This is a genomic window from Sphaerisporangium krabiense (assembly GCF_014200435.1).
Lineage (GTDB): Bacteria > Actinomycetota > Actinomycetes > Streptosporangiales > Streptosporangiaceae > Sphaerisporangium > Sphaerisporangium krabiense.
In genome coordinates, this window is record NZ_JACHBR010000001.1 from 4,616,780 (window position 1) to 4,732,122 (window position 115,343).

Here is a 115,343-nt window from a genome sequence, read left to right on the forward strand (position 1 = left end):
GGACCAGGACGCGCGAGCTGGCCGTGCAGCGCTCGCCGTTGAGGGAGAACACCCCGAAGACGGCCGCGTCCAGCGCGCGGTCCAGGTCGGCGTCGGCGAAGACCAGCAGCGGCGACTTGCCGCCGAGCTCCATCGACAGCGCCTTCAGGTTGTCGGCGGCGTTGCGCATGATGATCTGACCGGTGGTGGTCTCCCCGGTGAAGGAGATCACCGGGACGTCCGGGTGCGCCACGAGCGCCGCGCCGGCGTCCTCGCCGATGCCGTGCACCAGGTTGAAGACGCCGGTGGGGAGCCCGGCCTCCTCCATGATCTCCGGCAGCAGCCCGGCCGACGCGGGGGACCACTCGGCGGGCTTGAGGACGACCGGGCAGCCCGCGGCGAGCGCCGGGGCGAGCTTCCAGGTCTCCAGCATGAACGGCGTGTTCCAGGGCGTGATCAGGCCGGCGACGCCGACCGGCTTGCGCAGCACGTAGTTGAGCTGCGCCGAGGCCACGCGGTAGACCTCCTCGCCCAGCGTCGTGATCACGTCGGCGAAGAAGCGGAAGTTGTGCGCGGCGCGGTGCGCCTGGCCGCGGGCCTGGGTGATCGGCAGGCCGGTGTCCCGGCACTCCCGCGCGGCGATCTCGTCGTCGCGGGACTCGATCGCCGCGGCGATCCTGCGCAGCACCGCGGCGCGCTGCTCGCCGGTCATCTTCGGCCACGGGCCCTCGGTGAAGGCGGTGCGCGCGGCGGCCACGGCGGCGGCGATGTCCTCGGGACCGCCGGCCGACACCGTCAGGTACGGCTTGTTGGTCGCGGGCTCCAGGGCGGTGAACGTCGCCCCCGTGACGCTGGGGACGTGGGCCCCGCCGATGTAGTGCTCAAGGTTCATCAGGCGACTCCCTCGCTCTGAGCCAGTAGTTCTTCGATGCGCGCGATCCCCGCGTCAGTGGGCGGGATCAGCGGCGGGCGCACGTGGCCTGAGGTGATCAGGCCACGCCGCGCGAGTACCAGCTTCGCGGGAGCCGGGTTGGTCTCCACGAAAAGCAGGTCGACCAGGGGATGCAGTGCGTAGTGCAGGTCGAGGGCGGTCTTGTGGTCGCCCTCGGTGTAGGCGGTGTACATGCGGGCCACCGCGGACGGGGCCAGGTTGGCCACCGCGCTCACGAAGCCCACGCCGCCGATGGCCAGCAGCGGCAGGCACAGCAGCTCGATGCCGGACCACATGAGGAAATCACGTCCGCACAGGTTGAGGACGCGGGAGAAGTGCTCGAAGTCCTTCGTCGTCTCTTTGATGCCCACGATGTTGGCACGCGCGCGTCGCAGCCGGGCCACGGTCTCCGGGGCGATGTCCACGGCCGTGCGGGAGGGGACGTTGTAGATGACGATCGGGAGAGAGGGGAACTCGGCGGCCACCGTGGCGTACCACTGGAAGAGGGCCTCCTGCGTCGGCCGCGCGTAGTACGGGGTGATGACCAGCGCGGCGTCGGCGCCCAGCCGCTCGGCCTCGGCGGTGAGGCGCAGCGTCTCGTCCAGCTTGGCGGACCCGGTGCCGGGCAGGAACGGCACCTGGTCGGCGGTCTCGGCCGCGACGGCGGACATCGCCGCGATCCGCTCGTCGATGGTCTGCGCGCTCGGCTCGCCGGTGGAGCCGCCGGTGGAGATCCCGTGGGATCCCTGCGAGAGCTGCCAGCGCACCAGCGCCCGAAGGGACGCGAGGTCGAGCTCTCCGTCCTCGGTGAACGGCGTCACCACGGGGGCGATCGACCCGCGTATGGTGGCCGGGTCCGACCGGAATTTCATGCCAACTCCCTATTGACGGCGCGGCCTTCGCCGCGCGACGTGCGGGCGCCTGTGTGCCGGCGCGGGGCTTGGTGCGTGGTCACGAGTCGCGCCGTTGGGTCTCGTAGGTCTCACGCCAGGTCTTGTTCATGGGGTAGAGGCCGTCCACGGAGGCGCCCTCGTTCACCCGGTCGTAGATGAAGCGCTCCTCGTCCTCCTGGCGGGCCGCGTCGCGGGCGACCTCGGCGACGAGGCGCGGCGGGATGACCACCACGCCCTCGGCGTCGCCGACCAGGACGTCGCCGGGCATCACCAGCACGCCGCCGCACGCGACCGGCACCTGGGACTCCAGCGGGACGTGCTTGCGGCCGAGGACGGCGGCGTGGGGGACGGCGTAGTAGGCGGGCATGTCCAGGTTCGCGAAGGACGGGCTGTCGCGCAGGCCGCCGTCGGTGACGACGCCGACGGCGCCGCGGCGCAGGGCGCGCAGCGCGAGGATGTCGCCGAGCGTGCCGGCCCCGTGGTCGCCGCGCGCCTCGATGACGAGCACCTCGCCCGGGCGGATCTCCTCGATGGTGCGCTTCTGGGCGTTCATGCCGCCGCCGATCGCGGCGAAGACGTCCTCGCGCAGGGGGACGTAGCGCAGGGTCCTGGCCACGCCGACCATGCGCAGGTCGGGCCGGGCCGGGCGCACGCCCTCGATGAAGTGGTGGTCGATGCCGCGCTTGCGGAGCTGGGAGGACAGCGTGGCCGTCGAGACCGAGCGCAGCGCCGCGGTGGTCTCCTCGTCGAGCACGCCCGCGGGCGGCTCGCCCGCCGAGCCGTAGGCCGCGGCGCGGGTCTCCTCGGTCACCTTGGGCTGGACGCCGTACCCGGGCAGGTCGCGCTCGTCGGCGACGACCTCGTTGCGCAGGCGGCCCGCGCCCTCCAGCTCGACCTCCACGACGTCGCCGGGGCGCACGACCGTCGACCCGGCGGGGGTGCCGGCGAGGATGAGGTCGCCGGGCTCCAGTGTCATGAAGCGGGACAGGTCCGCGACCAGCAGGTCGAACCCGAACAGCAGCTCCTCGGTGGAGGCGTCCTGGACCAGCTCACCGTTGACGTAGGTGCGCAGCCTCAGCCGGCCGGGATCGGCGTCCCGCAAAATTTCGGGCCCCACGGGGGTGAAGCCGTCCTGGCCTTTGGCGCGTAGGTTGGACCCGAGGTCGGCATGTTTGAAGTCGTAGACTCCGAAGTCGTTGGCCGCGGTGTACCCGGCGACGTGCTCCAGCGCGTGCGCGGGGGAGACGCGGTGTGCCCGCTTGCCGATGACGATGGCGATCTCGCCCTCGAACGCCAGCAGCTCGCATCCCGCCGGCCGCACCACCGGCCGTCCCGACCAGGACAGCGACGACGACGGCTTGAGGAAGTAGGAGGGGACGGCCGGCGTACGCCCGCGCTCGGCCGCGCGGCTGCGGTAGTTGAGGTGCACCGCGATGATCTTTCCCGGTGCGAGGCCGAGCGGGTGCTCCACGGGTCTGGCTCCCTTCAAATCGTATATGACATCCTGGATGATACGCGGTTCTGCCACGTGGAGCTATAGACAAAGATATTTGACTTCGTACATGATTCTGGTGTGCCACAAGCCGGGGCAACCCTGTCGGCGGACGTCAGAGGCGGGGCAGAGCCGTTGACGGCCGCCGGCCGGGACGGTGGGAACGCCGGAATCCGAGGGACTGTGACCGGACCTACGACATCCCCACTAGATTCCACAGACATCCCCTCGGCCGCGCCACAGGCCGCGGGGGACCGGACGCACCAAGGAGGGGCCTGATGGGCGAGCTCGTCATGGCGGCCAAGATCACGCACGTGCCTTCGATCTGGCTGTCGATCCAACCTGGCAAGCACTTCGGGATCCGCAGGCCCGCCGAACTGGCTCTGACCGAGGTCGGCGAGCGCGCCCGCGAGCGCGGCGCCGACACCTTCCTCATCGCCGACACGCACTGGATGAACAGCATCGGCTTCCACCTCAACGGCAAGGCCAGGCACCAGGGCTCCTACGTCAGCCACGAGCTGCCGCACTTCATCCACGACCTGGAGTACGACTACCCGGGCGCCCCGGATCTCGCCGAACTCGTGCGCGAGGAGATCGTGCTCGGCGGTCAGAAGGCGCGGGTGCACACCTACAAGGACCTGGGCCTGGAGTACGCGACGCTGGTGCCGATGTACTTCATGAACGGCGACTCCTCGATCCACGTCCTGCCCATCGGCTGCAACATCTACTCCACGATCGAGGAGAACCGGCGCATCGGCGAGGCGCTCATGCGGGCCATCCACCGCAGCGACCGCAAGGTGGCCTTCCTGGCGAGCGGCTCCCTGTCGCACGCCTTCCCGCCCAACGAGATCGCCGAGTCGCTGCTCGACGACGTCAGCAGCGAGATCAACCGCCAGGTCGACATGGCCGTCCTCGACATGTGGACCGAGGGCAGGGTGGGCGAGTTCCTGGAGATGCTGCCCGACTACAACAAGCGCTGCACGGGCGAGGGCGCCATGGCCGACACCGCCATGCTCTTCGGCCTGCTCGGCTGGGGCGACTACGCCGGCAAGGGCGAGCAGCTCTGCCCGTACTTCGGCAGCAGCGGCACCGGCCAGGTCGTGGTGGACTTCCCGGTGCCCGTCACGGTCGAGTGACCGGGGCACGCCCTCGCGGGTGATCACGACGGGTGCAGTACGATAAGAAATCGTATGCGAAAAGATCGGCCGAGGAGCTAGCCACCGATGCACGACCGTCCCGCACTGGCCTATCGCCTCTTCCCCCCGGACACCGATGACGGCCGCGCGGCGGGCTCGCCGCCGGTGCTCCTGCTGCACGGCTTCGCCTCCGACGGCGAGAGCGACTGGGTGGCGCCGGGCACCGTGGCGGCGCTGACGGCCGCGGGCCGCACGGTGATCCTTCCCGACCTGCGCGGCCATGGCGCGAGCCCGGCGCCGGCGAGCGGGGCCGAGACCACCGCGGCGGCGCAGGCCGCCGATCTGCTGGCCGTGCTCGACGGCGCGGGCGCCGGCACGTTCGACGTCGCCGGCTACTCGCTCGGCGCCCGGCTCGCCTGGGAGCTCGCCGACACCGTCCCCGGGCGGGTGCGCCGCGCCGTGCTCGGCGGGCTCGCCCCGATGGAGCCGTTCACCGGCGTGGACGTCGCGGCCCTGCACGGCGCGGTCGACGGGGGCGCGGAGCCCGCCGACCCGATGACGGGCATGATCGCCGGCATGGTCCGCTCCAAGGGCGAGCGGGCCAAGGCCCTGGCGTTCGTCGTGGAAGGACTGCACGACTCGCCCTTCGATCCCAAGGCGTGGGCCGGCCCGACGCCGCCGGTCTTCGTGAGAGGCGAAGACGACGTGATGACGAACGGGATCGAGCGTATCGTCGGAGTCGTCGGAGGAGAGCTGATCGTCGTCCCCGGTGACCACTTCCAGGCCCTCGCGGGAGCCGAGTTCCGCGGCATTGTCGTGAGAGCCTTGGGTGAGTGACCGTCAGGGCCGTGGTCCTCGGCGTGGACATCAGCTGCTGGCCAGTAAGGGGACGCCTGTGAGAGCCGGGAAGAAGGCCGGAGCCGTGAAGGAGTCGAAGGCGGAGCTCAGTTACGAGCTGCTTCGGTCACGGATCCTCGACGGCACCTACGGGCCCGGATACCGGCTGGTGATGGACCAGCTCGCCCGCGAGACCGGCGTCAGCACCATCCCGCTGCGCGAGGCCGTGCGCCGGCTGCAGTCGGAGGGCCTGGTCGAGGTCGTGCGCAACATCGGCGCCCGCGTGGCCGCCTTCGACGCCGCGCAGGTCGAGCACACGCTCAACATCCTCGCCCGGCTGGAGGGCTACGCCACCGCGATCTCCGCGCCGCTGATGAAGCCCCGGCACATCGAGGCGTCCCGCGAGATCAACCTGCGCATGGCCGCGGCGCTGGAGGAGTTCGACCCGGCCTCCTTCACGGCGCTGAACCGCCAGTTCCACTTCTCCATCTACGAGCACTGCCCGGACAACCACCTGTGCGTGCTGCTGGAGTCGCAGTGGGCCCGGCTGGACCACATGCGGCGCTCGACGTTCACCTACGTCCCGGGGCGCGCCCGCCGCTCGGTCGCCGAGCACGACCACATGCTCGACCTCATCGCGATGGGCGCCGAAGCCGTGGAGATCGAGCGGGTGGCCTGCGCCCACAAGATCGCGACCGCGGACGCGCTGCACAACGCGCACGTCACGCCCCAGCAGCCCGCCGCCCGCTGAGCCCGGCCGGACCGGCACCCGATCGGTCCCGGATCCGCGTCGGCCCGGAACGCCACGAGCCCGGCACGCCCCCTCGGTGTGCCGGGCTCGACGCTTTCGCGCGGCGGGCGCTCACATCAGCAACTGGCCGCCGTCCACCTGGACCACCGCTCCGGTGATGTGGCCGGCCGAGGGGGAGGCGAGGAAGAGCACCAGCGGAGAGATGTCGCCGGTGGTGGCGATCTTCCGCAGCGGGATGCGCGACTCCCACGCCGCGCGGGCCTCGGCGTTGTCCGCCAGGCCCGCGGTCATCGGGGTGATCACCGGGCCGGGCGCCACGCCGTTCACCCGGATGCCGTGCCCGGCGAGCTCGATCGCCGCCGTGCGGGTGAGGGCGTCCACGCCCGCCTTGGTCGCCTCGTAGTGGCCGAGGCCGGGGGTGGGTTGGCGCGCGCCGATCGAGCTGATGTTGACGACGCAGCCGCCCGCGCCCGCCTTGATCATCTGGTTGGCGACGGCCTGGGTGACGAGGAAGGTGCCCCGCATGTTCACGGCCATGACCCGGTCGAAGATCTCGACGGGCAGGTCGGTGAGCGGGCCGCCGCCGGCGACGATGCCCGCGTTGTTGACGAGGACCTCGACGGGCCCGAGCCGCTCGGCCACCAGCTCGACGCCGGCGGCGACCGACTCGGGGTCGGTGATGTCCACCGTGACCGGCAGGGCGCCGAGCTCCGCGGCGACGGCGCCGGCCGCGGCCTCGTCGATGTCCACGACGGCGACCCGGTCGCCGTTCTCGGCGAACGCCTGCGCGACGGCACGGCCGATGCCGCTCGCCGCGCCGGTCACCAGGACGACACGACCGGCCGCGGTCACCGGGCCTCCGCGATGATGATGCGCGGGCTGGCCGTGAGGGTACGCGTCTCGACCGGGTGCCATCCCGCTTCGGTGAGCCATGCGCGCACTTCGGCCTCCGGATAGACGATCGTGCCGTCGATCACAAGGTATTCGCCGGCGTGCAGCGCGTCGAGGGGACGCTGGTGCTCGTCGTCGTCGAGGAAGAAGTCGAGCAGGATGAGCGTGGCGCCGGGCGCGGCGGCCTCCCGGGCCTTACGGATGATCACGCGGTTCTCCGCCACGTCGTGGCGGTGCGCGACGTGCTCGAGGAGCACCAGGTCGAAGCCCGTGGGAAGCTCGCCGGTCAGCGGGTCGCCGGTGATGACCTCGGTGCGGTCGCCGAGGCCGGCGCCGTCGAGGAACTCCTTGGCGAACCCGGTCATGTGCTCGGTGGAGTAGAAGGTGCCGTGCAGGCCGGGGTTCGGGCCGAGGGCCTCGGCGAGGAACGCGCCGGACAGGCCGTCCAGGTCCAGCACCCGCTGGTGGCGCGAGAAGTCGTACGCCTGGGCGAGCATCTTGGCGTGCAGCGCGTTGTAGGTCATGACGCCGGTCATGAACGTTCCAAGCCGCTCGCCGCCGAGGTCGAGAGGGGCCGGCTTGGCGGTGCGCGTCGTCTCGCCGAAGCCGAGCCAGTGCCCGTAGCTGATGGCGTCGAGGAAGCCGAGGAAGGGGCGCAGGTCGACGTCGCCGCCGCCACCGGACAGGTAACGGGCGGTGGCCGGCGAGTTGGCGTACACCCCGTCGGTGCGGGTCACCAGGTCGAGGCTCGCCATGGTGTCGCCGAGGATGCGCGCGGTGCGCTCGGGCAGCCCGGTGCGGGCGGAGATCTCGGCCACGGTCGCCGGACCTTCGGCGAGGGCGGCGAACAGGCCGGCTTCGCTGGCCGCGAAGAGCTGCTTGGCGGCCATGTAGCCGACGGCCACGTCCACGATCCTGGAAGGACCGTCCGGCGCGGGGATGTCGGAGTGGGGCGGCATGAACTCAACTCCCTAGATGCTAAACAATATTCGGAATGCTATACGATTCACCTCTCGGCGACCAGAGGTCGCGCGCGTCGGTCATCGGAGGTGCACGATGGAGTTCACAGGTCCAGTCCCCAGGCGCAGCCTCGGCCCCGAGGGTCCGCAGATCCCCGTCTTCGGGCTCGGATCCTGGAACACCTGGGACCGCATGGAGCGCGGTGACGCCGCCACGCTGATCAGGCGTGCCGTCGACCTGGGCGTCAACCTCTTCGACGTGGCGCACTACAACTTCGGCCCGCACGCCGAGGACGCCGTCACCGACCTGCTCTTCAACAGGGCGGTCAGGGACGCGGGACTCGCCCGGGAAGACTACCTGCTGTGCGGCAAGCTCTGGCTCTGGGACTACCCGAAGACCTCCTTCGCCGAGCAGATCCAGGTGTCCCTCGCCCGCGCCGGGGTCGAGCGCGCCGACTTCGTGGTGGCCGGTGACTTCTTCGGCGACCTGGACATCCGCGCGGTGGTGACCGACGCCACCGAGCTCGTGCGCGCGGGGTGGTTCGGGGCCTGGGGCGTCAACAACTGGTCGGCGGCCGACCTGCGGCTCGCCCGCGACTTCGCCGCCGCCGAGGGGCTGGTGCCGCCGACCTTCGCCCAGCTCAAGTACAGCCTGGCCCGGCGCTCGGTGCCCGAGGGCGAGCCGTACGGGCGCATGTTCGCCGAAGGGCTGGCCCTGCAGGCGTCCGACGTCTTCGAGGGCGGCATCCTCGTCGGCAAGCTGAACCCCCAGCGCAAGATCGGCGCGGACCCGGGCGGCATCCGCGAGCGCATCCGCGACTCCTACCCCGAGGTCCAGCGGGTGGCCGAGAGGTTCGGCGCCACCCCGGCGCAGCTCGCCATCGCCTACACCCTCACCCACCCCGCCACGGTCAACGTGCTGTTCGGCGTGAGCGGGCTCGCGCAGCTCCAGGACAACCTCGGCGCGCTGGAGCTGCTCGAACGGCACGGCGACGAGCTGCGCGCGGCGGTCGCGGACCTGTGGATCGACAAGGACGTCGTGCGCCCCGACGCCTCGTGGGGAACCGACGCCCCCGAGCGCTCCTGAGGCTCGCACCGGCCGGCGCCTGCCCTGAGCCGCCGGCCGGTGCGCATCAAATCTCGTGGACGACGCGGCCGTCGACCATCGTCAGGCTCACGGGCACCTTCGGCAGCGCGTCCGGCTCGGTCGCCAGCAGGTCGCCGTCCAGGACGCACAGGTCGGCGACCTTGCCCGGCTCCAGCGAGCCCTTCCAGGACTCGTCCCCGTCCTGCCAGGCCGGGACGATCGTGTAGGCACGCAGGGCCTCGGCGACCGTCAGGCGCTGCTCCTCCCCGCACACGCCGCCGTCGAGGCCGCGCCGGGTCACCGCCGCGGCCAGCCCCGCCCGCCAGTCGGGGGTCAGGACGGGCGCGTCGGAGCTCAGGCAGAGCCGCACCCCCGCGGTGAGCGCGTCCCGCGTCGGCCAGGTGATCGGCATGACGGCGTCGCCGACCGCGCCGCGCATCATCTCGCCGGTGAAGACCGCGATCCCGGCCTGGGTGTTCAGGCCGACGCCGGCCGCGGCCATCGTGGCCAGCGTCCCGGGCGCGAGCAGGTCGCCGTGGATGATGTAGTGGCGCGCGTCGCGCCCGTCGCGGGCCAGGGCGTCGGCCATCATGCGCGCGACCGTCCTGGTCGTGCGGCTGCCGGTGGCGTGCACCCCGATCTGGTGCCCGGCCGCGTGCGCGGCGTCGATCATCTCCCGCAGCGCCGCCTCGCGGCCGGCCTCGGAGTCGCCGTCGACCAGCAGGCCGCCGTAGGAGCCGTCGGTGTAGGGATCGTCGACCCAGGCGTTGCGCATCGGGGGGATGCCGTCGGCGAAGATCTTCACGCCCGCGACCCGGAACCGGCCCGGCACGGGGGCGGGCGGGGTGAAGTCGCGCAGGCCGCCGAGGACGTCCTGGAGGGAACTGCGCCCGTCGAGCTCGCCGAACAGCATGAGCGCGGTGACGCGCGCGGTGAGCCTGCCCTCGGCGGCCAGTTCGGCGTAGTCGCGCAGGGCCTCGGAGCCGAAGCACCCGCTCGGGCCGGTGTCCTCGCCGGGGCCGAGCCCGGGCTCGGTGTAGCTGGTGACGCCGAGCGTCGCCAGCAGTTCGGCCGTCCGCAGGATGGCGCGGCGCCGGTCCTCGCGCGTCTTCAGGGGGGCGGGGGGCTCGCCGCCGCCGGCCGCCATCTGCTCCATGAGGAGGGACGGCCACATCTGGCCGAGCCAGACGCCGTGGAGGTGGGAGTCGTTGATGCCGGGGAGCACCGAACGCCCCTCCAGGGGGATGACCCGGGTGCCCGGTCCGATCAACGGCGCGACCTGCTCGGCGGTGCCGGTCCTCGCGATCCGCCCGCCGGTCACGGCGATCGCGTCGACCACGCGGTCCGCGGCGTCGACGGTGTGGACCGCGCCGCCGGTCAAGACCAGGTCGGCGGTCCCGGCCAGGTACTCCGATTCGTTAGCCAACATTTCACCATCGCTCTGGACACGTGATTTCGTCGCGAATAACGTACATGGAATCGGATACGATTTGTGAGTGCCTGAACGATGAGGGAGGGCACCCGGGCTCCCGGAGGTAACGATGCCCCTGCATCCGGAGGCGCAAGAAATAGTGTCACGCGCCGCCATCCTGGGCCAGGGCGAGGCTCCCGCCGTCCCAGCCAGCGCGGCGGAGATGCGCGAGCAGTTCCGTCAGGTCTGGTCGATGCCGGATGATCTCCCGTCCGTCGGCGGCGTGGTCGACACCGTCTTCCCCGGCCCCGCCGGAGACGTGCCGATCCGCGTCTACACGCCGGAGGGAGAAGGTCCCTTCCCTGTCTTCGTGTGGTTCCACGGCGGTGGCTGGACGATCGGCTCTCTTGACGAGAACGAGGTCTCCTGCCGTACGGTGTGCGCGGGCGCGAACGTCGTGGTGGTGTCCGTGGACTACCGGCTCGCGCCGGAGAACCCCTACCCCGCCGCGGCGGAGGACTGCTACGCCGCCGTGCGGTGGGTCCACGAGAATCCGGAGGCCGTCAACGCCGACCCGGCGCGGATCGCCGTCGGAGGGGAGAGCGCCGGAGGCAACCTCGCCGCCGTCGCCGCGCTCAAGGCCAGGGACCTCGGAGGCCCGCGACTGGCACTGCAAGTGCTCGTGTCTCCCGTGCTCGGCCACCCGGACGACGGACGGGCGTCGTATCGGGACTACTCGGAAGGATACTTCCTCTCGAAGGCCAGCATGGATTGGTTTTTCACGACATACCCCCGCGACGCGCGCGACCTGGAGGACCCGTACCTCCTGCCGCTGCGCGCCAAGGACCTGTCGGGCCTGCCCCCGGCCGTGGTCCTCGGCGCCGAGTACGACGTGCTGCGCGACGAGGGTGAGGACTACGCCGAGGCGCTCCGCGCCGCAGGCGTCCCCGTGGACATGGTCCGCTACGAGGGTCTGATCCACGGCTTCTTCGGCTTGCTGTCCCGCGAGCTGTCGGACTCCGCCAAGGCACACCGGCGGGTCATCGACGCTCTGCGGGCGGCGTACGCGAAAGGCGATCGATGAGCGGGCCCCTGCTCGCCCTGGACGGCGTGAGCATCAACCGGGGCGAAGTCCCCATCGTCCATGACGTGACCTTGGCCGTCCGGCCCGGTACGATCACCGTTGTCCTCGGGGCCAACGGTGCGGGCAAGACGACTTTGATGGACGGAATCGCCGGGCTGGCCCAGGTGACATCAGGAACGATCCAGCTGGGGCAGGCCCCCATCGGCAAGCTGCCGACCTACAAGCGGGCGCAGGCCGGCCTCGGCTACGTCGAGCAGGCCCGCACGGTCTTCCGCAGCCTCACGGTCGAGCAGAACCTCAACGTCTCCAAGGCCGGCGACGGCGACCTCGGCATGGCCTACGGTCTCTTCCCCGAGCTGGAGAAGCGCCGCAACCTGCAGGCCGGGCACCTGTCCGGCGGCGAGCAGCAGATGCTGGTCATCGGCCGCGCGCTGGTCTCCTCTCCCAAGCTCGTGATGATCGACGAGATGTCCCTGGGCCTCGCGCCCGTGATCGTCCGCCGCCTCATGAACGCGGTGGCGGACCTGCTGCAGTTCGGGATCTCCGTGCTGCTCATCGAGCAGTTCGCCAACCTCGCGCTCGACGTCGGCACCCACGCCTACGTGCTGCGCAAGGGCCGCGTCGTCTTCGACGGGCCGTGTACGGAGCTGCGCGGCGACGCCGACCGGCTCCACGAGTGTTACTTCGGCTCGGTGGACGCCGGCGCCGGTGAGGAGGGCCTGGCTCGATGACGGCCATCGACAAACGAACGTGGGGGATCGGCCTCGGCCTCGCCGTGGTCGCCTGCGTCCTGGTCCCGAACGTTCTCTCGTCCTACTGGATCTACCTGGCGATCACCGCCATGGTCAGCGCCGTGATCATGCAGAGCTTCGGCGTGATCGTCGGCCGGGCCGGGGTCATGTCCCTGTGCCAGATGTCCTTCGCGGCGATCGGCGCGTGGGTGGTACTGCGGCTCAACCTCAGCGACGCCCCCGGCGGCTTCCTGCTCTGGCTGGTGATCGGCGGCCTCGCCGCCGTCCCCGTGGGCGTGGCGATCGGCCTGCCCGCGCTGCGCATCCGCGGGGTCAACCTCGCCGTCGTCACCTTCGGCTTCGCGGTGTCCGCGGACATCGTGCTCAACGCCAACCAGTTCCCGGGCACCGAGGAGCTGAAGACCCTCAACCGCCCCAGCATGTTCGCCAGCAACGGCAAGTTCTTCATCCTCGTGGTGATCGTGTTCGTGCTGCTGGCCGTCCTGCTGGAGTTCTTCAACCGGACCAGGATCGGCATGTCCTGGCGTGAGCTGCGCTACTCGGAGCGGGCCGCGGCCGCGCACGGCACGTCGGTGGCGCGCAGCAAGCTCGCCGCCTTCGCGCTCAGCGCGTTCATCGCCGGCGTCGGCGGCGGGCTGATGGCGGGTCAGCTCGGCCTGGTCGTGGCGAGCAACTTCTCCATGGGGCAGTCGCTGGCCCTGTTCGCCGTGGCCATCCTCATCGGCCCGCACCACACCGAGGGTGCGATCATGGGCGGCGTCTTCGGCGCCGTCATGGCGACGATCCTGGACAAGCTGAAGCTCCCGCAGGACCTGGGGGGCCTGCTCTTCGGCTTCTTCGCGATCTTCGCCCTGCGCACCGGCGTCAGCCAGACCGACTTCACCCGGGCACGCAAGCGGGAGGCCGAGGGCCGCAAGGTGCTCGCGGCGCTCCCCGAGCGCAACGAGTCGGAGAAGGCCGGACCCGTCGTCGCCCCGCCCGTGGGTGGCGCGCCGCTCCTGGAGGTGCGCGACCTGACGGTCCGCTTCGGCGAGGTCGTCGCGGTGGACGGCGTCAACCTGACGATCCCCGACGGGGGAGTCGTCGGGCTCATCGGCCCGAACGGCGCCGGCAAGTCGACCTTCATCGCCGCCGTCACCGGCTTCCTCGCCGGCTACGAGGGCAACGTCGTGCTCGCCGGCCAGTCGATCGACCGGCTCTCGCCGAGCGCGCGGGCCCGCCTGGGGCTGCGCCGCACCTTCCAGACCACGACGATCGCGCCGGAGCTCACGCAGTACGAGTACCTGACGATCGGCGCGGGCCGGAAGCTGTCCAAGCAGGAGGCCGACGAACTGCTCGACTTCTTCGGGTGCCCTCCTGGGGAGGTACCCGTGTCCATCGTGGACGTCGGCACCCGCCGGCTGCTGGACGTGGCCGCCGCCATCGCGGCCCGGCCGAAGGTCGCGCTGCTGGACGAGCCGGCCGCCGGGCAGTCCGCGGCCGAGTCGCTCACGCTGGGACGCCGCCTCGCCGAGGTGCCGAGCCGGTTCGGTGTGTCGATCCTTTTGGTCGAGCACGACATGGAACTCGTCCGTGCCGCATGCGCTAAGGTGACCGTCCTCGACTTCGGCCATGTGATCGCCTCGGGCCCCACCCGAGAGGTCCTGGACGATCCGGCCGTCATGGCGGCCTACCTTGGCACTGCGGATGTACCCCTCGTCTGATCAACCCCCGAACCTCTCCAACAACCCCCCAGGAAAGCGGCAGTAATGAAGCGTTCTCTCACCAGCATCGTGGCGGTGGCCGCCCTCGCCCTGGCCACCTCCGCCTGCGGCGGCGATAGCGGAACCGACGGCCCCATCAAGATCGGCGCCATCAACGGCATCACGGGCCTGTTCCAGACCCCCGAGGTCCCGAAGGCCGTCCAGGCGGTCTTCGACGAGGTCAACAAGGCGGGCGGCATCAACGGCCGCAAGCTGGAGTTCATCAGCAAGGACGACGCGATGAACCCGCAGCGGTCCACCGAGGCCGCGATCGACCTCATCGAGTCCGAGGAGGTCGTGGCGCTGGTCGGGTCCTCCAGCGCCGTCGACTGCGGCCTCAACCGCGCCACCTACAGTAACAACAAGATCGTATCAATTCCCGCGGTCGGCGTCGACGCGACGTGCTTCAGCAGCCCGAACATCGCCCCGGTCAACCCGGGTCCGTTCAAGCTGATCACGGCGATGCTCTACTACGCCTCCGAGACCCTGAAGCGCGACAAGGTGTGCATGTACTACACCGTGCTCCCGGGCAGCGGCGGCGGCATCGAGACCGCCATCAAGGAGTGGACCGACATCACGGGCAAGTCCCTCACGGTGAAGGACCTGTCGGTCGGCCAGGGTGACCCGACGCCGTACCTGGTCAAGGCCAAGGCGGCCGGCTGCCAGGCCATCCTCTACAACGCGCAGGTCGGCCCGTGGTTCGCGCAGGCGGCCACGCAGGGCATGACCGACGTCGACTTCATCATGGGCGCCAACAGCTACACCGACGCCAACGCCGCGCTCATCCCCGCGAAGATCAACGCCTACGCGGGCACCGAGTGGCAGCCGTACACCGACGCCACGCTGCCGGGCAACGAGCGCTGGTCCAAGATCGTCGACGCCAACAAGATCCAGCGGACGGCGTTCAGCCAGGGCGCGGTCATGGCGGCCGACGTCTTCGTCGAGGTTCTCAAGGGCATCAAGGGTGACATCACCCGCGAGTCGGTCACCAACGCCTTCAAGAACATGAAGCCCATCCAGTACCCGATGGTCGGCACGCCCTACGTGTTCGGACCGGGCAACGCGCACAACCCGATCGAGGGCAGCCGCTTCGTCAAGGTTCTGAACGGTAAGTGGCAGGTCCTTCCCGAGGGCTTCATCGTCCCCGGCAAGAACTAGCCCTCGGGCGTTTTCCAGAAGGAGTCTGTCCGATGCTGAACTCCATCATCGCCGGCCTGACCAGCGGCGGGGTCTACGCCCTGCTGGGCCTGTGCGTGGTGCTGACCTATCGGCTCGTCGCCGTGGTCAACTTCGCCATGGCCGCCACCGGCGCCGTGGGGGCGTTCACGATGGTGTCGCTGACCGAGGCCGGGCTGAACGTGTGGCCCGCCCTCATCCTCGGCGTGGCCGCGGGAGCGGCCCTGTCGGGGCTGCTCGGCGCGGTGCTCGTCCGCTGGTTCTCCGGGCACGACGAGCGCACCAAGGCGGCCGTCACGGTCGCGATCTACGTGGCCCTCATGGCCGCCGGCCTGCGGATCTTCGGCAACAACACGTCGGGCGCCCGCAACTTCCCGCGGCCGTTCGACTCGCCCGCCTTCACCGTGGGCGACGTCGTGGTCCCGCAGGCGGTGCTGGTCTCGCTCGCCTTCGCGGTGCTGATCACCGTCGGCGTGGGACTCCTTCTGAGCAGGACGGGAGTGGGCCTGCGCCTGCAGGCCCTCTCCGAGCGCCCCGAGACCGCGCAGGTCGTCGGAATCCCGGCCCCCCGCCTCGCCATGGCGGTGTGGGTGGCCATCGGCGCCCTGACCACGCTGGTCATCCTCATCGTGGCGCCCCGCCTGGGCGGCGACTTCTCCACGCTGGGCGGCCTCATCGCGACCGCGCTCGCGGTCGCGATGGTGGGGGCCTTCCGCAGCCTCCCGCTCACGCTCCTCGGCGGAATCCTGCTCGGCTGCCTGGAGGGCTTCGCCGCCTTCTGGGAGCCCGTGCAGCAGTACCGGGGCGTGGTCCCCTTCCTGGTGATCCTCGTCCTGCTGTGGTGGCGCAGCCGCCACGAGGTCTGGGACACCGCGCACAGCAGATAACCGATCGGAGATTCACCGCATGTCAGTTCCCACAGCGACCCGCGCGGCCGTCCTGACCGCCCACGGGGAGCCGCTGGCCATCGAGGAGCTTCCGCTGCCGGGCGAGATCGAGCCCGGCGCGGCGATCGTCAAGGTCGACTGCGCGACGCTGTGCGCGACCGACGTGCACATCTGGACCGGCGCCATGTCGTTCCCCGGGATGCTGCCCATGGTGCTCGGCCACGAGATGGTCGGCACCGTGGTCGCGGCCGGGGCGGGGACGGCCGACGCCCTCGGCCGCCCCGTCCAGCCCGGGCAGCGCATCGGCTGGTCGGAGTCCACCTGCGGCCACTGCTACGGGTGCACGGTCGTCCGCAACCCCGTGGCCTGCTCCAACCGCGGGTACGGCTTCCTCCAGCGGTCCGACCGCTTCCCGTACTCCACCGCCGGTCTGGCCGAGTACGACTACGTCACGCCGGGCGCGCAGAAGCTGCTGCTGCCCGAGGACGTGAAGGACACCTGGGCGGCCAGCGCAGGCTGCGCCGTCAAGACCGTGCTGCACGCCTTCGACCGCGCGGGAGGCGTTCGCATCGGGTCCACCGTCCTCGTCCAGGGCGCCGGAGCGCTCGGCATCGTCGCCACGGCGGTGGCGAGCGCCTCCGGCGCCCGCACGGTCATCACCGTCGGCGCGCCGGACTCCCGGCTCGAACTGGCCAAGCGGTTCGGCGCCGACGTCACCATCGGCCTGGACGGCGACGCCGAGAGCAGGCGCGCCGCCGTCATGGAGGCCACCGGCGGGCGCGGCGCCGACCTCGTGCTCGACCTCGCCGGCGCGCCCGGCATCGGCGCCGAGGCCGTGGACGCCGCCGCGTTCGGCGGCACCTTCGTCATCGTCGGCACCACCGGCCCCCGGCCCGACCCCCTCGCGCTCGGGACGATCATGGGCAAGGAGCTGAACGTCCTCGGCTCCCTCAACGGCGACATCGGCGACTACCACGACTCCGTGGAGTTCCTGCGGACGTTCCAGTCGCGCTTCCCGTGGGACGCGCTGTTCAGCGCGCCCGTCGGGCTCGGCGGCGCCTCCGAGGCGCTGGCCGCCATGTCGCGCCTGGAGCAGGTCAAGGCCGTCGTCCACCCCTGGCTTCCCTGATCCTCACTTCTCCCACCCCGGCGGATTCACGCCGTGCGGCGTGTTCCGCATGCCGTGAATCCGCCGGTGACACCGCTGTCCGCACCACCGCACGACCGAGGAGTCCGATGTCCGAGCGAACCTCCGAGCGAAATAAGGTCGTCCCTCTGCGCAGGGCCGGCACCCACGGCCCCGAGGTCTCCCTGCTGTCCCTCGGGTCCTGGCACACCTACGACCGCATGCACTTCGAGGACGCCGTGGCCATGATCCGCCACGCCGTCGACCTCGGGATCAACCTGTTCGACGTCGGCGTCTACGGGTTCCCCGGCATGCCGCCGGTGTTCACCGACGTGCTGTTCTCCGCGATGATCCGCGCCGCCGGCGTGGAGCGCGACGAGTACGTGCTGTCCTCCAAGATGTGGCTGGAGCCGTACCCGGAGATGTCGCTGCGCGAGCAGCTCGACCGGGCCCTGTTCCGCGTCGGCCTCACCCACGCCGACATCGTGATCCTCGGCGACATCCGCCGCGACGACCTGGACCTGCGCCGCCTGGCCGAGGACCTGGCCGCGCTGGAGTCCGACGGCGTCATCGGCTGCTACGGCGTCAACAACTGGTCGGCCACCTCGATCCTCACCCTCAGGGAGCACGCCCTGGCGGCCGGGTCGCCCGGCCCCCAGATGGCGCAGCTCAAGTACAGCCCTTCCCGCCGCTCGATCGCCGACGGCGAGCCCTTCAAGGAGGTGTGGGGCGCCGGCATCACCCTGGAGGCGTCCGACGTCATGGAGGGCGGCATCCTGGTGGGCAAGACGGGGGAGAGCCGCCAGGTCGGCCGCGACCCCGGCGACATCAGGCAGCGCATCGTGGAGTCGGCGCCGAAGCTCGCCGCCGTGGCCGCGGACCTGTCGGCCAGCCCGGCGCAGCTCTGCGTCGCCTTCGCGCTCAGCCACCCGGCGACCAGCACGGTGCTGTTCGGCGCCAGCCGCATGGAGCAGCTCGTCGACAACGTCGCCGCGCTGGAGCTGCTGAACCGGGTCGGCGCGGACCGCATCCGCGAGCTGGTCACCCCGTTCTGGGCGGACAAGGACGCGGTCGACCCCGAGGGCCCCTGACCCTCAGCCCCGTCGCGCGCGGGCGCGGCGTTTGCCCTCGTGCATGGCCTGCACGCGGGCGACGGGGATCGTGTGGCCCTCCTCCACCAGGTCGGCGGGCAGCCGCTGCGGGGCGGGCATGAGCGCCGCCCACGGGTCGGCGTCCGCGACCAGGCGGGCCGCCGTGCGCAGGGTGAAGTCGCCCGGCGCGACCCGGTCCAGCTCCTCCCACGCCACGGGGAACGACACCGGCACGCCGGGACGGATACGCGGGCTGTAGGCGGCGGCCACGGTCGCGCCTCCGGCCCGGGTCGAGTCCAGGAAGACCTTGCCGCCGCGGTCCTCCCGGATGAACGCCGTCGTGGCGAGCGCCGGGTCCAGCCGCTCGGCGCGCGCGGCGACCGCCCGGGTGGCCGCCGCGACGTCCTCCATGGCGGCGCCCGGCTCCAGCGGGACGAAGACGTGCACGCCCTTGGACCCGCTGGTCTTGACCGCGCCCGCGAGTCCGTCGGCGGCGAGCGCCTGACGGACGAGCAGGGCCGCCCGCACGGCCATCGCGAACGCGTCGCCCTCCGGCGGGTCCAGATCGAGGATCAGGTGGGTGGGCGAGTCCAGGCGATCGGCCGTGACCAGTCCCGGGTGGTACTCGACGGCCCGCTGGTTGGCGAACCACAGCAGCGTGCGCCGGTCGTCGCACAGGGCGTAGGAGACCTCGCGCCGCGAGGTCTCCGCCCACAGCGTCACCGTCCGCAACCAGTCCGGGGCGTACTTCGGGACGTTCTTCTGCATGAACGGCTCCTGGCCCTGGCGCACACGGATCACCGAGAGCGGCCGCCCGCGCAGCGCGGGCAGGATCCGGTCGGCGACGGCGTCCAGATAGTCGACCAGGTCACGCTTGGTCGCGCCCGCCCCGTCGAAGAGCGGCTGGTCGAGATTGGTGAGCGGCACTCCGTCCCGCGTCTCGTCGGTGGTCACCCGCCCACCATGCCCACCCGGACATTCCAGGGTCAACCACGCGCGCCGCACGGGCTCAGACCACCGCCACCGCGGCCTCACGCAGCGGTCCGCTGGCGGCTTGGTTCGTCCGCCAGGTCGGCGGGCAGCCGCTGCGGGGCGGGCATGAGCGCCGCCCACGGGTCGGCGTCCGCGACCAGGCGGGCCGCCGTGCGCAGGGTGAAGTCGCCCGGCGCGACCCGGTCCAGTTCCTCCCACGCCACGGGGAACGACACCGGCACGCCCGGACGGACGCGCGGGCTGTAGGCGGCGGCCACGGTCGCGCCTCCGGCCCGGGTCGAGTCCAGGAAGACCTTGCCGCCGCGGTCCTCCCGGATGAACGCCGTCGTGGCGAGCGATCTGTGGCCTGGACGGTCTGTCCGCACCGCCAGCTGGTTCTGAGACCTATAGGGGTATCAGGACTTCGTCTTCAACGCACACGTTTTGTCCAAACCCGATAAACCTGAATTGAGACCACCGATTTATCGAGTGCCGCCCACTAATGGTTACCAACCGTGTGCCGTCCAGCGGATCACGTAGTGTGATTTAGATCACTGTTGCCTTTCTGTCGACCTCCAACATATGTTCCAACAGCACTCGTAAGTGATCAACTGGAGGATTGCTTAAAGGCCGAGATTTCACCTGCCTGGCGAGGTCTGCGGTTCCTTTTGACGTGCTCACGGGGGGTGACTTCATGCGGCGTTGGTGGTGTTCTCGGCGATTGACGGTTGCGGTTTTGTTCGCCGGGGCGATGGCGGTGTTGATTTCGGGGGTCGCGGTTCCGGAGGATCTGGCTCCTCCCGCTGCAGCCAGGACGGTCGCTCTGCCAGGTGTACGGATCGATACCTCGCATGTGGACACTCCGGTGCAGGGGACGGGGTCGGCGGCGGGGCGCCCGCATGCGGTTCCTGTTGAGGCGACAAGAGCCGAGGGGCAGCTGGAGAATGTCAGCGCTCCACTGAAGCGACCCAAGGGCGCTTTGCCGTTGGAGGCCCGTCAAAGGCTTTCCAAACATCCTGCGAAGGGTGGTAAGAAGCTTCCTGACTTACCTCGCCGCTCGGCGGCGGTTGCCGTTGCGGCCGACCGGAACTGCTACCACCCGCAATGGTCGCCCCTCGGCTCGTATTCGGCAGGCGCGATCGTTTCGTATTACAACACCACCCAGGGGATGACCGAGCCCCACGATTTCCAGGCGCAGTGGAGTACGTCGCTGCCGCCGCTCGGCACGAACGCCTGGCAGGACCGGGGCCCGTGTTATGTGCAGCCGCAGCCGCAACCTCCCTCGCTGTCGGGCTACTGGCCGGCGAACAACACCCTGGTCGGGTCCTTGGCACCGACGCTGCGGGCATCGGCCAGTTCGACGACGGGCGCCGAGGTGAACTACTACTTCACAATCTGCTCGGGCCCGTTGGGACCGTCGGGTACCTGGGATTGGTGCTCGGACAGTCAGTGGATCCCGGCGAGCACGTGGGATGTGACGGGCGGCAATCTGAAGTGGGGCAAGCAGGCGTGGTGGAAGGTCTCGGCCAAGGACACCTCCAACGGGCTGACCACGACTTCGCCGTGGATCACCCTTACCGCGCAGCCCGAGCAGCCGTCGGTCAACGCATTGCTGGGCGCAGGGGTGGACGGGCGTGAGTTCAACCAGGTGGTGGGCAACTACACCCAGACGGTGACCGATGCGACGGTGGCCACGGTCGGTCCGCCGCTGACGACCACGCGCACCTATAACAGCCTGGACCCGCGGACCGACGGCATGTTCGGCTCGGGGTGGAGCACTCGGTGGGACATGCGCCTGGTCGATGAGACGCAGACCCAGACGGTGCTGGTCACCTATCCCGACGGCCGTCAGGCGCGGTTCGGGTCCAAGGGTGATGGGAGTTACGCTCCGCCGATGGGCGCCTACGCCACGCTGGCGACGGTGTCCGGTGGCGGGTGGCGGCTGATGGACAAGTCGGCCACCTCCTATCTGTTCGACGCGCAGGGCCGGGTCACCAAGATCACCGATAACCGGGGGCGTGCGCAGGATCTGGTGTACGGCACCGGCGGCAAGCTGGCCACGGTGACCGCGACCGGCGGCCGGTCACTGACCTTCACCTGGACCGGCGGCCACGTGACGGCCATCTCCACCGACCCGGTCAACGGGACGTCGCTGACCTGGTCCTACACCTACGACGGTCACAAGCTGACCAAGGTCTGTGCCCCGGGTTCGTCCACCGCGTGCACCACCTACGCCTACCAGGACGCCTCGCGCTACAGCACCGCGGTGGTGAACTCCACGCCCTCCTACTATTGGCGGTTGAACGAGGGCACCGGCTCGGCGGGCTCCAAGCTGGCGGGTGCGCTCGGCCGGTTGCTGGGCGGTGGTGACGCCTCGTTCAGCGGTTCGGCCTACAACGCCACGGTCGGAGTGGCCGGGGCGCTGGGCGGGTCGACGGATACCGCGGTGCGGCTGGCGGGCACCTCCTCTGGCACCTACATCGTTCTGCCTTCCTACTCGGTGCTCGGTGCAAGTAGCCACCTGACCGTCGAGGGCTGGTTCAAGACCTCCGGCTCGGGTGTCATCCTGGGGCATAACACCTACGTCTACTCCGGGACCCCGCAGAACTTCACCCCAGCGCTTTATGTGGGCACCGACGGCAAGCTGCGCGGCCAGTTCTGGAACGGCCTGGCCAACCCGATCACCAGCTCGGCCGCGGTGAACAACGGCCAATGGCATCACGTGGCGCTGACCGGAGACGGCAACAGCCAGGTGCTGTACCTGGACGGCCAGGCGATCGGCACGCGCACCGGCGCCATCGACCATCGCGACCAGTACGACACCCGGCTCGGATCGGGGTACACCTCCTCGGCCTGGCCGTCCTCGACCAGTTCGGTGCAGGTCTTCCCCTTCCAGGGTGATGTGGACGAGTTCGCCACCTACAGCAGGTCGCTGCCGGCGGCAGAGATCCTGGCGCACTATCAGGCCGGTGCGGCCGCCGGGCAGATGGCCAATTCGACGCTGCCGTCCGGCCGGGTGTGGGCGCAGAACGTCTACGCCGCCGACGGCGGGCGCCTGCAGACCCACACCGATCGCAACGGTGGGCAGTGGCAGCTGGGAGTTCCGCAATACGGTGAGGACTCCCAGGGGGATCCGCAGGCGACGATCACCGTGACCGACCCGCACAACGGCACGTTGGTCTCCACGCACGACGCGCTGCGCGTGCTGCGGACTACCAGCCAGACCGACCAGCTGGGCAAGATCACCAAGTACGAGTACGACGTCGGCGGCTACGTCGGGAAGATCACCGACAGGAACGGCAATACCACCCAGGCCACACACGACGAACGCGGCAACGAGCTCAGCATGACCAAGTGCCGGGCCGCGGGGAACTGCCAGACCTCCTACGCCTCGTACTACCTCAACCCCACAGACAAGTTCGACCCGCGCAACGACCAGGTGACGGCCTACCGCGACGCCCGCTCCACCAGCAGCACCAGCAACACCTACGCCACCAAGTGGGAGTACACGACCTTCGGCGAGAAGTCCAAAGAGACCACGCCCGCTACCGGCGACTTCCCCAACGGGCGCTCCACCACCTACGCCTACACCGACGGGACCGAGGCGGCCATCGGTGGCGGGACCGCCCCTGCGGGGCTTTTGAAGACCGAGACCGACCCTAAGGGCAACCAGCGCACGTTCGCCTATACCGCCGCCGGTGACCTGGCGCAGGTGACCGAGCCCACGGGTTTGGTGGTCAAGCACACCTACGACGCGATCGGACGTAGAACCTCCAGCAGCCAGATCACCGGCGGCCAGGAAGATCCACCGACGCCGGCGGCGTCCACACTGTCGGAGGACGGGCTGGTGGCCGCCTACGGGCTCAACGCCGGGACCGGAACCGCGATCGCCGACGACTCCGGGCACTCCCAGGCCGGTACCGCCACCGACACCACTTGGTCCAACTCCGGCAAGTTCGGCAAGGCGCTGTCGTTCAACGGCGCCTCCTCCTTGGTCACGGTCCCCGACTCCCCGTCGCTGCGACTGTCGGACGGCATGACCGTGATGGCGTGGGTCAACCCCACTGTCCTGGACAACTGGCGCCAGGTGCTGATGAAGGAGTTCGACGGCGGCCTGTCGTACGCGCTGTACGCCTCCAACGGGTCCCAGCCCAACGGCTGGGCGGTCAACACCAGCGGCACTGAAGGTAGCGTCAACTCCTCCCAGGACATCCCCATCGGGACCTGGTCGCACCTGGCGCTCACCTACGACGGCTCCAAGCTGGCGTTCTACCTAAACGGCACCAAGACCGCCGAGACCGACTTCACTGGCGCGCTGCGCGCCGACGACGGCCCACTGCGGATCGGCGGCAACAGCACCTGGGGCGAGTACTTCACCGGCCTCATCGACGAGGTACGCGTCTACAACCGCGCACTGACGGCCTCAGAGATCCAGGACGACAAGGACACCCCCATCACCGCCCCCGACCCCGATCCAGACCCGCTGGGGTCGGTGACCAGCACCACGACCTTTTCCTATGACGCCTTGGGCCGGCTGGCTACCCAGACCGGCCCCGGGGTGAAGAATCCGATCAGCAACGTCACCCACACCGCCCAGACCGGCTACAGCTACGACGGCGACGGCAACAAGCTGACCGAGACGCTGTCGGACCTGACCGGCGGTGATCCGGCCCGGACGACAACCTACGAGTACGACACCTACGGCCGAGTGGAGAAGGTCACCAGCCCGGAAGGCGGCATCCAGCAGACCAGCTATGACCATAAGGGTCAGGTGGTCGCCACGGTCGACGCAGCTGGCGCCACCTACAACTATGGCTACACCGCGCGCGGGCAGAAGGCGACGGTCACCTTGAAGGGGTGGACCGGCAGCCCGACCAACCCCCAGCCTGCTCAGGACGTGGTCATCAAATCCTACGCCTACGACCAGGGCGGACGGCTGGCCTCTGAGACCGACGCGCTGGGCCGCACCATCCGCTACACCTATTTCGATGACGACGCGCTGGAGCAAAGGGTCGCCGACGATGTCCGGCTGAACGACTCCACCACCCCGGTGGACGTGGTGCTGTCCAAGGCCACCTACGATGCCGCAGGCAATCTGACCCGCCAGGACGCCGGCGGCAACAAGACACGGGTCGACTACGTGTATGACGCCTCGGGCCGGATGACCAGCGCCACGCTTGACCCGGCGGGACTGGGTCGCAAGACCGCCTACACCTACGACGCCAACACCAACGTCACCCGGCAGACCCTGACCGCCACCGACAGCACTCGCACCGAGATCACCTCCTACCAGTACAACGCGGGCAACCGGATGGTCGAGCAGACGGTGGAGAATGGCACCACCGATCTGACGACCACCTGGAAGCTGGATGATCGTGGCCTGGCCACCGAGATCACCGACCCACGCGGCAACGTCTCTGGCACCACCCGGATGGACTACACCTCTCTGATCGACTACGACGCCCTCGGCCGGACCGTCAAGGTCCAGGAGCCATCGGTCAAGGTCGAACGCGGCGGCGGTGCGGCGGTGACAGAGCGCCCCACCACGCTTGCCGGGTACAACACCGCAGGCGAGCAGACCCACGAGAAGCGCCCCGAGGGCCGCGCCGGGATAATTTCCTACGATAAGGCGGGCCGGATCACCTCCGTCACCAATGCTGCCTACACCCCACCGGGTGGTACGCCGATCACGCCCCAGCTCTCCTACGGCTACGACGCGGCCGGGCGAATGACCTCGATCACCGATCCGCGGGGCAACGTCGCCGACATCACCTACGACGTGCTGGGCCGCCAGGTTCGCATCACCGCCCCGCCCGCCACCTCCGGCGCCGCGCGGGGCGCCTGGGACTACACCTACACCCTCACCGGTGAGCCCCTGTCGTCCACCGACCCGACCGGCTCCCGCATCGAGGGCACCTACGACGGGCTTGGCCGGCAGATTACCTCGACCCAGTTGGAGCGCAAGCCCACCGCCGTGGCGCTCACGACCAAGGCCGAATACGACACTGCGGGCAACCTGGTGGCGGTGGTCGAGCCAGCCGGGAACCGTATCCACGCCGACGTGAACGCGGCTGGAGAGATCCGCACCCAGACCGACGCGCTGAACCATTCCTCCACCTTCGAGTACGACTTGGCCGGGCGCACCACCAAGGTCACCGACGCCCTGGGCAACGCCACCATCGCCGAGTACGATCCGGCTGGCCGCAAGACCGCCGTCAAGGACCTCAACGCCTCAGGCACCGTTCTGCGCACCTACGGCTTCGCCTACGACGCCGCCGGCAACCTCACCGGCCAGATTAGCCCCGAAGGCCACAGCACCCAGCGCACCTACGACGCCGCCGACCGTCTCACGCAGCTGGTCGAGCCGGTCTCGGCCACCAAGACCATCACCACCTCCTTCGGCTACAACGCCGAGGGCCAGCGCACCCGTTACACCGACGGGCGCGGCAACGTCACGCTGAATAGCTACAACACCTTAGGCCTAGTGGAATCCCGGATCGAGCCGGCCACGCAGGCTCACCCGGATCTAGCCGACCGGACCTGGACCTTCAGCTACGACGCCTCTGGCAACCAGGTCGGCGTGCTGCAGCCAGGCAACGTACGCGCCACCAACACCTATGACAACCTCGACCGGCTAATCAGAGAAGCTGGCACCGGCGCAGAGGCCGCCACCCAGACCAACGCCTTCGGTTATGACCTGGCCGGACGGCCCACCATGGCCGGTGATCTGGTCTTCGACTACAACGACCGCGGCCTACTGCTGACCACCGCCAAAACCGGCACCTCCAGCACGCTGTCGAGCTTCGGTTACGACGCCAACGACCGGCTGACCCAGCGCACCGACGCCGCGGGCACCGCCGCGTTCACCTGGGACGCCGCCGACCGGCTCAAGACCATGACCGACCCGGTCACCAGCACCACGCTCACCTACGGCTACGACAACGCCGACCGCCTCACCGGCATCGACCACGGCAGCAGCCGCGCCAAGCGCGCCTACACCTACGACTCGATGGACCGCCTCACCGGCGACACCCTCAAAACCTCCACCGGTGCGGGCATCGCCTCCATCGGCTACGGCTACGACCTGGACGACAACCTCACCACCAAGACCACCACCGGATTCGCCGGCGCGGGCACCAACATCTACAGCTACGACCGCAGCAATCGGCTCATCTCCTGGACCGCCCCCGGCGGAGCGGTTACCGACTACGAGTGGGACGACTCCGGCAACCGCACCAAGACCGGTTCAAAGACCTTCGCCTACGACGAACGCAACCGGCTGATGTCAGGTGACGGGACCAGCTACACCTACACCGCCCGCGGCACCACCGCCACCGAGAACAAGGCCAGCGTCACAAAGATCCTGCAGTTCGACGCGCTGGACCGCATGACCAGCGACGGCGAGGCCGTCTACGCCTACGACGCCCTCGACCGCGTCACCAGCCGCAACCAAGGCGGCACAGTCAGCCGCTACCTCTACGGTGACCTGGCTAACGACATCGTCGCCATGACCGACGCCAGCGGCGTCAATCTGGCCAGCTACAGCCGCGGCATCGACGGCGAACCCATCGGCATCTCCGACGGCGCCGGCCCACGCCTGGCCTACACCGACCAACACGGCGACCTCATCGGAACCTTCGCAGGCACCGCCACCTCACTGGCCGACTCCGCCGCCTACACCCCCTTCGGCGAGGACGCTGCCAGAACCGGACCCAAGCACCAGCTCGGCTACCAAGGCGAATTCACCGATCCCGCGACCGGCAAAGTCAACATGCACGCCCGCTGGTACCAGCCCGGCACAGGCACCTTCGCCAGCAGAGATACGTGGACACGGATTCCCGCACCATCCGTCCGCAATAACCGTTACACCTACGCGGACGCCAATCCGCTGACTGCAATTGATGACTCAGGACATGTTCCCAATTGTCCCGAGCTATGGGGATCCCCAGAGTCCAAGGCGTCCGCCAACCCGAACCCGAGCCCTTGTCAGCCAGGCTACAAATTTCCCGAAGGCGGCTGCGGAAAATCTTCAGCGTGGGCCACGATCGCCTCCACCCCTAACCCGTGCGGTGGCGGTGGCGGTGGCGGTGGCGGTGGCGGTGGTGGCGGTGGCGGTGGCGGTGGTGGTGGCGGCGGTGGCGGTGGTGGCGGCGGTGGTGGCGGTGGCGGTGGCGGTGGCGGTGCCCGGCCTCAGCCCAAGCCCAATCCGAAACCCACCATCGACTGCAGCCACGGGCCTAACAAGGGCTATTGCGACCCGCCATTGGGGGGCGGAAAAGACTGCACATCGAAGAACAAATGTCAGATTCCACCGGGCGAACCTGTCCCGCCCGTGCTCAACTGCAACCTGAGCTCGCCCGATCCGGACTGTCCCGCACCCAGGCCCGATCTGACCTACTGTGCCGGATGCGGCAACACGCCCCGGTTCAGCCCTGTGTTCGACCCTGGCCCCCCGCTGCCAGACCCGTACGAGTCCTTGCCTGGCCCCATCATCAAACTTCCTCAAATAGATCCGCCCGAGTGGTGGAAATGCTTTGTGAGTGGCTGCGATGCAGGCGATGACCCGTGGCGCAACTTCTGGAATACAGCCGGCAGGCTGGGTGAAGCGGACTCTTTCGTCCGAGTCCCCCCGGTTACCCGTGTTCCAGAATGGCTACGCGACGTCCCCTGTGTCCCCAACAGTTTCGTACTCGGAACCTTGGTGCTGATGGCCGACGGCACTCATAAACCCATCGAACAGGTACGGGTGGGCGACTGGGTTCTCACCACCGATCCGTTAACAGGGAAGACCGGCCCTGGTTTGGTTCTTGCACTGATAGATGGCTCAGGCGTCAAAAGTCTGGTGCAGGTCGCCGTCGACGCGGACCCAGAACAGAAGAGACCTCCGAATACACTAACCGCAACCGATGGGCATCCTTTCTGGGTTCCGCGACTCGGTAAGTGGGTAACAGCGAGGATGCTTGGCACAGGTACGTCCCTGAAGACCGTCGCTGACGATCATGCCAAGCTGACCGCCGTGAGGAAGTGGACAGCAGGTGCGAGGGTGTACAATCTCTCGGTCGCCGGCCCTCACACGTACTATGTCACAGTAGGCACACAGGATGTGCTCGTCCACAATTCCACTCCATGCTGGACGCCAACCGGTCAACCAATATCGAAGATTCCCCCAGAGTGGGGACCCGGGCGTCCAAACAAGAAAGGAGTGGGCACCCGGTGGCAGGATCCGAAAAATCAGGGCTCCGGTGTCAGAATCGATAAGGGGGATCCCAACAATCCACAGCCGACACAGCAACGCGACCATGTCATAGTACGCGACCATGGCAAGGTTATCGGAAGGAACGGAAAACCAATAGACGGCTCTATAAGGGAACATCCCGAAGATGCCCACATACCGTTCTCTGAGTGGTCGAAATGGTCTCAATGGAATAAGCCATGACGAACGTAAAGTATCCAGAGGCGCGCGCCGAGGTGGTTTTGGCCATCAAGTCACTGGCGGACGTCGACTATCAACAACGGGTCTGGGTAGAGCGTCTATACCCTCAGCCAGGGTACTATGATGATTTCACCCAAAATATTCACATCTTGTACGATGATACTGCGGTGTTGGAGGACCCTATATCGGCGGTCGGAATATATCTCAAGTCGAGAGACGAGGCCGACGCGCTCATTTCTGTAGCTCGTGCTCTAGAAAATATATTTGCCGATCTCGGGACCGAACGCCCTGACGCCGACTATCTCCGCTCCCCGCTTTGGGGCGCGGTTGTGGAGGCCGCCGCTCGGGCAAGCCAAGTCATGTCAGACGGCTAATACTCCAGTGAAAAGTCGTGATCTCCCTGGTTGGGCGGGCACGAGGACGGCCACCGCGCGATAATCAGTATTTGTGCTGACACGACAAGATCGCGCGGTAGCCGTGACCATGGCCAGACCCTGACGGCTGGCAACACGGGTTCGATGCGCTGATGGCCCGAATCGCTCCTCGGTTCGGTAACCGGGAACCCCGGCGCACCGCCGGTGCCTACCTGACGGGCCTGCTATCCGATGTCGAACGCAAGAACTGCTGGAACCTGACCGAACACGCCGGTCACACCGGCCCCGAAGCTATGCAACGACCTGCCGCGCACCGCCCGCTGGGTCGGGCCTCTCCGCGACGACCTGTGCGCCTACGTGAACGACGACGTCGGCCACCCCGACGGAGTGCTGATCGCGGACGAAACCGAATTGTCAAGAAGGACACGGGGTCGGCTGGAGTGCAAGGGCAGTACACCGGCACCGCGGGACGGCTCGAAACAGATCGGCGTATTCCCGGCCTACGCCTCACCGCGCGGCCGGGCGCTGATCGACCGGCGACAGTACCTGCCGCCTACCTCCTGGGCGGCTGACCACGGCCGCCGTGACACCGCGAGTATGCCCGCCTCCACCCCTTTGGCAACCAAGCCCGCGCTGACCGGCCAGATGATCGACGCTGCGGTGCAGGCTCACGTGGCCGCACGGTGGGTGAGCGAGTCGAGGTGTACGGCCAGGGCTCAGGACTGCGCGCCCTGATCGAGACCTGGGGCCTGGGATATGACTGGCGATCGGCAGCGGCCAAGGTCCTGGCGGTTCAGGGCCGACAGGCTTTGGACCGGATGCGGCCGGGCTGCCCGTTGGTTGAGATAAGCGATCGGCGGCATGCGGAGGCCTTGGGAGTACATCGCGCTATCAGCGCCGCCCACCCGGACATTCCAGGGTCAACCCACGCGCGCCGGGCGCGCTCAGATCGCACGACCTGGGACGCCCGACGAACCGGCTGCCGCCGAGGGCCGTCCGGTGCGTTGACCTTGCCGCGACGTCAACGTGTGTAATGCAGGCATGCGGATCGGCGAGCTTGCCGCCATGGTCGGGGTGTCCACCCGTACCGTGCGCCACTACCACCACCTGGGACTTCTGCCTGAGCCGCCTCGGCTGGCCAACGGCTACCGTGAGTACGGATTCCGTGACGCGGTGGCGCTCGCGCGGGTCCGGCATCTGGCCGAGTTGGGGCTGACGCTGGACGAGCTGCGGGACGCGCTCGCCGATGACGAGGGCAGGGAGCTGCGCGAGGTGCTGCTCGAGCTCGACGCCGACCTCGCCCGGGAGCAGGAGGCGCTCGCGATCAGGCGCGAGCGGGTCGCGGCGCTGCTGGCCGAGGCGGATCTGCGTCCCGGCGGGATGGTGTCGCTCGACATGGCGACGATGCTGCGCGACATGTCCGCGGGAGGGTCCAAGATCGCGACGCTCGATCGTGAGCTGTTCGGGCTGATGGGCACCGTCGCCGAGCCGGGCGATCGGGCGCGCGTCGCCGAGCTGATGCGGCCCTTCACCGAGCCGGAGGCGCTCGCCCGCAGCCAGGCCCTCTACCACCGGCTCGACGAGCTGGCCGGCGCGGGGCGGGAGGACCCCCGCGTCGCCGCGCTCGCCGCCGACCTCGCCGCCCAGTTCCCCGACGAGATCGCCGCGATCATCGTGGCGAACCTGGGCGCGGCGCCCGCCGCGCTGCGCCCGGAGGGGCACGCTCCCGAGGGGGCCGCGGGCGGCCGGCTGTGGGGCGAGGCGATGCTCACCGAGCTGTCGCCCGCCCAGGTCGAGGTGTTCCGTGAGATCGTGCTCATCCTGAAGGAGCGAGAGTGATGGTCAGGATCGCCCGTGCCGCCCTGTTCACCGTGTTCCCCGCCGAGCTCCTGCTCATGATCTGTCTCGTGTCCGGGATGGCGCTGCCCGGTTACGTCGTCTGGACGGCCGAGACCGTGGTCATGCTGGTCCTCGCCCTGGAGGCGGCGGCCGCGTACCGCCTGTTCCGCGCGAACCGCAAGGGCGGCGCGGACCGGCGGGCGGCGCTGCGGCTGACCTACCACGGGCTCGTTCCCACGAAAGTGCGAAAGATCATGGAGTTCGAGGCCAAGGCCACGATCAGCGTCTTCCTGTGGATCGCGCGCCGCCGCGTCGGGGTGCCGCCCGGGGCCACCGCCGCCTCGTACGCGCGGGAGCAGGTCACGACGCTGGTGCTCATCATCTTCGTCACGGTGATCGAGACCGTCGGCCTTGACCTGCTGCTGGTCGCGTTCGGCGTCCCGGACGCGGTGCGTGTCCCGGTCCTCGTCGTCGACCTCTACGGGATCGTGTTCGGGGTGGCGTTCGGCGCCGCCTGCGTCACCCGGCCCCACGTCGTGTCGGCGGAGGAGCTGCGTGTCCGCTACGGCGCCTACCTCGACGTCCGCGTGCCCCGCGACCTGATCGCCTCGGTGCGGCCGACCCGCGGGTACAACGAGCGCAGCATGGTGTCCATCGTCGGCGACGTGCTCACCGCGGCCGTGTCCTCGCAGGTCAACCTGGTCGTCGAGCTGAACGCGCCGGTCACGGTCGAGCGCCCCCTCGGTGGCTCCGCCGACGTCACGACCCTCCGCTTCTTCGCCGACGACCCGCGTCTCGTCCTGAACGCCCTCACGACGTCCCCGTACGCGAGCGCCGCCTGACCCGCGGCGGCGTGGACCGGCCGTCAGGCCGGGGGAGCGTCCTTCGGCTTCAGGGGCGTGACGGCGAGGGGCGCGGCGGGCGGGGGGACGGCCCAGGCGGCGCCGGCGACGGCGGCGTTGCCGGCCTGGTTCTGGCCGGTGAGAAGCAGGGGCACGGTGGCGGGCGCGGCGTGCATCGCGTGGGCCGTCGCCGCGTTGCCCGCCGACGCCGGCACCACGACGGGGCCCGCGGCCGGGCGCACGGCCTGGGGTTTGCCTGACTTGTGTGCTTCGGTGGCCAGGCGGCATTCACGGGACGCGGCCGGCGAGCCGGGCATCAGGCAGCGGACCAGGGAGAGCGGCGGGTCGATGGGCAGCATCACGGATCACCCCGATGGTTCGTCGTCGCCGAGCAGGTGGGCGTGCGCGCCGAGCTCGGAGGGACGCAGCAGCCGGGCCTCGCGCTGGAACTGCCGGGCGACCCCCCGGACGACGTGCCGCATGGCGATCACCGGGCTGTCGCCGTCGGCGGCGGCCAGCGCGGCGGTGCGGGCGGCCGCGCCGATGCCCGCGCCCGTCATGTCCAGGCGGCACAGCGCCTCCAGGTCCACGTCCGCGCCGAGCGGCGCCTCCTCGGGGAAGGCCAGCCGCCACAGCCTGCGCCGCTCGGCCGCGCCCGGCCGGGGGAAGTGGACGACGAAGTGGAAGCGGCGGGTGAAGGCCGGGTCGATGTTCTCCTTGAGGTTGCTCGTCAGGATCACCAGGCCGTCGCTGGCCTCCAGGCGTTGCAGCAGGTACCCGACCTCCAGGTTGGCGTAGCGGTCGGTGCCGTGGCGGACCTCGCCGCGCTTGCCAAACAGGGCGTCGGCCTCGTCGAACAGCAGCACCGCGTGGCTCTCCTCCGCCTGCCGGAACGCGGCCTCCATGTTCTTCTCCGTCTCGCCCACCCACTTCGAGACCACCTGCGCCAGATCCACCTTCAGCAGTTCCAGCCCGAGCATGCCGGTGACGATCTCGGCGGACATCGTCTTGCCCGTCCCCGGCTCGCCGGTGAACAGCGCCTTCACCCCGCCGTTCCCGGAACGCCGCCCGAACCCCCAGGTCTCGGCCACGCGCGGCCAGGCGCGGAACGCCGACACCATCTCCAGGATCTGCCTGAGCTGCCCGTCCGGCAGCACCAGGTCGTCGATCGTCCTGCGGGGCAGGATCGACCGCACGGCGCTGCCGTTGCGCCCGCGGGTCACGGTGGCGATCGCGGGCTCGACGTGGTCGGCGACCGGCGCAGGCGGCCCGCCGCCCGCCAGGCGCGCCCCGGCGCCCGCCACCGAGGCCACCGCGCGCAGCTCCCCGCCGCTCATCCGGTACCGGACGGCCAGGTCCTCCAGCAGCGTGCCGTCCACCTGCGGGAGCGCCGCCGACCACATCGCGCGCCGGTCGCCCAGCCCCGGCGCGGGCACGGTCAGCTCCGCGTACGCCCGCGCGGCCAGCAGGCCCGCCGGCCGCCACGGCTTCAGTCCCGTCAGGCACACCGGGACCCGGGAGCGCAGCAGCGTCGCGCACAGCGCGTCGGCCAGGCGCGGGTCGTCGTGCAGGTCGTCGGTGGAGATCCACAGCACCGCGTCCAGGGCCGCGGCGGCGCGCACGCCCGCGGCCGGGTCGCCGCCGTCCGGGGCCAGCGCGCGCAGCGGCCTGCCCGCCGCGTGCGCGACCGCCTGGGCGACGTCGAGCCGGTCGCCCGGCGGACATCCCCACAGCCCCGCCAGGTCGATGTCCCCCGCGCCGAGGGCCCGGCCGAGCCGGGTGAGCCGGTCCGACGCGGCCAGGTACGGCGGGAGCGCCCGCGGTCCGGCGGCCACCTCGCCCGGGTCGTGGCCGAGCAGCCCGACGTCCCCGCCCCAGCCCAGCAGGAACGCCAGCACGCCCGGCCCGAGCACCAGCTCCTGCGCCAGCTCGACCGGGGCCTCGCCGTGCGCGCGCAGCAGGCCGAAGCGGCGCAGCGGCCCGTCGGGGCCGAGGGCCCGGCGGCGGGCCAGCCGCGCCGCCGGGGTCGCGCCGCCGACCGTCACCAGCAGCTCGACGCAGGGCAGCCGCCGGTTCAGGTTGTCCACGACGTAGGCGTAGATCCGCTCGTAGGCGCGGTCCAGCTCGGGCGCGGCGACCAGCACCAGCGCGTCCTGGTCGGCGCGCGTCAGGCAGAACCGGGTGGCGAGCGCGTCCAGGGGCAGCGTCACGCCCTGGGCGGCGGCGCGCCGCCGCAGCTCCCGCTCGGCCTCCGGCTCCGGCTCCGGCGGGGGACCGGGCTCGGTCATGGCGGCGGCGAACGCGTCCACCTCGTCGAGCAGCACGCCGACCTGCTCGTCGGTCACGCAGAACGGGGTCAGGTCCGGCCGGGTCAGCAGGGCGGCGGCCCGCGCCTGGCGTTCGACCGCCTCGCGCAGCGCCCCGTGCAGGGACTCCAGCCGGATCCGCAGGTGTTCCAGCGCGCTCATCACATCTCACCCACCGGAGAAGGTCAGGGTCCGTCCGCCCAGCCACACCACACCGGGGACGTCGGCAAGCAGGCCGGCGCGCAGCAGGTCGGCGTGGCGGCGGCCCAGCGGGACGCGCACCCGCACGGCGTCCCGCTCGAAGCGGACCGTGGCGTCGAGGTCGGCGAACCGGGTCAGCGCCACCACGGGATCGGGCGTCTCCCGGTCGCGCCACAGCATCCACGCGATCGTCGCCAGGCCGAGCCCGGCGGCCAGCGTGACCGTGCGCTCCAGGTCGTCGCGGGCGGCGAGCGGCGCCGCCCGGCGCTCGGCGGCCAGGGCGCGGACGAGCCCGGCCAGGCGTCCGGCGTGGCCGGGCAGCTCGGCGGCGAGCCGCGGCGCCACCCGCGCGCCCTCGGCGGACCAGACAGGGGTACGCCACGGCAGGCGCGTCACCGGGTCGCCGCGCAGCGGCCGCAGGGCCGTCAGGAACGGCACGCCCGCCGCGGCCAGGTCGCGCAGGCAGCCGGGCGGCAGCGGGCCCTCGCACACCAGGACCGGCGGCCGCCCGCACGCCCGCCAGTGCGGCAGCAGGCCCGGCGCCTCGTCCGCCCAGGCGACAGGGAACAGGCCCTGCGCGTCCACCAGCAGCAGGCCGCCCGCCGCGCCGGTGACCAGGAGCGGGTCCGCGGCGTCGTGGCCGCGGGACACCGCGAGCGCGAGGACGCCGTCCAGCACGGGGAGGGCGGGGCGCAGGCGGCCGGCGGCGGCGGTCAGCTCCTCCTCGGGGACGGGCGGGGCGAGCCCGGCGAACGCGGCGGCGGCCACGGTGTCGCGCCGGGCCCGCCGCCAGCCCCGCGCCGTCACGCCGAGCACCTTGTACGCCAGGGCGGCGGCGAGGAGCGGGGCGTCGCCGGCCAGGTCCAGCCCCGCCAGGGCGGGGCCGATCGCGTCGAGGACGCCGACCCTGGCCAGCGGCCCGGCGAGCAGGAAGGGCAACGCCGACCACACCCGCACCTCGCCGGACGCGCCGGTCCGGCCCGGCGCGGGAGGCGGACGGTCCTGGCCGTCCGGGGGCGGGGCCGTCATCGACGTCACCAGCCGGGCGGTCTCCCCGGCCCCGAGCCGTGCGACGAGCCCGGTGAACAGGGCGGCCAGCGACGCGACGACCTCTTCGGGATCGGCGGACGGCCCGGGCGGGAGGGGCGGCTCCGGCAGGGAACGGGCGAGCCGCGCCGGGTCCGTGCGCAGGGCCAGCTCGGCGAACACCCGTCCGGCGACGGGGGAGGAGGCGGCGTCCGGGTCGCCGAGCAGCGCCAGCAGGTAGGCCCGCACCGAGTCGTCCGGCAACAGCGCCAGCAGCGGGCCGAGTTCGTTCCGCTCGGCCAGCTCGGCGAACAGCGTGACGGCGGACTCCGGCGGGGCTTGGACGGCGGACCCCGCGAACGATTCCGAGAACGATTCCGCGAAGGACTCGCGGAAGGTCTCCGCGAGCGCGTCCGCGGACGCTCCCGTGCGCGGCCCGGCGGACGTCCCGCCGGGGAGCGGGCCGCCCGGCGGGGCGACCACCACGCCGGTGGCCGCCGGCGCGGGCCACCGTCCCGGCCGCACCGTGATGACGACCGGCTCGGTGATCTCCACGTCGGGGCCGTCGCCGGTCAGGTACTCGGCGAGGTGCTCGGCGAGCACGCCGGGCAGGGCGTCCACGACCCGCCCGGCCAGCCCGCCCGGCTCCGGCCCCCAGCTCCACCCGCCGCGCCGCGTCACCGTCACCGTGCACCGGCCCACGACGAGCTCCGCCGAGTCCCCGGCGCCCGGGGTGACCCCGGCGTCCGGCCACTCCGGCGCGGCGGTCACGGCGTCTCCTCCGGCGCGGCGCGAAGTGTCACGGCGTCTCCTGCGGCGTCTTCGGTGCGGTGGGCGGGATCACGGCGTCTCCTGTGCGGCGGGGGGCGGTTACGGGACGTTCAGCTTCTCCAGGCGGCCCGTGATCCCGGTGACCAGGACCAGCACGCCGTGGGGGCCGGAGTCGAGCGCCACCGGGAGCTCCGCCCTGTCGCCGCCCGGGGGGATCTCGCCGGCGGCGACGTGCGTCTCGCGGCCGTCGGAGAGGAGCGCCAGCACCGGGGTGAGGCGGGTGGCCGCGACCGGCAGGACGACCGTGAGCCTGTCCTTCGCCAGGCTCAGCGGCGTCGTCCACGGCGCCAGCCGTGCCAGCGCGGGCTTGGCCCTGCCGTCGGAGGTCAGCTCGACCCCGAACGCCAGCGGGCCGCCGAACACGCCGGGCTCGTCGTCGGCGGGCGCGAGGGCGAGCCGCCTGACGCTCAGGGGAAGGGACGCGACCCTGCCCTCGCCGAGCGAGACGCGCAGCGGCAGCTCGGCCCCCACGACCGCCGCCACGTCGGCGGGCGCCCCCGCGCCGGTCAGCGCGAGCGCACCGGCGACGTGCCCGGTGTCGGCCACGTACACCACGGAAAGAGCCATCCTCAGCCACCTCCGTTCGTCGTCGTGTCGGCCGCGGAAGGGCTCATCCTCGGCCACCTCCGTCCGCCGCCGCGACGGCCGCCAGGACCAGGAAGTCGACCGCGCCGGGGCGGTCGTGGACCTCCACCGGGGACGCCAGGGGGTCGAAGACCCGTATCCGGCAGCGGACCCGCCGGTCGGGGCCTACCGCGGCCTCCACCGTGCTGTGCAGGGCCGAGTCCGACCGGGTGGCCGGCACGCGGGGGGTGAGGTGGACGTGCAGGACGACGCGGCCGTCGGCGACCTGCTCGGGCGTGACCCCGGCGGGCAGCGGCAGCAGCGTCCCGTCGGTCGCCGTCCCGGACTGGACGAGCACGCTGCCCACCGAGATCCGGCCGGAGAAGCTCCCCTGGATGCTCAGGTTGCCGTTGGCCGCCACGGTCATCAGCGGATCGACCGTCCCGTTGCCCTGGTACAGCCCGAACACCAGGCTCGGCGGGTCGCCGCCGGACAGCACCAGCGCCGGGCGGCCCTCCCGCGCGGCCGGATCGGCCCGCAGGGTCAGCGAGCCCGCCCGCGCCGACACCGTGTCGGCGCGGACCCCCGCGTGGCGCCGCGCCACCCCGCGCGCCGCGACCTCGACGCCGGCGAAGTGGCCGTCGGTCCACCGGACGTACCCGAGCAGCACGAGCCAGCGGACGGGCGGGTCGGCGGGCGCCGCCCCGACCTCGGGCGGACGCTGGTCGGCGACCAGCCGCTCGTCCCCGAGCCGCCCGAACAGGACCTGGTAGGTCTCCTCGACCCGGGTCCGCCCGGCCGTCCCGCCGCACGAGCCCGCGACCGGCGACCGGGACGGCTCGCGGTCGGCGGAGGCGAGGAACACCGGGTACGGCTCACCGGTCGGCAGGTCGGCCCCGTTGACGTCCTCGAAGTCGCTCTCGCGCAGCACCACGGGCTCGGCGACGACGATCTCGCGACCGGTCCCGTCGACGGCCATCCCCGCCGCCAGGCTCACCTCGACGTGGCGGGCGCCGGTCAGCGGGTCGGTGCGGGGCGCGGTGACCAGCTCCAGCCCTTCGGCGATGCCCCATTCGTGCAGGTAGCGCGCCTGGCGCGCGGCGGCGCCGCGGGCGTGCGCGACCGTGGCCGACAGGTCGGCGGCGGCCAGCACCTGGCCCTCGTGGAACTCGGGCCGCAGCGGGCCGGTCACGAGGAATCACCCGGCGACGGCTTCTGGGACCGCCCGGGCCGCGGCCTGCGGGCCTGCGGGGACTCGCTCTCGCGCGCGCCGCCCTCCAGCTCCTCCAGACGCTCGCCGAGCCGTTCCGGCAGCCGCTCCCGGACCTCGCCGACCTGCGACTGCGCCGTGCCGAGCTGGGCGCGCAGGCCCTCGAGCGCCGAGGTCAGGTCCGCCACCTGGGCGCGCAGCACCGAGAGCTCCCGGAGGCTGTCGGTGACCTCGCTCGGCGCGGCGTACACCTGCTCGTGGATCGCCTTGGGCGGCGTCTCGCCCGGCGCGGGGGTGAGCAGCAGGGTCAGCATCTCCTCCAGGTCGCCGGTGCGCGGCCGGTCGGCCAGCAGCCCCTCCGGGTACGGTCGGGGGACCGGGCCGTCCTGCGGGAGCTTCGGATGGCGACGGCGCGCCGCCGGCGCGCGGCACAGCCGTTCGGCCAGCTCGCGCAGCCGGTACAGCTTCGGCAGCCACTCGCCGTACGCCGACCCGCCCGGCAGCACCTGCGGGCGCGTCGCCGCGCAGACCCGGACGACGTCGCAGTCGTCCAGCTCCAGGCGGGCGAGCAGGACGTCGGTCCCGGCGCCGTCCGCGCACGGCGGGTTGAGGGTGGCGCAGGCGGCGTCGGTGAGGAAGCGGCGCAGCGCGGCGGTCAGCCTGGCCGCGGACTCGGCGATCCGCCGCAGCTCGGCGATGGACAGCCGCTCCCCGTCGTCGCCCTCCTCCGGGCGCGGCAGCAGGTGCGGCACCTCGATCGCGGAAACCTTGGCGCGCAGCGAGCAGTCCGCCTGGCCGGGCGACTCCTCCAGCCGGCCGAGCAGCCACTCGCGGATCAGGTTGAGGTCGGCGCGGAACTCCACCTGCAGCGCGTGGCCGAGCGGCGTGCCCTGCGCGAGCAGGCGGACCTCCAGCGGCGCGCCGGTGTCCGGCCGGTCGGGCGCGACCCGGGCCGCGGACTCGGCGACCACCGCGCGGGCGAGCGACCGGCGCAGCGGGTCGGGCCACACGGCCTCGGCGTCGGTCCCGGCCAGCCGTTCGCAGGACCCCCGGAGTATCTTCCGGGCGTCGCGGACACCGTCCAGGTCCGGGTAGTCCTTCTTGAGCTGGTTCTGCCCGGCCTCGTCGTAGGTGTCGAACCGGGCGACGGCGCTGGCCAGCGCGCGCACGTGCTCGGTCATCTCCCGCGCCACCGGATCCGCCGGGATCCCGTCGCCGCTCTGGCCCAGCCAGGCCAGGCTGTCGGCATACCGCTTGGCGTCGGAGGCGTCGAACCGGATGGCGCGGTCGGAACCGAGCGCCGCGACGAACATGGCGTCGGCGTACCGGCCGAGCCGCTCGTCGCGGGCCCGCGCCCGCCCGGCCCTGTCCAGGTCGCCGAGGCTCGCCAGCAGCCGCGTGCCGGGGTTGTACCGGTGGTCCTCGAAGCCGTCCCGCTTGACCAGGAACCGGTAGCCCTCCTGGACCCGGGACGGCACGCAGCCGGGCGAGGGGCACGGCTCCTCGGTCGCGTACGGCGCCACCGGCTCGACGGGCGCCTCCTCGTAGCGGACGAACAGCCCGTAGCGGCGGGCGCCGTCGTCGTCGCACGGGTCGCCGCAGTCCACGCCGAGGCCGCCGACCCGCAGCTCGCGCACCAGCGCCGGCACGTCCACCTTCTCGGCGCAGGACAGCACGATGTCGTTGCCGGCCCCGTCCAGGGCGTGCCCGGGCCGCACCACGACGGTGCCTCCGCCGCAGGGATCGCAGCCGATCTCCAGGCCGCACACCACCCCGGGGCCGGACACCGACCGGTTGTGCAGCCTGCTCTTACCCGTCACGTACCGGACCAACAGCTCCAGGTCGTCCTCGGTGAGCAGTTGCCCGGCGAAGAAGCGCGGCCGGACGAAGGCCGGCGACCGGGTCGCCGTCCCTCCGCAGCCGCATCCGCAGGCTGTCGACATCCTCAGCTCTCCCTCACGAAGAACCAGCTCTCGAACACGTCGCCGCCCGCGCCGGTGCCGGACGTCCAGGGCCCGACGCCGGACGGCGGGACGTCGCGGCCCCGCGACCCGTCGTCCTCGGCCGGGTCGATGGTGGGGACGCGGCCCCCGACGTGGGTGCCGTCCACCGGGCGGCGGCAGCGGTCGAGGATGAACGCCCCGCGCACGCTGATCAGCACCCGGTCGCCGTCCTGCAGGACCTCCTTGGTGGTCTGCCGGTAGCGGAACCCGCGGGTGAACTCCTCGTCCCGGTCCGGCTCGGCGAACGTGCCGCCCATGTACCAGGTCGAGGCGTTGCGTCCGGCGCCGCCCTCGATGACCTGGATCTCCACCACGCCGGGCAGCAGCGTGTCCACCCGGACGTCGCCGGAGAACCGCACCACCAGGCCGCCCGCCTCGTCGTGCGTGCCGAGCAGGGCCCGTGCCTCGTCGACGGTGTAGGTGTGGCCGTGGATCCAGTTGACCCCGGTGATCACGGTGGGCACGTGCCGGCCGAACGGGCGGCGGACGTTCATGTGGATCTGGTCCTCGCGCACCGGACGGCGCAGGTCCACGTCGTCGATCCTGGCCAGCCACAGGGTCCTGTGGCGGCCGGGGGCGCAGGCGGTGTCGCAGCGCTCGTCCTGCGGCGGCTCGTGCCCGGTCACGCGGACGGTGTAGCACTCCTCGGTCCAGCCGAACTCGCAGTCGGAGGACTCGGCGCACCCGTCGTTGTAGACCGCCCGGGTCGGCTCCACCGGGCGCTCGGCGTACCGGACGCCCACCCAGACCGTGCCGGTGTCCCGCTCGTCGGGCGGCAGCGCCTTCCACAGGTCGACCACGGTGCCGTCCCTGACCACGATCTCGTTGCCGTCGCAGTCCACGCCGAGGCCCGGCGTGATCCGGACCCTGGCCCGGTGGCGGTGCCGCCCGGACGCGTCCAGCCCCTCGGCGTCCTGCTCGTCGCCGGCGTCGTCCTCGGAGACCTCCTCTTCGGCGGCCTCGTCGTCGCCGGCCGCGGTCTCCTCGCCGGGCTCCGGCGCGTCGCCGGCCGCGTCGCGGTGGTCGTCCCCCCGCCATGGCGGCTCGACGAACAGCCCGCACACCACGCCGTACCCGAGGAGGCTCCGCAGCCGCAGCCGCAGCTTCTCGCGGAAGTACTCCTGCTCACGCTGGAAGTCCCTGGCGCTCAGCATCTGGCCGTGGAAGTACCGTAACCGGCGCAGCGGCGGGGCGCCGAACCCCGTCGTTCCCGTCTCTGTCTCCGTCATCTCCCTGGTCCTCTCAAGACAACTGTGTGTGCACGCCCACGGCCGAGATCGTCCCGGCGCTCACCCCGGCGCGCGCTCCCTTCGGCCCCGGCCTCAGCACTCCGTCCCGGTTCAGCCGCAGCGCGCCGCCCAGCACGGGCGGGGGCAACGGGACGAACGCGGTGTCCACCCCGACCGTCGACCGGGCTCCGACCACGAACCCCGCGCCGCCGAGCCGCACCGACCCCGCGGTGTGCGCGGGGGCCTGCCGTTCGACCAGCCGCCCGAGCGCGCGCTCGTCCGCCGAGCCGACCGGCAGCAGGACGCGGAAGCGGTGCGCGTGCGCGGCCAGCGGGTCGCCGTCCGGGTCGCCGAACGCGCGCAGCGGCGCGCCGCCCAGGGCGGAGCCGCCCACCCGGAACCGGCTGGACGACCGGCCGAACAGCCGGACCGCCCCGAGCCCCGGCCCCGAGCCCGACGCGAGCCGCCGGACCTGCGCCCAGCGGCGGTCGCCCGCCAGCTCGTCCAGCACCGGGGTGACCCCGAAGACGACGCGCACCGCCTCCTTCAGCGCCCACGGCGTGCCGCGGCGCCGGTAGAGCTCCGGGGCCGCGGCCAGCAGCGCCCGCCGCGTCCGCGCGTCCCACCCCGCCTCGAACGACAGGCCGAGCAGGCCCGCGAGCCACGGCAGCGCCCGGTCGGGCACCCCCGCCGGGTCCAGCAGCGCGGGGTGGCGTTCGATGACCCGGTCCAGCTCCTCCAGCGAGGCGTCGAACAGCGACAGGAAGCGCTCGGTGAAGTCGTCGGCCGCCGGGTCCTGGCGGAACGCGGGGGGCAGCAGGTCCGCGCTGGTGGCGCGCGGGAAGTCCAGGCGGATCCTGCGCACGACCGGGGTCGTCGCGCCGTCGCCGGACAGCCGTAGGCGCAGGGTGAGGAACCGGCCGGGCGGCTGGTCCACCAGGAAGTCGGTGGTCCCGGGCGGCGCGGTCTGCCAGTCGGACTCGGCGTACCGGTGGTCCTCCGACACCACGATCCGGACGCCGACCGCCGTCCCCGGGGGGACGTCGGCGTCCACGCGGACGCGGTGCCAGCGGCACCGCGACAGGCCGCTGTCGATGAGGCCGGTGACGTACTCCCCGGCCGTCACGTACGCCTCCGGCTCCGGCGGCCCCGCGGGCCGCGGCCGGCCGCGCCAGGTGTAGCACCGGGTCGTCGCGCCGTCCGCGCCGTTCTCTTTGAGGCAGAAGCCGTCCTCGCCCGCCGAGACCAGCCCGCTCGGGGGGACGGCGGCGGCCAGCTCCTCCAGGGTGGCGGGCCGGAACGGGCGGTGCGGCCCGCCGCGGAAGATCCGCAAGGAGCCGTCGTCGGCCAGCACCCAGATCGTCCGGCCCGGCCCGGCGAGCAGCCCGACGATCTCGCCGGGGATCCCGGTGCGCAGCACGCCGCGGGGCCGCCCGTCCGAGCCGAACCGCCACAGGGCCGTGCCGTCCTCGCGGGATACCAGCACCTCGTCACCCGGGGCGAGCGCGGCGCGCCGCGCGCCGCGTATCGCGACGACCCCGGCGAGCTGTTCGCCCTCGCGCCGCCACACCAGCACCCGGTCCCGCTCCACCAGCGCGATCCTGTGTCCCCGCGCGGCGACCGACACGGGGTGGCGGGCCAGGCCGGGATCGCGGTCGCCCCGCCACACCGGCGTCCAGCCGCACGCGTCGCGGCGCAGCAGCCGGGGCCCGCCGGGCACGGCCAGGTACCAGGCGCCGGGCCGGCAGCCGGGCGCGAGCCTGCGGTCGGGGAACCACGGCAGCAGAGCGCGCCGGGTGGGCCCCTCGGGGGAGGCCCCGGCGTAGGCCAGGCGGACGCCGGCCGGGTCGTCGAACCCGGCGAGCCCGGTGTCGCCGGGCGGGCCGGTCTCCTCCCACCCGACGTAGGCGTCGAGCAGGCGGAAGGTCGGAGGCTGGGGAGCGCACGTCACGGGCGGTCTCCTACGGGGATCAGCAGCGGGCGCTCGGGCCACACGAGCGTGTGCGGCGGGATCGCGTGATCGGCGCAGGGCGGCAGCCGCAGGCCGTCGACGGTGAAGGTGAGCCGGGACACCGCGCGCACCCCGTCCACCGACAGCAGCCGCCGCACCATCGGGGTGTGCCGCAGCGCGCCGCCGAACGGCCAGCCCGCGCCGGACTCCCCGCCGCGCAGCGGGTCCAGGTACGCGGTCACCGCGTCGCCCGCCGCGGCCAGCACGCCCGCGCGGTCACGGCCCGGGTCCAGCACGACCCACGCCTCCACGGCCACCCGCGCGTACCGCACCGGCCCGGCGACCACCGTGACGCCGGCCGGGGCCACCTCGCGGGTGAGATGGCCGGCGACCGCGCGCAGCGTCGCGGCCGTCGGCACCGGAGGCTCGCCGTCCTCGCCCGCGGGCGGCACCACCAGGACGCCCACCACGCCGGGGATCGGCACGCCGGGGTGGTCCGGGTGCAGGCCCGCCACCCCGTGCGCGCGGGCCACCGACGCGCCCGGCGCGTGCGCGGCCAGCAGCCCGTAGTCGGCGGGCGTCACGGCGCGGCCCCGGGCGCGCAGCTCCCCGGCGCCGCGGCGGATCGCCTCGGCGTCGGGTTCGGCGTCCGTCCCGCCCGAGGCGGGGAAGGGGTTGGTGACGCCGGTCACGAACGGCAGCGCGGTGACCACGCCGTTGACGGCGCCCGCCCGCACGGCTCCGGCCGCGCCGCCGCCCACGCGGTAGCGCGCCGCCCGCACGTTGCGGAACCCGGGCGGCACGGCCGCGCCGTGCACGCCGTCGCCGAAGGCGACCTCGCCGGTCGCGTGGTCCACGACGAACACCCGGTCGTCGGGGCCGTAGGCGGCCAGGCTCTCCACCTCCTCCCAGCGCGTCGCGCGGGCCGCCGTCGTGCCGAACACGTCGCCGCCCGCGTCGTCGTCCACCTCGATCACCACCGAGCCCGCGAGGATCGGCACCTGGCTCAGTGTCATCCGCCGCCGCCCGGCGCCCGAGGGGTCCTGGACCGGTTGCAGCGGCTCGTCCCTGACGGTGCGGGCGGCCGTGGCCGCGACCATGTTGAGCCGCAGCCCGGAGATCGCGGTCGGCGCGCCGCCGAACGCGCCGTGCGCGATTCGCAGCCGCAGCCACCGCAGCGGCGGGCCCGTCCTGGACCCGGGCGGACGGGACGGCTCCCAGGAGCGCGGGACCCGCAGCTCCACGGTGCCGCTCGCGCGCAGCCCGCCGGTGTCGTCGCGCACGACGGCCGCGGGCACGAACCTGCCGCCGTCCAGCACGTCCCAGCGCAGCAGCGGCGGTGGCGGCGACGGCACGGCGACGGGCCCGCCGGAGGCGGCGGGCGCGGGCGGCGCGGCGACCACCACGAAGCCCAGCGTGAGCGCCGGGTACGGGCTCGCCGTGCCCGCCAGGCCGATCCACAGCCCGTTGCCCGGCTCGGGGTCCCGGCCGAAGGGCGCGAACGGGCGCCCGGGTCCGGCGGGACCGAGGACGATCGCCTGCAGCGACCCGGCCTCCTGCACCGCGAGCGCGGCGAGCGTGGCCGGGGTGGCGTACAGGTCCTGGTCGGTCTCGTAGATCACCTGGCCGCGCGTGCCGGACACGGTGGCCTGGAACCCGGCCGGGACCAGCACCGACGCGCCGTCGGGCGGGTTCACCGCGAACTCCAGCAGCGCGACCGCCGCCCCGGCGGGCCTGCGCCGCACTCCCGCCGTCGCCAGGTGCTCGGCCAGCGCCTTCTCCGGCAGCCGGTTCACCCGGGCGAGCACGGGCTCGGCCTGCGTGCCGAACAGCCGGACCAGCGCGACCCCGGCGTCCCTGCGGTCGGAGTTCGTCCAGTCGGGCGTGTACCCGGGGATCCGGGCGCGCACGGCGGCCCTGACCGCCTCCCGGGTCGCCTCGACCAGCTCGGGCTGCACGCCCGAGGGACCGGGGCCGGGCACGATCCGCCCGTCCGCCTGGTCCTGCGCGGCACGCTCCCACCACACCTGCCCGGTCATGTCAGCCCCTCACCCGTCTCGGCCGCGGGCACGACCCGGATCCGGATCACCCGCGGCGTCGGCAGCTCGAACGACCGCAGCGGCACGTCGCGGCAGTCCTCCCACGCCACCTCGCCGTCCTCGCCGGCCACGTCGACGGCGCCGTCCATGCAGCCCGCGCCGCCCGTACCGTTCAGACCGCCCGTGCCGCTCGTACCGCCGGTGCCGCTCGTACCGCCCGTGCCGCCCGTGCCGCTTGCACCGCCCGTGCCGATCGCGACGGCCAGCACGTCCGCGAGGTCGCCGAGCGCACGCTGGGCGGCGCGGACCAGGGCCGAGGGGCGCAGCGCCTCCCCGAACGGCCATCCGTCCCCCTCGTCCCCGCCTGCCAGCGGGTCCAGGTAGCGGCGCAGCGCGGCGGTCACGACGGCCGACACCCGCGCCCGGTCGGCCGGGTCGCCGGACAGGTCGACGCGCAGCGCCACCTCGCGGTAGGCGGGCGGGCGGACGAACACCTCGGCGGTGAGCAGCCGCGCCTCCTCCAGACGGGCGGCGACCAGGCGGAGCGCCGCCGGGTCCGGCACGGGCGCGGCGACGAAGTCCGGACGGCCGAAGTCCTCGCGCGGCGCCGCGGGCACGATCCGCACGGTCACCGCGCCCGGCACCGTGGCGCAGGGGAAGCCGGGGTGCTCGCCGGGCGAGGCGTGCGCGCGGGCGATCGCCACCCCCGGCGTGGTCCTGGCCAGGGTGACGTGGTCGGCGGCGGTGACCGCGCGGGTCACCTCGCCGAGCGCCCCGGCGGCGCGGCCGCGCGCGTCGGCCACGGTCTCGGCCTCCTCGCCGCCCTCGGCGCGCACCACGTTGGCCGCCACCAGCGCGCCCCGCCGCGTGACGGAGTCCCGCACGGGCAGCCAGTTGCCGGTCAGGCCGCCGTTGCCGGCCCGCCCGCCCCCGACCACGTACTCGACCCGCACGTCGCCGGTCGGCACGGGGACGCGGCCGGTGAGGCCGTCGCCGAACTCCAGCGCGCCCTCCTCCCGGTCGATGACGAAGACGCGATCGGCGGGGGCGCCGAAGGTGAGGTCGGCCACCGGCCGCCATTCCTCGCCGGCCAGCCACAGGGACGCCTCCAGCAGGCGACCGGCGGCGTCCGGCAGCACGAGCCGCTGTCCCGGCAGCTTCCGCCACGCGCCGATCTGGTCGCCGAGCTCGGCGCCGGTCGCGGTGCGCCGCTCGCGGTCCCGGGCGGCCGACACGTTGACCGCCATCTGGAGCAGGCGGGGCGGCGCGGTCGCCGCGCGGGTGGACAGCAGCAGCCCCCGGTCCTCGGTGGTCCAGCCGGCGGGCGGCAGCAGGTGGACGATCCCGGACCGCCGCAGGCCCGCCGTGCCGTCCCGCACCTCGGCGCAGGGGCGCGGCGCGTCGTCGGAGCCCGGCCGGAACCAGGACCACGCCAGCTCGGCGGGCGGCGGCACGTCGCCGACCGCGCGCGGCGACCACGAGGGCGGGGACGCGGCGGCCGCGTCCAGCTCGAACAGCAGCGAGATCGGGCCGGGCGCGGGCAGCGCGCCGGCGAGCGGCAGCGTGAACCGCGCCTCGGCGGGGCCGCCGCCGCGCGCCGCCAGCGGCACCCCGCGGCGGGCCCGCAGGTCCGCGGTGCGGTCGCGGTCGGTCCAGACGGTCACCTCGCCCGCGGGGTCGAGCGGCAGGACGGTCACGTCGTCGTCGAGGGTGAAGACCACGCGTCCCGCCGGGTCCCGCGACAGCGCCGTCCCGGCGGGCACGACGGGGACCGGCTCGCCGGGCCATTCGGCGGCCAGCCGGAGCACCGTGGCCGCCGCCACGGCGGGCCGGGGCGTGTCGACGCCGAGCAGGCGCAGCACGGCGACCGTCAGCGCGTCCGGCACCTGGTCGAGCCAGTAGAGGCGCTGCTCCAGCAGGTAGGCGAACAGCTCCAGCAGCGTGACGCCGGGGTCGGCGGGCGCGTGCAGCGTCCAGACGCCGTCGGACTCGGCGGGGACGCGACGGCGAATGGCCGCCATCATGTCGGCCCAGGTCAGGTCGTCCAGCTTCGGCGCGGGAATCGTCACGGCGCGCTCCCGGGGGGATCGTGCGGCTGCGGGGCCGGGACCGTCGCGGGGCGTTCGCGGCCGGGTGCGGGGATCGTCACGGCGCGCTCCCGGTGAGGCCGAGGTAGTACGGGAAGACGAGGTTGGCCTTGGTGTTGCCGCGGCGGATCCGGTAGGTCACCGAGACGGTGACGCGGGAGGCGTCGGCCGGGTCGGTCTCGGCGCGGACCTCCTCCAGTTCCACGCGGGGCTCGTGGGCGCGCACGGCCTCGACGATCGAGTTCTCCAGGTCGCGCAGGCTCTGCACGCCGCCGGGCGCGAACACCGACTCCTGGGCGCGGGTGCCGAAGTCGGGGCGCATCACGCGCTCGCCGGTCGCGGTGAGCAGCAGGGCGCGCAGGCAGTGCTCGATGCTCTGCTCGCCGGTGGCGTACTCCAGCCGTCCCGCCTCGTCGGGCATGATCGGGAAGCGCCAGCCGGTGCCGAGGAAGTCCTCGCTCACGCGGTCCTCGCCTTCTTGGCCAGCACGGAGCGGCCGAGCTGCGGTGTGGGGGGCGCGCCGGACGACGCGTGGGTGTGGGTGTTGTAGGCGGCCAGCAGCGTGTCGCCGAGCACGAGCGGCTCGGTCGCGCCGCCGCCGAGGTCGATGGAGGAGGACTTGATGGTGACCTTCTCCGCGGTGAGCGTGATGTCGCCCGTGGCGGACACGGTCACGCCGCCGCCCTCTGCCGCCGTGATCCTGATCGCCTTGCCCTGGTCGTCCAGCTCGACGACGTGCCCGGCGGCCGACCTGATCCGGACGGCGGCCTTCGACGCGGTGTCGTCCAGCAGCACCTCGTGCCCGTGCCTGGTCCGGATGATCTTCTGGTCCCTGCCGTCCTTCCGCGCCGCCGGCGGCTTGTCCACGCCGTTGTAGAGCCCGCCGAGGACGATGGGGAAGCGCATGTCCCCGTGCACGAACGCCACCAGCACCTCGTCGCCCTTCTCGGGGACGAAGAGCGCGCCGTAGCCGCCGCCCGCGTAGAGCTGGCTCACCCGGCACCAGTCGGTGACCGTGCTGCCGTCGAACCACGGGAAGCGCACCTTGACCCGGCCCTCGTCGTCGCCCTCGTTCTCCTCGACGATGGCCTCGACGACGCCGTAGTAGCGCTTGTCGGTGCTGCGGGCGCGCGGCGTGGTCCTGGTCATGGCCGGTCTCCCTCGTGGATGCGCCGGGCGGTGAACTGGGTGAAGAACCCGCTGGTGCTCAGCGAGTGCTCGACCCGCTTGACGAAGTACGAGCCGGAGAACCGCCGGCCGAGGCCGTAGATCTCCAGGTTGTCGCCCGGCCGCAACTCGGGAAGCCCGGCGACGCGGCCGGTGGCGGTGATGAACTCGTAGGCGCGCTCCCGCAGCAGGCTGATCGCCAGCTCGCGGGCCTCCTGGTCGCTGGTGACCGGCGCGTCGACCAGCACCTCCTGGCGGCCCTGCAGCGCGCTGTCGGCCGCCTGCGGCCCGCTCTGCCCGTCGGCGGTGTTCTGCCCGGCCGGCAGGTTCTCCGCGGTCGCGGTGAACGCGATCGGCTGCTTGGTGCGGGGGTCCCAGCCGCGCACGGTCAGCTTGCTGACCTGCTGCGACACGGTCAGGGTCGGGGTGAACTCGATCAGGTTGGGCACCAGTCCCGCGGGCTGGGCGCCGGGCCCGGTGCTCAGCCCCGGCGCGTAGGCCAGCCGGTAGACGCGGATCGGACGGCCGTCGCGCCCGTCGGTGGGCTTGATGAAGTAGAGGGTGTCCTCGCCGGTGGCCGGGTCGGGCAGGATGTAGCAGTCGAAGTCCAGCCGCTTCGCGCGCTCCATCAGGAACGACGCGTCGTCCTGGTTCTTCTGCACCACCACGTCGTGCGTCGGGCCCTCCTCGGTGACGGCGATCCGCAGGTGGTTGCGCTGGGCGATCAGCTCGGCGATCTGCCAGTCCGGCTTGTTCCGGTAGATCTTGGTCTCGTTCTCGGCGGGCTTGCGGTCCTTGAGCCGCAGCAGCCCGTCCACGCCGCTCACCGCCACGGTCGGCGAGGCGGAGTCGGAGAACTTGGGGCTGAGCGTGCTGATCGTCCCGGTGGCGACGGTGAGCAGCCGGTCGGCGTAGCCGAGGCGGACCGAGACCCGGCCGCCGAGCCGGAACCGCGGCGAGTCGCTGTGCTTGAACCGCAGGTTGACGTCGTCCCAGTTGTTCAGCGTGAGGTCGAAGCCGGACATCTCATCGATGTCCCGGTTGACCTTGATATCGATGATGTCGTTCTTGGTGGTGGGGTCGAGCTGCAACCCCTCGATGTGCACCTCGAACTCCGGCGCGTACCGGTCCGGCGAGGCGACCTCGGGCACGGGCGTGCTCATCGCGTCCCCCTCACGGCAGCCGGGGCACGGTGAGCACCCGTCCCGGCCGCAGGTCGCGCGGATCGTCGATGCCGTTGGCCCGCGCCAGCTCCCGCCAGGCGTCCGGCCGCCGGTACACCGCCGCCGAGATGCCGCTGAGCGTGTCCCCGCGGCGCACCACGTAGCTCTTCTCCACGGTGGGGGAGGACCGCGGCGTCTCGGCCGCCTGCGCCGCCGCCGTGCGGAACTCCTTCAGCGTCAGGTCCAGCAGGGCGCGCAGCGGCACCCCGTCCGGCTTGAAGAGCTGGTAGTTCACGTCCAGCTTCTCCACGACGCCGGTGAACACCGCCTCGTCCCAGACGAACCTGACGATCGGCGGCGCGTGCTCCCGGCTGTCGGGACGCAGCAGGTTCCGCAACGCGTCGACGTAGCGCACCCGGACGTTCTCCAGCGTGTCGGAGGTGTCCACCAGCGCCTGCACGGTCAGCGTCTCGGTGCCGCCGCGCACGTACTGCAGCGGCGGCGTCTCGAGGCCCGGGATCGTGATCTCGGCGAACGTGTTGCTCTTGCTGAGCTTGTAGTCGGTCGGGTTGAACCGCAGCGGGATCCGGCGGCTGCGCTCGTCGGCGATCACCGGCCGGACGATCTCCAGCCGGGCCGGCGCGTCGCCCTGGCGGGCGAAGGACGTGGGGGTGACGCTCACGGGCGGTCCTCGCCGTCGCCGTACCGGCGTTCCGCGTCGGTGTGCCTGGCCCGGGCGCACTCCTGCTCGTAGAGCCGCGCCCACGCCTGGATGTGCTTGTTGAACAGGCGGGTGAACACCGCGCCCTCGTCCCCCTCCACCTGGAACCGGACCTCCAGGTTGTGGATCGTCACCTTCGGCATCCCGGTCACCTCCCTTCGCCGTCCTGCGTGACCTTGGTGAGCCCTTCGTGCGCGATCTCCAGCGACTCCAGCGCGACCGCGTTCTGCTCGGCGTGCAGGTCGGGCCCGCTCCACTTGGCGGCCAGCCCGCCGTGGAACCCCCACGCCACCGCCGGGACGCCGTCCGGGCCGAGCACGATCACCGCGCCGTCGCGGCGCGCGCCGAGCGAGTCGGCCAGCCCGGCCTGGTACCAGGACCACAGGACGGGGTCGCGCACGACGCCCCGCTTGAGCGTGATCCGGTTCCACGAGTGGCGCAGCGGGAGCTGGCGCACCGAGTCGTTGCGCCCGCCCTCGGCGTAGCTCGTGACCTCCAGTTGCGCGCCGAGGCCGGTGACCTCCTGGAACGCGCCCGCCGCGACCAGCGGCAGCAGCAGCGCCTGCGCGGGCGGCAGGTAGGCGTCGCCGGGGTCCAGCGTGACCAGGAAGCGGTATTTGGGCAGCGGGTCCGGCATCATGCCTCGATCACCTCCAGGCCACGGTCCTGGCCGAGCACCAGGCGCAGGCGGATGAACTCCATCGGGACGGCGGGGGCGACCTCGACCTCGCAGACCACGAGGCCCGGGTCCTGGCCGGGCGGGTTGTCGGTGTCGTCGCAGGTCACGCGGAACGCCTGCTCGGGCCGCGCGCCCGCGAGCGCGCCGGACCTGAACGCCGACAGCAGCACCGAGGTCAGGGCGCGCACCAGCGTGAGCCGCAGCTCGGGCGAGTTGACGTCGAACACCAGCGGCAGCGCCACCCGGCGGATCGCGCGCACGAGCAGGTGCACGAGCCGCCGGTGCGCCACGTACCGGCCGTGCGGCGCGGCCGACAGCGTGCGCCCGCCCCACACCACCAGCCCGCGCCCGCGCGTGCACCGCACGAGGTTGACGCCCGCCTCGAACAGCCGGACCTGCTGCGGCTCGGGGAACTCGGCCGCCAGGTCCACCGCGTCCAGCAGCACCGCGTTGGCCGGGGTGTGGTGCGCGCCGCGCTCGCCGTCGAGCCTGGCGATCACGCCGAGCACGTGCCCGGAGGCCGGGAGCGCGCCCGGGGCGCCGGGCGCCCGCAGCGCCGGGTGGTAGACCGCCGCCGCGCTCAGCAGGGCGTCGTCGCCGGTCGCCTCCAGCGTCCGCGCCCACGCCACCGCGTCGTCCGCCGAGGACGCCGCGGGCGGGACGTCCAGGACGGCCAGCCGGTCCAGGGACGCCGCCGCCGCGCCCAGCAGGTCGATGACCGTGTCGGCGTGGTCGGTCCCGGTCAGGTCCGCGCCGAGGTCCGGCAGCGCGACCAGGGCCGGCTCCGGCAGCTCGGCCTGCGCGCGGACCGCGCCCAGGTACTCGGCACGGCCCGGCGCGGCGTCGGCGCCGCCCGCCAGCGTCAGGTCCCAGGACCGCGAGATGGGGTCGCCCGGCTCCCGGGGACGGGGCGGCGCGTCGGGGACCAGCCGGACCAGCCGGGACGCGGCCAGCCGGGCGGCCACCTCGGCGGGCGGCACACCGGGGAACGTCTCGGGCGGCTCGCCGGGCGAGGTCACCCGCACCGACACCGTCGGCGGCCCGGCCACCGTGCTGGCCTGGAACCGGATCGCGACGCGGCAGCCGTTCGCCCACGCCCCCGGGCTGGTCGCGACCACCCGGTAGCGCGCGTGGGGAAAGCCGCCCCCGGCCTCCCACACCGCCTCCGCGGTCGCCGCCGGGCCGGTGACCCGCAGCACCCAGGCCGTCCTGCCGCCGTTCTCGAAGAACCCGCGCAGCGCGTACGGCGTGGCCGACCCGCCGTCGGGCGGCCCGAAGGCGCCCACGACGTCGTTCCAGCTCTCGACCCGCACCGGGATGCCCGCCGGGCCGCGGCGCAGGCGGCCGAGGAACGCGGCCACGTCCGTGCGCAGCGGCTCCTCGGCGGAGCCGCGCGGCTCGAACGTCAGGGAGACGCCAGGGAGCGCTGCCATGTCAGGCGTCGATCAGCAGGCTCTCGACGCACAGCACGAGCGTCTCCATGGCGATCTCGTTCTTGGTCGCGCTCAGCGTCGGACCGGTGTACTTCGTCGGCCAGCCCCGGTCGAAGTTCCAGCGCATCGCCTCCTGGCGGTTCTCGTCCAGCAGGATGATCGAGCCGGACGTGCGGCGCACCTTGCCGTTGAGCGCCTCCACCACCCAGGTGAAGAACCCGACGTGGCCGGTGATGCCCCGCTTGAGCGTGATGTTGGTGAACTTCTTCAGTCCGGGGATCTTGCGGACGGTGATGTCCTCGCTGCCGTTGCGGTACTCGATCGCCGGGATCTCCAGCTCCAGCCCGCTGGCCTCGGTGAACGAGCCGCTCACCGCCACCCCGTCGTCGCTGACGTTGGTCACGATGACCTGGAAGTTGTATGCCGCGTAGGGATCGTCCCTGATCACGGGTGGCATCGGTTCGCCTCTCTGCTTGGAAGGTCTGCCGGGGCGGGACTCAGGCGAGCTGGGTCTCGCGGGTCTTCTGCTGGATCCGGAAGATCACGAATTCGGCCGGGAAGACCGGCGCGACGCCGATGACGCACACGAGCCTGCCGTTGCGCAGGTCGTCCTCGGTCATCGTCGAGCGGTCGCAGGCGACGAAGAACGCCTCCTCCGCGGTCGTGCCCGCGAGCGCCCCGCTGCGCCAGACCGTGGTCAGGAAGTTCGTCACGGTCTGGCGGACCAGCGCCCACAGCGCCTCGTCGTTGGGCTCGAACACCACCCACTGGGTGCCCTCGTCGATCGACTCCTCCAGGAACAGGAACAGCCGGCGGACGTTGACGTACTTCCACGAGGCGTCGGAGGACAGCGTGCGCGCCCCCCACACCCGGTGGCCGAGCCCGGGGAAGAACCGCAGCGCGTTGATCCCCTTGGGGTTCAGCAGGTCCTGGTGGCGCTTGGTGACGTCCTGGGCGATGCCGTCGGTGAGGCGGACGCCGCGGATCACCACGTTGGCCGGCGCCTTGTGCACGCCCCGCTCCACGTCCACGCGGGCGTAGATCCCGGCCAGGTGCCCCGACGGCGGCACCTCCACGTCCCGGTCGGACGAGGGGTCCCGGGTGACGAGCCAGGGGTAGTACAGGGCGGCGTACTTGGTGTCGAACGGCTCGCGGAACGCCTGGATGCCCTCGATGTCCAGCCCGTCCTGCGGGTCGAGGATCGCGAACCGGTCCTTCAGCAGCTCGCAGTGCGTGATCAGCGCGGACTGGACCGTCCCCGACCACACGCCGGGCACCGCGCAGACCGCCACCTCGTCGATGTCCTCGAGGGCGGCGATCCCGGTGCGCAGGCCGCTGCCGCCGTCCTCGCCGACGAAGTCCGCGACGGTCAGCGTGTCGTAGGAGTCCGAGCCGTCGGCCAGGGTCAGCCACGCCCCGGTCGCCGCGACCGGGAAGCGGGCCGGGTCGGTGGACAGCCCGCCGAGCGTCCGCGCCCGGACGAGCCGGGACCGTCCCTCCAAGGTGGCCACGAGGCCGGACGACCGGTCGCCGGTCAGCCGGAGGTTCGGGAACGACTCCTCGACGGTCGTCCCGGCCGGGTCGGTGAACCGGGCGTCCACCCGGGCCTCCACCAGGTAGAGCCGGTCGGTCTCGAACAGCGTCCCCGGCACGACCGCGCCGAAGGTGACGACGTCCCCGGCCACCGCGTCCACGGTGAGCGCGGTCAGGTTCCTGCCGTCGTCGAGCTGGACCACCGCGTCCTCGTACAGGCGGCCCGCGCCGCCGACGCGCAGCGTCCGGCCCCCGCCGGCGGTGGTGCCCCGGCGCACCCGGCGCACGGCCGCGCCCTCCCGCCATTCCGGGTGCGAGGTCCCGGCCGGGAAGGTCAGCGTGACCCGGCCGGACGCCGGCTGGCCGACCTGCGCCTTGTACCGGGCGCCGCCGATCAGGACCCACACGTCGGCGGGCAGCTCGTCGGGGTCCAGCCCGGTCACCTCGGCGACCTCGACCGTCTCGGCGTCGGCGTCGGCGTCCTCGGCGAGCCGCGTGACGAACAGCGCGCCCTCCTGCGGGTCGGGCAGCACCGGCAGCGCGGCGCCGACCACCGGCCGTACCCGCACCTGCACCGCGCCGCCCCACGACCCCGGGCTCACCGCGGAGAACTCCAGCGTCCGCTCCGTCCCCCGCGCGCCGACCTGTACGTAGTCGCCGCGCGCGGCCCTGACCTCCGCGGGCAGCGGCGCGTCCAGCTCGATCCGCCGGGCGGTCACGTCGTAGGCGGCGACCTGCGCGGTGTGGATCGACCGCTCGTCGTCGCCGCGGAAGAACTCGATCCGCTGGCCGACGCCGGTGAAGCCGATCAGGTGGCCGAGCTCCACGCTCGACGCGCCGCGGGCGGCGTCCCCGGCGACCGGGCTCACCAGGCCGTGGACCAGCGTGCCCGAGGCCGCCGTGGCGTGCCTGCTCGCGACCCGCTTGACGTACAGGCGCTGCCCGCCGTTGTCGAAGAACCCCTTGACCGCGAGCGGGAACAGCCACCACCGGCCGCCCTCGGACGGGTTGCCCGCCCACGCGTCGCGGACTCCCGCGTCCGGCTCCGGGAGGAACCCGCCGAACGTGCGCTGGAACTCCAGGAAGTTGGTCACCAGCTTGGGCTTTCCTGTGTACGGGCCGCGAAGGGTGACCCCGGCCATGCCCGCCGTGCTGGTGCTCACCCCCGCGATCGGCCGCGGCCCCGCGTCGATCTCCTCGACGTAGACCCCCGGGCTCAGATACTCGGGCATTGGCCGGCTCCTCACTTCCTCGTTGATCGCTACTGGTCGCTTACTGGTCGCGGATCTCGATGACGTGCCGGCGGCCGGCGTCCCCGGGCAGGCGAACGGTCAGCGAGCCGGTCCGGCCCGGCCGCTCGGTGGCCCGCAGGCGGAACGTCTCCTCGGCGGCATCCTCGTCGTCCTTCTCGCCCTCCCAGCGCAGCGCCAGCCGGAAGGCTCCCGTGGCGTCGGTCAGCGTGCGCTCGTGCCACGGCACCAGGTCCCTGCTCGTCCGTCCCCGCGCCTCGACCAGCGCGTTCGCGACCGGCGCCCCGGACGCCGCGTCCAGCACGACGCCGTGCGCGGTCCGCAGGCCCGGCGGGTAGGGGAAGGAGGCGCTCGGCAGCAGCCGGACCAGCCGCGGTTCGGTCTGCGCCGCCGGCGGGTGGGCGTCGTCGTAGGGATGCACCAGGAACTCGACGCCGACGAGGCCGGACGAGAACGGCTCGTCGTCGGCGGGGTACAGCGGACGGTAGCCGGGGGCCGAGAAGCGGGCCCGGTGGCGTTCCGGCCCGCCGCGCCACGGCCCGCCGCGGCGGCCGAGGCCCGGGTACACCAGGGCCGCGCTCGGCGTGCGGACCGCCGCGACGTCCTGCGGCGCCCATTCCCCGCCGGTCCACCGGTCCAGCTCGACGGTCACGCCGGCCGTGCGGACCCGCCGGGCGTAGTCGTCGAACGGCACGAACCAGGCCGGGCTGTGCAGCACCGACCGCGCGAGGGGCGTGAAACGGCTCACGGCGTGGCCGCCCCCTCGACGATCCGGCTGTGCACGGGCCGGATCTCCTGCTCGGCGGCGGCGTCCAGGTTGACGACGCGGAACTCGTAGTTCAGCGAGAGCCGGTACGGCTTCTGGATCGCGTACCAGACCCACGACTTCTGGTCCAGGGTGAGCGGCGTCAGCGTGACGTGCAGCGAGTCCGTCGAGGCCGCCAGGCTCCCGGTCAGCTGCGTGCCGTCCAGGATCGCGTCGTCGTAGAACGTCTGCAGGGCGCGGCCGAGCATGCGGTGCTGCGTCGGCTGGTCGCCGCCCCACGGGGTGATCAGGTACCGCAGCAGCAGCGCCATCGGCGGCTTGCGGGTGGTGGGCGCGTCCGGCGGCCGGGAACGCACCGGCGGCCTGTTGCGCGACGCCGGGTCCTCGGCGATCTCGTAGAGGAACACCGTGAGCTTGGGCGGCGGCGTCTGCACCGGCTCCGACAGGTCGTGCAACTCCGCGATCGGCGGGTCCTGGCTGAGTCCGCGCAGGGACCGGGTCAGGGCTCTCACGATGATCGTCGAGACATCGGCGATGACCCCGAAGTCGCCCATGCGAAATCCTCCCCGTTTCCCCGTGAAATGCGTGCGGGGGAGAGCATGCCGGGGGTGCCGTGGCGCGAACGCGATCGATCCGTCACACGGGCGTCACCGGCCTGTGGCGGCCCGCCCTGGTGGCGCCGGCCCGCCGGGACGGCCACGCTCGCGGGGCGACGCGGGCGAAGACGCGGCGGCGATGCCGGGGTGACAGCGATGGGGCATCCTTCCCTTCGTGGAGGCCCCGGTGGAACGCAGCGGCACGTTGATACTCCGGGTGTGGGTGGAGGAAGGGCGGCGTGACGGTTTCCGGGCGCGCGTGATCTGCACGGTCGGGCCGGACGAGGCGCGGTCGTGGGCGGTCAGCGAGCCGGCCGCCGTACACGCGGTCATCCAGGCGTGGCTGGACGGGCTGCTGGAACCGGACGGGTGACGCCCGGGTGACGCCGCGGTGACGTCCCGCCCTTTAGCATGCGCGGCACCAGGGGGAGACGCGAGGGGGCGATACGCGTGATAATCCTTATTGCCCGAGGGGAACGGGTGCGCGCTTTTGCGCGTTAATCACCAAGCAAACGTGCATTTGCTCTAATATGGGACTGACTTGTCCTGTACCGCATCGGAAAGTGATCACCAAGGCCACATCGCCCGGGGGAACCGATGACCGCAGACACCCAAGTCGTTTCATTGCGGCTGCTCAAGGGCTTCGCGTTGTCCGTCGGCCAGCGTCGCGTCTCGATTTCGTCAAGCGCCCAACGACTGGTCGCCTTTCTCGCCCTTCAGGACAGCCCGCGCGCTCGCGCTTATGTGGCGGGAACACTCTGGCCCGAGGCCACGGTGTCCCGCGCCAACGCCAATCTCCGGTCGTCGTTGTGGCGCGCGGCGCGCATGGGCCACAAGGTCATCGAGGCGTCCGCGCAGGAGCTGGAGATCGGCAAGTACATCAGCGTCGACGTCCGCGACGCCGTCGCGCGCGCGCACCGGCTGCTCGACATCTCGCGCCCGTGCGACGACATCCTGACCATGCACACATTGACCGTCCTGTCCGCCGATCTGCTGCCCGACTGGTCGGAGAGCGACTGGGTGCTGATCGAGCAGGAGCAGTACCACCAGCTCCGGCTGCACGCGCTCGAAGCCATGTCCGAACGCCTGACCGCCGCGCGGCGGCACGGCGAGGCGGTCGCCGCCGGGCTCGCCGCCGTCCGCGCGGAGCCGCTGCGCGAAAGCGCACACCGCGTGCTCGTCAACGCCCACCTCGCCGCCGGCAACCGCGCCGCCGCGATGCGCCAGTACGACCAGTGCCGCACCGTCCTGCGCAACGAACTCGGCCTGGAACCCTCCCAGTCCCTCAAAAACCTTCTCACCTCCTGCCGCCGCCCCACGGCCACCGCGGTGTGAAGGACAACCTGAAATAGCGATTAATGTCCTTATATCAAGGCGTGCGCCGCTAACCCGGTAAGCCGGAAAACGTCCCTCATTCGACCACGCTCCACCCGCCTTTCCGGGCACCCGTTTCCAATCACGGGGACCGGCGCGCGACGGCGCCGGAGGCGCGGGCGGACTCCAACGGGAAGAATCGCGTTCCGGGGGCCGGAACGCGATTCTCCGGAGAGTTCTAGAGCGCCGGGGGGATGTTGAAGTTGACGCGGAACACGTTGTCCGGGTCGTAGGCGGCCTTCGCCTTGGTGAGGCGGGCGTAGTCGGCCGGGGTGAAGGACAGCTTGACGCGGTCGGGGGTGGCGTCGGCGACGCCGGAGAAGTTGAAGAGCGTGCCGCCGGTCGCCCAGGGGCGCATCTTCTCCGCGAGCTCCTCGTGCGCCCGGCGTATCGCGTCCTCCCGGCCGGGCTCCAGGATGGAGGCGGCGAACACCGTGTACGCGGCGTCGCGGCCCCCGACCGCGCTGGGGATCGCCGGCGGGCGGGCGTAGGCGCCGCCGAGCTGGCGCATCTCGATCAGCAACGGCGAGCCGGTGTCCGGCCCGGCCAGCGACAGCAGCGTGTCGACCGCGCCCTCGTCCAGCGTGTGCAGCGAGATGTTGGAGTCGTACACCCGCGCCGGCTCGGTGGGATCGTTGTAGATCGTCCCCACCTCGGTGTAGGGCATCTCGCCCAGCGTGTCCAGGATCTGCGAGCCGATCTCGCGCAGCGGCCGGACCAGCCGCTCGCCCTCCTCGGCCGTGCCGGTGTAGGCCAGCCGCAGGTGCGCGATGTACCGGCCGCGGAAGATCTCGGGCACCTCGGGGATCGGCGGGAACGTGACCAGCAGCACCGAGGACGACATCTCCTCCGGCGCGTCCCGCACCCACCGGCCGTAGGCGTGCAGCACGTCGGCGGTCGCCTCGGCCGGGAAGAACAGCCCGCCGCCGTACAGCCGCGACACCGGCACGAGGTCGAACTCCAGCCCGACCACCACGCCGAAGTTGCCCTTGCCGCCGCGCACCGCCCAGAACAGCTCGGGGTCGCCGTCCGCCGTGACCTGCCGCAGCCGGCCGTCGGCGGTGACCAGGTCGACGCGGCGCACCCGGTCGGCCGCGAAGCCGTAGGAGCGGCCGAGCGGCCCGACGCCGCCGCCGAGCGTGTAGCCGACGACGCCGACGTTCGGGCTGGACCCGTTGAGCGGGGCCAGGCCGTGCGGCACGGTCTGCGGCAGCACCTGGCGCCAGCGCACCCCGCCGCCGACCCGCGCCGTGCGCGCCGCCGGGTCCACCCGGACGTCGCCCATGCGGCGGGTGGCGATCAGCACCTGGCCGTCGGCGGGCACCGCCGGGCCGTGCCCGGTCGTCAGCACCGCCACCGCGAGGCCCCGCGCCGCGGCGTACTCGACCGCCGCGATCACGTCGTCGGGCCCGGTCGCCCCGACGATCAGCTCGGGGTGGTGGTCCACGGTGAGGTTGAACCCCGACCGCTCGGCGTCGTACCCGTCGTCACCCGGCCGGAACACCGGCCCCGTGAAAGCGCCCACGATGATCGAGCCTAGACCGGCGCCGCGCCGATGGGACGGCCCCGCGCGCGCTCCCGGCCGTATTGCGTGAGGTTCCGTGCGCCTCCACGAGGTTCCGCGCGGGCTCGTGCCGCCCCGCGGCGGTAGGGTCGGCCGGGTAACCGCCGGACCCACGCGAAGGGTGGATGCGACATGAGCCCCGAGGAGATCGCCGCGGTGTTGCTGGGCCTCCCGGAGGTCAGCGAGGAGGAGCCGTTCGCGCCCGGCCTGCCGGTGTACAAGGTGGTGGGCAAGGTGTTCGCCATCTACCAGCCCGACCCGCCGGCGCAGATCACGCTGAAGTGCGATCCGTCGCGGGCGCTGCACCTGCGCGACGAGTATCCGGCGATCGTGCCCGGGTACCACGTCAACAAGCGGCTGTGGAACACGGTGAGCCTCGACGGCAGCGTTCCCGACGATCTGCTCGCCGATCTGATGCGCCATTCCTACGAACAGGCCGCGGCGGGGTTGCGCAAGGCCGATCGCGAGCGGGTGCTCGCCCGACTTGACCGGGCCGGGCCAATTTAACGCGCAATTACCGCGAACCTAATCAAGTACGCTCCTCTTGCTCTCCGAACCGCCATGGATGACCCCCGTGTGTCAGGATCCATTCAGCCCAAGGACACGCCTCATCCGTCGAAAGGAGAGACCAGTGGCCAGAACCACTCTTTGGACCTCCAGCGCCGCAGTCCGTCCGGAAAAGTACGAGGGCGGCCTGGAGCAGGGCACCCACACCGGTGGAACCTCGACCTTCGAGATCCCCGCCGGCCAGGAAGTCTGGTTCCACTTCCCGCTCCCGACCCCGTGGCTGGTGAACGACCTGGCTTACTACCTCGAGCGGGTCGCGATCCTGTGGGAGACGGACAACGCGCAGGTCACCGAGGTCGCGGCCTACCACGGCCCGGGTGAGCGCTACACCCTCTCCACGGTCGCGCAGGAGGGCAGCTTCCTGCAGGCCGGACCGGACATCCCCGACAACACCTACACCGTCCAGACCGACGCCGGCGACCGGCCGAGAACCGGCTACGGCGTGCAGGCGTCCATCAAGGTGAAGGCGAACGGCAGCGCGGGCCGCGTCACGTTCGGCGGCGCCGGCGCGACGTTCCACGACACCCCTCTTCGTGGACACCGCGAGGCGGTCGCCCGGCAGTAAAGTTCTCGATTTCGGATAATCTTTCCGAAGAAAAGGCCGGTGGGCTCCGGACACCCCGGAGTCCACCGGCTTTTCTTTTTTCCCGTCGATCGGCGGAGAAAAATAAAGGCGTCACCCGCCACGCCGCCCGAAGAACAGGCGTATCACCCGGCGCCGGCGTGAAAAAACAAACGCGGGACCCGGCGCGGGCGCGAAAATCGCCCGGTCCCGCGCGGAGGCGCGGGACCGGGCGATCGCGGTCAGTCGGCGACGAGCCGGCAGCACGGCGCGTACGCCGCCACCAGGACCTCCTCGCCGGGGTCGTCCAGCACGGTCGGCGACGCCAGGCCGTCCAGCACGATGAACCGCAGCCGCGAGCCCCGCGCCTTCTTGTCGATCCGCATCGCCTCCAGCAGGTCGGGCCACACGTCGGGCCGGTAGGTCGTGGGCAGGCCCAGCATCATGAGGATCTCGGCGTGCCGGTCGGCGGTCGCGTCGTCGAGGTGGCCGGTGATGCGGCCGAGCTCGGCGGCGTAGCACATCCCGACCGAGACGGCCGACCCGTGCCGCCACCGGTACCGCGCCACCTTCTCGATGGCGTGCCCGAGCGTGTGCCCATAGTTCAGGAACTGCCGGCGCCCGTGGTCGCGCATGTCCTCGGTGACGATCTCGGCCTTGACGCGTGCCGCGCGCTCGATGATGTCGCGCAGCTGCGGCGTGCCGGGCGTCGTGACGGCCTCGGTGCCCGCCTCGATGGTGTCGAGGATGACCGGGTCGGCGATGAAGCCGATCCTGACGACCTCGGCCAGGCCGTTGACCAGCTCGCCCTCCGGCAGCGTGTCGAGCAGGCGGAGGTCGCAGACCACCCCGGCCGGGGCGTGGAACGCGCCGACCAGGTTCTTGCCCGCGGAGAGGTTGATCGCGGTCTTGCCGCCGATCGCGCCGTCCACCATCGCGGTCAGCGAGGTGGGCACCTGCACGATCGGCACGCCGCGCAGCCAGGTCGCCGCGACGAAGCCCGCGAGGTCGGTGGTGGCTCCGCCGCCGACGGCGACGACGGCGTCGGAACGGGTGAAGCCGAGGCGTGCGAGGTCGTTCCAGCAGTGCGCGGCGACCGCGTGGTCCTTGGCCTGCTCGCCGTCGGGCACCGCGATGAGCTCCGCCTCGTGGCCGTGCGCGCGCAGGTCGCCGGCGATCGCCTGCGCGGTGTCCTTCATCGTCTGGCAGTGGATCACCGCGGCCCGTCCGGAGCCGCTCAGCAGGGCGGGTACTTCGGTCAGTGCGTCATCGCCGATGACGATCTCGTACGCGGACGAACCGCCCACCGGGATGCGCGTCAGGTCAGCACTGGACACAGTTCACCAACTTCCGTCCTAGCGGTCCGGACGATTATCCGTGCCGGTCGCGACGGGGTCAGCAGGGACTTGACATATCGCCGCCACGTTTCGTGGGAACCCTCGACAACGTGCCGTCGGTCCAAAATCATCGATCGGCAGGCTGTCGTGGGGAGCGCGCTATGACCATGTCAGAGGCCGGGTCACAGGCCGGGGCCGAGGTCACGCCACGGACGTACGCCGGCGCCGCGCCCGGCCCCGGGCTGTGGGTGCTGGAGACGGCGCACCAGGCCCGGCCGTTCACCCGGTTCTTCCTGGGCGTGTGGCTGCCGGTCTTCGCCGAGTCGATGCCCGCCGGGTTCCGCCGGTACGGGCTGCTGATGGAACGGCTGGACATGCGGCTGTCCGGCATCTGGAAGTACGTCCAGGCCCGGCAGGTCGCGCCGTGGCGGGACCGCGGGCCCGCGGCGCTGCGGCCCGCCCGGCAGCTCCTGTGGCGGCTGCACCCCGAGGTGCGCGGGCGCGCCCGCGCCGCGCGCCGCGCGCTGGCCGCCCGCGCGTGGCGGCAGGAGGCCGTGGAGTGGTTCGACGGCGGGCTGCGGGCGCGGTTCGTCGCGCGCAACCGGGCGCTCCAGGCCGTGCCCGTCGACGCCCTGGACGAGGCCGCCCTGCGCGGGCACATCGACGAGCTCGTCGCGCTGCTGCGCGACGGCGACATGGTGCACATGCGGCACCTGGTCGCGCAGAACGTCGCGGTCGGCGACTGGCTGGCGCACGTACGGCGCTGGACCGGCGTGGACCCGGCCGACGCGCTGGCCGTGCTGCGCGGCGCCTCACCGGCGTCGGTCCGCCCCCTCGGCGGCCTGGACCGCCTGGTCGACGCGGTGCGCGCCGCCGGCGCCGGCCTCGGGCCCGCGGGGCCGCCGGGGAAACGCCTGGAGGCGCTGCGCGCCGCCTCGCCGGAGGTGGCCGCGGCGCTGGAGGAGTACCTGGGCGAGCACGGCGACGACCTGCTCGGCTTCGACCTCGACGAGCCGACGCTGCGCGAGATGCCCGCGCTGGTGCTCGCCGCGCTGGAGGCCCGGCTGTCGGCCCCGGCGGCCCCGCCCCCCGGCGGCGCGGCGGACCCGCTGCGGGCCCGGGTGCCCGAGGACGACCGGGCCGCGTACGACCGGCTGCTGGACGACGCGCGGCTGCTATACGGGCTGCGCGACGACGACGTGGCCTGGACCGAGATGCGGCCGTGGGGGCTGCTGCGCCGCGCGCTGCTCGCCGCCGGCCGCCGGCTCGTGGCCCGGTCGGCGCTGGAGCACCCCGAGCACGCGGTGGAGGCCGACCCCGCCGAGCTGGCCGCGCTGCTCTCCGGCGCGGACGCGCCCACGGCGGCCGAGCTGGCGCAGCGGGCCACGCGGCGGCGCACCGCCGCACGCCCGCCGCTGGAGCTGGGCGAGGAGGACCCGGCCATGCCGCTGCCGCGGCTCCCCGCCGCGCTCGCCCGGGTGAACGAGGCGCTGCTGGAGGCCATGTCGCAGGACCTGCTGGAGCGCGCCGTCCCCTCCGAGCCCTCCGACACCGAGGTCCACGGCACCCCCGCGAGCCCCGGCGTGTACACCGGCCGCGCGCGGATCGTGCGCGGTCCGGCGGAGTTCGGGCGGCTGGAGAAGGGCGACGTGCTGGTCGCGCCGACCACCGGCCCCTCCTACAACGTCGTGCTGCCGCTGATCGGCGCGGTCGTCACCGACCGGGGCGGCGCGCTGTCGCACGCGGCGGTGGTCGCCCGCGAGTTCGGCGTCCCCGCCGTGGTCGGCACGCAGGTCGCCACCCAGAGGATCAGGGACGGGGAGCTGGTCAGGATCGACGGCGCGCGGGGCGTCGTCACGGTCCTGTGATCGCCGCGCTCGCCGGGGCCCTCGACCCCGCGATCTTCGGCGGGAAGGCCGCCGCGCTCGCCGCCGCCGTGGACGCCGGGCTGCCGGTGCCGCGCGGGTTCGCCGTCTCGGTGGACGCCCTGGCCGCGGCCGTGGCCGGCGACGCCGCGGCGACGGCGGCGGTGGGCGAGGCGGCGGGACCGCTCGGCCCGGTCGCCGTGCGGTCGTCGGCGGTGGGGGAGGACGGCGCGCGGGCGAGCTTCGCCGGGCAGTACGCGACCGTGCTCGCGGTGCGGGGCGCCGGCGCGGTGCTGGACGCGCTGGCGACCGTGCACGCCTCGGCCGCGGGCGCGGCCGACTACCGGCGCCGCCTCGGCCTGCCCGCCGGGCGGGTCGCCGCGGTCGTCCAGGAACTGGTGGCGCCGGACGTGGCGGGCGTGCTGTTCACCCGCGACCCGATGGGCGGCGCCGGCATGGTGGTCGAGGCGTCCTGGGGGCTCGGCGAGGCCGTCGTGTCCGGGCTCGTCACCCCCGACCACTGGCTGCTGGACCGGGACGGCGCCGTCCTCCGGGAGCGGACGGCGCGCAAGGACGTCGCGATCCGGCCGGCCGACGGCGGCGGCACCCGCGAGGAGCCGGTCGCCGCGCCGTGCGCCGGCCTGCCGTGCCTCGACGCCGCCGCGCTGGCCCGGCTCGCCGCGCTCGGCCGCCGGTGCGTCGCGGTGTTCGGCGCCGAGCAGGACGTCGAGTGGGCGCTCGCCGGCGGCCGGGTGTACCTGTTGCAGTCGCGGCCCCTGACGGCGGTGGCCTAATGCCCGGTGGACCGGCGCGCCTCCGCCAGGAACCCGCCGATCTCGCGGTGGAACTCCTCCGGCCGTTCCAGCGACGCGCCGTGCCCGCAGCGGTCCACCAGGACCAGCCGCGCGTCCGGCAGCAGGCCGGCGAGGTCGGCGAGCTGGTCCGGCGGCGTCATCCGGTCCTGCCGCCCGCCGATGACCAGGACCGGGCAGCGCACCCCGGCGGCGCGGTCGCGGACGTCGTACTCGCGCAGCGCCGCCGACAGCACCTGCCAGCGGCCCTCGTCGTCGGGGATCGGGATCGAGCGGGGGAACCACACGAGCTTGCGGATCGCCCACGGCATCCGCCCGGTGAAGATGTTCCGCAACGTGTCGCGCTGGAGCTCGGGCCACCGGCGCTGCGCGGCCATGGCGTCCCAGCGCGTCACGTACCGCAGCAGCGGGTCGGTCGCATGGGTGGGCGTGCACTCGCAGACGATCGAGTCGACCAGGTCCGGGTCGCGCTCGGCGAGCAGCAGCGCGACCATGCCGCCCATCGAGTTCCCCCAGATCGCCGTCGGGCCGAGGCCGAGCTTGGTGATCAGCGTCGCGGCGTCGCCGACCAGGTCGGCCAGCCGGTAGCCCGGCGCGGCGGGCGTCCGCCAGGAGGTGACGACGACGCGGCGGTGGGCCAGCGGGCCGTACAGCGCCCGCGCCCCGGCGGCGGTCCCGGGGTTCTCCATGGTGGTCAGCGCGTCGCCGAGCCCCCGCAGCACCAGCAGCGGGGCGCCGTCGGGGGCGCCGAACTCGACGTACGGCAGCCGCGCGCCGCCGGTCAGATCGCAGTACTGGAGGGACATCGCGTACTCCTCGCATGGATCCGAGAGCCGTCCTGGCTACTTCTGGCTACATTGCCGTGTCCCGGATGCGGTGGCGCCCCGGCGCCGCCCGATTGGAGCGTAAATCGTGAAGTTGGGCATCGGTCTTCCCAATGTCATCCCCGACGTCCCGGGGCGGGTCCTGGTCGACTGGGCGATCCGGGCCGAGTCGGCCGGGTTCTCGTCGCTGGTCACGACCGACCGCGTGGTGTACCCGGGGTACGATCCGCTGCTGGCGCTCGGCGCGGCGGCCGCGGTGACGAGCCGGATCCGTCTCATCACCGACGTCATCGTGGGGCCGGTGCGCAGCCCGGTGCTGCTGGCCAAGGACGCGGCCGGGGTGCAGGAGATCTCGCAGGGCCGCCTCGTGCTCGGCGTCGGGCCGGGGGTGCGGGAGGACGACTTCGTGGTGGCGGAGCGCGACTTCGCCGGGCGGTGGGCGCGGTTCGAACGCGACCTCGGCATCATGCGGCGCGTGTGGGCGGGGGAGCCCGCGGAGGGCACCGACCGGTCGCCGCTGCCCCGGCCGCTGCCGGACGGCGGCGTGCCGGTGCTGATGGGCGGGTTCAGCGACGGGTGCATCCGGCGGGCGGTGAAGTGGGGCATCGGCTGGGCGGCGCCGAGCCTGCCGCCGGACGACGTGGTGCCGTTCGCGCGGCGGGTACGCGAGGCGTGGGCGGCGGCCGGGCGGGACGGCAGCCCGGAGATCATCGCGATGGCGCGGTTCGGGATCGGCGAGGACGTGCTGGAGGAGTCGCGGCACTCGGCGCGCGACTACTTCTCGATCCTCGGGCCTGAGCTCGCGGAGGTCTTCGCCAACGACGCCGCCCGTGACACCGAGGCCGTCCAGGCCATGATCGGCAAGTACGCCGAGGCGGGCGTGGACGAGCTGATCTTCAACCCGACGGTGGCGCGGGTCTCGCAGGTGGACCGCCTGGCCGAGGCCTGCTTCGGCTGATCCGGCCGTGGGGCGAAACCGGGTTCCGTGCCCGCGCGGGCGACCGGAACCCGGTTTCGGCGCTTCGACGCGGCGCCGGGCCGTTACGGGCCCTGCTCCCACACGTAGTCGCCGGGGTCCATGCTGCCGAGCTGCTCGCGCACCGCGTACAGCGCCGCGGGCCCGGGATCGGCGGCCGGGATCGGCCGGACCGTCAGCGGGCGCAGCCCGGACAGCACGGCGGGCACGGCGCCGGCCGCGAGGTAGGTGACGGGGATCGGCGGGTCGGCGCCCGGCGGGACCACGACGTCGCCCGGCTCGCCCGACAGGAACAGGTGCGCCGCGCGGTCGGCCGGCAGCAGCGCCGCGGCCAGGCTCAGCGCGGGCGCGATGGCGGCCCCGTCGGCGGCCAGGGCGAACAGGCCGCCGGCCGCCTCCCGCCGGACCACCCGCGCGGCGTCGGGCCCGCCGGGGCCGAGGCGGTGGAACGCGATCTCGGCGCCGGCCCGGTCCGGCCAGCCGACGGCGTCGGCGCCGAGGACGAAGACGCGGACGGCGGGCACTACGTCGGCAGCCCGCCGGTCTGGCCCAGCGCGCCCTGGTAGATCTCCCAGCCGAGGAGACGGCGCATGAGCGGGGTGGCGCGGTCGTGCACGTCCTTCTCGACCGCCACGAACGGGTTCTCCTGCTGACGGATGTACGCCCGGCAGTAGTAGACGAGGATGCCGTGCCTGAGCCGGTCCTTGGTCCGGTTGGCACCGGTCTGGTGCCACAGCCGCCCGTCGAAGACCATCACCGTGCCGGCGGGGCCGCACACCGGCTGGGTCTCGATGTCGCCCTCGCCCGCCGCGTAGTCCGGCGGCCGGCCGAGCAGATGGGTCCCTGGAATCACCCGCGTCGCACCGTTCTCCTCGGTGAAATCGTCCAGCATCCACATGCTGTTGGCCACGAACGGGTACGGCGGCCACGGCATTCTGGCGAATGTCTGGTCCGGATGCAATGCCATCCTGGCGCCGCCGGGTCCCGCGATGTTGGCGTGGATGCTGGAGAGCAGGAAGTTGTAGCCGAGCAGCTCTTCCATCAGCTCGCACACGGCCTCGTTCTGCACGATCTCCTCGAAGATCGCGCCTTTGTTGAGCAACCCGAACACCCGTTGGTTGCCGCCGTCGTACAGGAATGCCGAATTGTCTTGCCTTTCCGCCTCCGCGAGCTCGGTGAGACGTTCGGCGAGCTCCTTGAACTTCGCCGGGGGAAGCGGGTTCTCGATGAGACAGAATCCCCATTCCCGAAGGTGTGCCTTGGCTTCTTCGTAATTGCCGGTTATCGTTCCGAGCGCCGTCATACATCGCCTCCGGTGACCGTTGCAGAAAGGGGTCCGACATGGCCGCGCGATTCAAGGTAGGCGCCTGGTTGATGCCGCAGCACACCTCGGTCGAGCGGCTGCGCGCCGCCTGGCGGGAGGCCGACCGGCGGGGCGTGGACTCCATCTGGCTGTGGGACCACTTCTATCCGCTGACCGGCGAGCCGGACGGCACGCACTTCGAGGGCTGGACGCTGCTGGCGGCGATGGCCGTGGAGACCTCCCGGGCCGACGTCGGCGTGCTGGTGACCGACCAGGACTACCGCAACCCCGACCTGCTCGCCGACATGGCCCGCACCGTCGACCACCTCAGCGGCGGGCGGCTCGTGCTCGGGCTCGGCGCCGGCTGGTTCGAGCGCGACTACGCCGAGTACGGCTACGAGTTCCGGCCCGGGCCCGAGCGGGCGGAGGCGCTGGAGGGGTACGTCGAGCGGGTGAAGGCGCGGCTGGCCAAGCTCAACCCGCCGCCGCTCGGCGAGATCCCCCTGATGATCGGCGGCGACGGCAAGCGGGTCGTGCTGCGCACCGTGGCACGGCACGCCGACGCCTGGAACACGATGGCGTGGCGGTTCGAGGAGGGCAACGGGACGCTGGACGAGTGGTGCGCCCGGCTGGACCGCGACCCCGCCGAGATCGAGCGGAGCTGCTTCCTCACCGCGCCCGAGCACCTGGACCAGGTGGACCGGCTGGTCGCGGCCGGTGCGCGGCACATCATCATGCAGGTCGGCGACCCGTTCGACCTCGGCCTCGTCGACCGGCTGCTGAGCCTCGCCCAGGGGCCCGCGGCGTAGCGGTCGGCCCGGAGGACAGCCCGGGACAGAGCAGGGAAGACGGCCCGCGGGCCGGCCGGGAAGCCGGTCCGCGGGTCCGTCATGAAGGCGGTGCGGCGTCCCCGTGCGCATGGCTAGTCCGGCGGCCAGCCCATCAGCTCGTAGATCATCCGCCCGGCCTGCTCCGCCGACCGGTGGTGGATCCCGATCATGCCGGCGAGCTCGGCGCCCCGCACGTTCGCCTCGTTGTCGTCCACGTGGATGCACTGCTCGGGGAGCACCCCGATCAGTTCGGCGGTGTAGGTGTAGATCTCCGGCTCGGGCTTGCGCATGCCCACCGTGCCCGAGACGACGACGGTGTCGAACAGCTCCCACCAGTCGCGGGCGTCGTAGTCGAAGTTCCACGAGTTCGACAGCACCGCGGTGTGGACGCCGTGCCGGCGGGCGCGCACCAGCAGGTCCTCCATCGCGTGGTCCATCTGCACGCTCGCGTGGAAGCGGGACACCAGGCCTTTCGGCTCGACCACGTGGCCGTCGGTGGTCCGGATCTCGGCGGCGAATAACCGCTCGAATTCCGGAATCGACATCTGGCCGCGTTCCAGCAGCTGTATCGGCGTGTATTTGCCGTCCAGAACCGGGCGCTCCGTCCACTCGCGCATGAGCTCGGTGAAATGAACCAGGTCCAAAAGCTCGGCGGCGGCGAAGGCGGCGAAGACGTCCTTGGCGGGTAACGTCAGCGTGCCGCCGTAGTCGAACAGCAGGGCTCGGTAACGGCTATTCGGCATGGGCGGCGACCTCCTCCGTCGTGGCGCGTCGCGACAGCCGTAGGATACGTCCGCCGCGCAGGCAGTGGAAGAGGCGTTCCCGCTGCCTATCGCCGCGACTTGACGAAGCCTCACCCGGCGAGTGGACGTCCGCGCGCACCGCCGCCTAATGTCGGTTTCGGCTAGCTCGTCACGGTTCAGGAGTTTTCTGCGTCGTCCGTTATCAGCCCGGAAACGGAGGACTGTTTTGGCCACCCTGCGCACCCCTCCCAAGGCGCTGATTATCGGATTGGACGGCGCCGGTTTCGATATTATCGACCGCCTCGTTTCGGCCGGCCGGTTGCCCAATCTCGCCGCCTTGCTCGGCGCCGGGGCCTCGGCCCCGGTCGACACCACCTGGCCGGCCCACACCGCGCCGGGGTGGAGCTCCTTCGTCACCGGGCGGCGGCCGGGCGGGCACGGCGTCTACCAGTTCTTCGACACCCAGGACCCCGGGTACGGCGCGCACATCATGGGGTCCTCCGACCTCGGCTGCTCCTCGGCCTGGGACTGGCTGGCCGCGCAGGGCTGGTCGCTCGGCCTGGTGAACGTGCCGATGTCGCACCCGCCGCGCGACCTGCCCGGCTACCAGATCACCTGGCCGCTCCAGCAGACGATCCGCTACTGCAGGCCGGCCGGGCTGCTCGCGGAGCTGGCGAGGAACGGCGTCCACTTCCAGTCCGACCTGGCCACGATGTTCCGCGGCGACCTCGGCTACCTCGACGAGGCGGTCGCCAACGTCGAGGCGCGCGTCCGGTCGCTGGAGTACCTGATGACCGCCCACCCGACCGACCTGGTGATGGCGGTGCTGACCGAGGCCGACCGGGTGTGCCACCACTACTGGCACTTCTGGGACCCCGGCCACCCCCAGCACGCGCCCGCGCCGGAGGGCAGCGGCTGGGACGAGGCGATCGAGCGGATCTACGGGGCGCTCGACGACGGCGTGGGCCGGCTGCTGGAGATGGTCGGCGACGAGACCTCGGTCGTGGTGGCCTCCGACCACGGACTCGGCGTCGGCCGGTACGGCGTCGCGGTGCACCGGCTGCTGGAGGACGCCGGCCTGCTCACCACCGTCCCGGCCGGTGGGGCCCGGGACGGCGGGCAGGCGAGCTGGTTCACCGGGCAGGAGCGCTCCGTCGACTTCGGGCGGACGCGCGTCTACATGCCGGTGCCGGGCAGCTACGGCCTCAACGTGAACCTGGCCGGCCGGCAGCGCGACGGCGTCGTCGCCGAGCGGGACAGGGCCGCGGTCCTCGCCGAGGCCGCCGCCCTGCTGGAGGACCTCCGGACGCCCGGCCGCTCGCCGGTGTTCTCGGCGGTCGTGCCCCGTGACGTGGTCTACCCGGGCGTCCACGTCGGACGGGCGCCCGACCTGCTGCTAGTGCCGCGCGACGAGAGCGTGCTGCCGGTGACCGACCTGGAAGGGCCGGTGTGGCGGCCGAGCTGGCAGACCGGCCTGCACCGGTACCAGGGCATGTGGATCCACCGCTCGCCGCGGGTCACGCCCGGGCGGCTGGCCGGACCGGTCCGCATCGTGGACCTGCTGCCGACCCTGCTCGCCGAGCTCGGCGCGAGCTGGCCGGACTCGATCGACGGCCACCCGGTGCCGGTGGTGCGAGAACGGCAGGCCCGCCCGCTCGGCCCCCTGGCCGAGGACGAGGTCGTGGCCCCGGCCCCGGCCGGACCGACCGAGGAAGACCTGTACACCAGTCAACGACTCCGGGAGATGGGCTACCTGTAGGCGGGCCCTCGACGCGAAGGACACCTGATGGAAGACACCAAGGCAAAGCTGCGGAAGATCCTCGTCGAGTCGCTGGAGCTGGCCCGGGACGCCGACGACATCCCCGACACCGACCTCGTGCAGGAGCTGGGGCTCGATTCGATCAACACGCTGGAGTACCTGATCTGGGTGGAGAGCGAGTTCGGCATCCAGATCGCCGACGAGGACCTCTCGGTCGACCTGATCAACGACCTGAACACCCTCGCCTCCTACGTCGAGGCCCGCGTGGCCCAGTCGGTGTGAGACCGTGGCCTCTCCCCCCGGCACCCCCCGCCGCGTCGTCGTCGTCATCACCGAAGGCGCGACCCCCGAGCTGCTGACCCGGTGGAGCGACACCGGCGCCCTGCCCAACTTCGCCCGGCTGTTCCGCTCCGGCCGGTCCGGGCCGCTCGACGCGGACGGGGTGCCGTACGAGCCGCCGGGCCTGGTGTCGCTGCTGACCGGGCGCCGCCCCGGCGACCACGGCTTCTACTCGTACTGGTCGGCCCACGACCCCGACCACCAGCCGAGGGTGCTCACCGCCGAGCGCCACCGGCACCCGCTGCTGTGGCAGCAGTCCGAGCTCGTCGGCCTGCGCTTCGCCTGCGTCGGGATCTTCGGCACCCACCCGCCCGCCCCGATGCCCGGGTCGCTGATCACCTACCCGATGCAGACCACGCTGCACGCCTGCTATCCGCCGAACCTGCACCGCAGCCTCGCCGAGCGCGGCATCAAGCCGGTGCACGACGTGTCGATCTGGTGGTCGGGCCAGCCGCGCGCCGAGCTGCTGCCCCGGCTGCTGGAGGCCGACGTACGGCGCGGGCAGGCGGCGCTGACGCTGTTCGACGAGGGCGCCGACATCACGCTGGTGAACCTCACCGCGATCGACCGCTGCTCGCACATCTTCTGGCAGGAGCTGGAGCTCGGGCCGGAGCACGAGGCCGCGAGCGCGGTGTTCGCGGCCTACCGCACCGCGGACGACGTGCTCGGCGAGTTCCTGGACCGCCTCGACGACCGCACCACGCTGGTCGCCTTCTCCGAGATCGGCTTCGGGCCGCTGCGGGCGTACTGCTCGATGAACGACGTGCTGGAGAGCGCCGGGCTGTTCGGTAGGGACGAGCACGGCGCCGCCGCCTGGGAGAAGACCACCGCGTTCGAGGCGGTCCAGGGCACGCACGGGGTGAACGTCAACCTGCGCGGCCGCTACCGCTCCGGCACGGTCGCCCCCGAGGACTACGAGCGGGCCCGCGACGACGCCGCGCGGGCGCTGCTGGAGGCCGTCAACCCGCGCACCGGGCTGCCGTACCTGGCCGCCGTGCTGCGCCGCGAGGACGTCTACCGGGGCGGGGCCCTGGAGGAGGCGCCCGACCTCATCCTCGAACCCGCCGACTGGCGGTACCTGCCGCTGGGCGACCCCGGCTGGGCGTCGCACGTGCACCGGCACTGGCAGAGTGCCTGGCACCGGCGCCGCTCGTACTGGGCCGCGGCGGGCGCCGGCGTGCGCCCGGGCCGGGCCGAGGACGTCGCCACGCCGGTGGACGTGGCCGCGGCGGTGGCCTGCTACGCCGGGCGCGAGGTGCCCGCCGGCTTCGCGGGAACGCCGCTGGAGGACCTGCGATGAGGCTGCTGCCGCTGGCGATCACCAAGGTGGACGACCACGAGGCGTGCGTCGGCGCGGTCACCGAGGCCGGCGAGTGGATCAGGCCGGAGCCCGTGACCACCGCCCAGGTGACCGCGTCCGACCCGCCGTTCCGGTACTGGCGCCGCACCGAGGTCCCGCTCGGGCCGTCGCCGGAACCCGGCGCGCGCCCGGAGGACCGGGCGGTGCGCGGGACGCCCGTGCTCGACCCGGCGTCGTACGTCCCGCCCGAGGAGCGGCCGGCGCTGCTGGAGCGGCTGTGCGCGCCCGACGCCGAGGCCGCGGTCGGGGGCGCCCGGCGGACGCTCGGGCTGATCCGGGCGGAGGTGCTCGACGTCACGGTCCGGCGGGCGACCGGAGGGCGCGCGTTCCTGCGCTGCCGGTTCCGCGACGGCGCGGGCGCGGAGTACGACTGGATCGTGCCGGAGATCGCGTTCGGCGCGCGGGTGTGGCCGCACGTTCACGACGGCCGCCTCGACCCGGAGTACCGGGCCGGGCTCCTGGCGTCGCTGCGCGGCGCGGACACCTTCCTCACGCTGGGCCTGACCAAGCCGAACGACCGGTTCCCCAACCGGTTCGGCGGCTGCCACCCCCTCGTCGTCGGTGTCCACTCCGCCGTGCCCGACCGGGCCGCGGGTCGCGTCGGGACACCGGCATGACCGGCCGGATGCTGGTCGTCGGCCTGGACGGCATGCCGCTCGACCTGCTGCACGGGCTCGCCGGCGCCGGGATCATGCCGGCCGCGCGGCGGCTGCTGGCCGAGGGCCGCAGCGTGGAGCTGCGGGCGCCGGTGCCCGAGGTCAGCTCGACGTCCTGGGCGTCGTTCCTGACCGGCGCCAACCCCGCGCGGCACGGCGTCTACGGGTTCGTCGACCTGCTGCCCGGCGGCTACCAGACCTACTTCCCGAACGTCACGCACCTGCGCGCGCCGCCGCTGTGGGAGCAGGCCGCCGGGCGCAGGACGCTGTGCCTCAACGTCCCCGGCACCTACCCCGCGCCGGAGACCGGCGGCGTCGTGGTGTCGGGCTTCGTCGCGCCGTCGTTCGACCGCGCGGTCCGCCCGGCCCGGCTGCTGGAACCGCTGCGCCTGCGCGGATACCGGCTCGACGTCGAGGTCGGCGACGTGGCGGCGGACCCGCGGGCGTTCATCGGCCGGGTGAGCGCCGCGCTCGCCGCCCGCGCGCTGAGCTTCGAGTACCTGCTCGACACCGAGCCGTGGGACCTCGCGATCGCCGTGATCACCGAGACCGACCGGCTGCAGCACTTCCTGTGGCGGCACGTGACCGACGAGGCGAGCCCGCTGCACGAGGCGGTGCTCGGCGTGTACGCCCAGGTCGACGCGTGCCTCGCGCGGCTGGTCGAGCGGTGCGAGGAGGACGACGGGATCGCCCTGGTGAGCGACCACGGCTTCGGCCCCGCGGACTGCCAGTTCCACGTCAACGCCTGGCTGCGCGAGAAGGGCCACCTCGCCGCGCGCGAGGACACGCCGGCGCTGGCAGAGGTGGACGAGCGGACCTCGGTGTTCGCGCTCGACCCGGCCCGGCTGTACCTGAACCGGCCCGGCCGCTTCCCGCGCGGGCGCGCCGGCCTCGGCGACGCCTTCGCCGAGGAACTGGCCGTCGAGCTGACGAGCCTGCGCTGGGAGGGCCGGCCCGTCGTCGAGCGGGTGTACCGGCGCGAGGAGGTCTACCGGGGGCCGCTACTGGACCTGGCGCCCGACCTGGTCGTCATGCCGGCGCCCGGGGTCCAGCTCCGCGGCGCGTTCGGCGCGGACGCCGTGGTGCGCCCGGACGTGTTCACCGGCACCCACACCCGCGGCAACGCCGTGTTCTACCTGCGCGGCGGCGACGCGGCGCTGCCTGACCCCATGGACATGGAGGACGTCGCGCCGGTCCTGCTCGGCCGCCTCGGCGTGCCGGCCGCGGTTCCCGTTGGAGGTAGGGGATGACCACCACGCTGCCGATCACCATGGTGACGCGCAAGCCGGGCACGTTCGAGATCGCGATCGACCCGCGGATCACCGACCCGGCGTCGTTCCGGGTCAGCTTCCTGATCCTGCTGGACGGCGACCTGGTCATGTCGCCGGAGCACCTCGGCGTGGCCTACATGGCGAGCGTGCTGCGCAAGGTCGGCGTCACCGCGGAGATCCGCGAGGTCGTGCACGGCGAGGAGAAGGCGGCGGTCGACGCCCTCGCCGAGTACGCGCCGCGGCTGGTCTGCTTCACGCTGATGAGCCTGAACGTGGCGAGCTGCCTGCGGGTCTCCCGGCTGATCCGCGAGCGGCTGCCCGACACGGTGATCGCCTGCGGCGGGCCCGCGGGCACCTTCGCCGGGCTGGACGTGCTGCGCAACAACCCGCACGTCGACGTCGTCGCGGTGGGCGAGGGCGAGCCGGTCATCCTCGACCTGGTCCAGAAGCTCTACCTGGACGAGCCGCTGACCGGCTGCCCGGGGATCGGCCTGCGGCTGCCGGACGGCGAGCTGCGGCAGAACCCGCCGCGTCCGGTGCTGCACGACCTCAACGTGCTGCCGTTCCCGGCCCGCGACCAGCTCGAACAGCACGGCAACAAGCTGGAGTACGTGCGGGTCAGCACCAGCCGCGGCTGCGTCGCGCACTGCACGTTCTGCTCGGCGCCGCACCTGAAGAACCGCGCCCAGCCGGGCAAGCCGTGGCGGGCCCGCGACCCCGAGCTGGTGGTGGACGAGGTCGAGGAGCTGGTGAAGCGGTACCGGTTCCGCACCTACGACTTCATCGACTCGACGTTCGAGGACCCCGACGGCGGCCGCGTCGGCAAGAAGCGGGTCGCCGCCATCGCGGGCGGCATCCTCGAGCGCGGCCTGGACATCTACTACAACGTCTGCATGCGCGCCGAGAACTGGAGCGACGACGACAACGAGCTGCTCGACCTGCTGGTGCGCTCGGGCCTGGAGAAGGTCAACGTCGGCATCGAGTCCGGCGTGCCGTCGGAGCTGGAGCTGTGGGAGAAGCGGGCGACCGTGGAGGACAACGCCACGATCATCCGGCTGCTCCGCGAGCACGGCGTCTACCTGGCGATGGGCTACATCCCGTTCCACCCGTACGCCACGGCCGAGACGCTGGTGCAGAACGCCGAGTTCCTGCGCAGGAACGCCGGGCACAACCTGCGCCGGATGACCGAGCGGCTGGAGATCTACCCGGGCACCGCGATCCTGCGCAAGATCGAGGCCGAGGGCCTGCTCGCCGACGGGTACTGGGACACCCTGGACCCCTACGGCTACCACTTCGCCGACCCGCGCGTGGAACGGCTCGCCAAGCACTACGCGTCGCTGTACAACAACGACGACTACCACCGGCACGGCGTCATCACCGAGCAGTCCTCGGTGTTCGAGTTCGAGACGTTCAACGTCGTCGTGCAGACGTTCATCTCGCGGCTCTACCGGCGGTTCCACCCGGTGCCGGGCGCGAAGGAGGTCATCCAGGAGTTCAAGGACTGGGTGCACGGCGTGCGGCAGGAGTGCGGGCAGTTCAACTTCGAGTTCTTCATGCGCAACCTGGACGCCGTGCTGAACGACCGGCTGGACGCCGACAAGCAGCGCCGCGACGTGGAGGACGTCGGCCACTACTTCCGGCAGCGGATCAACCAGATCAAGAGCCAGCAGCTCAGGGTCGGCAAGGCGCTGCATCGGCTCGGCTGCAACGTCGCCGAGATCAGCTCCACGCTGCCGCCCGTACGGCCCGGCGGCGCGCCCCGCAGCTACAGCACCGAGGGCGCGAGCGCCGTATGGTGACCCGCCTACCCGACGACCGTGCCGCGCTGCCCGGCCAGGCGCGGCAGCCCCAGCAGGTCCTGCAGGGTGGGCGCCACGTCGTACAGCGACAGGCCCTCCCTGCGGCCGGGGGTGCGGCCGGCGCCGGACAGGACGAAGATGCCCTGCTCGGCGTGGTTGGCGTGGTCGGGTCCTGTGTCGTTGTCGGGCGAGTACAGGCCGCGGCCGAGCCCGAGCGTGGCGAGCGCCCGCCAGCGCAGGTCGCCGAAGTAGACGATCAGGTCCGGCGGGATCGCGTTGACCTCGGGGTACACGTCGGCGGGCCGCATCGCCCGGTTGCCCATGGGCAGGCCGTCCGGGCCGGGGATCGCCTCGATCGCCGCGGCGATCTGGTCGAGCGTCGCGTCCAGCTCGCGCGCGGGCACCGTGCCCTGCGGCTCGCGGCCGGCCACGTTGAGGAAGATCCGGCCGTAGTAGCCGCCCTCGGCCCAGGCCGTGGTGCGCGACCAGTCGACCTTGGCGTCGGCCATCCGCGTCGGCCCGGACGGCTCCTCGGCGAGCACCAGCAGGCCTTGCCGCCGCAGCCACTCGTTGACGCAGAACCCGCCGACCATCGGCTGCCCGCCGTGGTCGGAAACGACCAGCACCGCGGTGTCGTCCGGCAGCGTCTCCAGGAACGCCGCCAGGTGCCGGTCCAGGGCCCGGTAGTAGTCGCGGAAGACGTGCTCCCAGCGGTTGCCCGGCTCGTACCGGGGATGCTCGGGGTCGCAGTACCGCCAGAAGCCGTGGTGCAGCCGGTCCGGCCCCATGTCGACGAAGGCGAAGAGGTCCCAGTCGCGGGTGCGGGCCATGTGCCCGGCGAGCGCGAACCGCTGCTCGGACATGTCGAAGATCTGCTGCGAGATGCGCTCCAGATCGGGCGACCGGAAGTCGTTGACGTCGAGGTGATATCCGCCGGTAATGCGTTGTACTTCGTTACGAAGCTCGCGGGGAAACGTGAAGTCGGCGTCGGTCGAGGGCGCCATGAAACACGACACCATTTCGCCGTGAATGGGAGCGGGAGGGTACGTGCCCGGCATGCCGATGACGACGCTGCGGCGGCGCTCGGCCGACAGCGCGTCCCACAGTCGCGGCAGGGTGAACTTGTCCGACGAGGCGAAGGCCAGCGACCCGTAGTCGTGGTCGCGCCGGTCGCGGAAGCCGTAGACGCCCAGCTCACCGGGGGTGCGGCCGGACATCATGCAGGCCCAGGCCGGCACCGTGATCGGTGGCACGACACTGCGCATCGGTCCCCACGCCGCGTCCCGCCGCAGCCGGGTCAGCGTCGGCATGTCGGCGGCGAACCGGTCGAAGGCGAGCTGAGGAGTACCGCAGTCCAGCCCGATCAGAGCGACTCGTTGAGGCATAAAACGAAAATACCGGAGCCATCATGAAGTTCGGATATTTCACGCACGTATGGGGCGGTTCTGGACTGACCGCCGGGCAGCGGTACGAAACGCTCTGGAACGAAGTGGAGCTCGCCGACCGGCTCGGCTTCGACTACGCCTTCTCCGTCGAGCACCATTTCTCGCCGGAGGAGAGCTGGATGCCCTCCCCGACGATCTTCTGCACCGGCGCCGCGCTGCGCACCGAGCGGATCAGGCTCGGGCCGATGGGCTACATCCCGCCCCTCTACAACCCCATCCGGGTCGTGGAGGAGATCGCCGCGCTCGACCACGTGACCGGCGGGCGGCTCGACGTCGGGCTCACCTCCGGGCTGATGCGGTCGTTCTTCGACCCCTACGGCGCGGACTTCGACCGGCGGCGCGAGCTGACCCAGGAGTGCCTGGAGCTGATCCGGGTCGCGCTGGCCGCCGACGGGCCGTTCTCCTTCGAGGGGGCCGCGCACAGCTACCACGACCTCACCCTGTCCTTCGGCCCGGTGCAGCGCCCGCACCCGCCGCTGTGGATCCCCACCCGCGACCGCAACATGCTGCGCTACCTCGCCCGGATCGGCGCGCACACCTCCTCCACGATGATCGTGCCCCGCTCCGCGCTCGGCCTGGTCTACCGGCACTACGTGCGCTGGTGGCAGGAGGCCGGGCACCCCGGCAAGCCCGACATCGGCTACTGGACGCTGGTCCACGTCGCCGACGACGACGAGGAGGCGGTGGAGCGCGCGGCGCCGCACGTCATCCACACCCTGACCAAGGTGCTCGGGTACGGGCGCAACACCTCCGAGCCGATCGGCGGCGGGTACGGCCGGCGGGCCGCGCTCAGCACCGACGACATCCTGCGGCACGCGGGCGACATGAACTTCCTGATGGAGCACAACCTGGTCTTCGCCGGGTCGCCCGCGACCGTGGCCGACCAGATCCGCAGGGCCGCTCAGGAGGGCTGCTTCAACACGCTGCTGGGCGAGTTCAACTTCGGGTCGCTCGACTGGCGCGAGCTGTCGGGGTCGATGCGGAGGTTCGCCGAGGAGGTCATCCCGGCCCTGGCGGACTTCGAGCCGTACTGAGCCCTTGTGGCCCCTATGAGCCCTTGTGAGCCCTTGTGAGCCGTAGAGAGCCGTAGCGAGGAGGAGCCGTGGAACCGGAACACGACGACCGGGCCGCCGAGACGGCGGAGGAGGCGGCGGGGCCCGAGGCCTACAGCCGCGAGGAGGAGGAGCAGCTCGCGGCGCGGCTGCAGGAACTGGGCTACATCGAGTGAAGAGCGAGGGACGATGCCGGAGGGCATGTCCGCGGCGCAGTTCGCGGACTATCTGACCAGATCGGTCGGCAGGGCGGGCACGGCGCTGGACCAGGACCTGCCGCTCGGCGAGCAGCTCGACGTGGACTCCTCCCGGCTGATGGAGCTGTCGATCGCGCTGGAGCTGGAGCTCGGCATGGACCTGCCCGACGACGTCGACCTGCGCGCGCTCAGCCCCGCCGCGCTGTACCACGACTACCGTGCCGGCGACTGACGCCCTGGCGGCGGGGGACGTCGCCACCGACCGGCTGGCCGAGCTGGTGGACCTGGTGCGGCGGGTGCCGGACCAGGTCCGCCGGTTCTCGCTGCCCGCCGAGGCGGCCAGGACGCTGCACCGCCTCGACGCGCCGCTGCTGGACCGCCTGGTGACGCTCGGCCTGCCGCACGTGGAATGCGGTCCGGTCCGGCTGTTCGACGACCACGACCTCAGCAACATCGCGCTCCATCTGGGGCTGATGTCGGTGCGGCGGCGGGCCATGCGCGCCTGGGCCAGCGCACTGCGCCTCGGCGGCGAGGGCAGCCCGGCGCGGCGCGTCCACTTCGTCCCGGGGTGCCCGGTGCCGGGACACCGGGGGCCGTGCCGGTACCAGGTGCTGGCGCCCGGCGGGACGCGGCGGGAGTGCGTGGCGGGCCCCGACCCGACGGCGCCGGTGATGTCGCTGGACGTGCGGGTGCGCGCGGACTGGCCGGAACCGCCGCCCGCGGCGCTGGAGCTGATGGCCGAGGTGCGGCCGGTGCGGTTCTTCCTGCTGCCGGAGGCGATCCGCTGGGACCTGGGCTTCCTGCGCAGGACGGGCCTCGCCGACTGCGGCGGGGTGGCCAAGTACCTGGTGGCCGAGGGACGGCGGCGGGGGATGCCGGTGCGGTTCTCCTTCGGGCTGCTGGTCTCCAAGCCGTACTCGACGCCGCACTGCTGGGCGGAGTTCGAGGTCGACGGGACCTGGGTGCCGGTGGACCCGCTGATGGTCGCGGCCATGTGCGCGTGGGCGGGGCTGCCCGCGGCCGAGTGGCCGGCGTCGCGGTCGCCGGGCGCGCTGTTCTGCCGGCTGACCGACCGGTTCACCCGGGTGGCCGTCCACGACGGACTGTGGGCGGCCCTGTCTCTGCCAACGGAGGTAGTGTGATGGGCGCCGCCCAGAGGGATTTCCACGCCGTCGTGTTCGACCTCGACGGCGTTCTGGTGGACAGCTTCGCCGTGATGCGCGAGGCGTTCTCGGCCGCCTACGCCGAGGTCGTGGGGCCCGGCGCGCCGCCGTTCGAGGAGTACAGCCGCCATCTGGGGCTGTACTTCCCCGACATCATGCGCATGATGGGCCTGCCGCCGGAGATGGAGGAGCCGTTCATCGAGGCCAGCCGGCGGCTGACCGGGCGGGTGCGGGTGTACGACGGCGTCCCCGAGATGCTGGCGTCGCTGCGGGACGCCGGGCTGGTGACCGGCGTGGCCACGGGCAAGCACGGCTGGCGGGCGCGGGCGCTGCTGGAGGCGGTCGGCCTGTCGCCCCTGCTGGACGTGGTGATCGGCAGCGACGAGGTGTCCCGGCCGAAGCCCGCGCCCGACATCGTGCAGGCGTGCCTGGACAAGCTGGGCGTGCCGCCGGGGCAGGCGATGTACGTGGGCGACGCCCCGGCCGACATGCGCAGCGCGCGGGCGGCGTCGGTGCTCGCCGTGGCCGCGCTGTGGGGCGGGGACGGCCAGGGTCCGGAGGCGCTGCTCGCCGAGCGGCCCGGCCTGGTGTGCGCGCGCCCGTCGGACGTGGTGGCGGCGGCGGTGACCGGCGATGCCTGAGATCCTGCTGCTCAACGGCCCGAACCTCGGCATACTCGGCCGCAGGCAGGTGCACGTCTACGGCACCGACACGCTGGCCGACATCGAGCGCGCGGTGGCCGCCGAGATCGCGCCGGAGTACAAGCTGGCCGGCGTCCAGCGCGACGGCGAGGGCGAGCTGATCGGCGCGGTCCAGGACCACTACCACGTGGCAGGCGCGATCGTGAACCCCGGCGCGCTCATGATCGCCGGATGGGGGCTGCGCGACGCGCTGGAGAGCTTCCCCGCGCCGTGGATCGAGGTACACCTGTCGAACGTCTGGGCCCGGGAGTCCTTCCGCCACGAGTCGATCACCGCCGCGCTCTCCGCGGGCGTGATCGCCGGCTTCGGCGCCCACGGCTACACCCTGGCCGCCAAGGCCCTCCTGCGTCTTCTGGCGACCCGCCCCACCGGGTCGCCGGAAGGCGGCTGACGCGGCCCGCTAGGCGGGGGCGGGCGCGGCGGCGGGCGCGACGAGCGGGACGACCTCGGTCTTGAACGCCTCCAGGCTGGCCGTCTCGGGGTAGTCGCGGAAGGACACCGCCATCTCGGTGATCCCGGTGTCCACGTACCGCTGCACCTGCCTGGCCACCGCCGGCACCGTGCCGACGAGGTTGCGCTCGCAGTAGTTGTCGGGGTGGGCGCTCCAGAAGGCGATCACGAACGGGCTGCCCAGCCAGCGGTCCCGCGCGATGGTGTCGGGGAAGAGGTGACACTCGATGTGCACGACCTCGGCGATGCCGGACGGGTCGCGGCCCGCTCGATCGCACGCCTCACGCAGCCGCGCCCGGCCCGCGGCCACCTCCGCCGGGCTGCCCTGCCACACGACCTGGTCGGCGCGGCGCGCGGCGAGCTCGACGTCGCCCTCGATCCGGCCGGCCTGCAGCCGCAGCGGCGGCGCCTGGACCGGCCGGGGAGCGCAGTGGGCGTCCTTGAGCCGCCAGTGGTCGCCCGTGTACGTCACGGCGGGCTCGCTCCACAGCAGGCGCAGCGCCTCCACCTGCTCGTCCAGGACGGCCGGCCGCTCGGCCGGCGCGGGCGTCGCCCACCCGTACGACTCGTACCCGCTCGGGTGGCTCCCGGTGCCGAGCTCCAGCACGACCCGGCCGCCGCTCGCCACGTCCAGCGTCGCCGCCCGCTTGGCCAGCGCCCCCGGGTGGTGGTACGGCGCGCACGGCACCTGGACGCCGATCCGCGCCCGGGCGGTCACCCCGGCCAGCGCCGTCGCCGCGATCCAGGAGTCGAAGACCGGCTCCGGCGACCGCCGCGGCTGGGTGTCCACGCAGTCCCGCACCCACAGCTCGTCGTACCCGAGGCGCTCGGCGAGCTCGCCGACCTCGGTCATGCGCCGCCAGGCCGCCGCGGGATCCCATCCGGAGAACTCCTGGTTCACCCCGTGTGGCAGGAAAGCGCCCCACCGAAATCCGCCCGGTTTCACAGTCGAGTCACCTACTTCGTCAAGTCGCTCCTGTATATAGTCGGTGCCCTCACCTAGGCTACCGCTAGGTGCCCCAATATGCGAAGTACGTCCGGCCGAAGAAAGGGTTTCCGACGTGGCGGACGCGGATATTCTCGAAAGAGCCGAAGAGTTCTTGTGGCGTAACGCCCGGCTGGTCGACCGGCTGCGTTTCGAGCACCTTTTCCGCGGGGGCGGCCGCGAGCTGCCCGTCGCCGCGGTGCGCGCCTACCAGAATTCCGACGGCGGGTTCGGCAACGCGCTCGAACCCGACCTGCGCGGCCCGGGGAGCCAGCCCGAGCCGACCAGCCTCGCGCTGCAGATGCTCGACGAGCTCGGCGCGACCGGCGACCCCGCCGTGCCGAAGGCGCTGGACTACCTCGCCTCCATCACCCGGCCCGACGGCGGCGTCCCCTTCGTCCTGCCGTCGTCCCGGCGCTACCCGCACGGGCCGTGGTGGCGGACCGAGGACGACCCGCCGGGCACCCTGGTGGCGACCGCGAATGTCGTGGGCATCCTGTATAAGAACGGAATCCGGCATTCCTGGACCGAGCCCGCGACCGAGTTCTGCTGGCGGGAACTGGAACGCCTCACCGGCACCTGGCCGTACGAAGCCCGGTCGTTCATCCCATTTCTGGATTATGTCCCGGACCGGGATCGGGCCGAGGCCGTGTTCGAGCGGGTCGGAAAACTGATTCTCCAGGTCGTGGAATTCGATCCGGACGCCGAGGGCGAAGTGCACAGACCACTCGATTTCGCGCCCCGTCCTGACACCATCGCACGGCGGCTGTTCGGCGACGACGTCATCGAAAAGCACCTCGACGCGCTCGCCGCCGCGCAGAAGGACGACGGCGGCTGGACCTTCGACTGGCAGATCTGGACCCCGGTGACCGAGCCGGAATGGCGCGGCTGGGTCACGGTCCGCGCACTGAAGACCCTGCGGGCGTACGACCGGCTCTGAGGCGGCGGCATGGCTGACACCGCACCATTCCCCATGTGGATCGGCGGCCGGCCCGTTCCGGCCGCCGAGGGCGAGACCTTCGCCTCCTACGAACCGGCCACCGGCGCGCGCCTCGCCGACGTGCCCCGGGCGACGTCACCCGACGTCCGGGCCGCCGTGCGCGCCGCCCGCGCCGCCTTCGACGACGGGCCGTGGCCCCGGCTGCCGGCGCGGGAACGCGCCGCCGTGCTGCGCCGCGTCGCCGGCCGCCTCGCCGCCGAGTCCGCCCGGCTCGCCGAGCTGGAGGTGCGCGACACCGGCAGCACCATCCGCAAGGCGACCCGCGTCGACGTCGCCGGGGCCGCCGCCGCGTTCGAATGGTGCGCCTGGTGGGCGGAGTCGCTGGGCACCCGCGAACCGCCCGGCCCGGCGCCCGAGTACCTGCACTGGCGGCCGGTCGGCGTCGTCGCCGCGATCACCCCGTGGAACTTCCCGCTGCTGCTGGCCGCCTCCCGCGTCGCCCCCGCCATCGCCGCCGGCAACGCGTGCGTGCTCAAGCCCGCCTCCTTCACCTCGCTCACCTCGCTGGAGCTCGGCCGCCTCGCCCACGAGGCCGGCCTGCCCCCGGGCGTGCTCAACGTCGTGACCGGCCCCGGCGCCGCCGTCGGCGACGAACTGGCCAGGAGCCCCGAGGTCGACCTCGTGACGCTGACCGGCTCCGACGGCGTGGGGGAGCAGGTGCGGGCCGCGGCGGCGGGCGCGGTCCGGCTCGACCTCGGCGGCAAGTCGGCCAACGTCGTGCTCGACGACGCCGACCTCGACCTCGCCGCCTCCGGCGCGCTGTGGGGCTGCTTCTTCCACAACGGCCAGATCTGCATGGCCGCCGCGCGGCTCATCGCGGCCGACCGGGTGTACGACGAACTCGTCGCCCTGATCGCCAAGCGCGCCCCGCTGCTGCGCCTCGGCGACCCCCTCGACCCGGCCACCGACCTCGGCCCGCTGATCACCCGCCAGCAGGCCCGCACCGTGCGCCGGCACGTCCAGGCCGCGGTGGCCGCGGGCGCCGCGCTGCGCTGCGGCGGCGACGCCCCCGGCGCCCTGCCCGCCGGGCTGGACGCCGCCGCGTACGTCCGCCCGGCCGTGCTCGCCGACGTCGCGCCGGACAGCGCCGCCGCGCAGGAGGAGATCTTCGGCCCGGTGCTCTCGGTCATCCGGGTGCGGTCCGACGACGAGGCCGTGGCGGTCGCCAACGGCACCCGGTACGGGCTGAGCGCGGCGGTGTGGTCCGGCGACCCCCGGCGCGCGGCCGGTGTCGCCGAGCGGCTGCGCGCCGACACCGTGTGGATCAACGACTACCGGATGGTCGACGTCACCCGGCCGGGCGCCGCGGGGACCGCCACCGACCGGCACTGGAACCGGCTGACCAACGAGCTCGATCACTACCGGCGGCGACAACGCGTCGACGCGACCGTGGACGCCGGCCGGAGGCGGCGCAACTACGACCTACTGAGCGGCGAGATCTGAACCGCCGGCTCAGGGAGCAGGAGACACGCCATGCCCAAAGCACTGCTCGGCAACGACCTGGTCATCAACGAGGACTCGTGCAACCTGAGCTGCACCTACTGCCTGACCGGCCAGAGCAACCTGAAGGAAGGGCACCAGCTCAAGCTCATCTTCCAGCCGCCCGCCCGCGACTCCTACACACCCGGCGGCCCGCTGGCCGACCGCATCGAGACGGTGTCCGACCGGCTCCGCGACCACTTCAAGCTCCCCCTGCTGAAGGTCACCGGCGGCGAGATCTTCCTGGTCAGGAACATCATGGACTTCCTGGAGCGCGAGGCCCCGAAGTACGAGGTGCTCGTCGTCCAGACCAACGCCGTCCTCGTCAACGACGAGCACCTGGCGCGGCTCACCGCGATCCCGAACGTCGTGCTGCAGATCTCGCTGGACAGCCACCTGCCGACCGGCAACAGCTACCGGGTCCCCAAGGACACCCTGCACGACCGGATCGTGGCCGGCATCGCCCGCATCATCGACTCCGGCATTCCCGTGGAGATCTACGCGGTGCTCAACGACCGCAGCGTGACCGAGATGGCGGACTTCGCCGGCTGGCTGATGAGCTTCGCGAACCGGCCGGCGTACTTCCCGTTCCCGGTGCGCGGGCCGGACGCCGAACAGTTCAAGGTGCGGCCGGAGCAGGTGCGCCACATCGAGGAGTTCGCCGACCGTTACGACGAGTTCGCCCCCATCCTGCCGCCCCGCGCGTACTTCGACAGGTTGCTGCGCTTCTACCACGAGGGACGGCGCACCTTCCGCTGCCACCTGCCGCGGCTGGTCGTGTCGACCTTCAGCGACGGCGTCGTCACGCCGTGCCCCAACATCTGGTTCAGCGACATGGGCAACACCCTCGGCGAGGACTGGGAGAAGGCCCTGAACAAGGTCGGCGAGACCGGCCTGTACAAGGCGCTGCTCGCCCCCCGCCCCCGGCTGGAGGCCTGCCACGGCTGCTTCACGCCCTGGGACACGCTGTCGATGTACTTCGAGGACGAGATCACCCTCGACGAGCTGTGCGCCGCTCCCACCTACTCGCCGCCGCGCATCAGGGAACTGCTCGCCGAGATGAAGCGCGAATACCTGGCGGGCGGCGCGTGACCGGCCTCGCCGGCCTGGTACGGTCCGGCGACCCGGACCGGCGCGTCGTCAACGGCCTGACCGCCGCGCAGGTGGACAAGGAGGTCCGGCGCCGCGCCGATGAGCTGCGCGCGCTCAGGGTGGCCGGGCCGGTCGCGCTGCGCGCCCCGAACGGCGCCGACTGGCTGGTGGAGTTCCTCGCCCTGCTGGAGGCCGGGGCGAACCCGCTGCTCGTCTCCGAGGACGCCCCCGACCAGGAGCTCGCCCGGCTGCTCGGCCTGGCCCGCGACGGCGACCGTCCCGAGCGGGCGGTCCTCGTGCCGACCTCCGGCTCCACCGGGCTGCCCGCCCTCGTCACCCGCACCGAGGCGTCCCTGCTGCGCGAGGGCGAGCGGTACCGCACGACGCTCGCGCTGCACGGACGCGACCGCGTCCTCCTCCCGCTGCCGCTGTGCCACGCCTACGCGCTGGCGTGGGCGACGGCCGCGCTGGTCGCCGGTGCCGAACTGCGCGCCGTCCCGCCCGCCGCGCTCACGGCCATCGAGGACGAGCTCGCCCAGGGCGCCACGATCATCGCGCTCGTCCCCACCCTCGCCCGGCTGCTCGCCACCCGGCGGCTCCGGCGCGGCGGCGAGATCCCCCCGCCGCCGCGGATGGCGATGGTCGGCGCCGGGCCCGTCGACCAGCGCCTGGAGGACTCCTTCCGCGCCGCGTTCGGCTGCGGCACCTCGCGCAACTACGGCTCCACCGAGACCGGAACCCTGTTCGCCGGCCTCGCCGACCTGCCGTCCCTGTGCGTCGGACGGCCGCTGGACGGCGTGGCGTACCGCATCGTGGACGAGCGCGGACGACCCTGCCCGGACGGCAGGCCGGGCGTGCTGGAGGTGAACCTCGACGACGCCGGCGTCTGGCACTCCACCCGCGACCTCGCCGTCCGGGACGCCGAGGGCCGGGTCTTCATGCTCGGCCGGCAGTCGAGCGCGATCCGCCGCGGCGCGCGCTGGGTGGCGCCGCTGGAGGTCGAGAACGTGCTGCGCGAGCACCCCACGGTCCGCGACGTGCACGTGTACGCGCGGGCCGGGCGGTTCGAGGGCGAGGACGCGATCGTCGCCGAGGTCGAGGCCGCGGCGGACCTGGCCGAGGGCGAGCTGCTGGCGTTCGCCCGCGAGCGGCTGGCCCCGCACAAGGTGCCCACCGAGATCGTCCGCACCGCCCGGCTGGACCGCACGATGACCGGCAAGGTCCGCGCCAGGCCCCGCTACCGGCTCGCCGGGCCGGACGTCGTCGCCGCGGCCGTGCGCGGGTACAAGGCGGCCGAGCTGCTGTTCGCGCTCCGCGACCTCGACGTCCTCGACCGGCTCGACGGTCGCACCGGCACCGACGAGATCGCCGCCCGGCTCGGCCTGTCGGCGGCCGAACTGGACTGGGCCCTCGCCGTCGCCGCCCGCCTCGGCCTCGTGACGACCGCCCAGGACAGCCCCCAAGATCCCATTGCGCAGCGGGCCGTCCCCACGGCCGCCCCGCGCCTGGAGCAGGGCGCTTCCGCCACGTACCTGGACCTGGAGGCGGCGCTGTCGCGTGGCTGGACGGCCAGGGAGACCATCGCCGACACCCTCCGGCACGGCCGCCGCCGCCTCGACGCGCGCACCCCCGCCGACGAGATCGTCCACGCCTACCAGGCGGCGATGAACGGCCCCGAGACCGCCGGCCGCACCCGCCTCGGCCGCAGGCTCGCCGCCGTCCCGCCCGGCGCGCGCGTGCTGGAGGTCTCCGCCGGCCCCGGCCGCTACCTGGCCGAGATCCTCGCCGCCGACCCCACCGCCAGCGGGGAACTGCTGCGGCTCGGCCGGTTCTCCGGCCCGCCCGCGCCCGGCATCGCGACCACCGAGAATCCGCCCGCCGGGGCCTACGACCTGTGCGTCGTCGCCAACGGCGTCCACGGCCCCGCGCCCGGCGACGACCTCGCCTGGCTGCTCGCCCGGCTGCGTCCCGGCGGGCGGCTGCTCGTCGACGACGTGTTCCTGCCCCCGGAAGGCTCCGGGGCCGAGCTCGGCATCGACTGGCTCACCCACGGCGGCTGGTCCTGGCCGGCCGTGACCGACCTGACCGCAGGGCTCGCCGCGGCCGGCGGCGTCGTCGTCCGCGACGCCCGGATCGGCGCCTCGCCCTGCCACCTCGTCCTCGCCACGGAAGGATCATGATGGCCGACCTCGCCCACCTGACCGCCCGATACGGCCTGGACGACCGGGTCGCCGTCGTCTCCGGCGCCTCCGGGAACATCGGGTCCGCCTGCTGCCGGGAACTCGCCCTCGCCGGAGCCACGGTCATCGCCGGCTACCACGGCAACGAGCAGGCCGCCAAGCTCCTCGCCGAACAGATCGAGGCCGCCGGCGGCACCTGCGTCCCGGTACAGGCCGACCTCAGCCGCCCGGACGGCGCGCAGACGCTCGTCGACACCGCCCTGCGGACCTTCAAGCGGGTCGACATCGCCGTCGCGGCGGCCGGCATCCGCACCCGCCGCCTGGCCCTCGGCACCGACCCCGCCACGGTCGCCGAACTCCTCGCCGTCAACTTCGAGAGCGCGATCGGCCTGGCCAAGGCATGCCTGCGCCCCATGATGCGGGCCAGATACGGCCGGATCATCCTGTTCGGCTCGCGCGCCGGCGTAACCGGCCTCCCCGGCCACGCCGCGTACGCCGCCACCAAGGGCGCCCTGCAACCGTGGGCCGCCTCCGTCGCCGGCGAACTCGGCACCCACGGCATCACCGTCAACGTGATCGCCCCCGGCGCCATCCGCGCCGACCAGACCGACTTCCACTCCGAGGAAGAGCAGAAGCTGGTCCTGAAGTTCATCGGCGCCGGCCGCTTCGGCGAGCCGGAGGAAGTCGCCGCAGCGGTGAGCTTCCTCGCCTCCTCCTCATCCAGCTACCTCAACGGCACCACCGTGACAGTCGACGGCGGAGCCCGATTCTGATGGACACGGCTCCACCACCCCGGACCAGCACAGCTTCACCGGTCCAGGCCGATGCAGTTTCAATGGTCGGAGCTGACGCGGTGTCAACGGTCCGGGCCGCCGTGGTCGGGCTCGGCTGGAGCGGCCGGGAGCTTTGGCTGCGCCGACTCGCGGCCAACCCCGCCTACCAGGTCACCGCCCTGGCAGACCCGGACGACGACGCCCTCGCTGCGGCCGCCGAGATCGCCCCCGGCGCCCGGTGCGCCCGTCGCGTCGAGGAGATCGGGCCGGACCTGGCCGACCTGGCGATCGTCGCCGTCCCCAACCACCTGCACACGCCCACCGCCGAGACGCTCCTCGGCAACGGCGTGTCGGTGTTCGTCGAGAAGCCGGTGTGCCTGTCCAGGCCCGAGCTGGAGCGGCTGCGGGCCGCCGAGGCGGCGAGCGCCGGGCGGCTGTTGGCCGGCAGCGCCGCCCGCTGGCGTGCCGACGTGGGCACCCTGCGCTCGGTCGTCCCTGCGCTCGGCCGGATCCGCCTCGTCGAGCTGTCCTGGGTGCGGGCGCGCGGCATCCCCCGGCAGGGCGGCTGGTTCACCGAACGGCAGCGGTCCGGCGGCGGCGCGCTCATCGACCTCGGCTGGCACCTGCTCGACGTCGGGCTGGACCTGATCGGGCGGCCCGGCATCGTGCAGGCGTGCGCCGTCACCTCGGCCGACCTGCTCGACGACGGCCGGTGGTCGGCGTCCTGGCGAGGCGACAGGGCGGCGTCGGGGCAGCGCGACGTGGAGGACGGCGCGGCGGGCTTCCTGGTGACCGACGACGGCGTGGGAATGTTCCTCCGCACCGCCTGGGCCTCCCACCAGCCCTACGACCTCACGAAGATCCGCCTGCACGGCTCGGCCGCCACCGCGTCCTTGTCCTGCACCTTCGGCTTCAGCCCCACCCGCGAACCGACCCCCCGCCTGGTCGTCCACCGCGCCGGCATCGCCGAACCCGTGCCGCTGCCGCAGGAGCCGGTCGGCGCCGAATACCACCGGCAACTGGAGGAGCTGCCTCTCCTGCTCGCCGGCGGCGGGCCACGCGGCCGGGCCCTCGACGAGACCGCGACGATCATCAGCGCCATCGAATCCCTGTACGCCTCCGCCGGCCCTCCCCGCTCCGCCCTCAAGGAGCAAGCCGGGTGAACACCACCATCCACCCCCTGAACAGCACCCCGTCGCCCGGCCCCCTGAGCGCCACCCGGCCGCCTGGGCCCCAGGAAGTTCACGTCTGGACGTTCGCGGCCGACGAGCAGAGCCGGTACGCGGCGGCCCACTCCGTCACACGCCGGATCCTCGGCCGATACCTCGGGCTGCCCGCCGAGGCCGTCGAGTTCGAGTACGGGGAGAACGGCAAGCCCGCGCTGCGCCCCGACCCGGGCCGTCCCGACGTGCGGTTCAACCTCAGCCACTCCGGGCCGCTGGCGCTGCTCGCCGTGGCCGTGGGGCGCGACGTCGGCGTGGACGTGGAGCGGCTGCGCCCCGGTGTGTCGGCCCGCGCCATCGCCGAGCGCCGCTTCGACCGCGCCGGCGCCGAGGCCGTCGCCGCCGACCCCGGCGTGTTCTTCCGCCTCTGGACCCGCAAAGAGGCCTGCGTCAAGGCCTCCGGCGGGCGGCTCGGCTGGGGAATGGCCATCCCGGTCTCCGGCCCCGTCGCCACCGGAACCCCCCGCCTCCCCGGCCCGTGGCGCCTGTACGACCTCCCGGCCCCCGAGGGCTACGTCGCCGCACTCGCACTACCGGGCCCACACCCCGCACGAGTCACGACACACCCACTCTCCACGGACGCCATGCCATGACCTCCGGCCACCCCTCCACCGCTCCCTGGGTATCCACGCCGGGCACCTACCTCGGTATCGACATCGGCGGGACGAAAGTGGCCGCGCGGATGGAGGTCGGGAACACCGCGTACGAGGCGGAGGCTCGCTGGCCGCCGTACGCGCCCGACCCCGAGCGCGACCTGGCGGTGATCGGGGACCTCGTCGAGCGGCTGGGCCCGCGGGATCGCTGCGCCGCCGTGGGCGTGGCGTCCGCCGCGACGCTGGACGGCGGCGGCCGGGTCGTCGCCTGGCCGAACCGGCCGAGCTGGATCGGCTTCGACCTGGTCGCCGCGCTGCGGTCCCGGCTGGGCACGCTGATCGACGGCGCGCCGGTCCACGTCGCCGATGACGGCGGCCTGGCCGCGCTGGCGGAGGCGCACGCCGTGCGCTGCCCCGACCTGGCCTACCTCGGCGTCGGCACCGGCGTCGGCGGCGGGCTGGTGATGGACGGCGAGCTGTTCGCCGGGGGCGCCGCGGTCGAGCTGGGCCACCTCATCGTCCACCCCGGCGGGCCGGCGTGCGCCTGCGGCCGTGACGGCTGCCTTCAGGCCACCGCGTCCGGCCCGGCCACGCTGCGCCGCGCCGCCGCGCGCCGGGGCGCCCCGGTCACCGCCGAGGAACTGGTCACGGCCGCGGACCAGGGCGAGGCCTGGGCGGCAGGCACGCTCGCCCAGACCGCCAGGGCGCTCGCGCTCGCCGTCACGTCCCTCACCGAGATCGTCCGGCCGCGGCGGATCCACATCGGCGGCGGGTTCGGCGCCGCCGCGCCCGGCCTGGTCCCCGGCGTGGCCGCCCACGTCGCCACGCTCGCCAGAACCGGACGGCCGGCGCCGCTCATCGCCCCGGCCGCCCTCGGCCCCCGATCGTCGCTGCTGGGCGCCCTCCTGTACGCCCGGAACGCTCAACTAGTGGAGGTAGCCGGATGACGTCCGCAGAATTTCCCGCGCCGCGGTTCCCCGAATGGCCGCAGTACGGCGAGGAGGAACGGGCCGGTCTGACCCGCGCCCTCGAACAGGGCCAGTGGTGGCGGGTGGGCGGCGCGGAGGTGTCGGCCTTCGAGCGCGAGTTCGCCGACTTCCACGGCGCTCCCTACGCCCTCGCCGTCACCAACGGCACGCACGCGCTGGAGCTCGCCGTGGAACTCCTCGGCATCAGGCCCGGCGAGGAGGTGATCGTCCCGGCGTTCACGTTCATCTCCTCCTCCATGGCCGTGCAGCGGCTCGGCGCGGTCCCCGTCCCGGTCGACGTGCTCCCGGACACCTACAACATCGACCCGGCCGCGGCCGCCGCCGCGGTGACCGACAGGACCCGGGCCATCATGCCGGTGCACATGGCCGGCTTCTTCTCCGACATGGACGCGCTCGGCAAGCTGGCCACCGACGCGGGCGTGGCGATCCTGCAGGACGCGGCACACGCCCACGGCGCACGGTGGCGCGGCCAGCGGGTGGGAGAGTTCGGCTCGATCGCGGCGTTCAGCTTCCAGAACGGCAAGCTGATGACCGCGGGGGAGGGCGGCGCGCTGCTGGTGCCCGACCGCGAGACCTACGACGAGGGCTTCGTCCGGCACAGCTGCGGCCGGCCCCCGTCCGACCGCCGGTACCTGCACGAGACGGCCGGCACGAACTACCGCATGAACGAGTTCTCCGGCGCCGTGCTGCGGGCCCAGCTCGCCCGGCTCCCGGAACAGATCGCCCGCCGCGAGGCGAACTGGCCGATCCTGCGCGCCCTGCTCGCCGCGATCCCCGGCGTCGAGCCGCAGGGCCGCGACGACCGCTGCGACGTCGTCCCCCACTACATGGCGATGTTCCGCCTCCCCGGCATCACCGAGGAACGCCGCAACGCCGTCGTGGACGCCCTGGTGGCCCGAGGCATCCCCGCCTTCGTGGCCTTCCGCCCCATCTACCGCACCGACGCCTTCTGGTCCGCCCCCACCGAGCCGCTCTCCGTGGACGACCTCGCCCGCCGCTGCCCGACGACCGAGGAGATCGGCCGGGACTGCGTCTGGCTCCACCACCGCACCCTCCTCGGCGACGAAGCGGGCCTCACCGCCATCGCCAGCACCCTGACCGCCGTACTCTCCGAGCACTGACACCCGGTGACGCCATGAGACCGATCATGATCCACGCGGTGCCGACCCGCGCACGCGGAGCCGTGGCGGCGACGACGCATGCGCGCGGGGCCGGATCGGTGACGGCATGAGCGTCAGCGTTGTCATCCCCACTCGGGACAAGGCGTCCCGGCTGCGTCTCACGCTGGCCTGCCTCGCCGGCACGGACCCCGCCGACGGCCTGACCGAGGTCGTGGTCGTCGACGACGGGTCCGCCGACGCCACCGCCGACGTCCTCGCGGAGGCCGCCGAGCGCCTGCCGCTGCGGGTCGTCGAGGGCGGCGGGCGGGGGCGTGCCGGCGCGCGCAACCTGGGCGCCGAGCACGCTGAGGGCGGCCTGCTCGTCTTCCTCGACGACGATGTGCTCGTCGGGCCGCGGTTCGTGGCGGAGCACTACGCGCGGTTCCGGCCGGACCGGTTCGTGCACGGGCGGTTGCGCGAGTTACCCGCCGCCGACCACCTGGTCCGCACGCTCGACGGCGCGCCGTACCCGGACGTGCGCGCGGCCCGCGACCTCATCCACGGCGGGCGGTCCGACAACCCACGGCACCGGCTCAAGGCCAACGCCCTGGAACGCGCGATCGAGGCCATGCACGGCGGCGACCTCCCCGACGCCGTGCCATGGCTCGGCTGCGTCGGAGCCAACGTGTCGATGCCGCGCGACCTGTGGGAGCGGGTGGGCGGCTTCGACGCCGGCTTCGGCGAGGTGTGGGGATGCGAGGACCTGGAGCTGGGCCTGCGGCTGTACCAGGCGGGTGCCCGCCGCGACCTGGCCCCGGACGCCCTCGGCGTCCACCTCACCCACCGCCGCCCGGCCCGCTGGGACGAGCACGCCGCCAACATGGACCGCTTCGCCACCCTGCACCCCCTCCCAGCGGTCCGCGAACTCCCCACCCTCCTCTCCGCCTCCGGCGACCCCACCACCTACGTAACCCGCGTCCTCACCGCCACCCGATCCACCACCCCACCCGCCCCCACCGTTCTCGTCCCCTCCGAGACACCTGCCGGACCTCATTCCGCTGCGCCGGCCGCCGGACCCGCCTCCGACGCGTCATGAGCGGCCGGTTGGTCCTGTCGCCGCATCCGGATGACGCGGTGTGGTCCATCGGCGGCTGCATCGCGCGCTGGCGCCGTGCCGGCGAGCCTGTCACCGTGCTGACGGTCTTCGACGGCCCGCCGGACGGTCCCGTCGCCGGCCTCCCCTCCGACATGGCAAGCGGCACGGCCGAGGGCGCGGCGGACGTCACCACCGAGAACTGGCGGCGGGTGGCTGAGCCCGCCGTCCGGCGGGAGGAGGACCGCCGTGCCCTCGCCGCGATGGACGTCCGCGGCGTGTCGGGAGGTTTGCCCGACGCCGCCCTGCGCACCGGTGACAACGGCCCGCGGTATTCCCGTGTGCTGAGCCTGTTCGCCCGGCCGCACCCCGACGACCACGCGCTGCCCGCCGCCATCGCCGCCGCGGTCCACGCCCACCTCGCCCCCGGCGACGCGCTGTACGCCCCCCTGGCGGCGGGAAACCACATCGACCACCGCCTGGTGCGCGCGGCCGTGGACACCGACCCCGCCCTGCGGCCCCGCACGACCTGGTACGAGGACGTCCCCTACAAGCTCGCTCCCCGCGACACCGCCGGCCTCCACCCGCGCTACGAGCCGATCGACCCGTCCGACCTCGAAGCCTGGATCGCCGCCGCCGTCCACTACGCGAGCCAGGCCGAAGCGCTCCTCGGCGGCACCACGGAACTGCGCGCCCACCTGACCGGCCGGGCTGAGACTCACGGCGGAGCCATCCGACTGTGGTCAGCCCCCGCGGCCTGACCAGGCCATGTCCGGCCGTTCAGAGTCGCACCGGCCTGTGTCCGAGGACAGGCCGCGGCCGGTGCGAGGACGCAGGCACCCCGTTGCCACGCTGTGCCGGGACCAGAGGTGTGCCGGGGCCGGACGGGTACGGCGCTGTGCCGGAGCTGGAGACCTGCGGTGGGGGAGGGGACACCTGACATGGCCACTTCCGGACTTGACGGTATGCCCCCGACGTACCACCCGATCATCCTGATTCGCTGCGAAAACGGAAACAATCAGCCCATGACGCTGACCGACGCCGCTCGCCGGATTGACGCGGTTGAGCGATTCATCTGGCTGAACGCCCGCCTCATCGACCGCTACCGCTTCGACTGCCTCTTCCGGGACGGCGACGCAGGCCGGCTCATCGCGGCGCTGCGGCCGTACCAGAACCCGGACGGCGGCTTCGGCAACGCGCTGGAGGGCGACTTCCGCGGCCCCACCAGCCAGGCCACCACCGCCGACTTCGCGCTGCGCATGATGGACGACGTCGGCCGCAGCGACCGCGACATCGTCATCCCGTTCTACGACTGGCTGACGACGGTGACCAGCGAGGACGGCGGCGTTCCCATGGTGCTGCCGACCGTCGAGGGCTACCCGCGCGCGTCCTGGTGGGAGAACCCGACCCCGCCCGGCCTGAACCCCACCGCGACCCTCGCCGCGTACCTGTGGCGCTACGACATCGACCACCCGTGGCGCGACCCCGCGACCGCGTTCGCCTGGCGTGCGTTCGACGACATCCCGAACCGCATCGCCGCCGGCGAATGGCCGGTGCAGATCGCCTACGACGTCCGCACCGCCGTCCAGTTCCTCGACGCCGTCCCTGACCGCGACCGCGCCGAGAAGACCTGCGCCGAGGTCGGCAAGATCCTCAAGGACCACGACGTCATCGCCTTCGACCCGACCCAGCCCGGCGACATCTCGCTGCCGCTCGACTTCGCGCCGACCGCCGACTCCATCACCAGGAGCTGGTTCACCGACGACGTCATCGAGGCCAACCTCGACGTCTTCGCGGCCGCCCAGGACGAGGACGGCGGCTGGCAGGTCACCTGGGACGTCTGGAACCCGTCGTCGCTCGCGGAATGGCGCGGCTGGTTCACGATCGAACGGATGAAGATCCTGCGCTCGTACGGCCGTATCTAGACTGTGGAGGACTAGCGACGCCATGGCCGCTCCCACCGTCCAGGAAAAGCTCCCCGAACTGGTGCTGACCCCCGTCGACAGGCTCAGGCTGCGACGCACCCGGCGCCCCACCGACTTCCTGGAACGGCTGGGCGCGGGCTCCCCGCGGATCGTCCGCTTCCGGCTGCGCGGCCAGGACACCTACCTGCTGATCGCCCCGGACCTCGTCCGCGAGCTGCTCGTCGCCCAGGGCCGCGCCACCGGCAAGGCGCGCGGCCACAGCCACGCCCGGATGATCCTCGGCCAGGGCCTGCTGACCAGCGACGGCGACCTGCACCAGCGGCAACGGCGCATGATCGCGCCCGCGTTCCACCCGACCCGTGTCGAGCAGTACGCCGACCAGGCCGTCGTCACCGCCACCGTCCTCGCCGAGCACCCCGACTGGCGGGACGGCGCGGTCCGCGACGTCGCCGAGGACATGATCGACCTGATGCTGCTCAACATCGGCCGCATGCTGTTCGGCGCCGACCTGACCGAGGACGCGGGCGCCGTGGCCGGCGCGCTGACCACGCTGCTGCGGCCGTTCGAACGCCGCCTGCTGCCCACCAGCAGACTGATGCGCCGGCTGCGCACCCCCGGCGACCGTCAGATCGCCGCCGCGGGCGCCGAGCTGACCCGAGTGGTCGAGCGCCACATCGCCGAGCACCGCGAGTCCGGCGACCGCGGCGACATCCTCTCCATGCTGCTGTCCGCCCGCGACCCGTCCGGCGAGCCCATGCCGGACGGCCAGGTCCGCGACGAGGCGGTCACGATGATGCTCGCCGGCCACGAGACCTCCGCGGCGGCCTTGTCGTGGACGTGGCTGTTCCTCGACCGGAACCCCGCGGTGGCCGAACGCCTGCACGAGGAGGTCGACCGCCTCGACACCACCCCCGCCCACGGCGACCTGGACCGGCTCCCGTGGTCCCGCGCGGTGATCGCCGAGTCCCTGCGCGTCATGCCCCCGACGTGGATGATGAGCCGCCGCCTCCAACAGGACGTCGTCTTCGACGGCTGGACGGTCCCCGACGGCTCCACCTGCATCGTCGCCCAGTGGCTCACCCACCGCGACGAACGCTGGTGGCCCGACCCGCTGACCTTCCGTCCGGAGCGCTGGATCACCCCGGCCGGCGAGTTCGACGAGACCGCCCCCGGCCAGCCGCCAGGCGCCTACTTCCCCTTCGGAATGGGCCGCCGCGTCTGCCTCGGCCAGCCCTTCGCCCGCGCCGAACTGGCCCTGGTCCTGGCCACGCTGACCCGTCACTGGTCGGCGTCCCTCGTCCCCGGCCACCCCATCGACATCCGCCCAGGCACGGCCCTACGCCCCGCCCACGGCCTGCGGATGACGCTGCACCGCCGCGCGTGACGCTGAAGCGGGAACGACTCGCGAAGGAGCAGTGATGCCTGAGGCGCAACCGTCGCTCGCGAGGGAGTAGTGATGGCTGGAACGCACAAGAAGCCCGAGGAGCTGGACACCGAACTCACCGGCGGCATCAAGTCCGGCGGCGAGGAATGGGGAGAGTTCACCGTCCGCTACGTCGAGGTCCCCGCAGGCACCGACGTGACCCCCTTGCTGAAGGGAATGCCCGGTGACCTGTGCCAGTGCCCCCACTGGGGCCTGATGCTCAAGGGCGAAATGTGGCAGCGCTACGCCGACGGCTCAGAAATGGTCACCCGTGAGGGCGAACTCTTCTACTGGCCCCCCGGCCACACCGGCATCAACCACGTGGACGCCACCTTCATCGAGTTCAGCCCCACCACCGACCTCCGCCCCGTCATCGAACACATGGCCCGCCTCCTCGAGTAGCCCGGAGACCCCCTCCCATGCGGACACCGCCGCCCGTACTGAAGTGGAGGTCCGGTCCATGCGGATAGCGCTGGTGAACATGCCATGGGCGCCGATCGACGTCCCCTCGCTCGCCCTCGGCATCCTGCGCAACACCGTCGCCAGGTCCATTCCCGATGCCGAGGTCGTGGACGTCCACGCCCACCTGGACTACCTGGACTGGTGCGCCGGCCTCACCGTCGACGACTACCGCTTCTACTCCGACCACACCTATTTCGAGGGCTACGGCGACTGGATCTTCTCCGCCGCCCTGTACGACGATCCCGACTGGCGGGTCGCCGAGTTCCGTGACCGGTACGCGGCATCGATGACCCCGGGCGAACTGTCCCTGACCCTACGCCTGCACGGCTCCGCCCCCCGCTTCGTGGCCGACCTGGCCGACCGCCTCGCCGCGATCGCCCCCGACATCGTCGGCTTCACCTCCACGTTCCAGCAGACCACCGCCACCCTCGCCACCGCTCGCCGCCTGAAACTCCTGAAGCCCGACACGATCGTCATCCTCGGCGGCGCCAACTGCGACGGCGTCCAGGGCGCGGCCCTGCACCGCAACTTCCCCTTCATCGACTACGTGGTCCGCGGCGAAGGCGAGGCCGCCTTCCCTCAACTCCTGACGTTCCTGGCCACCACCGCGCCCCCATCCCCGCCTCCGGTCGCCTCCCGGCCTGCCTCTGTGGGGGAGATACCCGGCCTGTGCCGGCGTGCTTCGGACGGCACCTCGACAGCCAACCCGATGCGGGCCCGCCCCCTACGCCCGTCCGAGATCGTGGCCCCCGACTACGGCACCTACTTCGACCGGCTCGACACCTCCACCGCCCGGGACCGGGTCGAGCCGAAGCTCGTCGTCGAGGGATCACGCGGCTGCTGGTGGGGCGAGAAACACCACTGCACGTTCTGCGGCCTGAACGGCACGGCCCTGGAGTTCCGCAGCAAAAGCCCGGACCGCTTCTACGGCGAGATCATGGACCTGGTCGAACGGCATCGCATCCGGGACATGTTCGTCGTGGACAACATCCTCGACATGGGCTACCTGAACTCCGTCCTGCCCCGGATAGCCGAATCCGGCCAGGACCTGCGCCTACGCTACGAAGTCAAGTCGAACCTGCGCCGCGACCAGTTGGAAACACTCGTCCGCGCCGGCCTGACCCACGTACAGCCAGGCGTCGAAAGCCTCAGCGGCCGAGTCCTCGGCCTCATGGGCAAGGGCGTGACCGGCTGCCAGAACGTCCGCCTACTCCGCGACGCCGCGTCCGTAGGGCTCTCGCTCTCATGGAACTACCTGTACGGCTTCCCCGGCGAAACCGACGACGACTACGAGTCCGTCCTGCGCCAACTCCCCGCCCTGCACCACCTGGCCCCGGCCGAACAGGTGGCCCGCATCGCCATCGAACGCTTCAGCCCGTACTTCGACCGCCCCGAACTGGGCTTCCCCAACCCCCGCCCCCGCGACCACTACCGCCTCACCTACGACCTCCCCGACCGGGAGCTCGCCGATCTGGCGTACCTGTTCGACGCCCCACCCCAGGGCATCGACGAACCGCTGGCGGCACGCCTGTCCGACGCCGTCACCACCTGGCGCGACGCCTACCCCACCAGCACCCTCACCTACGAGGACGCCGACAACACGATCACCCTCACCAACACACGCCCCCACTACCCCTGGACGACTCTCCGCCTGAAGGACCCCCGGGAGATCACCGCCTTCCGCCTCCTCGATCAACCCCGCTCCGCGTGCTCCCTCGAACGAGCCCTCCCCGCCGACAGGCCATGGCTCACGAACCTGCTCGGACACTGGCACACCCTCGGCCTGCTCTACACCGACACCGGCCAGTACCTCCACGTGGCCACCACCCCGACGACCCATGACCTGACGACCCACTCCCTCCCACCCCGATGGCCCGGCTGGCATGACACTCCGGCGCCCCGGGACCACACGACGCCCCGGCCGTAAATGCCGCAGACGGGTAAGTTCGGGTCGAGGTGCCACCGTCACGGCCCGAGGGGAAGCCGGTGCGAGAGCTGGTCAACGCCAAACTGCGGGAAATCAAATCCGTGTTCCACGGGTTCCTCGACGAACTCCGAGACGAGTCGCGGGAGCTGCGCGAGTCGCTGCGGGAGATCAAGAAGAAGTCCTCGTCGCCACCGGAGGCGTGGTACATCAGATATGCCTACGCCTTACGCATCGCGAAATCCCTCTACGCGCCGTGGGTCCGCTACGAACGACGGACGACCGGACGCCCGGAATCAGACCGTGCCGCGCTGCGGGCGAGATACCGCAGAATGGCCGTGGCCTACGCCGTCAACACCGCGAGGATCGCGCCTTACATAGGTTTCATCGTAGGCGCCGCGATGATCGCCGGAATCATCGTCGTGCTGGTGGTGAGCGACCTTTTGCATGGGCTGAGCGCCAGGGACTACGCGCCCGTCATCCTCGGCCACCTGGCCATCCTCTGCCTGCTGGCTTCGCTGATTCCTTTTCGCGCCCGCGTGGTGAGAAACTCGACGATCACACTGGCCGGCGCGGGGGTCCTCTACTTTCTGCTACGGGTGCCGCTGCCCCATGCGCTGAACTCCACAGCCGTGTCGGTCGCCGTCTCGGTGCTGACCGTGCTCTTCCTGCACGCGGTCGACAGTATCGAGGCACGGATCGCGGAGCGTCACTACGACCCCGAGACCTTCATCGCCTACAGTCTCCTGAACGCGCTCGACGACATGGGCTCACCGCAGTTCTCCCGGCTGAGATTCCGCCGAGGTGCCGTCACGTCCCTGGAGTACGCGGCCTCCGCCTTGGAGAACAAGATCCCACGCCTCCTGAACGGCATGGACCCGGTCGTCCGGGACGCGCTGAGCGAGCGCTGCGCCCGCGCCGGCGACGCGCTACGCGACTACGGCAAACGCATCGTCCTGTTCGACCAAGCCGACAAGGAGAAACTGCACGGGGATATCGAGTCGGTCCTTGAGGTCGTGCTCACGGGTACCTACGACGCCCTCCCGGTGGGCGCCCCCCAAGAAGGTAGAAAGGCCCGGAAAGCAGGCGCCTACCTCCTCGGCGTTCTCCGCACGCTCGTCATAGCCCCCATCCCTTTCGCCTGCCTGGAAGCCACCAGACTCTTACAGTGGCGCCTGTCCGACGGCCTCCAGGACGCCGCACTCATCTTCTCCCTCGCCTGGGCGGCCGTCGCCCTGATCGCCTTGCTGGACCCGCTCTACAAATCCCGACTGAACGCCGTACAGGACTTCATCGGCATCCTCAAACCCCCCGACAAAACCACCTGACCTCACCCCTCCTGGCCCCAACCCAAGCCCCCCACCTCCCCGTCCCGCGAACCCCCGGCAAGCAGAACGCCCACTCCTCCGACGGCTCATCGGGCGCGACGGTGCGACGTCACCTCTTCCAGCCACAGCCGACGGCCGAACCCACCCCGCTCGACCCGCTTCCGCAGAGCGGCCTCCCGAACCTCCTCCTCGGAAAACCCACCTGCCCCGGCGACCGCCACCAGCACCTCGTAAACGTCGGCGAGCTCGCCAAGGCGATCGCCGGGCTCGGCCCTGTGCAGTTCCTCGACCTCCTCGGAGAGCTTGGCCATCAGCGCGGGGAGCACTTCCGACTCCTCAAGGACCCGGACCTTGGCCGTCCGGCCGTCCGCTTCGATGATCTCCGGAATACGGTCCCGGACCAGCTTGCCGTAGGAGATCGACTGTTCTTGGCGCAAAATGTCACCCTTTTGTTCGATACTTCGGATGTGGATTACCGGCGTGGCGTGGTCACCGCGGAGAGCGTATGGCGTGCCATCGTGCTGTACGGCGCCAACTCCGCCACCTACAAGTTCGCCTTCGGCGCCACCCTCCTGGAAATCGCCGCCACCGGCCGCGACCGCGTCGCCCTGGAGGAACTCGCGCCCCGGTACGCCGACCTGCTCTGCCAGGCCCTGCAGCGCAACCCCCGGCAGTGCATCGCCACCAGCAGCAAATTCCTGGACGCCTGCCGCGCCTTCAACGCCGGCGACCTCGACCGCGACACCCTGCACCGGCGAACCGTCCAACTGGGCTTCACCAACGTCATCGACGCGTTCCCGCAGATCGGCGGCGCACCGGCGCCCGTGCGCTACTACGAGGACCGGCGCAAGAACTCGCCCACCCCAGGTCTGCTGCTACGCGACGAACTCCTGCGACTCGCCCGATCAGTACACGCCCAGGTCCTGGACGCCGAAACGGCCGCCCGTTGGCGACTGGTGGAGACAGCATGGGCCACCGGCGTCTCCGGCGCGGTACTCGGCCCTTCACTGGTCTACGACCACGCCAAGCAGGAACTGCTGCTCCCCACCAGACAGCGCCGCAAAAGCGTCACAGGAGTGGTCCCCGCCCTCAACGGCTACCAGGACGGCCGCTGCGCCTACTGCGATCGTCTGATGGCCCAAGGCGAAGCAAGCGGCCCCGTCGTCGAACACGTCCTCCCCTGGAAACTGGTCACCCGCCCCTTCTGGACCGGCCCCGACGTCGACGCCGTCTGGAACCTCGTCCTGTCCTGCACCCCCTGCAATCAGGCGAAGCAGGACCGAGCGCCGCACGAATCCTGGATGCCCTGGCTCGAACAGCGCAACAACGACCTCATCGACTCCCGCCACCCCCTACGCGAAACCCTCATCACCCAAACCGGCGCCACAGCCACCACCCGCCGCGAAAACCTCAAGAACGCTTACCGAACCGCAACCGAACTACTCCCATCCACCTGGACCCCACCCAAGCGCCCCCACGAAGGTCAATGCACCCCCGGTAAGACGCCGCCGATCAGCAACGCGCCGACGACGAGCGTCAGGGCGTAGGCCTCCACGGGGAGGAGGTCCCGCTCTCCATGGTGGGTGCGGCTGCCGCCGAACAGGGCGAAGAAGCATCGCATCACCGTCATCCCGTTGATGCCGACGGCCACGGTCAACGCGATCCAGAACAGCGGGAACCGGGCCACCGAGCCGTGGACCAGCAGGTGCTCGCCGGCGAACCCGCCGGACAGCGGGAAGCCCACGGTGGCCAGGCCGCACAGCAGGAACGCCCCGGCCAGTTGCGGGGTGTGAGTGAGGTTCCCCCCGGGCGTCGCCAGCGTCAGCGGCCCGCGCCGGGCCTCCAAGGCGGCCAGCGTCATGGTGAACCCGGACAGGGCCAGCACCGACACCTGCCACGTCAGCACGGCTCCGGATACCGAGATCGGCGATTCGCCGCCGACTCCGAACACGATCAGCCCCATCTGGCTCATCCGCAGATAGGCCAGCGCACGCCTGGGCGCGTTCTGGACCACCCCGAACAGCGCGGCCACGACGGCGGTCAGGCCGCCGATCAGGGCGAGGCCGTGGGCGGGTGGGGCGGGTAGCCACGCGGTCAGCGAGTCCAGGTGGGTGAGCATGCCGATGGGGACGGCGCCGAAGGCGACCACCAGTCCCAGTGGGGCCCGCTCCACGAATCTCGGGTACCAGCCGTGCACGGGCAGGGCGGCGAAGCGGATCAGGACGCCGAGCGCCATCGCAACCGCCCCGACCGTCGGCGCGCCGATCGCGGTCAGGGCGGTGCCCGCACCGAAGAGCAGCACGCTGGGCAGGTGGTAGGCCGCGAACAGGCGGTGCAGCCCGTCGCCCTCGTCACGCTCGCGCAGCTCGGACCAGACCAGCCAGGCCGAGAGCGCCCACAGCACGGCGGCCGGCACCGCGTGCCGGACGGCCAGGTATCCGGTGGAGACGGCCAGGATCCGCAGTATCCGGGCCAGAGTGGCCGGTGGGTGGGAGGCCAGCGGGCTCATCGCGACCACGAGCAGCCCGGCCGCGCACGTGGTGACGAGCACGTTCCTGGCGGTGCCGTCCGGCAGGACCACCACGGTCAGGCCCGGCGGCCACCGCAGGGCGAACGAGGTGACCGCCGGGATCAGCGGCAGTCCGATCGACAGCACCGCGGTGGCCGAGGCGCAGTACACCGCGACGCGCCGCGCGGTGTGCGGGTCGGCGCGGGCGACGACGCTGGAGGCGCACAGCAGCAGGGCCGTCACCAGCGACGGAGCCAGTGCGATCATGGTCTCCACTCCCCGCCGCCCGCGGCCGTGACCGTGCCGGAGGCGGTCTCCGCCCCCTCCGGATGGCCGGTGGGCTCCGTCCCGAGGACGGGGACCGGCGCGGCGGGCGCCCCCGCGGTGCCGAGCCACCGTGCCCAGCGGTCGTCCAGCGCGTCCACCCGCCGGACCAGGCGTACCAGCCCGCCGACCACGTGATCGGTCAGCCAGGCGTCGAAGTAGCCCCGCTCCAGTGCGTACCGGTACAGCCACAGCTGCGCCGTCCGGGGCACCAGGCGCTCCAGATGCCTGCCGGTGCGCGGCAGTGGCCGGCCGATCGCCTGTTCCAGCCGGTGGTGGTCGTGGATCAGGCTGGGCGAGCGCAGGATCTGCGCGCTGCGCAGTACGGCGTGCGCGATCAGGTGGACCACCGCGAGATGGCGCAGGCCGAGGCCGACCTCCACCATGATCACTCCGATCTGGGTCATCGAGGCGTAGGCCAGCGCGCTCTTGATGTCGGTCTGGGCGCGGCCGACCACGGTGGCGTGCACGGCGGTCAGCGCGCCCACCGCGATGATCGCGGCCCCTACCGCCGATGGGCCGGCCCAGATGGATTCGGTGCGCAGGAGCAGGTACGGCCCCAGGCTGACGGAGAGCGCGCCGTAGAAGACGGCGCTCGACGGCGTCGGCCCCTCCATGGCACGCGGCAGCCACCCGCCCAGGGGGACCTGCGCCGCTTTCCCCATCGACGCCCACAGCAGGGCGAGGCCGATCAGGGCGGCGTCCCGGGGGTCGGCGGGCGGCCGGAAGACGACCGGTCCACCGTCCGGCGCAACGACGACGGTGGAGGCACCGGTGGTGTGGTGCAGCCACACGACGGCCGCCAGCAGGCCCACGTCACATGCCCGGTAGGTCAGGAACGCGCGCAGGCCGTGCTCCACCGGCCTTCTGCGTTCGTGGAAGAACGCGATCAGCAGTGCCGACGCCAGCCCGGCGAGCTCCCAGCCCGCGAAGGCGCACTCCAGGGCCCCGGCCAGGACGACGAGTTGCGCGCCCGCGCCGAACAGCGCCAGCAGCAGGTAGAAGCGCAGGTGGCCGGGCTCCCGATGCAGGTACCTGTGGGAGAAGGCGCCGATGAGGGAGCACAGGAGGGCCGCCAGGGCGGCGAACGGCAGCGACAGGCCGTCCCCCGCGAAGACCAGGTGGAAGCCGTAGCCGCCCACCTCGAACCAGGTGCCCGCGGACGCCGTCACCACCGGGGCGCCGCCCGCCGCGGCGCAGGCGAGGACGAGGGCGGACGCCGCGGCGAGCCCGAAGGCCGACACGACGACGGCCGAGACGGTCCGCTCGGTGCGCCTGCGCCCCCACCACGCCAGGACGCCCAGGAAGACGAAAGCGCCGAGGGGAAGCGCCACGACGGACAGCAGCAGGTACCGCTGCGCGTCGGCGTTCACCTCGCCTCCCGATGCCGCACCGGCGTGCGCGCCGGGGCGTCGCCGGCCCCGCCGGAGTCCGGGGGGAGGGCGGCGAGCGCGTGGGCGAACCCCAGGTGGTCGCGGCTGCCCGCGTAGAACTCCGCCGACCGGTGCACGGCCGGGAGCTCGGTGCTCTCCGGGATGTGCGGCCGGAACCCGTCGCCGTGGAAGACGTGCGCCGCCCCTGAGCCGGGGCTCCACGCCGTCAGCCGGATCCAGCCGTTGACCACCAGCCGGTTCAGGTCGGGGTGCGCCCGCAGGATCGCGGTCAGGCGCTCGGGCTCCGCCTCCACGATCAGCAGCAGCCGTACCGGTTCGTGGATCTCGACCATCTGCCAGGGCAGTCCGGTCCGCAGGTCGGAGGCGTGCCCGTCCATCACCCCCAGCAGGCCCGTGATGTTGTGCGGGAGTTTCGTCCCGCACCCGTAGCCCGCGGGGTCCACATAGCTGAAGTAGTACTCCAGGTTGATCCCGGCGCAGACCGGCCCGGCCGCGAGCAGGAGACTGGTCAGCAGCTCGCCGGAGGGGTCGCCGTCCGGATCGTAGGAGACGAGGAAGGCCCGCCGGTCCAGGAAGAGCCCGCGGGTGTGGCGGCGCCGCCCCACAACGCACACCGCGTTCGTGGCGTGCCCGTACTCCGGCCGGGGCTGCCCGAGGTCCACGGTGTGGGTCTCGACGTGGGCGAGCGCGTCGTCGGGGGAGAGGTCCAGGGGCGCGGACTCGAAGCGGCGGCACCGCTCGTGCGCGGCCAGGGCGCACGCGGCGGCCATGGCCCGTTTCGCCCGGTGCAGGTCCGGCCGGGACCGCTCCGGTACCAGATCCTCGTCGTAGTAGGTCATCGAATCATCGCAGGTGTTGTGGTAGGCGCCCACGAACCAGGTGTTCGAAGGGAGGTCCATCCCCCGTTCGCGCAGGGCCGTCCGCACGGCCGGATGGTTGGCCATGGCGGCGAAGGCACGCGCGTTCGGGCCGCCGCGCCCGCCGCCGGTGGCGCCGCAGTCATGGGCGGATTCGTGGGGGTTGTTGAGGCTGGACGAGCCGTGCCCGACCATCAGCACCAGCGGGGACGGGGCGCGGTCCAGCCCCATCGTGCGCAGCGCGGTCCACACGATGCCCGCCATCTCCGGTACGGAGTATCCCCGCGACGGGCCGTCATGCCCCTCGCCGTTCTCACCGGCGTGCCCCTCGGCGTGCCCTTCTACCGGGGGCCGCTCGACGACCAGCCGGGTGAGCGGCCTCGGCGCGCCGGGGCCCAGCCGCCGGGACCAGCGGTGGAACAGCCGGGGCAGCAGGCAGCGGCCGATCAGGACGCCCACGTGGGCGAGCCCGACGCCCAGGGTGACCAGGCCGCCACGGGCCAGGGTCCTGCTGCCCACGGTGATCGCCATGCTCCAGGCGCCCCATCGGCGGCGGGCGGCGGCGTACCGGCCGGGCCGCGCCCGCTCCGCCGAGTCCGCGTGTTCCACCGGCTCCTCCAGCACCAGGTGGCGGGGGGTGACGACGACCGGGCACAGCGGGTGCCGCCGTATCTCCTCCAGCCCCCGGTAGATCATGGCGACCCCGAAGAAGCCGGCGTAGCCGAAGGTCTCCGCCCGGGGGAAGTGCTCCTCCAGGTGGCGGCGGAGGGATTCCTCGCGTTCGTCGATGCAGAACACCGCCTGGAACAGCGGGGGCGGAGCCGGGCGGGCCGAGACCCGCCGGTGCGCGCCGAGCGCGTCGAGCACCCCCACCCGGTGGCGCCGCTCATAGGCCAGGTGCAGCAGGCGGCGCCGTTCGACCGTGTCACAGGCCCCGACCGCGGCCAGCCAGGCCGCCGCGTGCTCGGGGTCGGCGAAGACCGCCGTGTCGACCGGCATCAGCTGCGCCAGCACGAACGCCTCGTACACCAGCTCCAGATCGGGTCCCGCCGGGGCGCCCGCCCGCCCCGGCGGAGGCGGGAGCCGGTCGAGGTCGCCGACCGTGGCCTGGGCGCCGAGGTGCCCGCGCGCCGCGTACCGGGCGGCGTACAGGTCGAGGACGAGCTGTACGGCCAGGTAGTCGATCAACGACGCGGGACGCGGCTCGACCGGGGCGTGGTCGGGACGCTGCTCGAACTGCCGCATCATCCCGGCCCAGCCGCGCAGCGACAGCAGGGTCGCCTGGATCGCGGCCGCCCAGCCGGACTCGGGCACCGCCAGCTCGGTGAGCGCCCAGGCGACGGTCCGCTCCGCGGTCCAGGACTCCGCCTCCTGCCGCCGCATCTCGGCGCCCAGACCGCGCAGGAACCGGTCGGGCGGGCCGCCGGACCGGCCGTACAGCCGTCGGAAGGCGCTCAGGAAGCCGCCGTCGCGCTCCGGCATGGGCCAGTAGGCGACGCCCTGGTCCAGGAAGGCCGCCGACAGGCGGATCAGCAACGGGTGGACGAGCTCGTCGGTGTCCAGGCCGGTGACGGAGAGGACCAGGTCGCGGCGCCGCGGTGACCCGTCCTCGTCGCCGGACGTCCGCGGCGCGATCGCCGTCAGCCGGTGCCACAGCCGTTCCAGCAGCTCCCGCTCGAGCAGGCGGGAGTCCGGCTCCGGCAGCGCGGGCCCGGTCCGGTCGCGGCGCGCCTGGCGCAGCAGCTCGGCGCGGCGCCGCGGGTCGAGCTGATCGGTGAACCGGGTGCGCCGGTCGGTCTCGTCGAGCAGCCAGGTCAGCGCGGCACCCCGGGGGACCTCGACGAGGTGGCGCAGCCGCAGGGCGTGGAAACGACGGCGGGTCGGGCCGCCCGGCACCAGCGGCGGACCGTCGTCGATCCCCGCTTCCGCCACGACGGCGTCGATGTCCTCGGGCCGGATCCGCCCGGAGGCGAGGTGGCCGGCGAAGGCGGCCTCGCTCTGATAGGGCTCGGTGCCGAACAGCCGCCCGGCGGTGGCGACGGCGTCGTCGAAGGGCAGGTCCTCGAAGGCGTGCAGGGTGTTGTGGTGGACGAACGCCTGCAGCGGCCCCTGCTCTGGCAGAAGCGCCGCCGCCTGCCGGACCATGTCCGGTATGTCGGTCGGACGGCCGCAGGACGGCGGGGCCGCGGTCGCGTTCGCGTTCGCGGGGCTCACACGCGCCTCCGGCGCCGGGTGGCGTGCGGGTGGGACGAGACGGGGCGGAGCCGGTCGAGCCCGGTGACGGTGAGGGTGGTGGCGGGCCACTCCCGGGACATCGTGTCGACTCCCGCCAGGAAGGTGTGGTCCACCACGGCGGCGTCGCCTACGTCGACGATGACGTCGGTGAGCGGGCCCTCGGCCCCGGCGAGGTTGACCGTGCGCCGCAGCGGGAGCAGCGTGGTGAAGACGGCGGCACGGGGGATGCGGACGTGCAGGGTCTGCCCGGTGCGGGTCGCCTCCGCGCGGGGGCGGAGGAAGGCGGGGACGGGGACGCCGCGCAGCAGGTGCAGGACGAGCTTGAGGGCGAGTCCGGCGGCGACCCCCATGAGCAGGTCGGTGGCGAGCGTGACGAGCAGCGTGGTCAGGAACAGGGCGAGCTGGTCCAGGCCGATCCGCCGCGCGCGCAGGAACTCGCGCGGGGAGGCGAGCCGGGTGCCCGTGTAGACCAGCATGGCGGCCAGAACGGCCAGCGGGATGGTCTGGAGCAGCCCGGGGACCAGGGCGACGAACAGCAGCAGGAAGGCGCCGTGGGAGAAGTTGGACCAGCGGGAGGTGGCGCCGGCGTCGACGTTGGCCCTGCTCCGGACGATCTCCGAGATCATCGGCAGGCCGCCGATCAGGGCCGAGAGCAGGTTGCCGGTGCCGAGGGCGAGCAGGTCGCGGTTGAGGTCGGAGGACCGCTTGAGCGGGTCCATGGAGTCGACCGCGATCACGGTGAGGGTGGACTCGATGGTGCCGATCAGGGCGAACATCACCACGTACTTCAGTGACGTCGCGGTGAGGATCACCGAGAAGTCAGGGAAGGCGACGGCGTCGAGCAGGGTGCCGGGGAGACGGACGAGGTACTCCGGCCCCAGGTGGTGCACGGTGGACGCGAACCGGTAGTCGTGCGGCGTCGCCAGGCCGAACCACAGGCCGAGCGGTACGGTCACGGCCAGCACGATCAGCGGCGCCGGTACGGTACGTGCCCACCTGGCCCGGATCAGCGGCATGCCGAACATGATCACGAGGGCCACCCCGCCCAGCAGCAGGATGCGCGGGTTGGCGTTGACGAGGCTGTGCGGGATCTCGGCGAGCAGCCCCAGGGGGTCCGTGTGCCGGGGCTTGACGCCCAGCGCGACGTGCGCCTGCTTGGAGATGATGATGACCCCGATGGCGGCGAGCATGCCGTGCACGACCGACGGGGACATGGCCACGCCGACGGTGGCCACCCGGCACAGGGCGAAGAGGATCTGTACGGCGGCGGCGACGACGCCGACGGCGAGCGCCCGGCGGTACCCGACGGCGCCGCCGCCGAGCTCCTGGACCGCGCCCAGCGCGATCACGATCAGGCCGGCGGCGGGCCCCTTGATGGTCAGCGGCGCGCTGCCGAGCAGGCTGACCAGGACGCCGCCGACGATGGCCGTCAGGACACCGGCGACCGGCGGGAACCCGCTGGCCAGCGCGATCCCCAGGCAGAGCGGGAGCGCGATGAGGAAGACCAGGAAACCGGACTTGACATCCGCCTTCGGAAAGCCGCTCGGGGAGGGACGCCCGGGTGCGGCCGGTGGGGCGTCATGGGTCTGTACGCGGTGTGGTTCGGACATCTTCTGCGGTCCTCACATGGCAGGGACGATCCACCCCGGCCACACGCTGGGCGGGGGGTAGCACGGCGGAGACCGCCTAGAGGCGGCGTCCGGCACACGGGGGACCGCGGGCCCCCGCTGTTTCCGGACAGGTGTCCGCCAGCCCCGTGTGGTGGGCCGTAACCGTGTCGTCCCGCTCCGGGGGGTGAATCTCACCGGCCCCGGCGTGCTGCAGCTTGTCGTCGCCGTCGGAGAAGTCGTTCGTGGACGCGCTCAGGCCGTCGCCGCAGGCCGTGGCGAGCCGCCACCCGATCGGCCCGCCGTACCCGTCCGCCACCTCCACCCGATCGGCTCCCCGGGCCGCCGGGGTGTCCCCGAGCACCGGGGGATGCGCGGGGGCGGCGCAGGGGGCCGCCGAGGAGGAGAGGCGCAGGTGGATGTCGGGAGTGTCCTGGGCGGCGGCGCCGATGGCCCCCATGATCAGCAGCAGTGCCGCCACCGCCGTCGCCAGCACCGTCGCCGGCGCCGTCACCGGGAGTGCCGCCGCACGGCGCGGCGTCCGGGACCCGAGCCGCGGACGGGCTCCGAAGGCCCCGGAGAACGGGGATGTGGAAGGCGATGGTGTCACTCTGGTTCCGGGCCACAGATCCTGGTAATAGGGGGGTGAGGTGAAGCCTCATGATTGATCCAGAAGACCAGAAAAAAGGTCAAGAAGTACGAAGTGTGATTGATTGACCCCCGCATGTGACCGCGTGTGGGCGGCAACCCCTGGCGAGCTGCGCGAACTCGCCGCTGACCTGCTCTTTCCCGCCTGACCTCACCGTGACTTTCCGTAAACGACGCAGGTCAAGTTCGGGGAAGCGTTATGTGAATGTGATGTTGATTCGGCGGGGCGGGTATCGCTCATTCGGGTGGAAATAATATTTATCCTGGACTTTCCAGGCTTCTCCCTATAACGGGGTTATGAACGATTTCCTGGACATAACGCGAATACCCAACATGGGAGAGGGGGGCTCCGCCGGCGCCCGGAGAGACGTGAGCCAGACCGCGGTCACGCCGGGAGCGGCCCCGGCGCGCTCACCCGCGCCGCCTTCGGCGGCACGGCTCGGGGGGCTTTCGGACCGGTGTCTTCCTTCGCCACTCTGTCGCTCCGCTCCTGCGTTCTTCAGTCCAGACACCGGCGTCCCCCTCGCGGCCCACTAGAGGCCGATCTTGGGTGGGGTGGCCTTACCGGGAACCGTTCCGCCGGGGCGGGGTGTGGGACGGGCGACTATCGCGAGGTTGTCCGCGTCAGGACTGGTTGTGGCTTGGGCGCGCCGCCGGCTGGACTGAGGAGAGGGAGCGTGACGACCGAACGACGAGGAAAGCCGGTAGCTCGAAGGCACCCCACCGTCCTGGCCATCACCGTCCTGGCCCCTGGTCACGTCCAGCGAAGTGGTGTATGAGTCAGTCTTCGCGTGATCTGTTTCTGCAGGTTAAGCGGTGAGTGTGTCGGGGAGTCGATGCGTGGTCGGCGTGTCGCCGTGGATGAGTTTCAGTCGTGCTTTGGCCAGGACTTCCACGCCCATGTAGCGGCGGGCTTCGCTCCATTCGTCGGTCTGTTCCGACAGCACCGCGCCGATGAGGCGGATGATGGCGGGCCGGTCGGGGAAGATGCCGACGACGTCGGTGCGGCGGCGGATCTCCTTGTTCAGCCGTTCCTGGGGGTTGTTGAACCAGATCTGTTTCCAGATCTCTTTGGGGAAGGCAGCGAAGGCCAGCAGGTCCTCGCGGGAGGTCTCCAGGTGATCGGCGGCGGCTGGGTACTTGGTGGCCAGAGCGTCGATGACCCACTGGTGCTGGGCGAGCACGGCTTCGGGACCGTCTTGGTCGAAGATGGTGCGTACCAGGGTGGCGACCCAGGGCTGGGCGGATTTGGGGACGCAGGTGAGCAGGTTGCGCAGGTAGTGGGTGCGGCAACGCTGCCAGGACGCTCCTGGCAGGCAGGCGCCGATGGCGTCCACCAGCCCGGCGTGTGCGTCGGAGATGACCAGGTGGACCCCGGACAGGCCGCGGGCGACCAGGCCGCGCAAGAAGGACAGCCAGCCGGCGCCGTCTTCACGGCTGCTGATCTCCAGGCCGAGGATCTCCCGCTGCCCGTTGGCGTTGACGGCGGTGGCGACCAGGACGTGCACGTTGATGATCCGGCCGCCTTCTCGGACTTTCTGGGTCAGGGCGTCCAGCCACAGGAAGGTGTAAGGCCCGGCGTCCAGGGTGCGGGTCCGGAACGCCTCGACCTGGGTGTCCAGGGTCTTGGCCATCTGACTGACCTGGCTTTTGGAGATGCCGGTGATGCCCAGTTGCTCGACCAGCTTGTCCACCCGGCGGGTGGAGACTCCCAGCAGGTAGGAGGTGGCCACGACGCTGATGAGCGCCTGCTCGGCCCGGCGGCGGCGCTCCAGCAGCCAGTCGGGGAAGTAGGACCCCTGCCGGAGCGGGATCGCCAGCTCGACGGTGCCGGCCCGAGTATCCCAGTCACGGGTGCGATATCCGTTGCGGGAGTTGGTGCGCTCGCTGCTGCGCTCGCCGTATCCGGCCCCGCACCGGCTGTCGGCCTCGGCCGACATCAACGCTTCGGCCATGGTCTTCACCATGGATCGCAACAGATCCGGATCCTGCTGTTCGATCTGCTTCGCCAACCAGCCGGCGGGGTCCACACTGTCGTTCACGGCCATCGCCTTGTTCTCCTTCGGTCTTGATCGCAATCACGAAGGATCACGCGATGGCCGTCCTCATTTCACGACGCCACGCTTGTCATCAGGGGAAACTCTTACACCACGTCCGTGGACGCAACCCCGACCTATGCCAGCACCCGCAACTTACGCCTCACACCTTCATGATGAGCCCATGCATGGTGGATAGAGCGAACCTTCGCCGCTTAAAGCGTCCTTCGAGTGAGGCATCACAGCGGACCACGTCCGGATTGAACAGGGGTTCAGACGCAGCGTGGCGCCACGCCCGCCATATAGACCTTGCTACCAAGTTGGACTATCGTCTGTAGCTGCACAAATGGCTCACGGCGGAGCAGGCCAGTGCCATTATGGACAACCACGTCCAAGCCGACGCAGTGCGCCAGGAATTGGACGAGACGCGCTACCCGGCGTATCTCGCCCGAGGGCGTGCGGTCAAGCACACGGCGCTGAAGGAGTCGGGCCCATGCGAGTGATCATGCAGCCAGCCAGCCTGGCCACTCCATCGGTACGCCAACACTACGACGACACCATCAAGAGCCCGGTCCTTCTTGCCGATCACGCCGATGTCCTGGGTGTCGACCTACAGTGGCTCCAGCAACTTCACCCTTCGGGCAGCGCTCCGATGTGGGGCATGACGCCCGGCAAAAAGAACGTCAACGTCGGCAAGTACCGTAAGCTCCGCCCGGGCGACTACGTCTTCTTCTACGGTCAAAAGCGTCTCTATCTCGGCGGGTTGGTGACCTACACGTTCCACAACCCCGCGCTGGCGCGCCGCCTGTGGGGGCAGGACGACGAGGGCCAGACGTGGGAGTTCATGTACGCTCTCGACGACCTTCGCGGCTGCAACATCCCCATTGAGGACGTCCGCCAAGCTCTGCCCACAGTCGGACCCGGCTGGTTCGTGCAGAACCCTTACGTTGCGGAGGGTGTGGCGGCGGATAATCTGATCGACCTCGCCCAGGTCGCCATCGGTGACGTAGCCCTTCTCCCTTCGGACACCGTGATACTTCATGATGACGAAGCCACCGAGGCACCCGCCTTCAGCGGCGAGCTTGAGCGCCAGGTCCAGCAAGTCAGCCGTGGCGAGCAAACCCGACTGAAGCGATTCCTGCTGCCCGGTGCCACCGGGATCTGCGCGTTGTGTGGCCGCACCTTCGAGCGCCGGTTTCTCGTTGCCGCGCATATCAAGAAGCGGACCCACTGCACCGAGTCGGAGCGCCGCGATCTGGCCAATGTCGCGATGCTCAACTGCATCCTCGGCTGCGACGCCCTTTACGAGCATGGCTACGTGGCCGTGGGTCCGGGAGGAACGCTCCTCATCAGCCCAGCTGCGCTGCGCGAGCCGAGCGTCAGGTCGCATGTCGAGCTGCACCTGAAGGGCCGGCTCACACACTGGTGGAGCCAGATGCGCGAGCCGTATTTCGCCTGGCACCGCGACCGCATCTTCCGCACCGAGATTCCCGCCTGAGCAACGAGCCTTGATCCGGAGCACAATCCATGGCGACTTTCTGCCTGCACCGCGCAACGGCGCGTGAACTCGCCGACACCATAGCTGAAGGTGGTCTGACGCAGCGGCTCGTCGACGCCCATAGGGAACTGCTGTGGCAGGAGCCGAGCCCGAGCGAAGTCCGCTCGTGGGTCAACAGCATCCCCACGGTCGTGACTGCCCTGCTCGGCGCCGGGCTCGATGGTGTGACCGTGCTGTTGGAGATGAAGACTCCGATCACCGACGTGCGCATGGACATGGTCCTGATCGGCACCTCCCCCGCGTCGGGACGGATGTCGGTGGTCGTGGTGGAAAACAAGCAGTGGTCATGGGTGCAGCCCGTGCCCGAATCGGAGCTTGTGCGCATCAGCCGCGACGGCAAGCCGACTCTGCACCCGGCCAACCAGGTGTGGGGATATCGGCATGTGCTGGCCGATTTCGTCCCGCTGCTCCGTACCGCAACCGTGTGTGGCGTGGTCAACCTCCACAACGCCCCCACTGAGCAGGTGGCTGAGATTCATCCCGACGCCCAGGGACTTGATCCCGCGATTCCCCGATGGGTGCGCTTATTGGGCAAGGACCAGCGGAAAGAGTTCCAGGCGACGCTGCAATCAGTTCTGTCGGCCGAGCGATCCGCAGAGCACGCCGATGATCTGCTCGAGGCGGTTGTCGTCCCCACCGAGGGCCTGATGACCAAGGTCGCGGAGGCCGTCCGCGCCCGGAGCGTCTTCCCCCTGCTGGATGAACAGCGGGAGGCCTACGACTACGTGAGGGCTCTGGTCAAGCGGGCCAAGCGAGGGGAACGAGGAAGCCGTAAGGAAGTGGTCGTTATCGTGGGTGGTCCGGGCACCGGGAAGAGCGTGATTGCCGTTGAGCTGCTCGGCGCGCTGAACCGGCAGGGCACCCGGACGATGCACGCGACCGGTAGCCGCTCGTTCACCCAAACGCTCCGATTACGTGCGGGTCTGCCCGGCAAGGCCCGTGGTGGGTTCGCCTACTTCAACAACTTCACCGACGCCGCCCCCAATGATCTCGACGTTCTGATCGCCGATGAAGCGCACCGCATTCGGCGCACCTCGCGGGACCGCCGTTCGACAGATGACTTGCGGATAGCTCCTCCCCAGGTTGATGAGCTGATCAACGCCGCACACGTACCGGTCTTCCTGCTCGACGAATTTCAGATCGTGCGCCGTGACGAGCTCGGCTCCGTGGGCCTCATCGAAGAAGCTGCCGCTCGCGCTGGATGCTCGGTGAACCGC

Annotated in this window: 99 protein-coding genes (2 of these 99 running past the window's edge); 55 read left to right on the forward strand and 44 right to left on the reverse strand. The window is 72.2% G+C overall.

Features of this window, described 5'->3' with window-relative positions; translation table 11 throughout:
• The 3 genes from hpaE to BJ981_RS20430 form a co-directional block, all read right to left on the reverse strand.
• Positions 1–871: the 5' portion of a 5-carboxymethyl-2-hydroxymuconate semialdehyde dehydrogenase gene (gene hpaE, locus BJ981_RS20420; RefSeq protein WP_184612892.1), read on the reverse strand. 596 nt of this gene lie to the left of the window's left edge; the window shows 871 of its 1,467 coding nt (coding positions 1–871); it begins with the start codon at positions 869–871; the stop codon falls past the left edge of the window.
• Positions 871–1,782 (reverse strand): 4-hydroxy-tetrahydrodipicolinate synthase, encoded by a 912-nt coding sequence (gene dapA / locus BJ981_RS20425; protein ID WP_184612893.1) that lies wholly within the window; start codon positions 1,780–1,782, stop codon positions 871–873. The genes hpaE and dapA overlap by 1 nt, the downstream gene beginning before the upstream one ends.
• 79 nt (positions 1,783–1,861) lie before the next feature.
• Positions 1,862–3,274, reverse strand: coding sequence for a fumarylacetoacetate hydrolase family protein (locus BJ981_RS20430; protein WP_184612894.1), 1,413 nt, complete (start codon positions 3,272–3,274; stop codon positions 1,862–1,864).
• Positions 3,275–3,573: 299 nt separating this feature from the next.
• Here BJ981_RS20430 and hpaD point away from each other — a divergent pair, with 299 nt between their 5' ends.
• The 3 genes from hpaD (at position 3,574) to BJ981_RS20445 (ending at position 6,019) form a co-directional block, all read left to right on the forward strand.
• A complete protein-coding gene (gene hpaD / locus BJ981_RS20435) occupies positions 3,574–4,431 on the forward strand; it encodes a 3,4-dihydroxyphenylacetate 2,3-dioxygenase (protein WP_184612895.1) in 858 nt (285 codons plus the stop codon).
• 87 nt (positions 4,432–4,518) lie between these two features.
• Positions 4,519–5,268: an alpha/beta fold hydrolase gene (locus BJ981_RS20440; protein ID WP_184612896.1), complete on the forward strand. Its 750-nt coding sequence runs from the start codon at positions 4,519–4,521 to the stop codon at positions 5,266–5,268.
• A 58-nt stretch (positions 5,269–5,326) separates the two neighbouring features.
• Positions 5,327–6,019, forward strand: a complete 693-nt coding sequence (locus BJ981_RS20445; RefSeq protein WP_184612897.1) for a GntR family transcriptional regulator — start codon at positions 5,327–5,329, stop codon at positions 6,017–6,019.
• Positions 6,020–6,130: 111 nt separating this feature from the next.
• Here the strand turns inward: BJ981_RS20445 and BJ981_RS20450 are convergent, their stop codons facing one another.
• Together BJ981_RS20450 and BJ981_RS20455 are read right to left on the reverse strand one after the other, a co-directional pair.
• A complete protein-coding gene (locus tag BJ981_RS20450) occupies positions 6,131–6,871 on the reverse strand; it encodes an SDR family NAD(P)-dependent oxidoreductase (protein WP_204070724.1) in 741 nt (246 codons plus the stop codon).
• On the reverse strand, positions 6,868–7,869 hold the full coding sequence (locus tag BJ981_RS20455; RefSeq protein ID WP_184612899.1) for a methyltransferase: 1,002 nt from the start codon (positions 7,867–7,869) through the stop codon (positions 6,868–6,870). Before BJ981_RS20455 ends, BJ981_RS20450 begins: the two co-directional genes overlap by 4 nt.
• Positions 7,870–7,966: 97 nt before the next feature.
• On the opposite strand from BJ981_RS20455, the gene BJ981_RS20460 reads away from it, so the two are divergent.
• Positions 7,967–8,956, forward strand: a complete 990-nt coding sequence (locus BJ981_RS20460) for an aldo/keto reductase (RefSeq protein ID WP_184612900.1) — start codon at positions 7,967–7,969, stop codon at positions 8,954–8,956.
• A 46-nt stretch (positions 8,957–9,002) separates the two neighbouring features.
• Here BJ981_RS20460 and BJ981_RS20465 read toward each other — a convergent pair whose 3' ends face one another.
• A complete protein-coding gene (locus BJ981_RS20465) occupies positions 9,003–10,385 on the reverse strand; it encodes an amidohydrolase (RefSeq protein ID WP_184612901.1) in 1,383 nt (460 codons plus the stop codon).
• Positions 10,386–10,497: 112 nt separating this feature from the next.
• Between BJ981_RS20465 and lipP1 the strand changes: the two genes are divergently transcribed.
• From lipP1 to BJ981_RS20500, 7 genes are all read left to right on the forward strand, one after another.
• The gene (gene lipP1, locus BJ981_RS20470) at positions 10,498–11,451 is read left to right on the forward strand and encodes a LipP1 family hormone-sensitive lipase (RefSeq protein WP_184612902.1); all 954 of its coding nucleotides are present in this window, start codon (positions 10,498–10,500) and stop codon (positions 11,449–11,451) included.
• The gene (locus BJ981_RS20475; protein WP_184612903.1) at positions 11,448–12,182 is read left to right on the forward strand and encodes an ABC transporter ATP-binding protein; all 735 of its coding nucleotides are present in this window, start codon (positions 11,448–11,450) and stop codon (positions 12,180–12,182) included. Before lipP1 ends, BJ981_RS20475 begins: the two co-directional genes overlap by 4 nt.
• On the forward strand, positions 12,179–13,906 hold the full coding sequence (locus tag BJ981_RS20480) for a branched-chain amino acid ABC transporter ATP-binding protein/permease (protein ID WP_184612904.1): 1,728 nt from the start codon (positions 12,179–12,181) through the stop codon (positions 13,904–13,906). The genes BJ981_RS20475 and BJ981_RS20480 overlap by 4 nt, the downstream gene beginning before the upstream one ends.
• Positions 13,907–13,951: 45 nt before the next feature.
• Positions 13,952–15,103, forward strand: a complete 1,152-nt coding sequence (locus tag BJ981_RS20485) for an ABC transporter substrate-binding protein (RefSeq protein WP_184612905.1) — start codon at positions 13,952–13,954, stop codon at positions 15,101–15,103.
• A gap of 32 nt (positions 15,104–15,135) precedes the next feature.
• Positions 15,136–16,008, forward strand: a complete 873-nt coding sequence (locus BJ981_RS20490; protein ID WP_184612906.1) for a branched-chain amino acid ABC transporter permease — start codon at positions 15,136–15,138, stop codon at positions 16,006–16,008.
• A 19-nt stretch (positions 16,009–16,027) separates the two neighbouring features.
• On the forward strand, positions 16,028–17,137 hold the full coding sequence (locus BJ981_RS20495; protein WP_184612907.1) for a zinc-binding dehydrogenase: 1,110 nt from the start codon (positions 16,028–16,030) through the stop codon (positions 17,135–17,137).
• Positions 17,138–17,244: 107 nt separating this feature from the next.
• A complete protein-coding gene (locus tag BJ981_RS20500; RefSeq protein ID WP_184612908.1) occupies positions 17,245–18,225 on the forward strand; it encodes an aldo/keto reductase in 981 nt (326 codons plus the stop codon).
• A gap of 3 nt (positions 18,226–18,228) precedes the next feature.
• Here BJ981_RS20500 and ligD (BJ981_RS20505) read toward each other — a convergent pair whose 3' ends face one another.
• On the reverse strand, positions 18,229–19,179 hold the full coding sequence (ligD, locus tag BJ981_RS20505; protein WP_184612909.1) for a non-homologous end-joining DNA ligase: 951 nt from the start codon (positions 19,177–19,179) through the stop codon (positions 18,229–18,231).
• 77 nt (positions 19,180–19,256) lie between these two features.
• Positions 19,257–19,583, reverse strand: a complete 327-nt coding sequence (ligD, locus tag BJ981_RS20510) for a non-homologous end-joining DNA ligase LigD (RefSeq protein WP_221314741.1) — start codon at positions 19,581–19,583, stop codon at positions 19,257–19,259.
• Positions 19,584–19,918: 335 nt separating this feature from the next.
• Here ligD (BJ981_RS20510) and BJ981_RS20515 point away from each other — a divergent pair, with 335 nt between their 5' ends.
• The 5 genes from BJ981_RS20515 (at position 19,919) to BJ981_RS20535 (ending at position 31,685) form a co-directional block, all read left to right on the forward strand.
• Positions 19,919–28,633: a LamG-like jellyroll fold domain-containing protein gene (locus BJ981_RS20515; RefSeq protein ID WP_184612910.1), complete on the forward strand. Its 8,715-nt coding sequence runs from the start codon at positions 19,919–19,921 to the stop codon at positions 28,631–28,633.
• Positions 28,630–29,004, forward strand: a complete 375-nt coding sequence (locus tag BJ981_RS20520) for an SCO4402 family protein (protein WP_184612911.1) — start codon at positions 28,630–28,632, stop codon at positions 29,002–29,004. The genes BJ981_RS20515 and BJ981_RS20520 overlap by 4 nt, the downstream gene beginning before the upstream one ends.
• A gap of 387 nt (positions 29,005–29,391) precedes the next feature.
• Complete coding sequence (locus tag BJ981_RS39670) at positions 29,392–29,739, forward strand: transposase (RefSeq protein WP_446444262.1); 348 nt, start codon at positions 29,392–29,394, stop codon at positions 29,737–29,739.
• A 306-nt stretch (positions 29,740–30,045) separates the two neighbouring features.
• Entirely contained in the window at positions 30,046–30,843 is a 798-nt protein-coding gene (locus BJ981_RS20530; protein WP_184612913.1) for a MerR family transcriptional regulator, read from the forward strand.
• Positions 30,843–31,685 carry a hypothetical protein gene (locus BJ981_RS20535; RefSeq protein ID WP_372437145.1) on the forward strand — a complete coding sequence of 281 codons (843 nt, stop codon included), beginning with the start codon at positions 30,843–30,845 and terminating at the stop codon, positions 31,683–31,685. Before BJ981_RS20530 ends, BJ981_RS20535 begins: the two co-directional genes overlap by 1 nt.
• Positions 31,686–31,708: 23 nt before the next feature.
• On the opposite strand, the gene BJ981_RS20540 is transcribed toward BJ981_RS20535, so the two are convergent.
• From BJ981_RS20540 to BJ981_RS20640, 21 genes are all read right to left on the reverse strand, one after another.
• On the reverse strand, positions 31,709–32,044 hold the full coding sequence (locus BJ981_RS20540; RefSeq protein WP_184612915.1) for a hypothetical protein: 336 nt from the start codon (positions 32,042–32,044) through the stop codon (positions 31,709–31,711).
• A gap of 6 nt (positions 32,045–32,050) precedes the next feature.
• Positions 32,051–34,153 carry an ATP-binding protein gene (locus tag BJ981_RS20545; RefSeq protein WP_184612916.1) on the reverse strand — a complete coding sequence of 701 codons (2,103 nt, stop codon included), beginning with the start codon at positions 34,151–34,153 and terminating at the stop codon, positions 32,051–32,053.
• Between the two features lie 6 nt (positions 34,154–34,159).
• On the reverse strand, positions 34,160–35,989 hold the full coding sequence (locus BJ981_RS20550) for a hypothetical protein (protein ID WP_184612917.1): 1,830 nt from the start codon (positions 35,987–35,989) through the stop codon (positions 34,160–34,162).
• A 99-nt stretch (positions 35,990–36,088) separates the two neighbouring features.
• Positions 36,089–36,616: a hypothetical protein gene (locus BJ981_RS20555; protein WP_184612918.1), complete on the reverse strand. Its 528-nt coding sequence runs from the start codon at positions 36,614–36,616 to the stop codon at positions 36,089–36,091.
• Between the two features lie 43 nt (positions 36,617–36,659).
• Positions 36,660–37,805, reverse strand: a complete 1,146-nt coding sequence (locus BJ981_RS20560) for a hypothetical protein (protein WP_184612919.1) — start codon at positions 37,803–37,805, stop codon at positions 36,660–36,662.
• Complete coding sequence (locus BJ981_RS20565; protein WP_184612920.1) at positions 37,802–39,766, reverse strand: hypothetical protein; 1,965 nt, start codon at positions 39,764–39,766, stop codon at positions 37,802–37,804. Before BJ981_RS20565 ends, BJ981_RS20560 begins: the two co-directional genes overlap by 4 nt.
• A gap of 2 nt (positions 39,767–39,768) precedes the next feature.
• Positions 39,769–41,055 (reverse strand): hypothetical protein, encoded by a 1,287-nt coding sequence (locus BJ981_RS20570; protein WP_184612921.1) that lies wholly within the window; start codon positions 41,053–41,055, stop codon positions 39,769–39,771.
• Positions 41,056–41,068: 13 nt separating this feature from the next.
• On the reverse strand, positions 41,069–43,006 hold the full coding sequence (locus BJ981_RS20575) for a phage tail protein (RefSeq protein ID WP_184612922.1): 1,938 nt from the start codon (positions 43,004–43,006) through the stop codon (positions 41,069–41,071).
• On the reverse strand, positions 43,003–45,045 hold the full coding sequence (locus tag BJ981_RS20580; RefSeq protein WP_184612923.1) for a putative baseplate assembly protein: 2,043 nt from the start codon (positions 45,043–45,045) through the stop codon (positions 43,003–43,005). Before BJ981_RS20580 ends, BJ981_RS20575 begins: the two co-directional genes overlap by 4 nt.
• The gene (locus BJ981_RS39245) at positions 45,042–47,114 is read right to left on the reverse strand and encodes a baseplate J/gp47 family protein (protein WP_184612924.1); all 2,073 of its coding nucleotides are present in this window, start codon (positions 47,112–47,114) and stop codon (positions 45,042–45,044) included. Before BJ981_RS39245 ends, BJ981_RS20580 begins: the two co-directional genes overlap by 4 nt.
• A gap of 76 nt (positions 47,115–47,190) precedes the next feature.
• A complete protein-coding gene (locus tag BJ981_RS20590) occupies positions 47,191–47,595 on the reverse strand; it encodes a gp25 family contractile injection system sheath assembly initiator (protein ID WP_184612925.1) in 405 nt (134 codons plus the stop codon).
• Positions 47,592–48,281 carry a phage baseplate assembly protein V gene (locus BJ981_RS20595; protein WP_184612926.1) on the reverse strand — a complete coding sequence of 230 codons (690 nt, stop codon included), beginning with the start codon at positions 48,279–48,281 and terminating at the stop codon, positions 47,592–47,594. Before BJ981_RS20595 ends, BJ981_RS20590 begins: the two co-directional genes overlap by 4 nt.
• Positions 48,278–49,462, reverse strand: a complete 1,185-nt coding sequence (locus tag BJ981_RS20600; protein WP_184612927.1) for a phage late control D family protein — start codon at positions 49,460–49,462, stop codon at positions 48,278–48,280. Before BJ981_RS20600 ends, BJ981_RS20595 begins: the two co-directional genes overlap by 4 nt.
• A 10-nt stretch (positions 49,463–49,472) precedes the next feature.
• The gene (locus BJ981_RS20605; RefSeq protein ID WP_184612928.1) at positions 49,473–50,144 is read right to left on the reverse strand and encodes a CIS tube protein; all 672 of its coding nucleotides are present in this window, start codon (positions 50,142–50,144) and stop codon (positions 49,473–49,475) included.
• Positions 50,141–50,326: a putative phage tail protein gene (locus BJ981_RS20610; protein ID WP_184612929.1), complete on the reverse strand. Its 186-nt coding sequence runs from the start codon at positions 50,324–50,326 to the stop codon at positions 50,141–50,143. Before BJ981_RS20610 ends, BJ981_RS20605 begins: the two co-directional genes overlap by 4 nt.
• A gap of 5 nt (positions 50,327–50,331) precedes the next feature.
• Positions 50,332–50,823 (reverse strand): phage tail protein, encoded by a 492-nt coding sequence (locus BJ981_RS20615; protein ID WP_184612930.1) that lies wholly within the window; start codon positions 50,821–50,823, stop codon positions 50,332–50,334.
• Positions 50,820–52,295 (reverse strand): phage tail sheath subtilisin-like domain-containing protein, encoded by a 1,476-nt coding sequence (locus BJ981_RS20620; RefSeq protein ID WP_184612931.1) that lies wholly within the window; start codon positions 52,293–52,295, stop codon positions 50,820–50,822. The genes BJ981_RS20615 and BJ981_RS20620 overlap by 4 nt, the downstream gene beginning before the upstream one ends.
• Position 52,296: 1 nt before the next feature.
• Positions 52,297–52,752: a phage tail protein gene (locus BJ981_RS20625; RefSeq protein ID WP_184612932.1), complete on the reverse strand. Its 456-nt coding sequence runs from the start codon at positions 52,750–52,752 to the stop codon at positions 52,297–52,299.
• A 40-nt stretch (positions 52,753–52,792) separates the two neighbouring features.
• Complete coding sequence (locus BJ981_RS20630) at positions 52,793–55,060, reverse strand: phage tail sheath C-terminal domain-containing protein (RefSeq protein ID WP_184612933.1); 2,268 nt, start codon at positions 55,058–55,060, stop codon at positions 52,793–52,795.
• A gap of 40 nt (positions 55,061–55,100) precedes the next feature.
• A complete protein-coding gene (locus tag BJ981_RS20635) occupies positions 55,101–55,826 on the reverse strand; it encodes a carboxypeptidase-like regulatory domain-containing protein (RefSeq protein WP_184612934.1) in 726 nt (241 codons plus the stop codon).
• On the reverse strand, positions 55,823–56,398 hold the full coding sequence (locus BJ981_RS20640; protein ID WP_184612935.1) for a Pvc16 family protein: 576 nt from the start codon (positions 56,396–56,398) through the stop codon (positions 55,823–55,825). Before BJ981_RS20640 ends, BJ981_RS20635 begins: the two co-directional genes overlap by 4 nt.
• 217 nt (positions 56,399–56,615) lie before the next feature.
• On the opposite strand from BJ981_RS20640, the gene BJ981_RS20645 reads away from it, so the two are divergent.
• Together BJ981_RS20645 and BJ981_RS39250 are read left to right on the forward strand one after the other, a co-directional pair.
• Positions 56,616–56,813 (forward strand): hypothetical protein, encoded by a 198-nt coding sequence (locus BJ981_RS20645; RefSeq protein WP_184612936.1) that lies wholly within the window; start codon positions 56,616–56,618, stop codon positions 56,811–56,813.
• 371 nt (positions 56,814–57,184) lie between these two features.
• Positions 57,185–57,775, forward strand: a complete 591-nt coding sequence (locus BJ981_RS39250; RefSeq protein WP_221314742.1) for an AfsR/SARP family transcriptional regulator — start codon at positions 57,185–57,187, stop codon at positions 57,773–57,775.
• 217 nt (positions 57,776–57,992) lie between these two features.
• Here BJ981_RS39250 and BJ981_RS20655 read toward each other — a convergent pair whose 3' ends face one another.
• Complete coding sequence (locus BJ981_RS20655; RefSeq protein ID WP_239139745.1) at positions 57,993–59,339, reverse strand: FAD-binding oxidoreductase; 1,347 nt, start codon at positions 59,337–59,339, stop codon at positions 57,993–57,995.
• A gap of 171 nt (positions 59,340–59,510) precedes the next feature.
• Here BJ981_RS20655 and BJ981_RS20660 point away from each other — a divergent pair, with 171 nt between their 5' ends.
• Positions 59,511–59,885 carry an MmcQ/YjbR family DNA-binding protein gene (locus BJ981_RS20660; RefSeq protein ID WP_184612938.1) on the forward strand — a complete coding sequence of 125 codons (375 nt, stop codon included), beginning with the start codon at positions 59,511–59,513 and terminating at the stop codon, positions 59,883–59,885.
• Between the two features lie 124 nt (positions 59,886–60,009).
• Positions 60,010–60,510 (forward strand): DUF6623 family protein, encoded by a 501-nt coding sequence (locus BJ981_RS20665; RefSeq protein WP_184612939.1) that lies wholly within the window; start codon positions 60,010–60,012, stop codon positions 60,508–60,510.
• Between the two features lie 239 nt (positions 60,511–60,749).
• Here BJ981_RS20665 and aroB read toward each other — a convergent pair whose 3' ends face one another.
• Positions 60,750–61,844, reverse strand: coding sequence for a 3-dehydroquinate synthase (gene aroB, locus BJ981_RS20670; protein WP_239139744.1), 1,095 nt, complete (start codon positions 61,842–61,844; stop codon positions 60,750–60,752).
• Positions 61,845–62,005: 161 nt separating this feature from the next.
• On the opposite strand from aroB, the gene BJ981_RS20675 reads away from it, so the two are divergent.
• Both BJ981_RS20675 and BJ981_RS20680 read left to right on the forward strand, forming a co-directional pair.
• Positions 62,006–63,712: a PEP-utilizing enzyme gene (locus BJ981_RS20675; protein WP_184612940.1), complete on the forward strand. Its 1,707-nt coding sequence runs from the start codon at positions 62,006–62,008 to the stop codon at positions 63,710–63,712.
• Complete coding sequence (locus BJ981_RS20680) at positions 63,709–64,503, forward strand: PEP/pyruvate-binding domain-containing protein (protein WP_184612941.1); 795 nt, start codon at positions 63,709–63,711, stop codon at positions 64,501–64,503. Before BJ981_RS20675 ends, BJ981_RS20680 begins: the two co-directional genes overlap by 4 nt.
• On the opposite strand, the gene BJ981_RS20685 is transcribed toward BJ981_RS20680, so the two are convergent.
• Positions 64,500–65,327 (reverse strand): alpha/beta fold hydrolase, encoded by an 828-nt coding sequence (locus tag BJ981_RS20685; RefSeq protein WP_184612942.1) that lies wholly within the window; start codon positions 65,325–65,327, stop codon positions 64,500–64,502. The two genes, BJ981_RS20680 and BJ981_RS20685, sit on opposite strands and share 4 nt — an antisense overlap.
• Positions 65,328–65,433: 106 nt before the next feature.
• Between BJ981_RS20685 and BJ981_RS20690 the strand changes: the two genes are divergently transcribed.
• Positions 65,434–66,303 carry an LLM class flavin-dependent oxidoreductase gene (locus BJ981_RS20690; protein ID WP_184612943.1) on the forward strand — a complete coding sequence of 290 codons (870 nt, stop codon included), beginning with the start codon at positions 65,434–65,436 and terminating at the stop codon, positions 66,301–66,303.
• Between the two features lie 83 nt (positions 66,304–66,386).
• On the opposite strand, the gene BJ981_RS20695 is transcribed toward BJ981_RS20690, so the two are convergent.
• The gene (locus tag BJ981_RS20695; RefSeq protein ID WP_184612944.1) at positions 66,387–66,845 is read right to left on the reverse strand and encodes a hypothetical protein; all 459 of its coding nucleotides are present in this window, start codon (positions 66,843–66,845) and stop codon (positions 66,387–66,389) included.
• Positions 66,845–67,624 (reverse strand): phytanoyl-CoA dioxygenase family protein, encoded by a 780-nt coding sequence (locus tag BJ981_RS20700; RefSeq protein ID WP_184612945.1) that lies wholly within the window; start codon positions 67,622–67,624, stop codon positions 66,845–66,847. The genes BJ981_RS20695 and BJ981_RS20700 overlap by 1 nt, the downstream gene beginning before the upstream one ends.
• Before the next feature lie 38 nt (positions 67,625–67,662).
• Between BJ981_RS20700 and BJ981_RS20705 the strand changes: the two genes are divergently transcribed.
• Positions 67,663–68,433, forward strand: a complete 771-nt coding sequence (locus tag BJ981_RS20705) for an LLM class F420-dependent oxidoreductase (RefSeq protein WP_184612946.1) — start codon at positions 67,663–67,665, stop codon at positions 68,431–68,433.
• Positions 68,434–68,546: 113 nt separating this feature from the next.
• On the opposite strand, the gene BJ981_RS20710 is transcribed toward BJ981_RS20705, so the two are convergent.
• Positions 68,547–69,197, reverse strand: coding sequence for an HAD family hydrolase (locus BJ981_RS20710; RefSeq protein WP_184612947.1), 651 nt, complete (start codon positions 69,195–69,197; stop codon positions 68,547–68,549).
• A 148-nt stretch (positions 69,198–69,345) separates the two neighbouring features.
• Here BJ981_RS20710 and BJ981_RS20715 point away from each other — a divergent pair, with 148 nt between their 5' ends.
• Genes BJ981_RS20715 through BJ981_RS20740 form a run of 6 tightly spaced genes read left to right on the forward strand, consistent with a single transcriptional unit; the run spans position 69,346 to position 76,381 of the window.
• Positions 69,346–70,956 (forward strand): alkaline phosphatase family protein, encoded by a 1,611-nt coding sequence (locus BJ981_RS20715; protein ID WP_239139747.1) that lies wholly within the window; start codon positions 69,346–69,348, stop codon positions 70,954–70,956.
• Between the two features lie 27 nt (positions 70,957–70,983).
• Positions 70,984–71,238, forward strand: coding sequence for an acyl carrier protein (locus BJ981_RS20720; protein WP_184612949.1), 255 nt, complete (start codon positions 70,984–70,986; stop codon positions 71,236–71,238).
• Between the two features lie 4 nt (positions 71,239–71,242).
• Positions 71,243–72,595, forward strand: a complete 1,353-nt coding sequence (locus tag BJ981_RS20725; RefSeq protein WP_184612950.1) for an alkaline phosphatase family protein — start codon at positions 71,243–71,245, stop codon at positions 72,593–72,595.
• Positions 72,592–73,272 (forward strand): hypothetical protein, encoded by a 681-nt coding sequence (locus tag BJ981_RS20730; protein ID WP_184612951.1) that lies wholly within the window; start codon positions 72,592–72,594, stop codon positions 73,270–73,272. The genes BJ981_RS20725 and BJ981_RS20730 overlap by 4 nt, the downstream gene beginning before the upstream one ends.
• On the forward strand, positions 73,269–74,561 hold the full coding sequence (locus tag BJ981_RS20735; protein WP_184612952.1) for an alkaline phosphatase family protein: 1,293 nt from the start codon (positions 73,269–73,271) through the stop codon (positions 74,559–74,561). Before BJ981_RS20730 ends, BJ981_RS20735 begins: the two co-directional genes overlap by 4 nt.
• On the forward strand, positions 74,558–76,381 hold the full coding sequence (locus tag BJ981_RS20740; RefSeq protein WP_184612953.1) for a B12-binding domain-containing radical SAM protein: 1,824 nt from the start codon (positions 74,558–74,560) through the stop codon (positions 76,379–76,381). Before BJ981_RS20735 ends, BJ981_RS20740 begins: the two co-directional genes overlap by 4 nt.
• A gap of 5 nt (positions 76,382–76,386) precedes the next feature.
• Here the strand turns inward: BJ981_RS20740 and BJ981_RS20745 are convergent, their stop codons facing one another.
• Positions 76,387–77,766 carry an alkaline phosphatase family protein gene (locus tag BJ981_RS20745; RefSeq protein ID WP_184612954.1) on the reverse strand — a complete coding sequence of 460 codons (1,380 nt, stop codon included), beginning with the start codon at positions 77,764–77,766 and terminating at the stop codon, positions 76,387–76,389.
• A gap of 23 nt (positions 77,767–77,789) precedes the next feature.
• Between BJ981_RS20745 and BJ981_RS20750 the strand changes: the two genes are divergently transcribed.
• From BJ981_RS20750 to BJ981_RS20770, 6 genes are all read left to right on the forward strand, one after another.
• On the forward strand, positions 77,790–78,860 hold the full coding sequence (locus BJ981_RS20750; RefSeq protein ID WP_184612955.1) for an LLM class flavin-dependent oxidoreductase: 1,071 nt from the start codon (positions 77,790–77,792) through the stop codon (positions 78,858–78,860).
• A gap of 68 nt (positions 78,861–78,928) precedes the next feature.
• Positions 78,929–79,054, forward strand: coding sequence for a hypothetical protein (locus BJ981_RS38310; RefSeq protein WP_260324664.1), 126 nt, complete (start codon positions 78,929–78,931; stop codon positions 79,052–79,054).
• Between the two features lie 13 nt (positions 79,055–79,067).
• A complete protein-coding gene (locus tag BJ981_RS20755; RefSeq protein WP_184612956.1) occupies positions 79,068–79,307 on the forward strand; it encodes a hypothetical protein in 240 nt (79 codons plus the stop codon).
• A complete protein-coding gene (locus BJ981_RS39255; RefSeq protein ID WP_184612957.1) occupies positions 79,294–80,217 on the forward strand; it encodes a transglutaminase-like domain-containing protein in 924 nt (307 codons plus the stop codon). Before BJ981_RS20755 ends, BJ981_RS39255 begins: the two co-directional genes overlap by 14 nt.
• Positions 80,217–80,879: an HAD-IA family hydrolase gene (locus tag BJ981_RS20765; RefSeq protein WP_184612958.1), complete on the forward strand. Its 663-nt coding sequence runs from the start codon at positions 80,217–80,219 to the stop codon at positions 80,877–80,879. Before BJ981_RS39255 ends, BJ981_RS20765 begins: the two co-directional genes overlap by 1 nt.
• Positions 80,872–81,330, forward strand: a complete 459-nt coding sequence (locus BJ981_RS20770) for a type II 3-dehydroquinate dehydratase (protein WP_184612959.1) — start codon at positions 80,872–80,874, stop codon at positions 81,328–81,330. The genes BJ981_RS20765 and BJ981_RS20770 overlap by 8 nt, the downstream gene beginning before the upstream one ends.
• Positions 81,331–81,339: 9 nt before the next feature.
• Here BJ981_RS20770 and BJ981_RS20775 read toward each other — a convergent pair whose 3' ends face one another.
• On the reverse strand, positions 81,340–82,290 hold the full coding sequence (locus tag BJ981_RS20775; protein WP_184612960.1) for an LLM class flavin-dependent oxidoreductase: 951 nt from the start codon (positions 82,288–82,290) through the stop codon (positions 81,340–81,342).
• A 160-nt stretch (positions 82,291–82,450) separates the two neighbouring features.
• Between BJ981_RS20775 and BJ981_RS20780 the strand changes: the two genes are divergently transcribed.
• From BJ981_RS20780 to BJ981_RS20855, 16 genes are all read left to right on the forward strand, one after another.
• Positions 82,451–83,314: a hypothetical protein gene (locus tag BJ981_RS20780; RefSeq protein WP_184612961.1), complete on the forward strand. Its 864-nt coding sequence runs from the start codon at positions 82,451–82,453 to the stop codon at positions 83,312–83,314.
• 9 nt (positions 83,315–83,323) lie between these two features.
• Positions 83,324–84,817, forward strand: coding sequence for an aldehyde dehydrogenase family protein (locus tag BJ981_RS20785; protein WP_184612962.1), 1,494 nt, complete (start codon positions 83,324–83,326; stop codon positions 84,815–84,817).
• Between the two features lie 30 nt (positions 84,818–84,847).
• Positions 84,848–85,945: a radical SAM protein gene (locus BJ981_RS20790; RefSeq protein WP_184612963.1), complete on the forward strand. Its 1,098-nt coding sequence runs from the start codon at positions 84,848–84,850 to the stop codon at positions 85,943–85,945.
• Positions 85,942–88,125: an AMP-binding protein gene (locus BJ981_RS20795; RefSeq protein ID WP_184612964.1), complete on the forward strand. Its 2,184-nt coding sequence runs from the start codon at positions 85,942–85,944 to the stop codon at positions 88,123–88,125. The genes BJ981_RS20790 and BJ981_RS20795 overlap by 4 nt, the downstream gene beginning before the upstream one ends.
• Complete coding sequence (locus tag BJ981_RS20800; RefSeq protein ID WP_184612965.1) at positions 88,122–88,898, forward strand: SDR family oxidoreductase; 777 nt, start codon at positions 88,122–88,124, stop codon at positions 88,896–88,898. Before BJ981_RS20795 ends, BJ981_RS20800 begins: the two co-directional genes overlap by 4 nt.
• Positions 88,899–88,978: 80 nt before the next feature.
• Positions 88,979–90,061: a Gfo/Idh/MocA family protein gene (locus BJ981_RS20805; protein ID WP_239139743.1), complete on the forward strand. Its 1,083-nt coding sequence runs from the start codon at positions 88,979–88,981 to the stop codon at positions 90,059–90,061.
• On the forward strand, positions 90,058–90,714 hold the full coding sequence (locus tag BJ981_RS39260) for a 4'-phosphopantetheinyl transferase family protein (RefSeq protein WP_184612967.1): 657 nt from the start codon (positions 90,058–90,060) through the stop codon (positions 90,712–90,714). The genes BJ981_RS20805 and BJ981_RS39260 overlap by 4 nt, the downstream gene beginning before the upstream one ends.
• Positions 90,711–91,661 (forward strand): ROK family protein, encoded by a 951-nt coding sequence (locus tag BJ981_RS20815; RefSeq protein WP_184612968.1) that lies wholly within the window; start codon positions 90,711–90,713, stop codon positions 91,659–91,661. The genes BJ981_RS39260 and BJ981_RS20815 overlap by 4 nt, the downstream gene beginning before the upstream one ends.
• The gene (locus BJ981_RS20820) at positions 91,658–92,824 is read left to right on the forward strand and encodes an aminotransferase class I/II-fold pyridoxal phosphate-dependent enzyme (protein WP_184612969.1); all 1,167 of its coding nucleotides are present in this window, start codon (positions 91,658–91,660) and stop codon (positions 92,822–92,824) included. Before BJ981_RS20815 ends, BJ981_RS20820 begins: the two co-directional genes overlap by 4 nt.
• A gap of 106 nt (positions 92,825–92,930) precedes the next feature.
• Positions 92,931–93,899: a glycosyltransferase family 2 protein gene (locus tag BJ981_RS20825; RefSeq protein WP_184612970.1), complete on the forward strand. Its 969-nt coding sequence runs from the start codon at positions 92,931–92,933 to the stop codon at positions 93,897–93,899.
• The gene (locus BJ981_RS20830; RefSeq protein ID WP_184612971.1) at positions 93,896–94,657 is read left to right on the forward strand and encodes a PIG-L deacetylase family protein; all 762 of its coding nucleotides are present in this window, start codon (positions 93,896–93,898) and stop codon (positions 94,655–94,657) included. Before BJ981_RS20825 ends, BJ981_RS20830 begins: the two co-directional genes overlap by 4 nt.
• Before the next feature lie 264 nt (positions 94,658–94,921).
• Positions 94,922–95,821: a hypothetical protein gene (locus BJ981_RS20835; protein ID WP_184612972.1), complete on the forward strand. Its 900-nt coding sequence runs from the start codon at positions 94,922–94,924 to the stop codon at positions 95,819–95,821.
• 22 nt (positions 95,822–95,843) lie between these two features.
• Positions 95,844–97,205 carry a cytochrome P450 gene (locus BJ981_RS20840; RefSeq protein ID WP_184612973.1) on the forward strand — a complete coding sequence of 454 codons (1,362 nt, stop codon included), beginning with the start codon at positions 95,844–95,846 and terminating at the stop codon, positions 97,203–97,205.
• Positions 97,206–97,277: 72 nt separating this feature from the next.
• Positions 97,278–97,646 carry a cupin domain-containing protein gene (locus BJ981_RS20845; protein WP_184612974.1) on the forward strand — a complete coding sequence of 123 codons (369 nt, stop codon included), beginning with the start codon at positions 97,278–97,280 and terminating at the stop codon, positions 97,644–97,646.
• A gap of 58 nt (positions 97,647–97,704) precedes the next feature.
• The gene (locus tag BJ981_RS20850; protein ID WP_184612975.1) at positions 97,705–99,633 is read left to right on the forward strand and encodes a RiPP maturation radical SAM C-methyltransferase; all 1,929 of its coding nucleotides are present in this window, start codon (positions 97,705–97,707) and stop codon (positions 99,631–99,633) included.
• Positions 99,634–99,692: 59 nt separating this feature from the next.
• On the forward strand, positions 99,693–100,958 hold the full coding sequence (locus tag BJ981_RS20855; protein ID WP_184612976.1) for a hypothetical protein: 1,266 nt from the start codon (positions 99,693–99,695) through the stop codon (positions 100,956–100,958).
• An 86-nt stretch (positions 100,959–101,044) separates the two neighbouring features.
• Here BJ981_RS20855 and BJ981_RS20860 read toward each other — a convergent pair whose 3' ends face one another.
• On the reverse strand, positions 101,045–101,395 hold the full coding sequence (locus BJ981_RS20860) for a nucleoside triphosphate pyrophosphohydrolase (protein WP_184612977.1): 351 nt from the start codon (positions 101,393–101,395) through the stop codon (positions 101,045–101,047).
• On the opposite strand from BJ981_RS20860, the gene BJ981_RS20865 reads away from it, so the two are divergent.
• Positions 101,387–102,505 carry an HNH endonuclease gene (locus BJ981_RS20865; RefSeq protein ID WP_184612978.1) on the forward strand — a complete coding sequence of 373 codons (1,119 nt, stop codon included), beginning with the start codon at positions 101,387–101,389 and terminating at the stop codon, positions 102,503–102,505. The genes BJ981_RS20860 and BJ981_RS20865 overlap by 9 nt on opposite strands.
• Here the strand turns inward: BJ981_RS20865 and BJ981_RS20870 are convergent.
• The 6 genes from BJ981_RS20870 to BJ981_RS20895 all read right to left on the reverse strand — a co-directional run bounded on the left by BJ981_RS20870 (position 102,442) and on the right by BJ981_RS20895 (position 112,580).
• Positions 102,442–103,734 carry a proton-conducting transporter transmembrane domain-containing protein gene (locus BJ981_RS20870; protein ID WP_184612979.1) on the reverse strand — a complete coding sequence of 431 codons (1,293 nt, stop codon included), beginning with the start codon at positions 103,732–103,734 and terminating at the stop codon, positions 102,442–102,444. The genes BJ981_RS20865 and BJ981_RS20870 overlap by 64 nt on opposite strands.
• Positions 103,731–105,164, reverse strand: a complete 1,434-nt coding sequence (locus BJ981_RS20875; RefSeq protein WP_204070718.1) for a proton-conducting transporter transmembrane domain-containing protein — start codon at positions 105,162–105,164, stop codon at positions 103,731–103,733. The genes BJ981_RS20870 and BJ981_RS20875 overlap by 4 nt, the downstream gene beginning before the upstream one ends.
• Positions 105,161–108,256 carry a YbcC family protein gene (locus tag BJ981_RS20880; protein ID WP_239139742.1) on the reverse strand — a complete coding sequence of 1,032 codons (3,096 nt, stop codon included), beginning with the start codon at positions 108,254–108,256 and terminating at the stop codon, positions 105,161–105,163. Before BJ981_RS20880 ends, BJ981_RS20875 begins: the two co-directional genes overlap by 4 nt.
• Positions 108,253–109,887: a SulP family inorganic anion transporter gene (locus BJ981_RS20885; RefSeq protein WP_184612980.1), complete on the reverse strand. Its 1,635-nt coding sequence runs from the start codon at positions 109,885–109,887 to the stop codon at positions 108,253–108,255. Before BJ981_RS20885 ends, BJ981_RS20880 begins: the two co-directional genes overlap by 4 nt.
• Positions 109,888–109,963: 76 nt before the next feature.
• Positions 109,964–110,398, reverse strand: coding sequence for a hypothetical protein (locus BJ981_RS20890; protein ID WP_184612981.1), 435 nt, complete (start codon positions 110,396–110,398; stop codon positions 109,964–109,966).
• A 943-nt stretch (positions 110,399–111,341) separates the two neighbouring features.
• Positions 111,342–112,580: an IS256 family transposase gene (locus tag BJ981_RS20895; RefSeq protein WP_184611101.1), complete on the reverse strand. Its 1,239-nt coding sequence runs from the start codon at positions 112,578–112,580 to the stop codon at positions 111,342–111,344.
• 481 nt (positions 112,581–113,061) lie between these two features.
• Here BJ981_RS20895 and BJ981_RS20900 point away from each other — a divergent pair, with 481 nt between their 5' ends.
• Together BJ981_RS20900 and BJ981_RS20905 are read left to right on the forward strand one after the other, a co-directional pair.
• Positions 113,062–114,066 (forward strand): hypothetical protein, encoded by a 1,005-nt coding sequence (locus BJ981_RS20900; RefSeq protein ID WP_184612982.1) that lies wholly within the window; start codon positions 113,062–113,064, stop codon positions 114,064–114,066.
• A gap of 29 nt (positions 114,067–114,095) precedes the next feature.
• Positions 114,096–115,343, forward strand: the 5' portion of a protein-coding gene (locus BJ981_RS20905) for a DNA/RNA helicase domain-containing protein (protein WP_184612983.1). Its footprint extends 570 nt past the window's final position; only the first 1,248 of its 1,818 coding nucleotides appear in the window; the start codon lies at positions 114,096–114,098; the stop codon falls past the right edge of the window.

Excerpts from the sequence above, each read along its gene's own strand:
- BJ981_RS20720 (WP_184612949.1), top strand. The coding sequence starts at position 70,984 with ATGGAAGACACCAAGGCAAAGCTGCGGAAGATCCTCGTCGAGTCGCTG.
- BJ981_RS20565 (WP_184612920.1), bottom strand. The coding sequence starts at position 39,766 with ATGTCGACAGCCTGCGGATGCGGCTGCGGAGGGACGGCGACCCGGTCG.
- BJ981_RS20740 (WP_184612953.1), top strand. The coding sequence starts at position 74,558 with ATGACCACCACGCTGCCGATCACCATGGTGACGCGCAAGCCGGGCACG.
- BJ981_RS20480 (WP_184612904.1), top strand. The coding sequence starts at position 12,179 with ATGACGGCCATCGACAAACGAACGTGGGGGATCGGCCTCGGCCTCGCC.
- BJ981_RS20830 (WP_184612971.1), top strand. The coding sequence starts at position 93,896 with ATGAGCGGCCGGTTGGTCCTGTCGCCGCATCCGGATGACGCGGTGTGG.
- BJ981_RS20440 (WP_184612896.1), top strand. The coding sequence starts at position 4,519 with ATGCACGACCGTCCCGCACTGGCCTATCGCCTCTTCCCCCCGGACACC.
- BJ981_RS20900 (WP_184612982.1), top strand. The coding sequence starts at position 113,062 with ATGCGAGTGATCATGCAGCCAGCCAGCCTGGCCACTCCATCGGTACGC.
- BJ981_RS20730 (WP_184612951.1), top strand. The coding sequence starts at position 72,592 with ATGAGGCTGCTGCCGCTGGCGATCACCAAGGTGGACGACCACGAGGCG.
- BJ981_RS20455 (WP_184612899.1), bottom strand. The coding sequence starts at position 7,869 with ATGCCGCCCCACTCCGACATCCCCGCGCCGGACGGTCCTTCCAGGATC.
- BJ981_RS20620 (WP_184612931.1), bottom strand. The coding sequence starts at position 52,295 with ATGGCAGCGCTCCCTGGCGTCTCCCTGACGTTCGAGCCGCGCGGCTCC.
- BJ981_RS20535 (WP_372437145.1), top strand. The coding sequence starts at position 30,843 with ATGGTCAGGATCGCCCGTGCCGCCCTGTTCACCGTGTTCCCCGCCGAG.
- BJ981_RS20595 (WP_184612926.1), bottom strand. The coding sequence starts at position 48,281 with ATGACCAGGACCACGCCGCGCGCCCGCAGCACCGACAAGCGCTACTAC.
- BJ981_RS20630 (WP_184612933.1), bottom strand. The coding sequence starts at position 55,060 with ATGCCCGAGTATCTGAGCCCGGGGGTCTACGTCGAGGAGATCGACGCG.
- BJ981_RS20555 (WP_184612918.1), bottom strand. The coding sequence starts at position 36,616 with ATGGCTCTTTCCGTGGTGTACGTGGCCGACACCGGGCACGTCGCCGGT.
- BJ981_RS20460 (WP_184612900.1), top strand. The coding sequence starts at position 7,967 with ATGGAGTTCACAGGTCCAGTCCCCAGGCGCAGCCTCGGCCCCGAGGGT.
- BJ981_RS20580 (WP_184612923.1), bottom strand. The coding sequence starts at position 45,045 with ATGACCGGGCAGGTGTGGTGGGAGCGTGCCGCGCAGGACCAGGCGGAC.
- BJ981_RS20700 (WP_184612945.1), bottom strand. The coding sequence starts at position 67,624 with ATGACGGCGCTCGGAACGATAACCGGCAATTACGAAGAAGCCAAGGCA.
- BJ981_RS20545 (WP_184612916.1), bottom strand. The coding sequence starts at position 34,153 with ATGAGCGCGCTGGAACACCTGCGGATCCGGCTGGAGTCCCTGCACGGG.
- BJ981_RS20530 (WP_184612913.1), top strand. The coding sequence starts at position 30,046 with ATGCGGATCGGCGAGCTTGCCGCCATGGTCGGGGTGTCCACCCGTACC.
- BJ981_RS20685 (WP_184612942.1), bottom strand. The coding sequence starts at position 65,327 with ATGTCCCTCCAGTACTGCGATCTGACCGGCGGCGCGCGGCTGCCGTAC.
- BJ981_RS20765 (WP_184612958.1), top strand. The coding sequence starts at position 80,217 with ATGGGCGCCGCCCAGAGGGATTTCCACGCCGTCGTGTTCGACCTCGAC.
- hpaD (WP_184612895.1), top strand. The coding sequence starts at position 3,574 with ATGGGCGAGCTCGTCATGGCGGCCAAGATCACGCACGTGCCTTCGATC.
- BJ981_RS20715 (WP_239139747.1), top strand. The coding sequence starts at position 69,346 with ATGTCGGTTTCGGCTAGCTCGTCACGGTTCAGGAGTTTTCTGCGTCGT.
- BJ981_RS20745 (WP_184612954.1), bottom strand. The coding sequence starts at position 77,766 with ATGCCTCAACGAGTCGCTCTGATCGGGCTGGACTGCGGTACTCCTCAG.
- BJ981_RS20570 (WP_184612921.1), bottom strand. The coding sequence starts at position 41,055 with ATGACGGAGACAGAGACGGGAACGACGGGGTTCGGCGCCCCGCCGCTG.
- BJ981_RS20520 (WP_184612911.1), top strand. The coding sequence starts at position 28,630 with ATGACGAACGTAAAGTATCCAGAGGCGCGCGCCGAGGTGGTTTTGGCC.
- BJ981_RS20600 (WP_184612927.1), bottom strand. The coding sequence starts at position 49,462 with ATGAGCACGCCCGTGCCCGAGGTCGCCTCGCCGGACCGGTACGCGCCG.
- BJ981_RS20785 (WP_184612962.1), top strand. The coding sequence starts at position 83,324 with ATGGCTGACACCGCACCATTCCCCATGTGGATCGGCGGCCGGCCCGTT.
- BJ981_RS20870 (WP_184612979.1), bottom strand. The coding sequence starts at position 103,734 with ATGATCGCACTGGCTCCGTCGCTGGTGACGGCCCTGCTGCTGTGCGCC.
- BJ981_RS20770 (WP_184612959.1), top strand. The coding sequence starts at position 80,872 with ATGCCTGAGATCCTGCTGCTCAACGGCCCGAACCTCGGCATACTCGGC.
- dapA (WP_184612893.1), bottom strand. The coding sequence starts at position 1,782 with ATGAAATTCCGGTCGGACCCGGCCACCATACGCGGGTCGATCGCCCCC.
- BJ981_RS20475 (WP_184612903.1), top strand. The coding sequence starts at position 11,448 with ATGAGCGGGCCCCTGCTCGCCCTGGACGGCGTGAGCATCAACCGGGGC.
- BJ981_RS20710 (WP_184612947.1), bottom strand. The coding sequence starts at position 69,197 with ATGCCGAATAGCCGTTACCGAGCCCTGCTGTTCGACTACGGCGGCACG.
- BJ981_RS20845 (WP_184612974.1), top strand. The coding sequence starts at position 97,278 with ATGGCTGGAACGCACAAGAAGCCCGAGGAGCTGGACACCGAACTCACC.
- BJ981_RS20540 (WP_184612915.1), bottom strand. The coding sequence starts at position 32,044 with ATGCTGCCCATCGACCCGCCGCTCTCCCTGGTCCGCTGCCTGATGCCC.
- BJ981_RS20625 (WP_184612932.1), bottom strand. The coding sequence starts at position 52,752 with ATGCCACCCGTGATCAGGGACGATCCCTACGCGGCATACAACTTCCAG.
- BJ981_RS20640 (WP_184612935.1), bottom strand. The coding sequence starts at position 56,398 with ATGGGCGACTTCGGGGTCATCGCCGATGTCTCGACGATCATCGTGAGA.
- BJ981_RS20500 (WP_184612908.1), top strand. The coding sequence starts at position 17,245 with ATGTCCGAGCGAACCTCCGAGCGAAATAAGGTCGTCCCTCTGCGCAGG.
- BJ981_RS20675 (WP_184612940.1), top strand. The coding sequence starts at position 62,006 with ATGACCATGTCAGAGGCCGGGTCACAGGCCGGGGCCGAGGTCACGCCA.
- BJ981_RS20490 (WP_184612906.1), top strand. The coding sequence starts at position 15,136 with ATGCTGAACTCCATCATCGCCGGCCTGACCAGCGGCGGGGTCTACGCC.
- BJ981_RS20750 (WP_184612955.1), top strand. The coding sequence starts at position 77,790 with ATGAAGTTCGGATATTTCACGCACGTATGGGGCGGTTCTGGACTGACC.
- BJ981_RS20790 (WP_184612963.1), top strand. The coding sequence starts at position 84,848 with ATGCCCAAAGCACTGCTCGGCAACGACCTGGTCATCAACGAGGACTCG.
- BJ981_RS20800 (WP_184612965.1), top strand. The coding sequence starts at position 88,122 with ATGATGGCCGACCTCGCCCACCTGACCGCCCGATACGGCCTGGACGAC.
- BJ981_RS20465 (WP_184612901.1), bottom strand. The coding sequence starts at position 10,385 with ATGTTGGCTAACGAATCGGAGTACCTGGCCGGGACCGCCGACCTGGTC.
- BJ981_RS20615 (WP_184612930.1), bottom strand. The coding sequence starts at position 50,823 with ATGATGCCGGACCCGCTGCCCAAATACCGCTTCCTGGTCACGCTGGAC.
- BJ981_RS20495 (WP_184612907.1), top strand. The coding sequence starts at position 16,028 with ATGTCAGTTCCCACAGCGACCCGCGCGGCCGTCCTGACCGCCCACGGG.
- BJ981_RS20895 (WP_184611101.1), bottom strand. The coding sequence starts at position 112,580 with ATGGCCGTGAACGACAGTGTGGACCCCGCCGGCTGGTTGGCGAAGCAG.
- BJ981_RS20885 (WP_184612980.1), bottom strand. The coding sequence starts at position 109,887 with ATGTCCGAACCACACCGCGTACAGACCCATGACGCCCCACCGGCCGCA.
- BJ981_RS20610 (WP_184612929.1), bottom strand. The coding sequence starts at position 50,326 with ATGCCGAAGGTGACGATCCACAACCTGGAGGTCCGGTTCCAGGTGGAG.
- BJ981_RS20485 (WP_184612905.1), top strand. The coding sequence starts at position 13,952 with ATGAAGCGTTCTCTCACCAGCATCGTGGCGGTGGCCGCCCTCGCCCTG.
- BJ981_RS20705 (WP_184612946.1), top strand. The coding sequence starts at position 67,663 with ATGGCCGCGCGATTCAAGGTAGGCGCCTGGTTGATGCCGCAGCACACC.
- BJ981_RS20850 (WP_184612975.1), top strand. The coding sequence starts at position 97,705 with ATGCGGATAGCGCTGGTGAACATGCCATGGGCGCCGATCGACGTCCCC.
- BJ981_RS20825 (WP_184612970.1), top strand. The coding sequence starts at position 92,931 with ATGAGCGTCAGCGTTGTCATCCCCACTCGGGACAAGGCGTCCCGGCTG.
- BJ981_RS20820 (WP_184612969.1), top strand. The coding sequence starts at position 91,658 with ATGACGTCCGCAGAATTTCCCGCGCCGCGGTTCCCCGAATGGCCGCAG.
- BJ981_RS20755 (WP_184612956.1), top strand. The coding sequence starts at position 79,068 with ATGCCGGAGGGCATGTCCGCGGCGCAGTTCGCGGACTATCTGACCAGA.
- BJ981_RS20835 (WP_184612972.1), top strand. The coding sequence starts at position 94,922 with ATGACGCTGACCGACGCCGCTCGCCGGATTGACGCGGTTGAGCGATTC.
- BJ981_RS20660 (WP_184612938.1), top strand. The coding sequence starts at position 59,511 with ATGAGCCCCGAGGAGATCGCCGCGGTGTTGCTGGGCCTCCCGGAGGTC.
- lipP1 (WP_184612902.1), top strand. The coding sequence starts at position 10,498 with ATGCCCCTGCATCCGGAGGCGCAAGAAATAGTGTCACGCGCCGCCATC.
- BJ981_RS20735 (WP_184612952.1), top strand. The coding sequence starts at position 73,269 with ATGACCGGCCGGATGCTGGTCGTCGGCCTGGACGGCATGCCGCTCGAC.
- BJ981_RS20840 (WP_184612973.1), top strand. The coding sequence starts at position 95,844 with ATGGCCGCTCCCACCGTCCAGGAAAAGCTCCCCGAACTGGTGCTGACC.
- BJ981_RS20815 (WP_184612968.1), top strand. The coding sequence starts at position 90,711 with ATGACCTCCGGCCACCCCTCCACCGCTCCCTGGGTATCCACGCCGGGC.